The organism is Legionella maceachernii, assembly GCF_900167045.1.
In the GTDB taxonomy this organism is placed as follows: Bacteria; Pseudomonadota; Gammaproteobacteria; order Legionellales; family Legionellaceae; genus Tatlockia; species Tatlockia maceachernii.
Genome location: NZ_FUXJ01000005.1, coordinates 173014 through 288356, shown reverse-complemented (window position 1 = coordinate 288356; position 115343 = coordinate 173014). Strand labels below are relative to the sequence as shown.

Sequence of the window (115343 nt, the reverse complement as noted above, 5' to 3'; positions counted from 1 at the left end):
GTTACGTGGGTCGAATCAATGTACAGGAACTGCGTCAAGTGGATCCAACCAATTATCAAGCAACTAATTTTATTGGAAAATCAGGGATTGAGAAATATTATGAGGACATCTTACATGGCGAAATTGGATATCAATTGATCGAAACAGATGTGAGTGGTAGGACCATAAGAGTTCTCAATAAACAAAACCCAATATCTGGTGAAAAACTGTATTTAACGATTGATACAAGACTACAGCAAGTTGCTTACCAGGCCATGAAAGATAAACGTGGTGCCGTCGTGGCGTTGAGTACTCATGACGGAGATATTTTAGCGATGGTAAGTGCTCCAAGTTTTGATCCCAACCTTTTTGTCAATGGAATTAGTGCTGAAGATTATAAACGATTGGCTACTGCCCGAGATCGGCCTCTCTATAATCGAGCAGTTCGAGGTTTATACCCTCCCGCGTCAACGATTAAGCCATTTATGGGCTTAGCAGGTTTGGAAAAAGGTGTCGTCGATACGACTTACAGTATACATGATCCCGGTTGGTTTCGATTGCCCGGTGTGAGCCATCCCTATCGGGACTGGAAAAAAGCGGGACATGGTTTTATTAATTTAAAACGTGCCATTACTGTCTCTTGCGATACCTATTTTTATCATTTGGGTCACAAAATGGGTATTTCAGCCATTGAAGATATGCTAATTCAATTTGGATTTGGTCAATTAACGCATGTTGATTTGCACGAAGAAGCGCCTGGCCTTGTTCCCAACAAACATTGGAAAAGACAAGTGAAAGGCCAACCCTGGTACCCGGGTGATACGGTTATTACTTCAATTGGACAAGGATTTACTTTGGTTTCTCCTCTCCAGCTTGCAAATGCTACTGCTTCATTAAGCCAGAAAGGGAGGCGGTTTAGACCTCATTTCTTACATAAGTCCATTCAAAGCGACAAAGGGGAAGTGCATGAGTACAAGGTGCTTGAAGAATACCCTGTGAAGCTTAAAGATGAAAATTATTGGACTATCATCGCGGAAGCCATGCAATCAGTCATCACGAATAATGAAGGCACGGGTTACCGTTTCGGTAGAAATGCCCCCTATTCCGTTGCTGCCAAAACAGGCACAGCCCAGGTTTTCGGCGGTAAACAATATGAAAAAGTCCGCAAAATTAAATACGAGGATATTCCTGAATACTTAAGAGATCACTCACTCATCATTGCCTTTGCCCCTGTTGAAAATCCTGAAATTGCAGTAGCAGTGATGGTAGAAAATGATTTAGCAGCATCGAATGTGGCACGCAAAGTCATGGATGCTTATTTTGAACTTAAGAAAAGCGAACCAAAGCCATGAAAACAAGTCATACACGCCCCGTTTATAGACTAACGGCTAAGTCTATGCATATTGATTTACCTTTACTGGGTTTACTCATCGCCTTAATTGCGATGGGCATGCTTATTTTATACAGTGCTTCAAACCAAAATTTGAGTATGGTCTTTCGTCAATCAATGCGATTGGTGTTTGCTTTAAGCATCATGATGGTTTTTGCCGCTATTCCCCCTCATAAATATAAGGCGTGGACACCATGGCTCTACGGAATTGGCCTTGCTTTGCTTATTGCTGTGATGTTAATTGGTAAAATTGGTAAGGGTGCCCAACGCTGGTTAGATTTAGGGCTATTTCGTTTTCAACCCTCAGAAATCATGAAATTAGCCATTCCGATGATGGCAGCTTGGTATTTTGATCGCCAACCTTTTCCTATTAGTATAAAATCAATTCTCATCGCTGCATTAATGATCTTTATCCCAGGTGTATTGATTGCAAAGCAACCTGATTTAGGTACAGCAATCATGGTGATCGCTTCAGGCCTATGCGTTATTTTTCTCGCTGGAATAAGAATGCGAATTTTATTAATCATGAGCGTTATTATTGGAGCGAGTATCCCATTGCTTTGGCATGTCATGCACGATTACCAAAAACAACGAATTTATACCTTACTTAACCCAGAACAAGATCCTCTTGGATCTGGTTATCATATTATCCAATCCAAAATTGCTATTGGTTCAGGAGGGGTTTTTGGAAAAGGCTGGCTTGAAGGAAGCCAATCCCATCTTAATTTTTTACCCGAACATGCCACTGATTTCATTTTTGCAGTCAGTGGCGAAGAATTTGGCTTCGTAGGTTCTTGCATTCTCATTGCTTTAGTTGTGCTCATTTCACTGCGAGGCCTTCACATAGCAAGGCATGCTCAAACGAGTTTTACTCGTCTTTTGGCCGCCAGCTTGGCAATGACATTCTTTCTTTCAGCTTTTGTCAATACAGGCATGGTAATGGGTATTTTACCCGTTGTCGGAGTTCCTCTGCCTTTAGTCAGCTATGGTGGAACAGCCATGGTTACTTTCCTCACTGGTTTTGGTGTTTTGATGTCGATAAGTTCCCACCGCATTTTATTCAACAATTTATCATACGGTCGCTAATCTCAGCGCTTATTTTAAATTATTAAACCTTAAAGTAGGTGTTCCGTGAAAATTCTTGTTTTCCCGGATAACTGTTTCATGTCAATTTATACTAATTCGTCTATAGCAAGGCTGCAGCTACCGATGAAAAATTCTTACGGTGAATCGCACAGGGGCCTTTTTCTTTTAAGGCGGTACGATGCATGGGTGTAGCATAGCCTTTATGCAGCGCAAAACCATAACCCGGATAAAGTAAATCCATAGATACCATTTCTTCGTCGCGCAAAACCTTTGCTAAAATTGAAGCAGCACTGATTGCGTTTTCTAAATTATCACCATTCACAATCGCTCGGCATGGCATGGCTATTGCGGGAACGAATAAACCATCGACAATGACTTCATCCGGTTGAATCGTTAAAGCCTCAACAGCCCGTTTCATTGCTAGTAGCGTCGCATGATGAATGTTGAGGCGATCAATTTCCTCCACTTCCGCTCGGCCGTAAGCAAAGCAACGTGCTTCATTTTTTATCTTGTGAACGAGTTCTTTTCGCTTAGCTGCTGTTAATTTTTTCGAATCCATCACACCTTCGATAGGCTTATTTAAAATGACTGCAGCAGTGATAAGTGGTCCTGCTAAAGGGCCTCGTCCTACTTCATCAACTCCGGCAATACACCTTGCCATTGCTTCTCTCCTGAAAATCAACAATCGGCTAATCATAACCATTTAAAATTGATTTATCATTAAGAAAATGAGATCATGCGCGCAAATTATCATCATCGTTGTATTATGAGTATATTAAATTGCGCAGTCATTGGCGTCGGCTACCTCGGACGTTTTCATGCTCAAAAATATAAAATGCTACCCAATGCTAATTTAGTAGCCATTTGTGACATTAATCCAGAAGCTTGTGAAACCGTATCTCGAGAGCTCAATGTTCCTGCTTATTTTGATTATAAGGATCTGTTTGGTAAAGTGGATGCTGTCAGCATTGTCTCTACCACAAATAGACACTATGAAATTGCCAAGGCTTTTTTAGAGCAAGGCATTCATGTGCTCATTGAAAAACCGATCACTGAAACAGTCGATCAGGCAAATGAATTGATTGCTTTAGCAAAGCAGCATCAGGTGAAATTGCAGGTTGGTCATTTAGAGCGATTTAATGCAGCCCGCTTAGCGCTCGATGAATACCTCGAGCGACCATTATTCATTGAGTCACACCGGCTGGCCCCGTTTAATCCGCGAGGAACAGATGTCAATGTCGTTCTCGATCTAATGATTCACGACATCGATTTAATCCAGGCTATCGTTAGCTCTCCCATCGTTAATATTGATGCACAAGGAGCACCGGTTTTATCGAAGTCCATTGATATTGCCAATGCAAGAATTACCTTTGCCAACCATTGCATTGCCAATGTAACAGCCAGTCGTGTAAGTTTTAAAACCGAGCGTAAAACCCGCATATTTCAACCGAACTCCTACATATCCATTGATTATCAGAATAAGCAGTTTGCTGTATTTCAAAAGGGGGAAGGCGAAATGTTTCCAGGTATTCCCGAGATCACGCGGCATCAGTCTGTATTTGAAAAAGGTGACGCATTACTTGCCGAAATTAAAGCCTTCCTAGAATGCATTGAGAACGATACAATACCTTTAGTGACCGGAGAAGAAGGACGAGATGCATTGGCAACAGCAGCAAAAATTACAGCATTAATTGATAATCATTTAAACTATGCCCGAAACTAAACGGCTTGTAATTATAGCTGGCGAAGAATCAGGGGATATTCACGCTGCTTCGCTCGTGCGCCAACTAAGAACTGAACACAAATCGCTTGAAATCAGTGGTATTGGTGGTCGACATATGCAAGAAGCAGGTGTTCATCTTATCAGTGATTTAGCGCGCTTTGGCACTACGGGCCTCACTGAAGTATTGCGTAATCTATTGATTATCAAAAAAGCGTTTGACGCAATTAAAATTCATTTGACTCATAACAAGCCTGACTTGCTCATTTTGGTTGATTTTCCGGGCTTCAATTTGCGCTTGGTTAAGTTCGCTAAACAACTTGGCATTCGTATCTTATATTATATAAGTCCCCAAATTTGGGCTTGGAAAGCAAATCGTATTGAAATTATTCGCGCTTATGTGGACAGAATGGCTGTTATTCTCCCCTTTGAGAAAGCAATTTATCAGCGAGCAAATATTCCTGTCTCTTTTGTTGGACATCCACTTGTTGAAAAAATACCTGCTTGCGATGACATACTCTTTGCTAGAGAAAATTTCGGCCTACCCACAAATAAGCGCTTGATAGCCATGCTACCAGGAAGTAGGCGTAATGAAATTGAAAGGCATATGCCAGTGCTCTTAGCAACGGCTGAAATGCTGAACGAAAAAACGCCTAATCTTCATTTTGTTATTCCAATTGCGGGTACTCTCGACCCATCCCTTGTTAAAAATTATTTCTCTAAATCCAAAGTAAGCATTTCATTCATACTCGGTAGAGCAAGTGAGGTTGTTGCCTGTAGCGACTGTGCTGTTGTGGCTTCAGGAACTGCCTCTCTTGAATGCGCGCTACTTGAAAAACCCATGTGTATTATTTACAAAGGCTCATTGCTTAGTTTTATTGCTGCAATGAAAGTGATTAAAGTGAAATACTTAGGTTTATGCAATCTCTTGCAAAATGAAATGATTGTGCCGGAATTATTACAATACGATTGTAATGTGAAAGAATTAACACGTTCTTTGTTGGAGTTATTAACCGATCAAGGAACGATTGAGCGCATGCAAAAACGTCTTAGGCAGCTAAAATTATCACTTTCTGCTGGCCAGGCAGATTGTACCATTGCAGAATTGGTCATTTCTGAGTTGAAGTATGCTGAAGAAATGAACTCCTGTGCAGGAAACACCGCATCTGTTTAAGAATTCCTTAAGATTTCCTTAAGAATAGTAGATTATCAATTAACCTTCATGTACAATTAATTTTGCTTTCATCTAAAAATGGAAGTATTGGGATAGATTGATTTAACTAAAATAAGGAAGTTATGATGAATGTCATTGAAACACAATTAGCTACTCAGACCACAAAACAAGATCAAGGGCTTCAAGATTTGGTTTACGGTTTGGTAACACGATTTCTTGCTGACAATAAAGGCAAAGCCATCGATGATCTCTATGACATGATTCTTTCTGAAGTTGAGCCGCCCCTTTTACAAGCCGTTATGGAAAAGAAACGAGGTAATCAGCTACAAGCAGCCAGACTGCTTGGGATTAGCCGCGGTACAATCAGGAAAAAATTACAACGCTATTTCGGTACGAAATATTTTCGTTTAACCGACGATGAATAACCCTCTTTTATAAATCACTCCTAATCAGAGCTAACGCATTAGCAAAATGAGGTACAGAGTGAGTTTATAAAGCTTTAAAAGGCCCTTATAAGGGCCTTTATTATTTCTACTATTTAAATGTAGCTCCAACAAGTTGATCTTTAAGAAGGTTGGGCTTTAGCCCAACCTGCATCGTTAAAAGTAATTTCTTACTTTGAGATTAAGCGATAACGCTTATTTTTTAAGCTTCAAGGAGTAATTTGTTTACGCGGTTAACGAAATCGGCAGGGTTATCCAATTGCCCGCCTTCAGCGAGTACCGCTTGCTCGAAGAGCATTGTTACCCATTCGGCAAAAAGACTCTCATCGGTGATATCATGCAAACGTTTGATCAAAGCATGCTCGGGATTAAGCTCAAAAATAGGTTTACTTTGAGGCACTTTTTGACCAGCTGCTTGTAAGATACGCTGCATCTCCATTCCCATATCTCCTTCATCAGCGATAATACATGCTGGAGAGATTGTTAATCGATGAGTAAATTGCACTTCTTTTACTCTATCACCTAATACCTCTTTAATCTGTTTCAGCATAGGCGTTAATGTCTTTTCTTCTTCTTTTACCTTTTCATTTTCCTCAGGCTCTAGATCAAATTTTCCTTTGCTTATAGATTGTAATTTTTTCCCATCAAACTCACTCAAATACCCTACTAACCATTCGTCAACTCGGTCGCTAAGAAGTAATACTTCGATTCCCTTTTGTCTAAAAATTTCCAGATGTGGACTGTTTTTGGCTGCGTTATAGCTAGACGCTGTGATGTAGTAGATTTTGTCTTGATTTTCTTTCATACGCGCAACATAGTCTGTCAGTTTTACCGTTTGTTTTTCAGAATCACTCATTGTGGTGGCAAAACGTAACAATTTAGCGATTGCTTCTTTATTGGCGTAATCCTCAATCGGACCTTCTTTGAGTACTAAACCGAATTCATCCCAAAATCGTTGGTAAGCCTCCGGATCTTGGGTGCTTAATTTTTCAAGCATGGATAAAACACGCTTAGTACTAGCGGATTTAATCGAATCAACAAGTTTATTTTCTTGTAAAATTTCACGAGAGACATTTAAAGGTAAATCATTGGCATCAATAATTCCTTTTACGAAGCGTAAATAGCGAGGTAAAAATTGAGCCGCCTCATCCATGATAAACACACGCTTAACATAAAGTTTTAAGCCATGCTTCGTTTCTTGCTGCCACAAATCGAAAGGTGCATGAGTGGGAATATAAAGTAAACAAATATAATCTTGCTTACCTTCAACATGATTGTGTGACCAGATGAGTGGATCTTGATAATCGTGTGAAATGTGTTTATACAATTCTTTATATTCCTCATCGGAAATTTCTGCTTTCGGTAATGTCCATAATGCAGTGGCTTTGTTTACAGTTTCGTACTCGTCTGATTCTTTACCACTGTCATCCATTTTTTTCATTACAATGGGCCAGCAAATGTGATCAGAATATTTAGTAATAATTTGTCGTAATCGCCAATCGCTTAAAAACTCATCAAAATCGTCTTTGAGATGCAAAATAACTTCCGTACCCCTATCAACTTTCTTTTCTTGAGCAATGGTAAACTCACCTTCCCCTTTGGACTCCCAAACAATGCCTTCTTCAGGTTTTAACCCTGCACGGCGGCTTTTGAGAGTGACTTTGTCTGCTACAATAAATGAAGAATAAAAACCCACACCAAATTGACCAATTAAGTGAGAGTCTTTCGCCGTTTCTCCTGTTAAGTGACTTAAGAATTCTTTAGTACCTGATTTAGCAATAGTACCTAAATTCTCAACAGCTTCCTCCCAACTTAAACCAATCCCATTATCTTTCACCGTGATTGTTTTTAATTTTTCATTAAATTCCACAGTAATACGAAGGTCAGGATCATTCTCATATAAAGAAGCATCAGCAAGTGCTAAGAACCGAAGTTTATCCACAGCATCAGAAGCATTCGAAATTAGCTCTCTTAAGAATATTTCCTTGTTGGAATAAAGCGAATGAACAACAAGATGGAGCATTTGTTTAACTTCAGTTTGAAATCCCATAGTTTGCTGCTTTGCCGCCATTTATAAATCTCCCCTACTCAAATTAGCGTTTAATAAATTAGTTTATGTAGCCAGTTAGCCCCTTTAAGGCAACCGATTTCTACTTTGATAAAAAAGCTATATGCGGGCTGAATGGATAAATTTCAAGAGCTTTTTGAAGATGAACGATAATTTTAACATAGATAATCAGGTTGACATTTTGTCACTATCACGCTTTTATTTAAAAAATTCTCGCCCAGTCAGTGCGATTTGCTCGATATTTCGGCTGACGTTTTTAGCAATGATGCTCAAAGGCAAATCATTATCGTCTTTGCCAAAAGGTTCTTCTAATTCTTCAGATAATATTTCTAAGCCTAATAAGATATAAACAATCATGATCATCATCGGGATGATTAAAAAACCAAAAGTATCAACCCATCCGAACGGGAACATTAATGCATAAAAGAGTAAGGCCTGTTTAACGAAAAAAGCGAATGCTGGAGGTACGTGGGTGTTGGCAATTCGTTCACAACCACCTACCATATCGATAATATTGGCCAAATGATTATCTAAAGCTAAATATTGTTCGAAGCGAAGCTTTTCTTCGTTACGTAATTGATTCAGTATAAAATACATTCTCTGAACCACTAAAAGCACAGGATGCTGAGTACTATACTCTTCAATGCCAAGGGACCTTAATTCCGATTCAATTTCCCTAGTGTCTTTGCGTAAATTTGCCTTAATAATAATCGGCAGTTTTTTTAGTAATTCATAAAAATTCGGATTCGCATCAAGCCCAGCGAAGATCTCGAATTTTAAACCTAAATTCCGGCAATTATTAACAATAGCCCCCCAAAGAATTCGTCCTTCCCACCAACGCGAATAACTGGTGTTCACTCTAAAACTAATGATAATGGCTAAGATAAAGCTAAAAATGAGATGAAATTGACCAAGATTATAGCGTGTAGCGTGTTGAAAAAAATGGGCAATTAATATCGCATAGATCGTTAGAATAACGATAATTGGCAGCAGCTTACGAAAAACTTTTTCTCTGTAGAATAAAAATAAATGAGGTACCCATGTTAAAAGATTATGGGATCTTAACTTCATAGATTCTCCAAACACTGAGCAACGAGAGTAAATAGCCTATCCATAAGGGTATCGATTTATACAGTGTTCTGCAAATTAATCCTTAATGCCTAAGTCCGTTTTACTAAGCTTTTTAAAATTAAATAGGACTAAGCAACCTAATTGAGGACTTGGCTTAAGTTACAAATTATTTTTTACTGAGGAATGTTGTATCGCTTACGGGCGAAATTCGGATGAGACTTCATTTTCCTGATGTGGTTCTTCTGGTTTTTGACCTTTTGCTTTCACTTCCATTTCAGTATCAATAGGTCCTAAATTAGACTCAAGACTTCTTCTAATTTCGCTTGGCGTGTCATTAGGATCCACAACAAGTTCAGTGTTTCCCAAAATTTTTTCTTCTACGCTGACTGGATCAAGCACCTGCTGAGCCGATTCACTTTGCTTACGGAACGCATTAAGTTGATTACGAAAAAAGACAGTATGAGAGATAGTCATAATAAAATATAAATACAATTTGGTTAATTATAAGTCTATATTAAGCTAAAATGCAACTCCAGGAGCACTCTTTTCAAGTTCTTCCGCTAATGGGTGATCAATTAGATGATTAATTTGTTCAATATATCCAACCATCGCTTGTGCTGTCGTGCTATAAGCAGAACCTTTAAATCGGGTGGACGAACCTTGGACGACTGAAAACACATTACGGCTTAAGTAACCGTCTCTTACAGTCTCTAAAGCGGATTTAATTTCTGCTTCGGTCGGAGCTGTTCTTAGACAAGCAATAGCTACCTGAATTAAAGTCACATTTTCCGCAAGTTGAAAGGGTTTTGCTTTGGCTTCAACAAGCGTATGTATTGCATTCTTTCTAATGAGATCAAGCTGTAATCCATCAAAGAACTGAGCATGCTCTTTTTGAGCAGGGCTTTGCCGAAGTCTTTCAACGAGATCGTGCTTAAGCAATGGATTAGCATTCATGTGATTGGCAAGCTCTTCAAGTTCTGTGCTAAAGATATCTTTTACTTTTTGATAAAGACAGGCTTTATGCGCTTCATTCAATGTAACCATCTCACCACCATTAAGTTCGGTTTGATGCAGAATGAGTGTATCAAGGTTTTTCACTAATTTATCAATATGTTCTTGCTGCTCCTCAAATGGAAGTTTTTGCTCGATAGCAAAATTTATTCCTTTTATCTCTGTTAATATACTGCTTAACAGAGTATCTTCTTCTGCCCTGAAACGAACGACCCATTCTTTGAGTTGCTTAATTTTATCTTGCTCATTTTTGTCAACGAGAGCTTCCATAAACAGTGAAACATTTTTTTCAATGTCATCAAGAGGCGCTTCTAGCAAATACCTGAGAATGTCACAATTCATTGATTTTCTTTTTCTTCCTTCTAAAATTTCCTCAATCCTTTGTTTTGTTGTAGTTTTTGCTTGTTCTTGTAACAATGCTTTTTTATCGGGTGGCAGCTTAAAATCCAGCGTGGAAAAACCAGAGGGAAGCGGAAGATCGATACGATTTTTTGAAATATCTTCCATAAGTGCTTGTTTTAATTCTTCATTACTTGTAGCCACATCGATTTTGCCACAAGCTAAATATTTTATAAAATTCTGTATGGTTGTAAAAAATCCGGTTACTGTAGTCAAAAACCCCTGCGCTGTCTTTTGTGGATTAAGTTCGAACGCGATCGTTTCGTCGGTTTTTTCTTGTTGCCTTCTTAATAAAGGCACATCTTTCTTTTGTTTTGTCAGAGGCCTTACAGGCAAATTGTCTAATACACCACCATCAATGTATCTTTTACCATTATATTCAACGGCCTGAAATACGATTGGGTAAGAAGCAGAAATTCTCGCAGCAATATCAATTGGCATTTGTGGGGTCGTTTCATCTGAAAACAGCTCCAATTCGCCAGTATCAATATTTGTTCCTGTGATCATTAAGTGTTTGACTCGATTGCCCAACACGTTATTTAGATAGGAAAGATCAATGAATTTGACCGAGTTAATATTGATTTGTTGGATATGATCATACCGAGTAAGAAGCTCTTTTGTAAACTCAAAGTTTGAATGAGCATAACGATAAAAAAAATCGTGTTTCGACAGCAGATGAGATAAAACTGTTTTTAATTTAGCATCACGATCTTTACCTGTGTATGCCCTAAAACTCTTGAGTTCGCTTAAAACTGTTCTTATTTCATTTATTTCATCAAGCTTGTTCTCCTTTTTCTTCGCTAAATCCTCCTTATCATGAAGTAATAATTCCCAGGCAGAGATAGAGTGTTCGATGCTTTCTATTCGTGACTCAAGATCTTTCTCAATTTTAGTCAACGAATACATAATGCCTTCATCTAAAATGGATTTAGCCCATTCAATTTGTTCAGGTAAATAGGTTCTTATGATTCTTTTAATATCATTTAGGAGAGCTTCCCCCTTACAAATTCCTCGTTTTGTGAACAAACCCGTGAGGTGGTAATCTTTGTATTTGTTAAAATCAGTTTTATTAACTTCGATTTTAATTTGTTCTGGTGTCATACCAATGGCCACCATAAGCGCTGTTAAAGCCCCTGCTGACGAACCAGCAATAGTATCAATCTTATCCAAAATATTGGCTTCTTTTAACGCTTCGACTGCGCCAGGATAGACAACACCTTTGGCTCCTCCACCACGCAAAGCAATTTTACGAATTGGCTTGGATGACAAGGGAAACTCAAAAGAAATTTGTAGTAATTCCGCGATTGACCGAGTCATAATTATTTTATCAAATAGATCAAAACATATTCACCATGGTTAAATTATAGTGATATATGATGAAGGAATTATTAAGGGAATAAGATTTTTAAAGAGGTAGTACAAAATAGAATCCCCTTGTTTAAAGGACAAGCTAACTGAAGTCGACTACATCGCGAACTATCCTCTGCGCTGACTAGCGCAGAGGTAAGATACTGTCTAATCGAAATTGAATTTAGAGGCTATAATACAATTCAAACTCGAACGGGTGAGGAAGGGTTCTCAGCATTTGTATTTCTTCTTCTTTTAACTCAATGTAACTTTGCAGAAAATCTTTACTAAACACATCCCCTTGTAATAAAAACTCATGATTTTCTTTCAAATGCTGCATGGCTTGCTCTAAAGAGTTACAAACCGTTGGCACATCAACAAGTTCTTCGGGCGGTAAATCGTATAAATCTTTATCCATAGGCTGACCCGGATGGATTTTCTTTTGAATGCCATCAAGTCCAGCCATCATCATTGCAGAAAATGCAAGATAAGGATTAGCCATGGGATCAGGAAAACGCACTTCAATTCGACGTCCTTTGGGATTACTTGTATGAGGAATACGAATTGCTGCTGATCGGTTACGTGCTGAGTAAGCCAATAATACCGGCGCTTCAAAACCAGGCACTAATCGCTTATAGCTATTGGTTGCAGGATTAGTGAAGGCATTTAATGCACGGGCATGCTTGATAATGCCGCCTATATAATAAAGTGCTGTTTCAGATAATCCAGCATATTGATCACCGGTAAATAAATTGACACCATCTTTCATTAAAGATTGATGACAATGCATGCCGTTACCATTATCTCCGACTAAGGGCTTAGGCATAAACGTCGCTGTTTTACCGTAATTGTGGGCAACATTGTGAACAACGTATTTTAGAATTTGCAATTCATCTGCTTTTTTAGTGAGTTCATTAAAACGAGTAGCGACTTCGCACTGATTTGCTGTAGCCACTTCGTGGTGATGCGCTTCAACTGAGATTCCCATGGATTCCAAAGTGAGGCAGATTGCCGAACGAATATCTTGAGAGGAATCAACGGGAGGCACAGGAAAGTAACCGCCCTTCACACTTGGCCTGTGGCCGATATTTCCCCCTTCCATCATCTTCCCTAAATTCCAGTGTCCTTCAGCAGAATCTAATTCGTAAAAAGCACGGCGCATTCCAATTTCCGAACGCACATCGTCAAAAATGAAAAACTCTGGCTCCGGTCCAAATAATGCTTTATCGGCAATACCTGTCGATTTCATATAAGCTTCAGCACGCTGGGCAATTGAGCGAGGATCACGGTCATATCCCAGCATGGTCTGTGGATCAACAACATTACAACGTATAATCAAGGAATTATCTTGGTAGAAGGGATCAAGGATTACTGTATCCAAATCCGGAATGAGCGCTAAGTCCGATTTATGTATTTTTTGCCAGCCTTTAATTGATGAACCATCGAACATTTTTCCGTTTTCAATCATATCATCATCAAGCGCGGATACTGGAATAGTGATGTGTTGTTCTTTTCCTTTTGTATCAGTAAAACGAAGATCGATGAACTTAATGTCCTCTTTTTTTATGGTTTCATGTAATGCTGCTGCGTTGCTCATAATGCTCTCCAAGATTACCGACTAACTTCACTTATTTAGCCTTATAGATTAAACTAATTCCCATTAAAACTGAAAGTAATTCTTATGGGCGCCTATCATTATCAAGCGCTAAATAAATCTGGCTCTACCAAAAAAGGGGTTATTGAAGCTGACTCCGAACGTCAAGCCCGGCAACTCCTACGTGAACAAGGTCTTGTTCCCACACAGATTCGTGCTTTAGCGAAGCAACAGCAATCACGTAATAAAGGCAAAATACCCGCGCAAGATCTTGCATTATTAACCCGTCAATTAGCCACATTGCTTGCAGCAGGGATTCCTGTTGAAGAATCACTACGCGGAGTGAGTGAGCAAACCGAAAAAGATAAAGTCCGTGGACTTATTATCGGAGTTCGTGCAAAAGTTTTAGAGGGCTATGGTTTAGCGCAAGCAATGGGTGAGTTTCCTAATGCCTTCCCAGAACTGTATCGTGCCACAGTGGGTGCGGGTGAGCAGACGGGCCGCTTGGATATGGTATTGGAGAAACTGGCTGATTATACAGAAAATCAACAACAAACACGGCAAAAAGTTCAACAAGCCTTGATTTATCCTTTATTAATGATCACCGTTTCAACTGGAATTATTAGCTTTCTTTTAGCCTTTGTGGTACCTAAAATCATTGAAGTTTTTAGCAATAGCGGTCAAGAATTACCTAACATGACGAAAGTACTCATTCATCTTAGCAACCTCATTAAGTCATACGGTTTACTCGCTCTTTTAGCCTTTATCATCTCACTTGTGGCTTTTAAAAAGAGTCTCTCTAATCTAAAAATACGCACTGCTTGGCATGCACTCTTACTTAAACTACCTGTATCGTCTTATTTGGTAAGATCGGTTAATGTAGCCCGCTATATCCATACATTTGGTATTTTGTTTGCTGCTGGAGTAAGTGTCCTTGAAACGATGCGTGTTTCAGCGAGTTTAGTCACTAATCTAGTCATGAGAAATGCCTTTGATCAAGCGGCAGTTCGCGTACGCGAAGGGGGTTCAATTAGCCAATCTTTGAAAGACACAGGCTTCTTAAGCCCAATGGCAACTCACTTAATTGCCAGTGGAGAAAAAAGCGGCCAAATTGCATCCATGATGGAAAAAGCAGCATCGCATTTAGATAACGAAGTAAAACGACTAATTGATACTGCCCTCACCCTTTTGGAGCCTCTCATTATTCTATTTATGGGAGCTGTGGTTTTATTTATAGTGCTTGCAACCCTTTTACCTGTTTTTTCAATGGACCAATTAGTTGGTTGAGCAGTGTGCACGAAAAGGCGAAAACTCACATTTCTTCCTCTACGTCTCGTGAGCAAGCCGCGGGACGTAGGAATAAGAAGTATTACGCGCAGGCGACCAATTGATCGCCTAATAGGTTATAAGGTGGGTGATGAATTTAAAGTACTTTCATCTTCTTTCACTTCGCTCACTCCCAGCTTCTCAAACTCCTTCATGAAGCTATCCAGGCTCTTGCGTGTGGCTTCTTCGACATAAGTACTCAGCAATTCTCTAGCTCTCGCATGTTCTTCTTCCATAAGCTCAACAACAAGGCCATTTTTTTCTGTGAGTTGTTCGCAAAGTCGCTTTATATACACCTCATCATTAAACACCCCTTTCGCCATTAAACCTACATAAGTTTCGATTGTGCGCATATGACTCTCAACATCGGCCTGAGCAGCTTTTATTTTGTCTCTTATCTCTGCGTTGAACAACTCCCCGAGTAGGTTTTGTGTCTTTTCTTTCTGATGCTCGATCCTTTTTTTAAGTTCGTCAGGACAATCTTTAGGGAAATGAATAGCTTCGCAAATGAGCGACACCGTTTCTTTAGCATGCTCCATTGGATAAGGCTTTTTAGTATTACGAAAGTCTTTTAATGAGGCATAATTTGCTTTCATGGTAGCGAAAAAGCTTGCAGGATTTTTCATAACATCTCCATTAATGTAAATCGACTTTAATTTTATGTGATTAAAAAACCGCTTATTGTACTTATTTTAAACTAAAAAGCAATTATATTAACCGTAACTTTTAAGTGCACTCTAATGGGTACAAGAGAAAACGGGTATTCAAAACACCAGTAAAATCAGGTCTTATCAGGGATTGATAATACATGTCTTTAGAAAATTGGCCGCTACTTTCTTCATTATGCTAGAGCGGCTAAGATTGTATGCTTAATTTTAAAGCTTGGATTGGCATTCTAGTTTTGATTGATAAGTGGAGACAGCAATTTTGCCCACTCTTGGTAACCGGCATAATTTAAATGTACCCCATCGGGTGTGTATTTTTCGTTTAATCCATTCGCACCGGATAGTTTTTCATTGACATCGACAAAAGTGATTCCCTTAGTCTGGCAAAAATCTTTCAACTTTGTGTTTAAAATATCGACTTTTTGATTAATGACCTGAGGTTGCAGATAAATCTGATTCGCATTGCATTTAATAGTAGAAGAAACAATCACTTTGATGTTTGCGTTTTGTAATATCTCTATGATTTTTTTATAATTATTGAACACTTGCTCGGGATCAGCTCCCCTGCCGAAATCATTAATACCGAACATTAAAAACGCTTTTTTGGGATTTACCGCGAGAATACCATCCATCCTTTGCAAAATAAGAGAAGACGTGTCGCCACTCACTCCCCGATTGGCAATATCTGATTTCGCTAGCAAATTTTGCCAAGGCCAAGCTGCTGTAATGGAATCCCCCACTAAAACATTGGTGACGCTTTGGTTTTGAGTGGCATTTGCAGTTGGGACACTTGCGGCCGAAGCAAGATTAAAAAGGGAAACGAGAAAGAAAGTTAAAAGGATGCATTTAATTTGCTTCATGATTTATTTCTCCATTTATACCTTGTATCGGCAGTTTTAAGGTATAATTTAGCGACAAATTTTAATAAAAACCAGCAATTCTACTCGCTGAAGGAACAACCAACTGTTTTTCAATTCGTTATAGTAGAATAAGCTGGACTCTTTTTCCTGCTTGGAGTTTGAAATGAATAGACAAAGTGGTTTTTCTTTAATCGAGATCATGGTTGTTGTTGTGATACTTGGTATCCTTGCTTCAATCGTTGTTCCTAAAATTATCAACCGCCCTGATGAAGCGCGAGTGGTAAAAGCCAAACAAGATGTATTAGCGATTCAAAATGCCCTGGATTTGTATAAACTCGATAATGGCATGTACCCTACGACTGACCAGGGGTTAATCGCCTTAGTTGAAAAGCCTACTTCAAATCCTACACCTCGCGATTGGAAACAGTACCTTAAATCGTTACCGAAAGATCCATGGGGACATGATTATTTATACCTTAATCCTGGCGAACATGCGGATGTGGACGTATTTACTTATGGCGCCTCAGGTCAGCCCGGAGGCAGTGGAATCAATGCGCAAATAGGCAATTGGGATGCCCGCTGAACGTGGGTTTACACTGATCGAAATTTTAGTGGTGGTGGTTATCATTAGCATCACCCTTGGTTTTGCCATGCTCGCTTTTGGTGATTTCGGTGCCAGTCGACGCGCTATAGTTACCGCAGAACAATTTGCAGCTTATATTAAATTGGTGCAACAACAAGCAATCCTTGAAACAAACACGCTGGGTATTAACTTATCTAAGGAGGGTTATGACACGTATCGTTTTGAGGAGAGCACCTGGAAATTATTACCTGCAAAAGGCATTTTTCACCCGCGCAGTTTTCCAGAGAATGTTATTGTCACCATTAAACAAAATAATGCTACAACCAAGTTGAAAAATCCTGATATCGTTATTACTCCATCAGGAGATATGACTGAGTTCATTGCTGATTTTGGCACAGCAAAAAATCTCAATGTAGTAACCTTATTCGGCAAAAACGACGGCCAAATTGTCATTCAACAACCCAAGCTATCATGACAAACTCAATTAGAAAACGAAAACAACAGGGATTTACTTTAATCGAAGTTTTGCTTGCTTTGTCAGTCATCGCCATAGCCTTAACTGCTCTGTTTAAAGCAACAGCTCAAAATGTCTCACATACCCAGCGTATTAAAGAAAAGGCAATTAGTCATTGGGTGGCCATGCAAGGTGTATCCATGATTCAATTAGGGTTGTTGCAATTGGGAAATCAAGAAATCACCCAAGTTACCTCTATGTTAGGGCAACGTTGGTATTGGCGAGCAAGAACTGACTCAACCCCAATTAAATCCGTTCATCAAATTACTATCACTGTCAGCAGAAATCAGGCGGGACCATTTCAAGATCCTCTTGTTGCCTTTTGGTATAGACCATGAAAAATAGAGGCTTTACTCTCATTGAAATTTTAGTCGCGCTTGCGGTTTTTGCCATCCTTGCCACAATGACTTCTTCGGCTATGTACTATGCATTTAATACAAGAGCCCGTGTCAATGAGCAGGCAGAGCAATTAAATGCGCTACAACTTGCGCTAATGCTTATTGAACGCGATACTCAGCAAATTATTCAACGTGAGGTGCACAGAGGAAGTGAGATGCATCGCTATCCACCGTTCGTGGGCGAATCGCACTATGTTGAATTCACACGCAGTGGTATAGTGAATCCAAATAGCGAAGAGAAACGCAGCGTCCTTCAGCGCATCGCCTATTTTTGCCGAAACAACCAGTTTGTACGTCGAAGCTGGATAAGTCTTGATCCAGTTGACAGAAAAGCCTATCGAGATAAGGTATTAATTGAGAATCTCACCCGTTGTCAATTTGCCTATTTAAATGCAAATTTACACGTTTTACCAGAATGGCAAGCTAATGCTCTCCAAGAAAATCAGCGGGCTGAACCCTTTCCAAAAGCGATTCGTATGGATTTAACTTTAAAAAATTGGGGTACTTTAAGTCGACTTTTCATTATCCCCGAGGCGCTCTATGCAGAAAAATAATAAGCTTCTTACGCACACTTTATCGGTAAAGAAACACGCTGCAGCAGAGTTTCGAGGGAAATCGAATGGTAGCGCGTTAATTTCTGCACTTTTTATAATGACCTTAGTTGCCATCGCTGCCACAGCGATGAGCACCCGTCTACAGCTTGATATTTACCGTACGCGGCTTACTATTATGAGTGATAAACTTTATCTTGCCTCACAAGCAGTGTCTTTTTGGGCCATGAGCGAGTTAACTCACTCCAAAAATCAGTTCACCATAAGCGATGAGTTTGGTAAAGTACTTGATTTTCCAAAGCAATTTAAATCCATTTATCCTGATATTTTGCTCAAAGGAGAGCTATATGATTTACAATCCCGGTTTAATTTAAATAATATTTCTGAGCAAAAATACCAACTCCCTTTTCTTCACCTTCTCAAGCAAATCACCCCTTTAAATCAGCAACAACGCGAAGAGTTACGCTTAATACTGAACAATTGGCTCACTCCTTATCAGCCAGGCCAAGATAATGAAATTTCACTTTATTATATGAAGCAGAAACCACCTTATTATCCGGCTCAACAACTCATGCGAAGTGTTTCTGAGTTTCGGCTACTAAAAGGGATTAGTGCCAAACTCTACAGGCGTTTATTGAATCAAATGACAGTACTTCCTGAATCAACCCCTATAAACATCAATACTGCTTCCCGACCTGTTTTAACAACTTTAGGTTATGGGCTAACCACGACTCAGGTGAATGAATTAATTAAGGCTCGAGGCAAAAAAGGAATTACCAATTTAAAACAAATTACTCCTATACTCAAAAAACTCAATATCCGCGATGAGCAAATTACTCTAGCGAGTCAATATTTTATGAGCATTGCTCGGGTCTCATCTGCAGATTTAAATTTGACAGTCTATTCAGTTTTTAAACGCAATAAAGATAAGAAAGGACAGGTGAGCGTTAGTGTGATCAGTGAGAGTTTTAATACTTTTGGCTGATGGTTTTTGGCTCATACATTGTTGCATAATTCACTAAGTTTCTTACTAAACAAAAATGTGCTTCAGGATGTCAATAGAGTAATTTCATTTACTCATCATCCTCTTCATCGGGTTCAGTTGTGGGTAATTTAGCACTGAGCTCTTTAAATAATAAATCACCACGCGTTTTATCGTCAGGGGACAAAGTCGGCTCTAATTCAGCCAGTTCTTTTGCTGCTTGCTGATTTTTGTTTGTCGCTGCCAATTTTAGCCAAGCATAAGCTTTAGGAAGATCCTTAGACACACCCAGCCCGGCCATGTATAAATAACCTAGTTTTCCTTGAGCGATTGAGTTGCCTTTCTCAGCCGCTTTTCCGAACCAATAAGCAGCTTGTTCGTAATCTTTATCGACACCTGTGCCTGTGAGTAAGAGCTGCCCCAATTCTGCTTGTGCATGAGAGTTCCCTTGTTCTGCTGAAGCCTGAAACCAGTATGCGGCTTTTTTAGGATCAGCCTTTACTCCCAAACCATTTAGATATTGATAAGCCAAATAAGCTTGGGCATTTTTGTGTCCCTGGTTGGCAGCACTGGAAAACCAGTAAGTAGCCGCACTTTGATCGGGAGCAATCCCATATTTTCCAGTGTACAAAAGACCAAGGCTATATTGTCCTTTCGCATCTCCCTGCTCTGCTGCTTGTTGATACCAATAAAACGCTTTATCGACATCCTTTTGAGTACCCACACCCGTCATGTACAAGTAAGCAAGATTCACTTGCGCTCTGGCATAGCCTTGCTCAGCTGATTTTTTAAACCATTCAAATGCTTTTGCATCATTTGCTTCCACTCCATCGCCAACCGCGTACATCAAACCAATATTACGTTGCGCAATGGAATTTCCTTGTAAAGCTGCTTTCATATACCATGAAAAAGCTTGTTTTAAATCTCGGTTTACTCCCAATCCATTGTCATAAAGAAAGCCTAAGCTTAACTGAGCCAGTGCATTATTTTGCTCTGCAGATTTTTTATACCATTCACTTGCTTTGGTTTCGTCTTTATTAACACCGTAACCGTATTGGTACATTCGCCCCAATAGATACATTGCCTCGTTATTTCCTTCACCTGCAGCCTGAACCAAATGAGGATAAGCGGTGGTGTAATCACCGTTATCGTATGCAGTAAAACCAATGATGACGTCAGCAAATGCCGAATTAATATAAAGACAAGCAGCGAGAAAGAGTAGTCGCATGCCTACCCTCCAAATAATTCCCTTACTACAAAGAGTAGAATATTAGAAGAACAAAGCAAATTATTATTCCTGTTTAGTGATCGAGGACACCGATTCCCTCAAGTCATCACGGTGATTCTAATCCTAAACAGAGAAAAGGGGCTGATGACTTGAAGAAGTAAACGATTGAGTCTCCCTTGGCATCTGAAAAAGATGGTATCGAGAGGTGGAGGCTTGATCGAGTGTGCTATTTAGATCATTTATTGCTAGCTCAAGCAAGATGAGTTGCTCTTGGATTTTCTGAAACACCCTTAAATTTCGCCTAAAATAATTGATTACATCGACACAAGTTGTTTTAAAAATCTGATAGTTACTTTCTGTTTTATTTTCCAAATAAAGACCTGCAGAAATTTCCACTACGGCTACAATGATTTCAATCATTCTTGCGGAAAACGCATAGTAGCCATTTACTGAAGCTTTGCAATAAAGTATTTTGTTTAATTCATTGAGCTTATTTAATTGCATTTTAAAATTATCTTCATTTTTATTTGGCGTTGTTATCTTTTGCGTTTCAACACAATGAATTTCACGGAGAGCTGTTTTTTTAGTTTGGCTTGAAATCATCCTCTGCTCTATTTCTAATTCATTGGTTATCATTTCAAATTCAACCAATAATGCTTTCCACTTGCTTCCTAAAAGACCAATTCCAACGCTTTTTGCTTCGGTAATTATTGTTATAATATTATTGGTAAATTGTTTAAGTGAACCAGGCGTATTTTTATAAAGAAGATAAGCGCTATATTGATCATTTAATATTAAGACGAATCGCTCTAATTTTTCAAGATAAAAAGAGGCGTTTTCATTGGGGTAAAATATCATAGCATTTTTAAATTCCGCGACTCTTGTCTCTACCGTATTGAGTAAATTAAAAAATTTTCTTTCTTTATCTGTTTCACCTTTTTTCCTTCGGTTTTGATAAGTTAATCCAAGTCCAATTAGGGCAAATTCAAGTCTTTGTAAATGCAATTTTCCTTTCGGATCCTTTTCTATTTCTGCACGAGCTTTCTGAATTGCCTCCTTACATTGAATACACAATAATCGGAAGTCAATTGCATTTTTATTTTGCAAATAGTTGCCTATCAAATCGCTGAGCATTACTATCAATCGGTCTCGCGCTTTGCAACTCAGCTCATTATCAAATTCAGCATTCTCTAACGCTTCGAATTGCATTAAAAAATGGATTTCATCCTTTAATAGCGGCGCAGTTTCCTCCCTATAGCAGATGTGGAATAATCCCAATTTCATTAGAGAGAAATATAATCTATTAAGAACCCATTTTATTCGTGAATCATGCATAAAACACATTGCAATATTATTAATGTCGGCTAAGCAAACTCTTTTAAGATCATGATAACTCTGCGAGGTTCGATGAAGAAAATGCATCTGGCTCACTAGGGTAAGCTTAGTGATGAATTCTTTAGTTTGCTGAACAACCTTATTGTCTTCAGTTTCTATTTCATCAATTAAATCAGCTAACAGAATAAGAAGATGACTAAAATCTAATTCTGGTCTTGTTAACTTAGTTTGAGCGTCTAAACTCGCATGAGTTTTGTTGTAAAGTCTCAATAGGAATTGATCAAATTTAGAATTAATCCCTAAAACCATGGCTGCTTTTTCGAAAAATTCGCGAAGCGAAGAGGGAGTCATCTTTCTTAAAAGAGCCGAAACTCGTTTGAAATTAACCTTAAGATTAAATTTCAAGTCAGCTAAAACCCTTCGCTCCACGCGATTAATTTTAGTGACATAATTTCCATGGAAACCCAGGGCTTCAATTATTTTTTTATTGGCAAGCAACGGAATAAAATGGCGATTCCATACTTCTGTACTGTCTTTTTCCTTTTTTGCATAGATGACAGTTAGCCCCAGCAAATAGCGAGAAAAAGTCCGCAAAGAAATTGTATCCGGCCGCTTTTCACCAAATTTTTTAAAGAGTTTTGAAACAATGCCTAAAATAAGCTCTAGATGAGGCTCTCCTCTAAACCGAGTCGATTTAAACATCAGCCCATCAAAAGCTTCAAAAAAGAGCAGAAGGAATTCTTGCGCGCCTTGTTTCTCTTTTGTAGTAATCTTTGTTAATAACGGGCTAATGATTTCTGCATACCACATGACTTTTACTCAAAGTAACTAATTAGTGATTTTATATTGAAAAAGAGCGTTTATGCGAAGGAATGGATTCTTGATTAGTCGATTCAATCATGGAAAAAGAAGTATGCCTTCCTCCTTTACGATAATAATCCGTTAGTGATTTATCCAATTGATCGATAACAAGATTGAGTTGGCTTAACGCTTTCTGCAGTTCATCATAAGGAAGAGAGGAGTCTACGGCCCTCAATTGCGGTGTCATTTGACATAACATTAATCCGCAATGAGCGATAACCTCACCACATACAAATTTTAACACTTGGCAATTCGCCGCACTTCTATTTTGAAAATACACGAGTGCTGAGGTTCCAATAACTGCTTCAATAATTTCCACTATACGAGCAAAAAGAACAAATTGCTCATCACTAGAAGCTTTTTCAAAAAACAATTCCGATAAATCGGACCATTTTTCCAATTGAATAAAAAAATTATTTTCCCTTTCACTGTATTGCCGAGAAGAGTTGAATTTTTCTTTTTTATGAACAAAATTATTTATTAATCCTAAACAGAGCAACATAAACTCAATTCGTGCTAAAAAAAGCTCTCCTTGAAATTCATGCCCTATTACGGGGCGTACCTGCTCGATAATTTCCCTAAATTGTTTTCTAAAAAACTTAAAATCAACTGTACGCTTATTTAACATGTAACTTGCGACCAGATCATAAATAGCCGCGCGTACATTCTCTGCAGCTTGGCCGCTTACATCATCAGTAAATTTTAAATTATTTTTTAACCCCTCCAGCTGAAGCACAATCCCTATTTCTTCTACAAAAAAAGCATCATTATTTGTCTCAAGCTGGATATGGAACAATCCCAAAACTTTGAGGGAGTAGTACAATCGTTCTAAGGTTAATTTTAATTTAGGAAAGTTTTGGAATTCAGCAGCGCTCTTTTTAATATCACTAAGACAGGCCGCGGCGAAGTTTGCATAGGAAGAGGCGTTTCTATTATAAAGGTAGGCATAACTGGCAATCTTTAGGCGGAAAATAAGCGTGTGGAGTCTTTCATTTTCCAGCTCAAATTCGTGTACCAAATGAATGAGGCTCTGCAAGTGAATATAAAATTGCTGTTCATTCTCCGATAATTCAAATTTTCTCCAAAAATCGGAGTGAATTTCCTCATAAATAGAGGCTATAAAATCATCAAATTCAGTACTTCTTCCTAAAAGAAATACGGTTTCGGCTAAAAAGCCGTAAAGCAATGGCGGAGGCATTTTTTTAAACGCAGGTGTCATTTGGGATGGAATAATCTTAAGATTGTAATTTAATTCCTCTAATATCCATTTTTCCAGCGAGTTCATTGCGAGTACAAAGGCCTGTGCTCTAAAAGGTAAAGGTTGTTCTGATGAAGTAAATGTTCTTTTTCCTGTTTTTAGCACTTGTTCATAAGAATTGATGGTTTCATCTAACCCTAAATATTTGGATTTAATCAGTAATGGAATAAAATCAATATTTCGAAAATCATAATTTTCATTTCCATGTTTAGCATAAACCAAAACGAGTCCAACTAAGTATTTTGCAAAATAATTTAAATCGATGCTGCCTTCAGGAGCATCATTAAATCTTGCAAAAAGCTTAGAAATGACACCAAACATCATTTCAATTTGAAAATGAGTATTCGCTTCAGTTTTAAATACGGTGCGCTTCAATTTGACAAAGAAAAATTTTAGAAATTCTTTAGCATTATTTTGTTCTGTCGCTTTCACTTTGTTAATAAACGACTTAATTACTTCTTTATACCACATACTGTTTAACCACTAATTATTGACAACCCTAATAAAATCCATGAATCAAAATGTTCCTAAATCTTGCCTAAAGACGATAGAAATTGCTCTACTTCCTTACTCGATAATTCCTTCCAACTTCCTCTGACTAAGAAGCGCGGAAGAGCTAATTGCCCATAGCGGATGCGAATAAGACGACTCACCTCCACCCCCTGTGATTGCCATAAACGACGAACCTCACGATTTCGTCCTTCACTGAGTGTGACATGATACCAAGCATTAGCTCCCTCACCTCCCCTAAATTCTATACGCTTAAATTGCGCATGCCCATCGTCCAGTTCAACTCCCTTTAACATCGCATCAATTGCCTCAGTGCTTACTTGTCCATGGACACGTACCGCGTACTCTCTTTCTAAGCCAAATTTAGGATGCATCAGACGATTAGCCAGTTCGCCATCATTCGTAAAAATCAATAATCCGGAGGTATTAATATCTAAACGCCCGACTTGTACCCATCGCCCTTGTTTCAAGGGCGGTAGTTTATCAAAAACGGTTCTGTTGTGCTTCGGATCATGACGACTGGAGATTTCCCCAACTGGCTTATGGTAAATCAGAATACGTGTTTTGCTTTGTCTTGTTAAAGGATTCGCGATGAGACGACCACGTACACTAATTTTATCATTCGCACCTGCACTATCTCCTACCTTGGCTGTTTTGCCGTTCACCTGAACCATACCCTGTTCTATCCATCGCTCCATTTCTCTTCGCGAGCCTAATCCTGCTTGGCTTAATATTTTTTGTAATCGTTCGCTACTCATTATTCGACACACTCTTCAAAAGGTTGTTCAGCTACTGGGGTCAAAGCATCCGTGATAACCTCCAAAGCAGGTAAATCACTCAGGCTTGATAAATTAAAATAATCCAGAAAAAGCTTAGTTGTCACGTAGACTGCTGGTTTTCCTGGCACATCACGATGGCCTGCTACTCTAATCCATTCACGCTCAATCAGTGTTTTTAAAATAGAGCTACTGACTGCAACCCCGCGTATCTCTTCAATATCAGCTCGAGTAACGGGTTGGCGATATGCAATAATGGCTAATGTCTCCAAAAGTGCACGGGAATATTTGGCTGGTTTTTCAGCGTAAAGCCGGCCAATCCACACACTGTATACCGGTTTGGTCTGCAAGCAATAACCACTTGCTAAGCATTTCAGCTCAATGGCTCTAGTTTCATAATCCTTCGTCAGCTCATTTAATGCGGCGAGAAGTTGTTCTCGATTTGGCCTTTGCCACTCATCAAATAGGGCTTGCAATCGCTCAATCGATAAGGGCTGATTTGAATTCATCAGTAAAGCTTCCACTATAAGCTTAAGTTCACTTTCATTCATCATACACAACCTGTAAGTGAATAGTAGCGTAAGGATTCGCTTGAGTAATAATCAGTAGCGATTGCCTAGCGAGTTCCAATATTGCTAATAACGTGACAACGAGTCCCATTCTACCTTCCGTTCGCTTAATTAACTGGGAAAATACCATGCTCTTCCCCTGACTGAGCCGGTCCAATATGAGAGTCATACGCTCCCTGACTGACAAAGGTTCGCGAGCGATTTGATGGTGAGCTAAGTGACTTTGCCGCTTAATTAATTCATGCATTGCTTCAACTAATGCATTAAGCTCCACATCAGGATGCAAAACAGTCTGGGTTAAATTTTCACAAAGAATCGAAAATCGAAATACATCCCGATCACAACGCGGTAAATTGTCTATTTCTAAAGCGGCGTTTTTAAACTGCTCATAGGTTTGCAATTTTCTAACCAACTCCAATCGAGGATCTTCTTCCATTTCTTCTGTCTGGCTGGAATTAACGGGCAATAAAAAGCGCGACTTTATTTCTGCAAGCATTGCCGCCATCACCAAATAATCAGCCGCTAACTCCATACGATGCTCTTCCATCAGGTGAATGTATTGCATGTATTGCCGAGTAATATGGGAAATGGGGATATCCAAAATATCAATATTCTGGCGCCGAATAAGATATAACAATAAATCTAATGGACCTGAAAAAGACTCCAACAAGATTTCCAATGCATCCGGAGGAATAAAGAGATCAGAGGGTACTTCAGTAATGGGTTTGCCATCAACAACAGCTAATATCGAAATAGGCAGCGATGACACCTCAAGACTCATTAGTAATCCAAACCCATGACTTCACGAACAGTATTAAGATTTTTATTCGCTTCCTCTCGAGCTGCCTCTGAACCCTCAGCAATAATGCGTTTTACTGAACCAAGATCCGCTTCATATTCCTTTGCAGCAGCTTGAATTGGCTGTAATTCATGGTTAATGGCCTCAATTACTGGCCTTTTACAATCGATACACCCAATTCCAGCGGTACGACAACCCGCCTGCACCCATTCTTTTACCTCTGCGGGTGAATACACTTTATGCAATTGCCAAACCGGACATTTGTCAGGCTCACCTGGATCAGTACGTTTTACGCGAGCAGGATCCGTAGGCATTGTTAAAATTTTTCTCTCAACTTGTTCAGGCTCCTCCCGCAATTGAATTGTATTATTGTAGGATTTTGACATTTTTTGGCCGTCTATACCGGGCATTTTTGAAGTTTCAGTGAGCATGGGCTGGGGTTCAGGTAATATAATTTTTCCTGAGCCATCTAAAAAGCCAAGTAAGCGCTCCTTATCCCCAATTGACAAATTACTTTGGTTAGCAAGTAAGGCCTTCGCAGTACTTAATGACTCTAGGCACCCTTCTTGTTGAAAAGCTTTGCGTAATTGAGTGTAAAGAGAACCATTTTTTTTGCCCATTTTTTTAATAGCCTCTAAAGCGAGTGATTCAAAATTAGGCTCTCGACCATAGAGAAAATTAAAACGTCGGGCTATTTCACGCGTTAATTCAATGTGCGCTACTTGATCTTCGCCAACAGGCACGTAATCGGCTTTATACAAGAGTACATCCGCGCTTTGTAGCAGTGGATAACCTAAGAACCCATAAGTCGATAGATCTTTATCATTTAATTTCTCTTGTTGATCTTTAAAACTAGGAACACGCTCAAGCCAACCTAGCGGTGTAATCATGGACAATAAAAGATGCAATTCAGCGTGTTCAGGTACCCATGATTGAATAAAAATTTTCGACAAGCTCGGGTTTAATCCGCAGGCAAGCCAATCAATGACCATATCCCATAAAATAGACTCGATAAAACCTGGCTCATCATAACGAGTGGTTAAACCATGCCAATCGGCAACAAAAAAATAACAATCATATTGATGTTGCAGCTTAAGCCAATTTTTTAATACACCATGGTAATGACCTAAGTGTAAGCGGCCACTTGCACGCATACCCGACACAACTCGCTTATTAGCACTGAATAAGGCTGACATCTAATCTTTCACTCTCTTTATAACTTATCAATTATCTAGTCATTTTAACTGCTAGAACCTTTCAATTGTCGTCTTCGCATTACACTGGCATTTGGAGACAACAATATTTTGAATAACAAAATCCAGTAAAACACTCTACCTGAACGGCTCTGGATCCCCTTTTCCTTCACGTAAAATAACCGGATAATCCCCTGTCAAATCCACCACTGTCGTGGGTTGATGACCGCAATTTCCACCATCAATGATTAAATCGATTTGGTTCCCCAACAAATCTCTGATTGCTTCAGGCTCACTCAGTGGGGCTGATGCGCCAGGTAAAATGAGGGTTGTGCTCATTAATGGTGCCTCAAGGCATTCAAGCAAAGACAGCGTGATGTTATTCTCTGGTACTCGTAGCCCTAGGGTTCTGCGTTTAGGATGTAACATTAACCGGGGAACTTCATGCGTTGCATTTAAAATAAAAGTGTAAGATCCGGGCGTAAAGGCTTTTAACAAACGAAAAATGGCATTGGAAACTTTTGCGTAAGTACCCAATTGAGATAAATCACGACACACTAGGGTCATATTATGGTTTTTATCCAATTGACGCAGGCGTCTAATCCTTTCGAGCGCGGATTTATTTCCCAATTTGCAACCCAATGCGTACCCTGAATCAGTTGGATAAACGATCAATCCGCTTTCGTCGATGATTGCGGCTGCTTGCCTTAACAATCGAGCTTGCGGGTTATCAGGATGAATTGCAAAAAATTGGCTCATTAATATCCCCTGTTACATAATCCATTGGTGCCAAATGGGCACACAGTTTAACGGTAATTGCCGTTGTCTTCCAAGAGAAATACGTGACAAAGACCCACCATGGTAGTCTGAGCCAGTAGAAGCAAGCAACTGGTTGCGTACGCAAAGTTCAGCCATTTCTTGCACTTGAGCAGGCGCCATATCCCCTGAAACCACTTCCATTCCTATGCCACCTGCTTCTTTAAACTCACAAATTAATTCTTGTAGTTTTGTACGGGTAAGGGAATACTTTAGCGGATGCGCAATAACTGCACACCCTTTCGCTTGCAGAATCCCTTCCACCGCTTCGCGAATAGAAATCCAAGGCGTTGGGACAAAAGCAGCCTTTCCTCTCGCTAAGAATCGATCAAATGCTACCTGTAGATTTTTTGCCAAACCTTCATTAACAAAAACTTGAGCTAAATGAGGACGAGCGATACGTTGATGACCTGCAATAATACATGCTTTGTTATAAGCATCTTCAACACCACAAGACTCCATTTTTTCAGCAATCTGCTGTGCTCGCTCAATGCGACTTTCACTCTGTTGCTTGATTAATGTTTGTATATGCTGATTATTCACATCAAAATTTAAACCCAAAATATGGATATCGTATTTTTTCCAGCGCGTGCTAAATTCTATGCCGGTGATAATTTTAATGGAATATCCCGCTGCGGCCTCTCGAATGGCCTCAACACCCGCTATCGTATCGTGATCCGTTAACGCCAAAGTCTTAATATTGGCTTCCAATGCTTTCGAGACTAAGGCTTGAGGTGAGAGTATTCCATCAGAAAAATTACTGTGGCAATGTAAATCAATCATAAGTGAGCAGAGGTTTGAGTTAGCGATAAAATAAACGTATCTGTTAAGTATATCAAATCCAATCTAATAGAATAACCTTAAAAAGGCAAGAAGACCAGTTTTTCATAACGAACTCTAGGGAATACGCATCTAACTTTTGAACATAATACTCTCTTTTGCCTGGTTTGGTGCATTTTGCGAGTGGATTCCTGCAATCCAATCATGATCGAAGCCTTGATTCACGCATTAAAATTAACTTGTTGGTTTTATACAGTAACATTAGATGTGTTTACTCTATAATGAACTTAACAATGCCTACGCTATACTAATAATATAGGATGACTGATTTGAGCACTTCCATGTCTGCAAAGATTCACATTGTGTTGGTCGAGGATAATGTCATCAACCGAAATAAAATGAAACAAATTCTCGAGACGCTATTTCCTTGTCAGGTAACGACATTTACCCACGGCATTGAGGCGGCTAATTTTCTTCTTGCCCCATCAAGTCAGTATGATCTAATTATTCTGGATGGCCGGTTACGATCTTTACCCCATACCCTGCAAAGCGTTGCCATTGATGGTCCGGATATTGCTGAAAGCTTAAAAGAAAAGGGAATCAGAGCCTCGGTTATTTTATGGACTAACGATCCAGACATGTTACAACGTTTTGATGATGTTTATGGAAGAAGGCTTCCCGAAATTGAAAAGCCTTGTCGAGAATCCAACGTGAGAGCTGTGCTAGATCCTATTATTCAGTCCATTATCTCAAATGGAGCAGCGCTGCCCAATTATGGTCAGGACAATGAGCCCTCAAAAATCTCATCTTCTCTTAATTAAGTTCATTGGATTATCAACTTAAGTTGCAACACTTGCTAAAAAACCTGTTTATGAACTATCCTTCACTCAAGAGAACTTACTTTTTTTAATATCGCTTTGAGCAGTACACTGCATAACGAAAAACTTGCTTTTCCTAACCTGAGTTCGCACCAGCTGGCAAATCTGTGTGGTGCTTTTCACGAGAATATTCACTTTTTAGAACAAGTTTTTAACATAATCATCAAGATTGGTCATGAAGAAATTGCCTTATTTGGAAGTTCAATCACTCAACTCCATAAAGCAAAACAAATCATCAAACAACTCCATCAATTTGCGGATAACCCTATTCAGGTTGAATTCATTCATTCTTTATTAGTTGGACAAGACGAGGATTCTCAAATTACTATGTCACCTATCAAATTGTCTCGTAAAACCATTCTGCCTCGCAATACAAAACAAGCCGATTATTTAACAAGTATCAATAAGCATGATATTGTTTTCGCAGTGGGTCCCGCAGGTACTGGCAAAACCTATCTAGCGGTTTCTAAAGCAATTGAAAGTTTTGAAAAAGGCGAGGTTCAGCGGCTTGTTTTTGTGCGTCCAGCGGTTGAAGCAGGTGAAAAATTAGGTTTCTTACCCGGCGACCTCGTGGAAAAAGTTTTACCATATTTGCGCCCTATTTATGATGCGTTGTATGAAATGATAGGCTTTAAAGAAACCCAAAAACTAATCCAAACGGATGTTATTGAGGTTTTGCCTTTGGCGTTTATGCGCGGTAGAACATTAAATGAAGCCTTTATCATTCTCGATGAAGCACAGAATACCACGATCACACAAATGAAAATGTTTTTGACTCGTATGGGTTTTGGTTCCAAAACAGTCATTACGGGTGACATGACACAAATTGATTTACCTAAAGGAACTGATTCAGGTTTAGCGCATGCCATTCATTTACTTGCCAACATCAATGAAATCAGTATTCATACCTTTACAAGCCGTGAGGTAGTGCGGCATCCTCTGGTTTCTCAAATCATTGATTGTTACGATGAGGTCAAAAAGGGAAAAGAATAATGAATTACCATATTGATTTACAACATGCTTGTCATAATCCTATTCCTGTCTCTGATGAATTACTCATCAAATGGGCACAATTCGCTTTAGTCGATCACAAAGAATTTGCTGAACTGACTTTACGCTTAGTCGATGAAGAGGAAATGATTCACTTAAATCATGCCTATAGGCAACAGAATAAAGTAACCAATGTGCTTGCCTTTCCGAGTACTCTCCCTGAAGGTATAGAGCTTGATTTTCCCTTACTTGGGGATGTGATCATTTGTCCATCGGTTTTGCAAAAAGAAAGCGACGAACTGGGTAAGCCCCTTCAAGCGCATTGGGCACACATTGTAATTCACGGGGTTTTACATTTATTAGGCTATGATCATATTAAGGAAAGCGACGCTGAAATAATGCAAGCACTTGAGATCAAGTTACTTGCCAATCTTGGTTTTGCAAATCCTTACCAAATCGAGGGTGACAACATTGAGTAAAGAGGAAGAAAGCGGTTCATTGCTTACACGCTTGAGACAATTTTTACAAGTTGAACCACAGAATCAAGAGGAATTAATTGGTTTATTACGCGACGCACACAGTCGTTCACTGATAGACTCGGAAACATTGGGAATGATCGAGGGCGTCATTCAATTCACTCAAATGCGCGTAAGAGACATTATGTTGCCTAAAAAACAGATGATTTCCATTGCCCAAGATGCCGAGCTTAATGAAGTGATTGAAATTGTGACAAACACAGGACATTCTCGATTCCCAGTGATTGCTACGCATGGAGATGAAGTGATTGGTATTTTGCATGCAAAGGATCTGCTACGCTTTCAGGCAGAGCAAAATGCCGAGTTTGATTTGCAAGATATTATTCGGCAGGCTGCATTTGTACCCGAAAGCAAACGCTTGGATTTGCTATTAAGCGAATTTCGCAATAATCGTAATCACATGGCCATTGTTGTGGATGAATACGGCGCGGTGAGCGGATTTGTTACAATTGAGGACATCATTGAGCAAATTGTGGGCGACATCGAAGACGAATTTGATATTGACGAAGAAGCTTACATTAAGGCTCACAGTGACAATTATTATATCGTTAAAGCGTACACACCTATTGAAGAGTTTAATGAGCAATTACATGCCAATTTCAGTGACGAAAACTATGACACGATTGGCGGCATTGTAATGACAAATTTTGGTTATTTACCGAAACGAGGCGAAGCGATTACCATTGATCAATTCGAATTTAAAGTGATTAATGCGGATGCTCGCAGAATTAAGCTTCTGGCTTGCTATGATAAACGCCAAAAATAGCGAAAAACATTGAGGACAGCGAACCAATGAGCAACCACATCTTAATTGTAGATGACGACACCGAACTCACCGACCTTTTAGTTCAGTATCTAGAGCCGGAAGGCTTTGCAGTGGTTTGTGTTCATGATGGCGAAAATGCCGTCAAAAAAGCACTTAATCAATCTTTTGATGCAATTATTCTTGACGTAATGCTTCCTAAATTAAACGGTTTTGAAGTCTTAAAAGCAATCCGTGAGCATTTGGAAACACCTGTGCTTATGCTCACAGCCCGTGGCGATGACATTGATCGCATTGTGGGTCTTGAAATTGGTGCGGATGATTATTTACCCAAACCCTGTAACCCTCGTGAATTGGTAGCACGATTACGTGCCATTCTCCGCCGCACACAAAAAATACCCGCTCAACGTCCTATTATTGAGCATCAAGGCATTCTCGTGGATTGTTCTAAGCGAATCGCAACGCACCATGGAGAGGTTTTAGAATTAACCAACGCTGAATTTAATATTCTCGAAATGCTAATCAAATCACCAGGTCAAGCTTTTTCTAAAGAAGAGCTCACTGAATACGCCCTTGGCAGAAAGTACACTGCGTATGATCGCAGTATTGATGTGCATATTTCTAATCTCAGAAATAAACTGGGTGATAATCAGGAAGGCGAACCCATCGTAAAAACTGTTCGTGGATTTGGGTATATGTTTAATGCGTAGTTTGTATTGGAAGATTTTTCTGTCCTTTTGGTTAGCTACTATTTTAATTATTATTACCACCGCTTGGGTAACCAGTGAGATTGCACAAAAATCGTCAATCCCTGCTCGTGAGCGCGTTTTTATGGACAGCTACGCAAGCGCTGCAGTTGCAACCTTCGAATCAGGGCGTCATGGAGCCTTGGAAAAATGGCTTGACCAAATGGGTGAATCGCGTGAGATGAATTTATATTTGCTCACTAGCACCGGTGAAATTATTGGCGATCCTGTACCTCCCGACGTGGTCAAACAAATTGCAGCCAATCTGGAAGAATTAGACGATGGCTTATTAAAATTTGGCGATATTATAGTAAGCCATGAAATTCTTTCGACTTCCGGTCGTGCTTACCGTCTTGTTGCCGTGAGTGAAAAACCTCTCGCTCACTTTGTTGAAATTCCTTGGGCTGGATTAACGCTACGCCTACTGATTGCTATCATCATCAGTGGGCTTATCTGTTATTTTTTATCCATTTATCTAACAAAGCCTCTTCGCTCACTCCGACTGGCTGCCAAATCGATAGCTACAGGCAAATTAAACACGCGTGTTGGACGTTTTAAAGGTCATCGCCGCGACGAAATCGCCGAACTCAGTGGTGAATTTGATCGCATGGCAGAACAACTTGAAGGTATTATGAATTCCAAAGAGCGACTGCTGCAAGACATTTCGCATGAGCTACGCTCTCCATTGGCTCGTTTGCAAATTGCGATCGAGTTAGGACGAAACAAAGCGAATCACGCTGCAGAGGCGGAGTTTTGCCGAATGGAAATCGAATGTTTACGGTTAAACACATTAATAGGAGAAATACTTGAGTTCGCTAGACTCGATAAACTCTCAACTCATCTTAATAAAACACTGGTTAATTTACCTGACTTGCTTAAACGAATCATTGCAGATGCTAATTTTGAGGTCAGCAAAGGGAAACCAGTGGTCGTATTGCATCACTCACACAGCAGTGAATTATTTCTCGACGAGCGCTTAATTCATCGAGCTATAGAAAATATCATTCGTAACGCATTACGCTATTCGGCACCTGATCCACAAATCGATGTTAAGTTATACCCTGCAGAATCAAACACTGAAATCTACATCGACATTGAAGATAATGGACCTGGCGTTCCTGAAGAACAACTTGCTAAAATTTTTAATCCCTTTTACCGAGTTGATACCTCAAGAGAAAAGAAAACAGGCGGCTATGGCCTTGGTTTATCTATAGCCCAACAAGCCATTAAATTGCATCATGGGGAAATTCACGCCTTTAATCGCAAAAATGGCGGCTTATTAGTAAGAATTAGTTTACCCATTTTAGTCAATCTCCAATAGCGTCATGCAGGATTATTTAAAACCCACTTTCTGCTGAGCCATGGCCAAAACTATCCTAAACCCATAAACACCGGGTAATGCATCTAATAGTATTATACAAAACCAAAATCTACGTACAGAGCTAGGCGTGTAATTCAGACTATGATTCGGATAGAATTGCATTTATTATGTATACAAAGCGCGACAAGAAGGCAAAAAGACAAGTATCTGTGTTCAACTGTTAGCTACGTTTGCCGTGAATAACCACTTGAACTCATTATCAAAATCTAATTACTATTATTAACTCCGTAAATAATAGGTAATTAGACGTGCTGAGTTACGCCAAAAGTCTTGATAGAGCCAGCAGTACCTTTTTCTTTTTCGGTTTCGCAATCTCACAACTTCGTTTTGCCCCATTTATCATCGCTGCTTTTGCAAAAATTTCTTCTTTATTTCTCTATCTAGTTGCTTATGTGCTTTGGTTAGTCGCCTGTCAACTTTACCCGGATCATCCTCGCTTAAAGAAAGAATGGTATGGTTTTGCCCAGTTTAAGAATCAACATAGAATTGCTGCAGCGCTTGGCACTATCGCTGTGTTATGCAGCATCTTGACCTTCTTTTTTCCTATTATCGCAGTACCTGCAAGTTGGCTTTTTGCTATCAGTAATGGTTTTTGGCTAATCAGTGAGTACCACAAAAAACAAAATCCAATTTGCGAAGAAAATTATTCGAGTGAACGCCAACAGGTTTATCTAATATATGCCTTACTTGTCACTACAATGGCCATAGTCACAGCCATAGCAACCACGCTTATTACCTTTTATCCTATTGTCACAACGGCAACGATTTTGCTTGCATCCCTGTTTAGCCTCTGCATCGGTGCAGCAGCGTTTAAATATTGGGCAGAATACACTTTTCTGGATTATAAAGCAGATAACGATACGAAAGGCAGCTATACGTTCTTTTTGTCTAATAAGTTAGTGCAAAATGCGAAAACGTCTACTCTTGAGCATCAAGGAAAATTAGAGTCTTCTTACTACCCCTCTCCTATTATGTCATCCGTGCCACCTAAAAAAGATTCACAATTACCGCTTTCACCATCGGACGATAATTCAGTTTTCTTATTCAATTAAGATTCATTTGCCGTTTGCAAGTATTTGGTTAAAATAGGCCGCTGCTTCATGATGTAAGTTGCTAGCTAATTTATTTAAGATTTTAAAAGGATAGAAAATAATGGGTGTGCTGGCTGAGGGATTAAAACAGAAAATTTTTCAATTATCTAATCAAAAAATTAGGACCTTACTCCTAACTCATTATGTCGATACGGACAATCCTACCGAATTCTTTACAGCACAATTTACCAATGACCATACCGAAATTCCCACCAACGATGAGTTGGATAACCTATCTGTTCTCGACCTAGTGTATAAGTACGCGCCAACGGAGTTAGGCAATGAGTTAACAGGTTTATTATTAGCAGCCCCACACACTGAATTCGTAAGCTTACTTTCTCAGGACACACAAGGAGGTGATGCCTCCTTATTGAGCACTGTATTGAAGTATGGCTCCATGGAAGCACGACGAAAGATTGCAGAAAAAATGAAAATGCTTCGTGAGGATGACATTATTCATTTATTGTTTCACAATCCAAAAGCCACTAGTGAGTTTATCAGTGAATGTAGTCCAGAGTTACTCATGCAACCTGAAAATTATCAGGCTCTATCCGAAGTACTTGCTGTCGCTTCACCTGCAAACGCGCGTTCGATAATTCGGACCATACAAAAAAACCTTGCTCCTAAAATCGCTACTGCGTCTTTACATTCAGTCGGTGCATTTGAACCTGAAAATGACGCTTTAACTCTTTGGTTTCATCGCTTAGAAAGTAAAAACCAACGCCTTGGTTTAGTTCCTTTTATTATACAAATCGATCAACTGCACGCTAAAGCATCACAATTCTCCCGCTCATTAACAGAAAATAAATATACTCCTTTGCGTGGCGCCATAACCCATTTAGCCAATCATCTTAATGAAATTTCAGACTATCTATTTAGCATTCATCTCGACCAAACCGATTTAGCATGGGACTCAAAACTTCAGAATACTTTATGCGAATTAAACCTGTCATTGGAGGAAATACGAACCCAATTCAATGAAAAGGAATTAAGCCTCAAAGCGGATTTTCTAACTCTGCCAATTGAATTAAGTCGCTTTATTTCCTCGGATGAGTTGACACTTTTAGGGAGTAAAATTAGCCTTTTTTGTCAAGGTTTCGATGATTTTGAGCAGCGGATTGCGCACAACCATGCCGCCATCCGAATGCAACAACAACAGGAGCCTCAAACTAATTTAAATTTAAGAGCCCTCGAAGAAACAAATTTGCTTCTCAATCGCATCAATCGCCCTGTTCTTCTTGGTCTCTTACGCAATCCTCAGCGCACTCTGCTTTTACCTCAGCTTTTTGACTGGATATTCAGCTGTGGATATGGGATTTCAAGCAATCTGTTATATCGGTACATGCTTCAATTAATTGAAACGACGAAACCCCATGACTGGCTTGAAGTGGATAAACAGATCGATCACTTGCTTACATTAAGAAACGATATAATAACCGTCCTGCTTGATTTGCAGATCGCAATTATTTCACCTCCCACTTCATTGAGCAGTTTATTACTCAGCCTTTACAACAATGATGAAATCAAATTACAAAAAACAGCAGAGTTCTGCTCTTTAGCGCAATTGCATGAGTTCAAAGCCCTCATCAATTATGTCATTACTGCAAAACGAAACAATGTACCTGTAGAGCTATTAAAAATTGACTCTTCTTTGAAAACTACTGATCTTTCAAATTGGATTCAATACAATTTAATTGCCATTGATTCGTATGCGAGCAAAGCAATCTCTTTTAAAGTGCTCAAGGCAGGGGTTTACCAACAAGATAGGAACGAAGTGAAACTTCAAGCTAAAGAAGTTTACGCTGCTGCTGCCGCTTTTGGTGAAATGCTTAGCGAAAACATCGCAAAACCTACACCGCAGGCAATCATCGAACTGATTGCAACACACACCCCCATGTTTAGTAACCCAGCAAGCTCTTTAGGGCATCGTGTATTCTTTTTAAAACTTCATAGTTTATTTAAGCAGATGAACCCCACTGCAGTTGCTGAAACAATCAATCAACTTCCCCCTGAAATGCTGGAATTAATTCTTAATCAGTGCTTGTTGAGCTTAAACGATGAGGGTAAATTACACCAAGATAAGGAAGGTAGATTATATTATGAAGCATGTCGGTTCTTACTCAATAATTTATGCACTTATGCTGAATCTAATGCAAACTCATTAAATCGGATCAAAGAGCGCTTAGGTCAACAAGATTTAGACTTGCTCGGGAATGAAACGCTCATTGCACTAGCAAAAGATATACTTACTAGTAAAGAAGATGACTTATTCGATTATATGCCGAATGCTATTTGGATCCAAAAACTTCTTGTTAATCCTCGCTTTATGGCTGCTTTAAAATCGTCTTCAATCGACAATGCTACCAAGGTATTGCAACGACTAAGCGATCGTTATCGCTACTATTCAATGATCTTAAAACGAGATGAAAACGACACACTTAATCAATTTTTTGATGGGAAAATGGATTTTTCAGATGATCATAAAGCGGAGAGGGAGGGATTTCGAAAAGCAATTTTAGCTGATCCTGAAAAAGCAGATCAGTTGTTTAAGGAGTTAGACCAATTATTAGCATTTCATGGCGATGAATGCATTCGTATGCTATTTAATCAACTCGAAAATAATTGTCATGCTTTAGAAGGTTCCTGCCCAGAAATAGCAAGTACTGCACTAGAGGTTTTATATACTCACTATAATAACCGCATTGCAGGAATGCGTTCTGATTTGTTATTTAGAATTGCTGATTTTATTGTGAGCAATGCATCTCACATTAAAGATGATCTTGACCAAGCGCAAAGCACCTTGGTCACCTGGTTAAAAGTGTATCTACCCCATAAAAACTTTGAGCAAACTGAATTGACGCGCAAGTCACCAGTCTTTCTTTACAATGAAAAGCGCCAGAAAATCGGCTTTATTAATGAAGCCAATTATGCCATGACATTAGGGACTCCATCGCGTTCTTTACTTGGACAGAATGGCATTGTGGTAGGGACCTGCTTGTATGATAGCCAACGGAAAAGAATTGGCACTATTACAATAACAGGGCAAATTCAACAAGAGAACTTATTTCAAAAATTGACTGGAGCCTTGTTAATCGCTAACGTCCCGCAAGAACAATTAGAAAAATCGCCCGAAACGCTTAATCTATTAATGGATGATATCTTCGTCGAAAATTCGGTCGAAGACTTATATGAGAACGCAACGCTCAATAAGCATGCATGGATAACCGAGCAGATTCAACAACACCTGATTTGCACTTCCAGCGCTATTCCAAAAGAAAGCTTACGTGCATTAGCAGCAAACAGTGCTCCTGATTCGTTTTTCTCGCTCCTAGCCAACATTCAATTACAAGAAAATGCTGAGCAATTTTTTGAACTTATTCTAGCTGATCCCAGTAAGCGGCATGAACTATTAACTGGCAAAAAGCAACAAGCATTAGTCTTTGAATTTTTTGCTCGGCACGACACGAGTTTATTATTGGCTCATTTTCTAGCAAACCATAACGACAAATCCTGGTTCAACCAAGGTTTCCAAGTCTTTGGGCTTTATGCCGAGCACACAAATCAACCTGACTTATTAGTTAAAGCAATCGCTCATCTTGGCGAACAAGCATTTGTGCAAAAAACGCTAGCGCAACAGGAGTATGATGCTATTTTAACTCGATTAATTAGCAATCAAGCATGCGCTTCCATCATTTGGCAGTGTTTTCTTAAAACCACAGCTCTAACCAGCATTCAAGAAGTCGATGCGGAGCTCGCTGATCATTTCACCTCCTGCTTTTTTAAACACCATTGTCTCCCGGCAATAAACGAGTTAAATAAACAAGGTAATTTGACGCAAACAGCGCAGCATCGACTACTCATGCTTATTTTTGCAAAACAGCGCGAACAACTTTTTCATCGAAAAGAACTTTGCTTTTCCTCCAAAATTGCCTGGTCTCAAAGCGAACTTGAACAAGTAAGTAACTTTGTTAAGCGGCATTTTCATCAACATGCCAATGCGGATAAAAATTTTGCAGTAGGAAAAGACCTTCTCGCGGAATTGGTATTTCGCTGCGCTCATTTCGGCCTTACTAGTCTATTTTATCAAAATGGTCGCTTAGATCAGACAATTGCCACACAAACATTGAACCGATCTCTTCTCAATGCAATTGCAGCAAAAGATTATTTACCTAAAGCGCTTAAAGAAAAAGTTAACGATATTTATTCCATTATTATTGGATGGTTTGATAATCAACATATAGAAAATAAACGAGCGATTGATCAACTCAAGCAACATCACGCAATCATCGATTGGAAGGAACTCAGCAACCAAGCTTGGGACGTGAATGACTCCATGACACAACTGCCATTAATCAGCGCTTATTTAATCAATTACTCAGGAGAACAAGGCCCGCTACTTAAACTGATAAAAGATTATGTTAGTCATCCTATGATTAAAACAAAGCCTACTTGTTTAAAACATGTTTCTCAAGTCATGGCCAAGTTCCCTCAACGCGATCTCAGTAATTGTATCTTCACCGCTCTGGAAGAACTTGTCACTGAAAATCCTGATTATTTAAGCCTCGATTTACTTCAGCACATGGCAAAATTTTACGTCAGTAAATTTCCTGAAAAAACAAAAAAAAATTTTAGTCCAGAAATTAATTTAATCAATCATTTTGGTCAACAGCAGAAATATAGCTTAGTCATGCGCAGCTGTGAATTGATTGAAATGGATACGGACTCATCTGCCCAAGATCTGCTGCGGAAGATAAACAAAGAAGCCAAAATCGAGTCATTTTTAGTTCAACATGAAGACAGTAGGTATTACTCTCTCTTACAATTTTTCTTAAGGCTTTTTTTGTATGGCTTTAATGCAGAAAAAAGGGCTTCTAAGGTGGTGGCTTTTTGCGACCAAGAGAGCCCCTACTCTTCTCCAGTCGTAGTACCGCAGATCATAAATACCCCAGTGGAAGGAAGCGAGGAAATTGAACAAGCGAAAGTGTTTGCTGAAAGCACAGGAAAATTAAGAACGCGCTATGAAAAATCTTTACAAGCTGATCGGTTAAGAAAAGCCAAAGAAGAAAGAAGAACTCGATCTTCTAAGCCATCGCCCTATAGAAGGAATTCCAGTTTCGTCCATTTTACTCCGAAACAAGCATTCGGTTGCCGCGCTGAACTCGCATGCTCGATTGAGCTGATGCCTCCTCAAAGCTTACTAACGTTCTAATTGTATAAATATACCTATTGTACTACGCCCAAAGTATGTCCAATTGAACTAAACTAGTCTATACCCGTGATCCTTCAAAACGCTGTGTTTTGGGCAACTTGATTTTTTTGGCTGGGATTATTTTAAAAACGAGTAATAGCAAGCCCTATTGCGAGGTTTTAAAATAATCCGAGGCGGAAAAAGCAATAGACCAAAAATAGCGTTTTGAAGGATCACGGGTATATACAATAGTCAATCTATAACTTGTAACCTAGCTCAATAATTTAGTATAGTTTGCAACCAATTGGGAGTGATGAATGGCCGACTTAATTCAATTAATGATTAACAAAGCAAAAGAAGTATTACCCAACGCCTATGCCCCCTATTCTCACTATCAAGTAGCTGCTTGTGTATGCACCGATGATGATCAACTTTATTCGGGCGTCAATGTTGAAAATGCCTCTTATGGTTTAACACTTTGCGCCGAAACTTCTGCTATTTGCCAAATGATTGGCGCTAATAGACGAAAAATAAAAAGTTTAGTTGTATTGAATGGAGAAAACAATTTATGCTCACCCTGTGGAGCCTGTCGCCAACGGATTGCCGAATTCTCCACGAATGAAACGATGATTTATCTTTGTAACCATCAAAGTGTCATCCAATCAATGACAATGGAAGAGTTGTTACCTCTCGCGTTTAAATTTAAGCCTTAACCTGGAATAAAGATGACAAAACTGAGTAAAAGTGCTGCGCATTTAGCGGCAGATAAGATTAAACAATTATTGCCAAATTTTAAACCCACCCTAGGGATTGTTCTGGGCTCAGGATTAGGAAGTTTCGCTGAGCAGTTAGAGGATGCAGTAAGCATTTGCTATGAGGAATTACCCGGTTTTCCCAAACCTACCGTGTTTGGACATGGTGGAAAATTGGTCTTAGGCTATATCCATGGTGTAAGCGTCGTTTGTTTGCAGGGTCGCGCGCACAGTTATGAGGGCAATCACCATGACACAGTTAAAACTTACATCCGTTGTTTGCGTTTATTAGGCTGCGAATACTTCTTTGCAACCAATGCTTCGGGCTCGCTTCATGAGGAAGTAGGTCCTGGTGAATTAATGCTGATCACTGATCATATTAATCTCCAACCAGGGAATCCATTGGTCGGCCCGAATGATGATGAGTTTGGCCCTCGTTTTCTCCCTCTGGATAATGCCTATGACCGCCAACTCCGAGAACAATTGTTGCAAACCGCTCATAAAGAAAAAATTTCACTACATCAAGGGGTTTATATTGCTGTGATCGGCCCCAATTATGAAACAGCAGCTGAAATTCGCGCATTTCGCATTTTAGGCGCTGACGCCGTTGGCATGTCCACTGTTCCGGAAGTTTTAGTGGCCAATCATTGTGGAATGAAAGTCGCTGTGATTGCAATTATCACCAATCACGCTACTGGTCTTTCTGCGACCAGTCATAGTCATGAAGCAGTGGTAAAAATGGCCGCAAATGCCGCTGAAAAATTAGGTCGATTGCTGAAACAATTTATTGCGAGCTTAGCATGAGTCTAGAAGAAGACTATTTATTCGTTTATGACGCGCTAAAGGACGCATTACGATTTAGCGCGCCAACAAATAACGAGGTTATTCCACTCATTGATCTTACTTTGCTGGATGAAGCAGCGAGTGACAATGCGTTGTTACTCCTTAACCAGAAAGCACATCGTCATCAGGTCGCAGCGATTTGTGTTTACCCTCAACATTTAAAAAAAATATCCTCTTCCATAGTAGCACAACCCTTTTCCCTTCCGCAGGATGCAGAAGGGAAAAAAGTTAAGCTGGCTACTGTAGTCAATTTTCCTGAAGGAGATCAATCAACTCAGCACGTTTTAACCGCTGTCGATAACATTTTATCGACAAATTTAGCGGATGAAATCGATTATGTCTTCCCGCATCAATTTTATTTAGAAGGCGAGCAAAAAGAGGCTTTAAAACAATGCCAACAAACTCACCAACTTTGTAAGCAAGCAGGCATTACTTTTAAAGTCATTTTAGAAACAGGCGCATTACCTTCTTTAGCGTTTATTTACCAGCTAAGCATGGCAGTCATTGGAGAAGGTTGTGATTTTTTAAAAACATCGACAGGCAAAATTGCTCAAGGAGCAACTTTTTCAGCAGCTTTTGCCATTCTTAAAGCCATTAAAGACAGTAAAGCTACTTGCGGTCTTAAAGTCTCTGGTGGCATTAAAAAACCAGAACAAGCATTGACTTATATGGCTTTGGCCAAACAGATGTTCGATCGAGAGCCCGATAAATCTTGGTTTCGCATAGGAGCAAGCAGTTTATTAGATGAGCTAATTAATTAATATACCTAGCCACATCACAAGCCCATACCAGTTATTCGTAAGAAAAGCGCGAAAACACGCCTCTCTCTGTCGGTCAGCAATTAATTTTTGCTGATAAAGTAAAATACCGGCCGCAATACTCCAGCAAACATAAAAACCGAGAGAAAAATTAGCTTCAACTGCGAGCTTTAACCAAAGCAGATGAAGTACAAGCTGAAAAGAACCAATGATGGCTTTATCATAACTCGCAAAAAGTATTGCTGTGGATTTTACTCCTATGCGTACATCATCATCGCGATCGACCATAGCATATTGCGTATCATACGCAACAATCCACAAAAAATTAATGGCCAATAAATACCATACGGGGCTGTTAGATAATGCATTTGCAGTAACAAAAACCATGGGGATTCCCATGGAAAAAGCCACACCTAAAACGAACTGAGGCCCTTGGATAAATCGTTTACAAAACGGATATAAAATGGTTACAAAAACCGCAGCAAGGGCATAATAAAAACACACCTTCGGCAGTTGAATCAACACCAAGAAGGCACAAAATAAAAGAAAAAGAAGCAACAATAGCGATTCAATTAACCCTATCTCTCCTGATGCTAAAGGACGCGACTGTGTGCGTTTTACATGCGCATCAATATGACGATCGGCTATATCATTGATTACACATCCCGCCGAACGCATTACAATAGTTCCGAGAAAAAATAATAAAATAGAGAAGATTGGAGGTTTACCTTCATTGGCAATCCATAAAGCCCAAGCGGTAGGCCACCATAACAGAAGAATGCCGACAGGTTTATGAAGACGCATTAATTTAAGATAACTTACCCAATTCACTTCATGATCCCCAATAGTCCTGGAAGTAAAATTTCAATCAAATAAAAGTTTAAACCTTCCTTGGCAGTAAAAAGGGATAATCGTGTCCAAAGTTGCTCCTTTTGTAAGAGATTACACCTCTCCTTATCCTTACCTCCCGCTTGCCCGCGGGATTGTGTCAGAGTGGCAGATTCTTGCATCCCGCCAAGCCGCGGGACATTGAAGAACTGGGAATCGGATATCTCTTTTTCCTCCCTCTTTAAAAAATTGGGAAGCCAATAATATTCTATGCATTGCGGAGTAATGGGATAATTGACTAACTGCACACGTGCCACATTTGACTCACTAAAAACAATGGATCCCAATGATTCATGCGTTAATCGATTGAAAAAATGATCATTTGCCTTATAAGTTTGCTCTGGAATAATAGAGCGCGCATACCAACAAGGAATTTGATGAGAAAACATCAATATATCTCGATGAAACACGGATTTTTCTGCTATTCCTAGTACTTGCTTATCCCACCAGTTAGGGGACGTCCAATATTGCTTCAGCACTTCAAGTTCAGCATCCCCACTAAAGTCCCGCAATTTATCGGTTAACGACATCGGGTGATTCAACCAAGTTAATAAATAGTTTGGTGGGTTATTGTGAGCCTGCAATAAACGTGCGATATCAATAAACATAATTTGGCTATAAGGCTAATTTGCGAAGACAAGTATACCTCTGTATTTGTAAAAGCACTAGGCAAGTCGAGTAACTTACCCAGCACAAGCTCTAACAGTCCCTTCATCAACAGCGGTGACCGTTGCTGCGCGAGTCGCTTCAGTGCTTTCATCGCTTGTCTCGGCGAAAAAACCAGCCTCCCCTATTTTCCCTAGGGATGATTGTAGCTTTGTGTTATAGAGTGCGGTTAAGCCATCCAGTTTTAAAGCATGGAAATGTTCGGAAATATCTGTTGAATCAGGCTTAAGCGCTAGCATAGTCTCCACCAACTGGGTAAAATTGCGATCAGAAAGATAGGAATCGCCGTATTTTTTGATCAAATAGAGAATAAAATCCCTCTGCTTTTCTTCAGGAAGATTAAGTTCGGAAAGGCATTGTGCGCTGACCTCATCAACATTAAGCATCGTCAAGTAATAAGTAAACGCTCGATAAAAAGCTACTCGATTTTCTTCTTTAATTTGAGAATCAAAAAATGTACGCGCGAAATCTCTGATTTCTTGTAAAATGTTATCTTTTGTCAGGATATCGAGCAAAGGGTGGCCAATCACCGCTTGAAACAAGCGCCTCTTAACCCCTGAAAAACAGCTGGGCTTATCCCCTTTTAAATCATCGTATTCTTCCTCTTTGTTTCGGGAATTAATGCGTTTTTTATCCCAATTATGAGCTCGTCCCAGTAGAGCAAGCTCCTCAACAAAATGATTAAGTCTACCCTCCAAAGTATGCCCATTGATAGGCGGCATTGTTTCATCAATGGCTGCTAACCACAGCATAACGATCAAAGGCTGATATTCCTCAAAAGTAGACCAGCGCTCGGTTTTATCTTCATTGACACAGACATAACTTGCCTTTTTATCCATCCAATGATTGGGTTTTGAGAGGTAACGTAATGCAGTGTGGTCTTTATTTTGATAATAAGCTTTTAACGCCTCTTGATGAGCTTCAGGCTCTAAGTTTAATTGCTGAAAGTCAGCAAATTCCAAAGGCAAATTAATAAGTTGACCATTCACAGTAATCCGCGCAGGATTTGCTTGATAGCGCTCTGCAAGTTGATAGCGCAGTGCATCCATTAAATTAGCCACGCCTGCCTGTTTTAGCATGGGTTCGTATCGTTTAATTGCAGCATCAAGACGCTTTTGCTCTCCACTCGTCAACGCAGTCATTGAGGATTCACGATCGCGTGCTAACTGAGAGAGATCAATGCCTCTATTCACTTCGTTCTGATAAAAGTTATTTTCCTCCGCCAGCACCCTCACCGCTTCAATATTGAGCAGTATTTCAGCCGCTTCTCGATTTCCACTATGCAGTGCGAGTCGCAAAAGCTCATTCGTTTGCCCTTCGGCTCTCTGATGCGCTAGCGATTTAACTGAGGGAATGTTTAAAAGAAAACGTATTTCATCATCTAAATTTCTGTCATTGCGACGAATTAAATTCCTTAAAATATAAAAACAATACCATGCATCTTCTGGATCAGTGAGGTTATAAGGATCAGGGCCATGGTGGGACTCACTGGCTAAGTGGAGTTTGGATAACGTGCTTTCTATGAAGGGGAATACTATTGCTCCGTATTCAGAGACATGACTTTCTGCGTAAGCTAAGCAACTAGCGTTTCGCAATAACCAATGGCAGACAGAGTAGTGGTTGTTTCGTGCAGCCTCCCTAAAAGCGTAATAATTATATGACCTGATCATTTCTATAAGTTCTTGGGGAGCCTGTGTGGCTAGCCATTCTAGTGTTTGCAGATGGCCATTTGCTGCGGCCTCTCCAAAAGCGTAATAATTATATGACCTGATCATTTCTATAAGTTCTTGGGGAGCCTGTGTGGCCAGCCATTCTAGTGTTTGCAGATGGCCATTTGCTCCGGCCTCTCGAAACGCATAATAATTTTTAGCCACAATCATGTCAGTAAGCTTATGCCCAGCCTTTGCGACAAGCCATTCCAATGCTGCTATTTGGCCATTTGCTGCTGCATGGCCAAAAGCGAAATATTCTTTACTTTCAATCATCTGTATGACTTCATCAGGTGCTTGCTCAGCAAACCACTCAAGAATATCTACACCATTTACTACCGATTGAGAAAAGGCCTCATAATCCCTTTTTCTTATCATCTCCGTTTGCCTGGAAGGGGTTTGTGCGATAAACCATTTCAGCATTTCTAGATGACCATTGGCTGCAGCTTTACAAAATGCACTATACCATAACCACCCCTCTTTTAATTGATCACGTCGTTGTGCGACAAGCCATTCTAATGTTGTCAAATGGCCATTGGCAGCAATTGTGCAAATAAGGTCAGGTGAATGCTTTCTTTTTACAATTTTTCCCGGTACGTGGTCATTTAACCATTTAAGTGTATCCAGTTGGCCTAGAGCCGCACTGAGCTCAAAAATGTCTTTGTCATTTAATTGCAAGACGGCGCGAGCAAAGCGAATCAATTCATCCGCCCCTATATTCGGATAGAGTATCAATGTAAGGATAAATGCTTGTTTGTTATCAGTGGGTAAATCGCTACGGATTATGCTATCCACTGTTTTATTCTGAATGGATTGTTCGTCCCATAAAAGTTTAGAATTGAATACACTTATCCATAAATTCATCGGAATTTGTGCAGCAATAGAATGCTCTTTTTTTGATTTAATAGAATTAATTTGTATCACTTTGTAAACTCCTAATTACCTCGTGAAAATGCATCACGTAGTCCAATTAGGCTTTTTGGGGCTTAGAAACTCTATTTGAGTAGGATGATCGCCCTGACAAAGCCTCTGCTTTTATCATGACGACGCACCCGTTTCATTTTGAAAACTTGATTTGCATCAGTTCTTCCAAGCTGTCCATAGGGAAGAAGACACATCGCGGAAATTAATTATTTTAAAAATAAAACAAAATTATATCATGCCAACTGACTTAATTCCATACAAATAGTTTATTTAACGTCTACAATTAACAACAGGAAGCTTTTTGAAAAAGGATCCAACTGCAAATGAAACTTAGTATTCGCTTGTTCGTGTTGTTTTTTTGCTTTTTCCTAAATCTTTCTTCTTTGTATGCCAATATCCGAGTAGGCACGCTTCTTTTCTATCCACCCTTTGTCAGCTCGAGCGGTGATGGATTTAATATTGATTTCATGCAAACTATTTGTCGACGATTACAAGAAAAATGCGAGTTTATTCCCATGGATTCTAATCGATTATTCCTGGCATTGGATAAAAAGCAAATTGATATTGCCATAGGAGTCATTTCAATTTCCCAAAATAGTTCATCCAAGTATATCTTTAGCCTGCCTTACCTCGTGAGCAAAGGACAATTCTTAATTTCAAATAATGGCAGTATACAGACAATCCAAGATTTAAACGGAAAAAGCGTCGGTGTGATTAGAGGAGAACAAGACAGTGCCGATGAGTTTTATCGCTTTTTAATCACTAATTTTAATGGATTATTTGAAGTTAAACAGTTTGATGACATAGAAGATTTGATTACTGCTTTAAACCAGGGCGATATTGCAGCCGCTTATATCCATAAATCAGCAGCCATTTATTGGCAACGTAATAGTAACGGACAGCTAATTACTTTAGGACCCGCCAATGTCTTAAGCGAAGGCTTAACGATTATCGCTTTACCTGAAAATACCCTTTTAATTCAACGCATCAATCAGAAAATACAAGAAATGGAGAAAGACTCCACCTTCTTAAATTTATACAAAACCTATTTCGGCCTATTATGATTGCTCTTGTGATAAAGCTCAGTAATTCTCTACTTGCATGTTGAGGCTTTCAATTAGAAACGGCGGATCTTCATCAGGTTTTGCATTAATAACCAAAACAGAAAACCGAATGTTTGCTCGTAATTCCGGGATATTAAAAATTTGGTCAACTCTCCAACTTTGGAAACCCGCTAGCTGACCGGAAGCGACTATTACTGGATTAGTCAACGGTCTTGGATGCAAGGTAAGCTGTTGTGAACGAATCAAATCGAGTTTTTCATGAAAAAAATTAACCATCTGGTCCCAGGCTGCCGAATAGTATTTTTTCTGTATAGCTTCATTATCAGCAGGCTTATCATTATAGCTGGCTGATAATGTTTCCATTAGCGTTTGCTGTGCCCAACTGAGCACATCCCTGTCAGTATAGTCATAAGCAAGTGAAGAAATTACAAGGGATATTGCGCAAGCAAATCGAATATAATGCATTGTTTTCATAGCTGATTCCTAAATAGGCTCCATCCATAATAGGAAATACATAACTACAGTCTAGAATAAGAATTGCTATTCAGGTAGTTACTGGGGTTTTGTTTTTTGCTTTCTCAACAATTTCAGGCACATCAAGACGTGTATAACCTGCTTCAATTTTAAGCTCGCAAGGTAATGGGCTGGGATGCAAATGAATAAAATATTCATCGGTAGTCTCTATAGCCATCAGGTCATCGATGGGAAGATTGTCATCACAATGAGGTTCGTTTAAAGATAGGCCAAGGTCTTGCTTTGCCCTGATAAGCGCTGCCGTTTTGGTGGGTTCGACATAAAATTTAATTTCATGTAATTCACCGAAGTAACCGGGCTTGTAACCACCAAAATTCACAAAGAAGAGTTTTTTATGATTAATTGAAGCATCCGGTTTATGCTGGCTAACAATGATTTCGTGGCCATCGATGTATTTTAATTCAATCACTGCATCAATGTGCAGTCGTTTGGGAACACCAAACCATTTTTTCACAAGTTTAGGATAAGTCTCCTCCAAAGAATGTCCTACCACAAAAACCACATCGTGCAGCTCGGTATTGCACCCTTCTGCACGCCCACCCAGTAAAACTGCAAAAAGTTTCAACATATTAATTTCCCAATTTATTGAGTTTGCCTGCTCATTCGTCCTAAACGGTTGATAACTAATTTTACACTTTCCCCTTTACTGTCTTGCAGAGTAAAATGACCGCTACTGGCTAAACGATTTATGTCGGAGGCAAACAATAAATAATTTTTAGAATAAAAACCCTTCCAACTCACCCTAATGCCCTTTTTCAACCAATTCCATTGGTGAATCATTGTATCTCGTTCAGTATAATGATGATTCTTATTATCCACAAACAGTATCATTCCTTCCGACCAGTCCACTGAATTGGGCAGAGGCGTGAGAATAAGAGGCAAATGATGCAAAAGCGCTTTATTTCTCGTGTATCGAATAGCAGTACTTATTTCATGTTCAAGTACTTGTAATTGATTTTTCTCATTATTTGAAAAGCCTAATGGCAAACAAAAAGTAAATACAATACTCATGATCATTAAAGTGGTGAGTAACTCAACAAGAGTGAGGCCACTGTTCCTAACCATGTTCTACCATTAACAATTTTTTTACGGTGGTCAAATCATCATAAGCTTTCTTTTTATCAATTGGGTTACGCAATAAGTAAGCAGGATGGTAACTTACCATAAAAGGAATATCGTTATATCGATGAATTGTCTTACGAAGTTTATTTAATGGAAGTTGCTTCTTTAGCAGAAACTGACCCGCGAAACGCCCTAACGCCAAGATTAAATCAGGCGCAATGAAATCGATTTGTTGAGCCAAGTAGGGACTGCATTGCTCAATTTCCTCTAACGCAGGATCACGATTATTTGGCGGTCTACATTTCAACACATTAGCGATATAAACATCCGATTCACTCATGCCTATACTTTGTAACATCTGATTTAATAAACCACCCGCTTTACCGACAAAGGGCAAACCTTGTTGATCCTCATAAAACCCTGGTGCTTCACCAATAATCATCAGTTTCGCCTTTGGATTACCTCGAGAAAAAACAGTTTGCGTGCGCGTCTTATACAAAGGACAACGGTTACAAACAGCCACTTCTTGGGCGAGTGTTGCAAGATGATTTTCAGAGGAGTGTTTCGTTTGACGCCTCAGCCAACGCTCTATTCCCATAGTTTGTAGGTAATACTGAGTCAAATCCTCTGACAGGGTGGGTTGGCATTGTTGATCATTCCTTTTCATTATTTTGTCCACTGATGAATTAGTGCAAACTTAACAGCAAATCTTGTACAACTTTTTCAGGTTCTGGAGCTGCTGTGATAGAGCGCCCAACCACTAAAAAATCACTGCCTAGCTGTAGGGCTTGCAGAGGGGTCATCACACGGTTTTGATCATCCAGTTTATCCCCCGAAAATCGAATACCAGGTGTGACCGTAAGAAAAGTTTGATCACACAATTTTTTAATCATAGGTACCTCATGCGCAGAACATACTACCCCATCAAGCTCTGCATCATGAGCCAATTTTGCTAGTCGATTCACTTGCTCTTCTACAGAAAAAGGTAATCCGATTGCCGGTAGATCATCCATCCCTAAACTGGTTAAAACAGTTACAGCGATTAGTAATGGTCGATTACTCCCATACGATTCGAGTGCCTTTTTTGCTGCTTGCATCATTTTTAAACCGCCTGAGGCGTGAACATTAATCATCCAAACATCTAAATCAGCGCACGCCTTACAGGCCTGAGCTACCGTATTGGGAATATCATGAAACTTTAAATCAAGAAAAACCTTAAATCCCTTCTTGATTAAATTGCGCACAAAATTGGCACCGAACAAAGTAAACATTTCGCTACCGACTTTGAGTGCGCATTGGTCAGGATTTAATTTTTCAACTAAAGCAAGCGCTTGATTTTGATGATCAAAATCAAGCGCAACAATAAGCTTTAAGCTCACCTAAGCCCCCACTAACTCGTCAGAAAGTGATTTTTGCACGGCATTAGCAATCGCTTGTTGATCTTCCAAGGTCAAATATGGATGCATTGGTAAACTCACTACGTGCTTGCTTGCTTTTTCTGCACAAGGAAAGTCCCCGAGTTGGTAACCAATGTACTTGAGCGCCTGTTGTTGATGCATCGCGACAGGATAATGAGTCGCAGTGGGAATACCTAACGCCTGCATGTTCTTTTGAAAATGTTCACGATTGGGTACTTCAATGGTGTACTGCGCGTAGGCACTGACATTACCTGGCATAATTGTTGGGGTTTTTACAAGAGGAGAAAGGAGCTCCTCATAGCGCTGCGCGACCCGTTGGCGCATGATCATTTCATCAGGAAACAATTTTAGCTTCTCAAGTAAAATAGCCGCTTGAATCGTATCCATACGGCCATTAATTCCTATACGGCTATGACAATAGCGTGTATTTTGTCCGTGGTTACGAATTTCAAACAATTTTTCAGCCAAAACATCATCATCAGTGAAACAAGCGCCAGAATCCCCGTACCCGCCTAAAGGTTTAGAAGGGAAAAAACTAGTACAACCTATTGTGGACAAAGCTCCTGAATACCCTCCGTGGTAAGTGGCTCCAAAACTTTGAGCTGCATCTTCAATAACCGGCAGCCCATATTTTTTGGCAATTTGATTAATGGACTTCATGTCTGCACATTGCCCATAAAGACTAACAGGCATGATCGCCTTTGTTCTAGGAGATATTGCCGCTTCAATTTTTGTTGCATCGATATTATACGTTACAGGATCAATGTCGACAAAAACAGGCTTAGCCTGGCACAGCGCAATCACTTCAGCTGAAGCAAAAAAACTAAAAGGACTTGTGATAACTTCATCGCCTGGTTGAATATCCAGCGCTAACAGAGCCATTAGCAACGCGTCAGTTCCACTTGAATTAGCGATAACATGCTTTACACCCAAGAACTCAGCCAATTGGCGCTCAAGTTTACTTATTTCAGGCCCCATTATGTATTGACCATGATCCAATACGGTTTGGATGCTGCGTAAAATATCATTTTCAATTAATTTATATTGTTTTTTAAGATCAATAAATTGCATAATTTTCTCAATATTACGAATAAAGGCTTAGCCATAGTAAATAGCCACCCTAGGAAACCTAGTCCCCCTGCCATTAAGTTAAACAATAAAAGTAGGTTGAGCTAAAGGCGCAACCTACTTTTAATCCCATACATTGCTCAACTTAATACCAGTAATCTAGTCCCCTTCCAATCCATGAACGGGCTTCATTCTACCCCACTGTTTACAACTTGGGCAATGCCAATGCAAATGTTTACCCCCAAAACCACAATGTCCACAGCGATAGATGGGTTTATTATCCAAGAACTTGCTAGTGATGTCATACAACATTTGCAATTTTTCTTTCACTTTGCCGTGAGCGGTTTCAAGATGCCAAAAAATTAAACGATTTAAACCTCTGATTGAGGGATGGGTACTCAATTTTTCAGACACGAAATCAATGGCAATATCCATGTTTTTTTCGCGTCGTAAAAACTCAGCAATCACGAAAATGGTTGATGCCCTGGGATGCTCAGTTAAAGTTTGTTGCAAATATTCCACACACTCATCCATTGCATCGAGCTGGCGATAACAGTGCACTAAAGGCTCTATAATTTCACTAAGAAATTCAGGGTCTTGCTGAGGAACTCGTTTTAATGAGCGAATAGCTTGTTTATATCGCTCATGTTGAATGTCCAATGTTGCTTGCATAAGGCTAGCACGGACTGACATTTTATCAATTTGCAGTGCTTGTTTAGTCGCATGCTGTGCTTTATCGATTGCATTATTTTTTAAAGCATGGCTGGCAATTTCGCAGTAGTAATGGGCCGCTTGCGTATGCATACTTTGTCCTGCTGATAACTCTAGTTTTTTCAACACATCCAATGCTTTTTCCCAGGCCTTTTCTTGTTGATAAATCGCAAGCAAACCTTGTAGGCTGCAGATTTCGCGGCTTCCTCCAAGTTCAACCACTTCTAAAAAGATACGCTCTGCTCGATCAAATACCCCCGCACTCATGTAATCTTGCCCCAACGCCATTAAGGCTTCTTTTCGTTCACCTAAACTTAATTGGGGTCTTGCGATCAAATTTTGATGAACTCTTATTGCACGATCCACTTCGCCGCGACGACGAAATAATGAGCCAAGTGCGAGATGAGTCTCAACCGTATCGCTGTCAACTTCTAACAACTTTATAAATACGTCGACTGCCTTATCAGGTTGCTCATTGAGAAGATAATTTAGGCCAACGACATATTCACGAGATAAACGATTGTCAAACTTTTTCTGTTTATCTGAGTAGTTACGGCTAGCTACCCACCAACCAGACCAGGCGGCAGCAGGTAACAGTAATGGCCATAAATCAATCATTAAAGCTCTCCAATCTTTAATATTCCTGCGATTCTTCGGGATTAAAAAATAAGTTGGGCTAAGGCCCAATCTACTTTTTATGCCTTGTAGAATTTGCTCCCATCGATCCACAGATAATAAATTTTCAATCCTTATAGGTCAATTCTGTTAATGTTGATTTTTTAAGGGTATTGATCTCAGGTTTTTAATTTCTTTTTCAGTCATTCTCAACTGATTTCTGATTTTTAAATAATCTACCTTGAGCCGCCAGTAGCGATACAGGAAAAATAAAAAACCTAAAAGAAGCCCGACACCAAGCATGATGGTCATTAGCACAGAAACAGGCATGCTAACAGTCTTAAAATAAAAATTAACTTGCACCGAAGAAGCATTCAAGGCAGCAAAGCTTACACCCAGTACGATTAGTATTAAATAAATTAACATCATAAATAGGCGCATTATTCACCTCACAAAAAGTAAGTACCACCTACGGGTGTCTCTGCAGAAAAGTCAAATTTGAATGGAGATTGGTTGGGTCAAATAGGGCTTTTCAGTGAACGTGGTGGAATAGTTACCAAAAAAAAAGCGTAGTTTCCTACGCTTTCATTTTGGCTAAAGTGGTTATTCACCCTCTTTACTTGCCATTTTTTCTTTTAACAAATCACCCAAGGTTGTGGAAGCCACTTCCCCACTTCGTGAGTATTTTTTAATCGCCTCAGCCTGATCTTGAGCATCTTTCGCTTTAATGGAAAGTGATATTGTGCGATTTTTCTTATCAACATTGACAATTTTCGCTTCCACTTCATCACCTTCCTTAAAGAGAGTTGATGCGTCATCAACACGCTCTTCAGAAAGCTCAGCCGCGCGGATTGTACCAGTAACCTCAGCAGCCAGTTCAACAGTAACTGTTTTAGCATCCACTGCAGTCACTTTACCTTTCACTACAGAACCTTTTGCATGTTCTTCTACATAGCTTGTAAATGCATCCCCTTCAAGTTGCTTCAAGCCTAAAGAAATGCGTTCACGCTCTGGATCAATGGCGAGAATAACCGCTTCCAATTCTTGGCCTTTCTTAAACTGCTTAACTGCTTCTTCACCAGGAACATTCCAGGAGATGTCAGACAAGTGAACCAAACCGTCGATGTCACCATCTAGACCAATGAAAATTCCGAAATCAGTGATAGAACGAATTTTGCCGCGAACTTTTTGGCCTTTATTGTGAGACTGGGCAAATTGATGCCAAGGATTGCCCACGCATTGTTTCATACCAAGAGAGATACGGCGACGTTCTTCATCGATTTCAAGAACCATCACGTCTACCACATCACCCATGGATACTACCTTGCTTGGATGTACGTTTTTGTTGGTCCAATCCATTTCAGACATGTGAACCAATCCTTCTACACCTTCCTCAATTTCAACAAAGCAACCATAATCAGTAATATTGGTGACTTTACCTTGAAGTTTTTTGCCGACTGGGTAACGCTCGACTAAATCCACCCACGGGTCATTACCGAGTTGTTTCATACCTAATGAAACACGATTGCGTTCGCTATCAAAGCTTAATACTTTCACTTTTACATCTTGACCAACTGTTAATACTTCACTTGGGTGTTTAACACGTTTCCAAGAAATATCAGTGATATGGAGCAGCCCGTCTATACCGCCTAAATCAATGAATGCACCGTAGTCAGTAAGGTTTTTAACAATCCCGTGAAGTACTTGTCCATCATGTAGGGATTCAAGTAAAGCTTGTCGATCAGCACTACTTTCTTCTTCAACTACTGCACGTCGTGAAACAACAATGTTGTTTCGCTTCAAATCCATTTTAATGACTTTAAATTCAAGCTCTTTACCTTCTAGGTAAGAGGGATCACGTACTGGTCTGACGTCTACTAAAGAACCAGGTAAGAAGGCGCGTATAGAGCCAATTTCAACAGTGAAGCCGCCTTTGACTTTACCGGAAATCAAACCTGTGACTGTATCGTTATTCTCATGGCACTTAGATAATTTACGCCATGCTTCCTGACGCTTGGCTTTTTCTCTGGACAGCAATGTTTCACCATAACCGTCTTCTACTGAGTCGAGAGCAACCTCAACCATGTCACCCACATGGACTTCTAATTCGCCGTTTTTGTCCTGAAACTCTTCAACAGCGACGATGCCTTCAGACTTTAAGCCTGCATTTAAGGTAACATAATCTTCATCTATCCCGATTACTTTTGCGGTAATAATTGCACCAGGATAGAACTGTGCGCCAGCGATACTTTGCTCAAATAATTCTTTGAAACTTTCAGACATTTTAATAAACTCTTTAGTAAAATTATGGAAAAACAAGATCCAACTTATTTTTCCCCCCAATAAGCCCTACCTTAATCCGGTAAAGCAGTTAAAAGATTGTTGATCAGTTTTACTATAGCAAATAGCTTCACGCACTAGCTGCTTTGAGATACCGTTTAAAACAGTATCTTCAGCATTAATGCTATGAAGCTTGTTTTAGCGAATTGATTACCAATCCTTATTAACTACGAAACAAGTGTTCATCCACTAATTTTAATACATAATCGAACACCTGTACAACAGTTAATCCAGTTGTGTCAATCAGAACCGCATCCTCTGCAGGTTTTAATGGCGCATGTAGCCGTTTAGTGTCTCTTGCGTCACGTTTAGCCAGTTCATCAACAACTTCGGCGAGGCTAACATCAATTCCTTTTTCTTTCAACTGAAAATATCGACGGGATGCTCTTTCTTCCGGTGTAGCATATAAATAAACCTTAATAAGTGCCTCAGGAAAAACCACTGTGCCCATATCTCGACCATCCGTTACTAATCCAGGCGGTTTTGCAAAAGCGCGCTGACGTGTAAGTAGAGCCTCTCTTATTTCAGGAACAACTGCAATTTTGGATGCGTCTTGACCACATTGCTCTGTTCTCAACTCATCAAAAACATCTTTACCATCCAAAATAACTTGATTTTTATGATGCGGATTGGTATCAAAACGTAAATTTAGGCCATGAGCGAGCTCCACCATAGCCGGAATATTGTTAAAATCGATTTCTTTAACCCTTGCCGCAAACGCAAGAACACGGTACAAACTGCCACTATCTAGCACATGCCAGTCTAAATGATTAGCAAGCATATGACAGATTGTTCCTTTTCCAGTTCCGCTAGGACCATCAATTGTAATTACTGGCGCACTTCTATCAGACTTCATCGTGTATTTCCTTTATCGCCAATTTGATCGTATTGGCTGTATCGACAAATGTTGGAAATGAGGTTGCGACATTCACACAATCTTTGATGGTGACAGGACCTTTAGCCACTGCGCCTGCGATAGCGAAAGCCATAGCAATACGGTGATCGTGATAACTGTTTACTTCGCCACCTTGTAATTTTCCACCATTAATATATAAACCGTCTTCAAAGGCTTGAGACTCAATCCCTAATTGTTGTAAGCCTTCCACCATTGCCCCAATACGATCACTTTCCTTGCAGCGTAACTCTCTCGCACCGTGTAAAAGTGTCTGCCCTTTGGCACAAGCCGCCGCAATGAAAATAACTGGAAACTCATCTATCGCCAAAGGAACAAGTGCAGTTGGAATGTCAATACCTTCAAGCGATGCGGATTTAACAACAAGATCAGCAACCAATTCTTCTCCGCAAAGGCGTTTGTTATTAAGGCTAATGTTTGCTCCCATACGGGTTAAAATTTGAATGATGCCGGTTCGCGTGGGATTAATACCCACATTTCGAATCAAAAGCTCCGAGCCTGGTATAAGCGTCGCAGCCACAATAAAAAAAGCGGCAGATGAAAGATCCCCCGGGACAGTGATATCGGTACTCAGACATTCACTTTCGGAATTAATTATAATCGCGTCTTCTGATTTTTGAATGGGATAGGAAAACGTCGTTAACATTCTTTCAGTATGATCACGAGTAAGACCAGGCTCTATTACTCTCGTTTCGCCCTGAGCGTACATGCCCGCAAGTAATAAACAAGATTTGACTTGTGCGCTTGCTTCTGGCATTTCATAAGTAATACCGTGCAAAACGTGCCCCCCTCGAATATGCAGAGGTGGACGCCCTTCGGTGGTGGTGATTTCAGCACCCATTTGCATTAAAGGACGACTAACTCGCTCCATTGGACGTTTCTGCAAACTTTCATCCCCATTTAATTCACTGTCAAAGGGTTGAGCTGCAAGCAGTCCCGCAAGTAGGCGCATACTAGTACCTGAATTACCGCAATCGATGACGCCTTTCGGTTTTTTTAAACCATATTTACCCACACCATGGATGACAACTCGCTGATTGGTAGGTCCTTCAATTTTTACCCCCATGCCTTGAAAAGCGCGCAGCGTTGCGAGGCAATCTTCACCCTCTAAAAAGCCATTGACGGTGGTTGTGCCCTTAGCAATTGCAGCAAAAATAATCGATCGATGTGATATCGATTTATCTCCAGGTACCGAAATTTCTCCTCGAATGCCTTTGACAGGACTGCTTACAAAATCGAGCATTATTCATATTCCTTAGCAAAATCATCCATGTATTCGATTAGGCAATCAACACCCTCCATAGGCATTGAATTGTACATACTTGCTCTTAAGCCTCCCACCGCACGATGTCCTTTTAAAGCCAATAAACCACGCGTTTTAGCACCATCAAGGAATGCCTGTTCTAACTTTGGATTATTGAGTGCAAAGCAGACATTAACCAGGGAGCGTGCTTCTTTGGCTACCTTGCAACTATAAAAAGGAGATGCTTCAATATATCCATAGAGTTTTGCCGCTTTTTGACAATTGATTTTATAAAGCGCATTCACCCCTCCCTGTTTTTTAATCCATTGAAACATTTTATGAGCTAAATAACAGCTGAAAGTGGGAGGTGTTGCGTAAGTTGATTTTGTGGCGCTATAGGTCCGGTAGTCAAACATGGTTGGAATAGGCGCATTTTTGATTGTATTTAGAAAATCATCACTCACAATAACAAGAGTTAACCCCGCAATAGCGATGTTTTTTTGTGCTCCTGCAAAAATTAAACTGTAATCTTCGATATTGATAGGCTCACTTAACAAAGAAGACGTCATGTCTGAAATAAGCGGCACGCCGTTTATTTTGGGCGTTTCTGGAAATCGTACCCCATTGACTGTTTCATTTGAGGTGAAATACAAATACCGTATATTGTCTCGAAGCTGCCACTCTTTTACAGCAGGAATCGCTGTGAATCCACTTGCTTCACCCGTTGCCACACAATAAGCTTCCTTTAATCGACAAGCTTCTTGATAAGCCATTTGAGACCAAAGCCCAGTAATTAGATACCCAGCAAATTCACCTGAAGCTAGAAAATTCGATGGGATCATACCAAACTGTGTACGCGCCGCCCCACTTAAAAAAAGCACGTGATAACTTTGAGGTACCTTTAATAGCGCTCTCAATTCATTTTCAGTCTGCTCCATCAAGGCAGTAAACTCAGGCGTTCGATGGCCAATTTCCATCACTGACATGCCAAGACCACGCCAATCCAACAGCTCCTCTTGTACGTCTTTTAAAATTGACTCAGGCAACATAGCAGGGCCTGCGCCAAAATTATAACTTCTACTCATCGTTATCTTCTTCTATCTCATCATCGTTTTCGTCGTGAGAGTCACTGATTTCTTCTATGCGTTGCATACCAACAACGTACTCACCCTGAGTGACATTAATGAGACGAACACCTTGGGTATTACGACCAATAATGGATATTTCATCGACTTTAAAGCGGACTAAAGTTCCCCTGTCGGTAATAAGCATGGCTTCATCATTGTCGTCTACTTGGAGTGCACGAACCACTTTTCCATTACGCTCATTGACTTGAATAGAAATAACCCCTTGGCCACCGCGTCCTGATACCCGGTATTCTTCAATATCAGTACGTTTACCATAACCATTTTCGGTTGCAGTCAAAATAGCGCCCTCTGATTTAGCAACTACAAGAGAAATCACTGATTGCCCATCACTCAAGCGAATACCACGCACCCCTCTTGCTGTTCTTCCCATGGGGCGTACAAGACTTTCACTGAAACGAATGACTTTACCTGCATCAGTGAAAAGCATAATATCTTTTGAGCCATCCGTAATGTCTACGCCAACCAAACGATCATCTTCATTGAGATCAACGGCAATGATTCCACTAGAGCGCGGACGACTAAATGCTTCAAGCGGCACTTTTTTCACTGTACCATGTTTTGTAGCCATAAAGACAAAATAACCCTCTTGATATTCTCGAACAGGTAACATTGCATTGATAGCTTCATTTTCAGCAAGTGGAAGAATATTCACGATCGGTTTGCCTCGGGAAATTCGACTTGCTAAAGGAAGTTGATACGCTTTGAGCCAATATAACTTGCCAAAATTGGAGAAACACAGCAACGTGTCATGCGTATTAGCAATAATTAATCGTTCAACAAAATCCTCGTCTTTGACATTAGTAGCCGATTTACCCTTCCCACCACGGCGCTGAGCTTGATAAGAAGACAGGGGTTGATATTTTACGTAACCTTGATGCGATAAGGTAACTACAACATCTTCCTCGGTAATTAAATCTTCAATGGTTAAATCTTCTTGTGAAGCACTTATCTCCGTGCGGCGTGCATCACCAAATTGCGCTCTGACTTCAAGTAATTCATCTCGAATGACCTGCATCAATCGTTCGGGTGAAGCGAGAATATCAAGCAACTCTTTAATCACGCCCAACAATTCTTCGAATTCCGAAATGATTTTATCCTGCTCCAGAGCGGTTAAGCGATGGAGTCTCAACTCAAGAATCGCTTGTGCCTGCTCAGGTGATAGCCGGTACCCTGCTTCGGTTAATCCGTATTCACTGGATAAATCATCTGGGCGACAAGCATTGCTTCCTGCATTCTTCAGCATGTTTTTGACTAAACCAGGCTGCCATAAACGCGCTAAGAGGGCTTCTTTAGCCTCTTGTGGAGTAGGCGATTTTTTAATGAGATCGATCATCTCATCAATATTCGCTAGCGCAACACCAAGACCTTCTAACAAGTGAGCACGATTACGGGCTTTCTTTAACTCGTAAATAGTACGTCGAGTGACTACTTCACGTCGGTGCTTAATAAAATAGTCAAGCACCTCTTTCAAATTAAGCGTGCGTGGTTGACCATCTACTAGAGCGACCATATTGATGCCAAATACATTTTGCATCTGGGTATGAGTATAGAGATTATTGAGGATAACCTCGGCGACTTCACCTCGCTTAAGCTCGATGACAACTCTCATTCCTTGCTTATCTGACTCGTCCCGTAATCCAGAAATGCCTTCTATGCGTTTTTCGCGCACAAGATCAGCTATTTTTTCAACAAGGCGCGCTTTATTCACTTGGTAAGGGAGTTCCGTAATAATAATGGCTTGGCGTCCTGAGTGGCTATCTGTTTCAATTTCAGTTCTAGCACGAACTAAAATACGACCTCGCCCAGTACGATAAGCCTGCACAATTCCCGCTTTTCCGTTAATAATTGCCGCGGTTGGAAAATCAGGCCCTGGAATATAAGCCATTAACTCATCCACTGACAAATCAGGATTAGCGACTAAAGCAATACATGCATCAATCACTTCTGTCATATTATGCGGCGGGATATTCGTTGCCATTCCTACGGCAATACCTGAAGAACCATTAACTAACAAATTGGGAATACGGGAAGGTAATACAACTGGAGCAAATTCAGTCTCATCATAGTTAGGGCTAAAATCAACCGTTTCTTTATCTAAATCCGCAAGTAAAGCGTGTGCCACCTTGGACATTCTGATTTCGGTATACCGCATGGCTGCAGCGAGGTCGCCATCCACAGAACCAAAGTTACCCTGCCCATCCACCAGCATATAACGCATTGAAAAAGGCTGAGCCATCCGTACGATGGTGTCGTACACAGCGGTATCACCGTGTGGATGATATTTACCAATCACATCCCCCACCACACGGGCCGATTTTTTATAAGGTTTATTCCAATCATTACCCAATTCACTCATCGCAAAAAGGACGCGTCGATGCACCGGCTTTAAACCGTCCCGCACATCAGGTAATGCCCGGCCAACAATAACGCTCATCGCGTAATCTAAATAAGATTGTTTTAGTTCGTCTTCAATATTGACGGGTATGACTTCTTTGGCTAAATAAACCATAGTTAGGAGGGATCCTCATGCAATGTTTATAATTAAAATTAATCTTAAATTATACCACAATGGGGCTTTTAATAGAATCACGTTGATAGCCTCAGTATAGCTAATTTGTAAGTTCGACCTTAGCCCAACAGTAGGAAATTGCTCACAAGACATGATGTTCTAAAGCTGTTGGGCTAAAGCTCTACCCACTTATTTCAAAATTAAGCTTTAATGAAATCACCCTGAGTCAATTTTATTTTTCTTATTCCTATTAAAAGTCGCTAAACTGGATCATAATTACCTAAGTTGACATGAGTTTCTGAGGTAGAGATAAATTGACTGTAAGAAGGCATTTTAATATAGTTCTGCCCATTGAATGCAAGCGAAAAGGCTGTCAAGCCCATGATTAGAGGAGACGCGATGACAAAAAAAATTGCACGACTAACAATAGACGGCCATGACCCAATCGAATTACCCATTTATAGCCCGACGCTTGGTAATGATGTTATCGATATAAACAAATTGGGTGAAAATGGCATGTTCACCTACGATCCGGGTTTTGTCTCAACTGCGTCTTGCGAATCTAAAATCACTTTTATCGATGGTGATAAAGGTATATTGCTTTACAGAGGTTACCCCATTGAGCAATTGGCTGAAAAAAAGGATTTTTTGGATGTCAGCTATCTGCTCCTTAATGGTGAGTTACCTAGTGAAAAAGAAAAGAAAGAGTTTGTTAGTTTAATTAATAACCATACGATGGTACATCAGCAGATGTATAATTTTTTAAATGGCTTTCGTCGCGATGCCCATCCCATGGCAATTATGGTTGGTATTGTGGGCGCTCTATCCGCCTTCTATCACGAATCCATGGATTTAAGCAACCAGCAGGATCGCTACATTTCAGCTATTCGCTTGATTGCCAAAATGCCTACGCTTGCTGCAATGAGCTATAAGTACTCAATTGGCCAGCCCTACATGTATCCACAAAATAAAATGTCATACGCAGAAAATTTTCTGCATATGATGTTTGGTGTACCTTCTGAAGAAATCACACCAAATCCTGTGATTGTTAACGCCATGGACACTATTTTTACCTTGCATGCTGACCATGAACAAAATGCCTCAACTTCTACTGTTCGTTTAGCTGGTTCGACTGGCGCTAATCCTTTTGCATGCATTTCAGCAGGAATTGGCGCGCTGTGGGGCCCTGCTCATGGTGGTGCCAATGAAGCTTGCCTTAATATGCTTAAAGAAATTGGTGATGTGAAACACATCAATCACTACATTAAACGCGCTAAAGATAAAGATGACCCGTTTCGTTTAATGGGCTTTGGCCACCGAGTGTACAAGAGCTATGACCCTCGTGCAAAAGTGATGCGTAAAACGTGTCATGATGTCTTAAACGCAGTAGGTGCACATGATGCGCCTCTCTTTAAATTAGCAATGGAACTTGAACGAATTGCTTTAGAAGATGAGTATTTTGTAGAGAAAAAACTTTATCCTAACGTCGATTTTTATTCTGGCATTACTTTAAGTGCAATTGGTATTCCTACAAACATGTACACCGTTATCTTTGCCTTAGCTCGAACTGTAGGGTGGATGTCCCACTGGATGGAAATGGTCGCCGGTAAATCTAAAATTGGCCGTCCTCGACAGCTTTATACAGGAGAGAAGCAAAGAGACGTTAAGTGATTTTTCTCATTCCAGCACAGTAGCCTGAGTGCAGGCGTAGCCGTAATCCGGGGAATCAAAAATAAAATCCTGGGTTACGGCTACGCCTGCACCCAGGCTACTTATCATTAAAATTGATACAAACGTCCGACTGCAGAGGGCACTACGATACTGTCACCAAAGGCATTGCCTAAAGCATTCACAGCTCGCCAACCCGTGCAATGAGCAGGAATTATCATTTTAAGATCAAACTGCTTCATATCATGCACTGTTTCGTGAATAATCTTCTCCACAGAGCGGCCTGATAAATGAAAACCACCCATTACGGCATAGAGAGGTACACCAGGGAATAAATTCCTGGCTTCATTTAAGACATTAATAATGCCTGCATGAGAACAAGCAGAAAAGACGACTAAACCTTTATTGCGTACATGCACCGCAAGGAATCGTTCATCCATGATCAATGGATCAGAAACCCACTCTTGATTAGGTAATTGCTTCACGTGCTCGGGAAACCCTTTTTCATAAGGAGTGACTCGAGGAATTTCCCCGCTAAGATAGAACATCTTATCCAATAACGATCGCGCCTGACCAGAAACAACTAATTCAGCCCCCAGATTTTCCAACTCTTCTACCGAAGGAATGCGCTTAAAAGGATGAATATGCCCATCCAATTTTAAAGCGCGTTGGTGAAACATTTCTGAATTTAAATGAAACACAACTTTTTGCTGAGCATTTTTAGATTTTATTAGCTTTAATGCCTCTAAGAATCCACCAGCATGATCCCAGTGACCATGAGACAACACGATTTCTTCAATAATTGTCGGATCAATTTTTAATTTATTCATATTCCTGAGAAAAACCTCACCTTCAGGACCTGCATCGAATAAGATCGAATGCCTGATACGACCGCTTGATGCAGTCAGCAGTAAAGAAAGTCCATGAGCTCCGCAACAAAGGCATTCCCCTGATAATTCTTTCATTCCATATTGTTCAAGATAATCCATTTCGTGAGTCACATTGACTGGCACACTTGAAAGGCTATCGGTGACATTGTCGACTATTACTTGAACGTCTAATGTATCTACTTCAACTAAATTCATTTTTATTCCTTTTTCAGCTTATAAAGGATTCGCTGGATCACCACACGAAATCTCACAGTCACTCACCCTGCTTTCACCATACGTAGCGCTCTTTGCCATCCGAGAAAATCATATTCGACTTGTTCATTAATTTCTGGCAGAAATTCCTGCTCACAAATCCAGGTTTCTTGTAAAGTATCTAAAGAACGAATAAGACCGCAACCGATAGCTGCAAGTAAAGCTGCCCCTTGGGCTGTTGTCTCAATGTCTTGCGGCCTTTGGACGATTAATTTGCATTGAGAGGATAAAAACTGTAAAAACCAGCCATTAGCCGCCATCCCTCCATCCACACGTAATAGCAGCAAATCCATTGTACTGCTTTCTCGCATACAAGCTATGATTTCGCGCGTCTGGTAACAGACGCTCTCTAATGCCGCTCGAGCAAAATGAGAGCGATTACTGGTGCGTGTAAGGCCGACAATCATCGCACCAGGAGTTGTAATCCAATGCGGAGCACCCAAACCAGTAAAAGAGGGGACTAAATAAACGCCGTCATTTCCTGATAAGCTTTTAGCCAAAGCCTCTGTGTCTGAAGCAGCTTCAATCAATTTTAACTCATCACGTAACCATTTTACTGTCGTCCCAGCTTGGTATAGACTACCCTCTAAACCATAATGTGTTTGTTCTTTAATCCGATACGCGATGGTTGTTAATAGCTTATGTTTTGATAAGATTGGCTCGGTGCCAGTATTCATTAATAAAAAACCGCCTGTACCAAACGTCGCTTTGATCATACCGTCTTTAAAACACCGTTGCCCAATGAGGGCAGCTTGCTGATCCCCTGCTACTCCAGTAATGGGAATACTCACTCCAAAATAGTGACTCTCAATCGCTCCAAAATCCGCATCACTTGCGCAAACATTGGGTAAAATAGTATCGGGAACGTCAAAAAGAGATAATAATTCCTCATCCCAATCTTGCGTAAAAATATTAAACAGTAATGTTCGTGAAGCATTGGTAATATCTGTTAAATGGGCTTTATTGCCGGTTAATCGCCAAATTAAAAAAGAATCAACAGTACCGAATGCAAGTCGATTTTTTAGCGCAAGTGCTTTTGCCTCAGGGCTATTTTTCAATAGCCAATGTAATTTGCTGGCTGAAAAATAGGGATCGGGCAATAAACCTGTTTTTCTTTGAATATAGTCCGCTTCATCTGATAGCGATTCACAAAAAGCATGCGTGCGTCTATCTTGCCAGACAATTGCTGGTGATAAGCATTGACCCGTATGTTTATCCCAAATTAAAGTTGTTTCTCGCTGGTTAGTGATACCACACGCCACTATTTTTTTAGTGTCTACTTGCCCAACAACATCTTTCATTGCCTGTAAGGTTTTTTTCCAAATTTCCTCCGGATCATGCTCCACCCATCCAGATTTAGGATAATATTGCTTAAGCGAATATTGGCTGGATACCACTAATTTACCCGTTAATGTATATAGCATTGCCCGTGTACTGCTCGTTCCCTGATCAACAGCAAGAAGATATGTCATTGATTTCCATTTCCCTATTATAATTAGGTTAACAATGTCGTGAGATTACCCAGTTCATTACGTTGGCGGATTAGGTCCTACCTTAATATTGGGTATGGGTAGCCGATGTCCTATTTTATACGCTTTTTGCGGAGACAAGAACATGGATCAAGTTTTCGATGTAGCAATTATAGGAGGAGGTATCAATGGCTGTGGCGCCGCAGCAGACGCTGCGCTACGTGGGCTTTCTGTCGTTCTTATTGAAAAAGATGATCTTGCCTCGAAAACGTCCTCTTCGAGCAGTAAACTGATTCATGGGGGATTACGTTACTTAGAATATTATGATTTCGCTTTGGTAAAGAAAGCGCTCAACGAAAGGCAATTATTGCTAAGCTTAGCTCCTCATTTAGTGCAACCGCTCTCTTTTGTCCTACCCTATCAGCGCAATATGCGTCCCGCATGGTTATTACGAACAGGTTTATTTTTTTATGATAATTTGAGTCGCAAAAATGAACTCCCCCGATCCAAACTGATTCGCCGAAGACCTCAATCGACCTATTTCTCTCCCCTAACTGATGCCTACACTAAAGGTTTTTTATTTTATGATTGCGCAACCGATGATGCCCGCTTAACCCTTGCTAATGCTCTGCAGGCAAAAGAGCAAGGTGCGGTCATTCTAAGAGATTCTGAATTAATGGAAGCACGCGTATCTAATCATCTTTGGCATCTTGCCATTCAACCTAAAAGGGCACAGGCGCACGTGCTCAAAGCAAAATCAATCATTAACGCAGCAGGACCGTGGGTTGAGTCGATTAACAATACTCTTCGAATTTCAAGCCAATTCAAAATGTCATTGGTGAAAGGAAGTCATATCGTTGTGCATCGACTCTATGAAGGTAATCATGCCTATCTTTTACAAAATGACGACCATCGTATTATTTTTATTGTGCCTTATCATGGCTACTCGATGATTGGTACTACGGATGTCGCATTGAATGGTTCTTTAGATGAAGTGACTATTTCAAGTGAAGAAATTGATTATTTATGCAAAATCGTGAATCTGTATTTTAATCGTCATTTAGATAAAAATGACATCGTTAATACCTGGAGTGGCGTTCGCCCACTCATTGCGTCAGACAGCAACAAACTCAGCGCGTTAAGCCGTGATTACATTTGCGGGTACACTGAGTCCCCTGCACCAGCGGTCACCATTTACGGGGGCAAAATTACTACGTATAGACAGTCCGCTTTAGATGCGGTAAATCAACTCCACGCTACCTTTCCTCAGTTAAAAGACTCCCAATCAGCATTTAAACCACTGCCAGGCTCCACAATCCACAACTGGCCCTATAAAGAATATGTACATCATGCTCGTGAAAAATATTTTTGGCTTGATGAATTGCTGAAAGAACGCTATCTAGCAAGTTATGGAACCCGAACTGAATTGCTCCTGGACGGGTGCAATAACATGTCCGATTTAGGGCAAGACTTTGGTCACGGGCTTTATCAAATTGAAGTGGATTATTTGTGTCGTGAGGAATGGGCTAAGAGTTGTGATGATATTCTTTGGCGACGTACGAAGCTTGGTCTTGACTTTAATTTAAAAGACAAGCAGATTTTAGCGCACTATTTACACAGTAAATAGTGCGCCTTGTGCGTTGGATGATCAGATTACGCGCCGCTCATCGAGTAAGCTAGTAGATTAAGATTCTTTATCAATCTGGGCACGAATATCGCTTACATCCACCTCAATGGCCTGCTGCACTAAGTCTTTTAATATGGATTCTGGCATGGCCCCCGCCTCGGAATAAATAAGAATGCCATGCTTAAAAATCATTAAGTGAGGGATAGATCGAATCTGTAGTTGCTCAGCAAATTCGACTTCTTTCTCAATATTTACCTTAGCAAATTTTATTGTTGGATTTTGCTCAGCAACGCGCTCGTAGACCGCTCCAAATTGTTTGCAAGGTGCGCACCACTCTGCCCAAAAATCAATGAAAACGATTTCCTCTTTTTTAAGGACATCATCAAATTGACTAAACGCCAGGGTGTAAGTCGACATGGGGGCTCCTTGAGGTTGATAGACAGGATAAAATCCGGTCAAAAATGGCGTCAACGCTACCTATCCCATTGACACGATGAAACCGAGGTGCGTTTTTATTTTCTTGCTCCCAACGCTTATAGTAATTGACTAGGGGCTCAGTTTGCTGATGATAGACAGCTAAACGACGTTTGATTGTTTCTTCTTTGTCGTCATCACGCTGTATTAATTGTTCGCCAGTGAAATCATCAACGCCGTCGTCTTTAGGAGGGTGGAATTTAATGTGGTAAACACGCCCGGAAGCCACATGGACTCGGCGTCCACTAATACGGTTGATAATTTCTTCATCTGGCACTGCAATTTCAATCACATGGTCGAGTTTGATGTTGGCTTCTTTTAATGCATCTGCCTGAGGAATAGTGCGTGGAAAACCATCAAATAAAAACCCCCTTTGACAATCGGGCTGTTGTAACCGCTCTTTAACCAACGCAATAATGATCTCGTCGGAAACTAATTGTCCCGTGTCCATTATTTTTTTTGCACTTTTACCTAATTCAGTTCCTGCTGCAATTGCGGAACGAAGCATATCCCCTGTAGAAATTTGCGGTATATTAAAATAGTTAATTAATTTAAGTGCCTGAGTTCCTTTCCCTGCACCAGGACCACCTAATAACATTAATCGCATCAATAAACTCCTACTAAATTAACCTATTTTCTACAGTAAAAACTATTATACCGCAATTTCTTCAATACCGCCTTACGGAAGCACTGAAGCCCTACTTATATACCATAGTCTAATTAGCACTTATCTTCTACATTGGTTTAATTGCGCTTGGTAAATTTGTGAGCGAGCCTTCACCTTACGAGCAACTTGAATTAACCATGGTTTCTTAAGATAAGTTTTACGTTGATAGCCCCCTATTCCTTCATGGTAAGCCAAGTATAAAAGGTAGGCATCATCCCTTGGGATATGAGCAGTACGATAAGCTTGATTAGCATACCAACCGACAAAATCAACCGCATCAGAAAACACATCGCGTGAAGCAAACATTCCTCCACCGCTTTCTGCTTTTTTATATTGGCGCCAAGTGGTGCGAAGTGCCTGCGTATAACCATACGCACTAGAGGCTCTCTTGAAAGGAATAACCCAAAGAAGCTTCGTACGAGGTGGTTTCGCTCTACCATCAAATTTTGATTCCTGGTGAATGATGGCCATTTGCACAGCAACTGGAATGCGCCAGCGTCGCTCAACATCTTTGGCATCTCGATACCATTGGGGGTATTGGTTAAAAATTCTACAAATATTATTCACATCGGAGGGGGGCTTGCTCACACAAGAAACAAGTAAAAAGGAAAATGCAATAAGCGGTAACGTCTTAAAATTCATTTTTATTGTTGATCATTAGTTAATAAGTCCCGTATTAGTAACAAAAAAGCTAACAAAATTAAATATTTTTATCGATAATTATTTTTAATGCGATTATTTTATATAATTTGATCTTAAAGAGATCATATAAAATCTAATATTGCTCGCCTTTTCACGACATAGGCAATTCACAAATTAGGTTGGCTATGATAACTTGCATAAGAATTGAAGGCCGGTTTAACTTTAAGATGAGTATTTTAGTCTTTGACATTGAAACTATTCCTGACGTAGAAGCAGGGCGTCGTTTATATAATCTTCACAGTTTATCTGACGAAGACACTGCAAATGCCCTTTTTGCTTTACGCCGGGCCAAATCAGGTAATGATTTTTTACCGCATTATTTGCAAAAAATTGTCGCTATTTCTTTGGTGCTAAGCCAAGGTGCTCATCTTAAAGTATGGTCTTTAGGTGATGAACATTCCGATGAGAAAGATCTAATTCAGCGTTTTTTTTCTGGCATTGATAAATACGCACCTACCTTGGTCAGCTGGAATGGTTGTGGTTTTGATTTACCCGTTCTTCACTATCGCGCTCTTTTACATGGGGTATCTGCCTCTACTTATTGGGAAACCGGTGAAAATCACCAATCATTTCGCTGGAATAACTACCTAAATCGTTTCCACTATCGCCATCTTGATCTCATGGATATTTTAGCCGCGTACCAGAATAAAGCATTTGCACCTTTAGACGAAATCGCCTCCATGTTAGGGTTCCCGGGGAAAATGGGAATGAGTGGAGCAAAGGTTTGGGAGCAATTTCGTTCAGGCCAGCTCAAAAGTATCCGCAACTATTGTGAGACCGATGTATTGAATACTTATTGCGTTTATTTGCGTTTCGAATTAATGCGAGGCATATTAACTCAGGAAAACTATCAGCTCTCACTGCAAAATTTACATCATTATTTACAATCGGAAGTGGATAAGCCTCATCTTCAAGAGTTTTTAGCAAAGATGTTGACCAATCAGTTCCCCGAAATGAGCACAAGCAATTAAATTGCAGCACAGATTACGACGGGAAATAAAAATAATTCCAAGACAATTGACTGTACGAACAGTTTTTGCCCTGTTCTCTCATAAAAAATGAACTACTCTTAAATTAGGGCATCTAAGGTCACTGTTACGGAAGAACACTATGAAAAGAACCTTAGCTTTTAAGCGTTCAACCCAGGTATCATTGGGTGTCGAATTGGAATTGCAAATTATTAACTCTCACAGCTATGGTCTCGCCCCAAGAGCAAAAGATCTTATAAGAAGCATTAAGGAACACCCCTATCAAAAACAAATAAAGCCCGAAATAACACAATCCATGATTGAAATTAATTCTTCCATTCATCATTCAGTGAATGACTTACTGGAAGAGTTATATAGTCTACAAGCTGTTTTATTAAACCTTGCCAAGCAGGTGGATGTCTTTTTTTGCGGTGGTGGAACTCATCCCTTTCATCGATGGTCCCTTCAAAAGATATTTCCTACTAAACGGTATAAGAATTTATCTCGACATTATCGTTACTTATCCAAGCGCTCAACGGTATTTGGTGAGCACATTCATATCGGCTGTGCACATCGTGAGGATGCGATTTATTTAACTCATGCACTTGCCCGCTATGTCCCCCATTTTATTGCGATTTGTGCATCATCTCCTTTTTATCAAGGCATTGACACGGGTTTTTATTCTTCTCGCTCCACTGTTTTTAACGCTTTTCCCTTGAGCGGTGTCATTCCTTATTTAACAAACTGGCAAGATTTTTCGACTTATTTTTATAAATTAAAAGGCCTAGGTATTGTTGAATCAATGAAAGATTTTTATTGGGATATTCGCCCCAAACCCGAGTACGGAACAGTTGAATTACGAGTATGTGATACTCCGCTTACACTAAAAAAAGCAGTCGCTATCGCTGCTTATCTTCAAGCCTTATCACTTTATTTGCTAAAAGAAAAACCGGATAAGCTTGAGCGCGATTTGTATTATGTTTACAACTACAATCGTTTTCAAGCCAGTCGCTATGGCTTTGATGGGTATACCATTAATCCCTACACTTCAGAACGTTGTCTTATTAAAAACGATGTACTGGACACGATCAAAAAAATTGAAAAATACGCAAATCAATTAAACTCAATGGACTATATTTTACAAATTGCGCAAGATGTCTGTAATAAGCAGAACGATTCTGTCTTACTGAAGCAATTATTAAAGCAGTTTAATTCCTATCCTAAAGTGGTTGCAGAACAATGTAAACTTTGGACCTCCTGAGCACCCTGTCATCCCGAGCAAAGCGAGGGACCTCCACACTCTTGGTAGGAGCTTTACTAAGGAGATCCCTCACTACGTTCGGGACGACAACCGTACGCTCGAACAACAACCGTCATCCCGAGCAAACCGAGGGACCTCCACACTCTTGACAGGAGCTTTACCAAGGAGATCCCTCACTACGTTCGGGACGACAACCGTACGCTCGAACAACAACCGTCATCCCGAGCAAACCGAGGGACCTCCACACTCTTGACAGGAGCTTTACCAAGGAGATCCCTCACTACGTTCGGGACGACAACCGTACGCTCGAACAACAACCGTCATCCTGAGCGTTAGCGAAGGACCTCCCGATTTTTGGCAGGAGCCCTACCAAGAGGTGATCCCGTAAGCATTTTATCAATCAAGTTACGACAGAAGTTTTTTCAATAAAATAGCATCTTCTAGTCCGTGACTGTCATTATAATAGCCTTTTTTAATCGAATCTTGCAGGAAACCAAATTTTTTATATAAAGCCATAGCAGCCGCATTACTTGGTCGAACTTCTAGAATAACGGTGTTTATCGCGGCATTACTTTTAAGCGAATCAAGTACTGATTGCAGAATTAATTGTCCGTAACCTTTGCCTTGATACGGTGTGGAGACACACAAATTGAGAATATGACAAACATTGAAGCTATAGCGACATATAATGTAACCAATGATCTGTTCGGTGTTATTTACCGTCAATTCAATTACACGGCAATCATAGCCTACTAATACGCAGTCGCTTAAGATGTCTTCTCCCCAAGGAGCAAGGTGGGATGACTTTTCAATTTCATACACACTTTCTATATCGCTTTGCTGCATGGGGCGTATTTTAGGTAGCATTTGAATCTCATCTTTGCGCTAATCTTTCCTAAAGATTAGCGCAAATTTAAAAGGTTATTCCTTTTTCTTTTTAGGTAAATAAAGATCGGTAATTGTACCCTCAAATATTTCGGCAGCTAGCCCAATAGGTTCGGAAAGAGTTGGATGGGGGTGAATAGTTAACGCGATATCTTCTACGTCACATTCCATCTCAATGGCCAATGAAGCTTCAGTAATCAAGTCTCCGGCATTAACCCCTACAATTCCCGCGCCGAGAATACGTTTGGATTTCGGATCAAACAATAGCTTCGTCATCCCTTCTTCACGACCTACGCTTAGTGCACGGCCGCTTGCTATCCAGGGGAAAACTGCTTTCTCGAATTCAATTCCCTTCTCTTTTGCTTCTTTTTCAGTAAGCCCTGTCCAAGCAATTTCTGGATCAGTATAGGCTACACTAGGAATACATTTAGGTTCGAAATAGTGTTTTTTACCCGCGATGACTTCCGCTGCGAGTCGCCCCTCTGGTATGGCTTTGTGAGCAAGCATCGGTTGACTTGCCACGTCACCAATAGCATAAATGTGAGGTACATTCGTTCGCATTTGTTTATCTACTTTAATAAAACCGCGTTCATCGACTTTAATACCGGCTTTATCCGCATCAATTGCTCCACCGTTCGGTTTTCTACCCACGGCTACGAGTACTTGCTGGAAGGTTAGGGGCTTATCAGTGGCGTGCTGACCTTCCATACTAACATAGATAGCATCTTTTTTTGCTTCCATTGCAGTCACTTTTGTCTTCAACAAGAATTTAACTCCCTTTTTCGCCATTCTCTTTTGCAGCACATTGACTAAATCCGCATCGGCACCAGGAATTAATTGATCCATGAACTCAACGACAGTCACCTCAACACCCATAGCTGAGTAAACAGTCGCCATCTCCAAACCAATGATTCCACCACCCAAAACAAGCAAGTTGCCTTTGATATCGGCTAACTCTAAAGCACCAGTCGAACTAAAAATACGTGGATCTTCCGGAATAAAAGGAAGATTAATCGATTCACTACCGACCGCAATGATTGCGTTTTCAAATTCAATCGTCGTATTGCCTTCTTTTCCTTTAACAGTTACTTGATGAGTACCAGAAAATTTGGCAAGCCCCGTAACCACGTCTACTTTTCGCTGCTTAGCTAAAATTTTTAAACCCCCCGTCAGTTTACTGACAACAGAGTTTTTCCAAGCCACAATTTTTTTTCTGTCTAATTTCGGTTTTCCAAAGCTGACACCTTGATCGGCCATTTCATCCGCTTCATCGATCACTTTAGCAATGTGTAATAAAGCTTTTGATGGAATACAACCAACATTTAAGCAAACGCCCCCTAGCGTGTCATAGCGCTCCACTAAAACCACTTTTTTGCCTAAATCAGCAGCGCGAAATGCTGCGGAATATCCCCCAGGACCACTTCCCAATACAACCACTTCAGTTTTTATAGTTTCAGTCATTTCATCCTCTTTACAATAAGACTCGTCGTATATCGCTAAGCGCTTCACTAATAAATCGTGTAAACCGAGCAGCTTCTGCTCCATCAATCACTCGATGATCATAGGAAAGTGACAAAGGCAACATCAGGCGCGGCTTAAACTCCCCTTGTTCATAAACAGGCTTTATACTTGAACGAGAAAGCCCCAAAATAGCCACTTCTGGACTGTTCACAATAGGAGTAAATGCAGTGCCACCAATACCGCCCAAACTGGATATCGTAAAGCATCCGCCACTCATATCAGTCGGCATTAATCCTTTATCACGCGCTTTAGCACTCACTTGAGCCATTTCAACAGCAATCTCGCTCACTGATAATTGATCCACATTCTTGATAACAGGGACAACCAGGCCATTGGGTGTTTCAACTGCTATACCAATGTGATAATAACGCTTATAAATCAGATTTTCACCCGCGACATCCAAAGAAGCATTAAATTGTGGGTAGGCTGCTAAAGCTTTTGCCACCACTTTGGTTACAAAAGCAAGTAATGTTAATTTATAACCAGCTTGTTTGGCATTTTCAGCTTCTGATTTACGAAATGTTTCTAAATCAGTAATGTCTGCTTCATCAAATTGAGTCACATGAGGGATAGTAATCCAAGAACGATGAACATTTATCCCTGTTAGCCGCTTGATCTTATTTAATGGTTTAACTTCAATTTCACCAAATTTGCTAAAATCGATAACAGGTGCACTTGGCACTGAAAAACTACCTGCTTGCTTTTCGCTCAATTTGGTTTTTACATAGAGTTGAACATCTTCTTTAGTGATTCTTGACTTACGCCCAGTTCCTTTTACCTCAGATAGATTCACTCCAAATTCCCGGGCTAAACGACGGACCGAAGGTCCAGCAGAAACACTAACACCAGCGGTTTTTTCAAAGGATTCTGTTTTAAGCGAGGAAACACCTTTCTCTGGTTGCTCTATTTCCTCTTTTTCTGTGGATTGTACTGCCAGTGAAGAGGGCTTCACGGGTTCTTTGGCAACGGTCTCTTCTGAACTCAAAGTTAAAATCAGGCTATCTTGTGAAACCTTATCGCCTACTTTAACGGAAACTTCTTCAACCGTCCCCGCAGCGGGGGAAGGAATATCCATGGTGGCTTTATCACCTTCTAGCGTGATAATGGATTGCTCTTTTTCGACCCATTGCCCTGCCTTAATCATGACATCGATGACGTCAACTTCGGTTGCACTACCAATGTCAGGAACACGAACTTCAAGTCGCTGAGAAGTTGTGACAGTTTTTTCAACTTTAGGCGTTTCTTCCGTTTTTTCCTCGGTTTTCTTTTCAGCCTTTTTGTCAATGGAGACTGCGGGTTTAGAAGCCTCGCTTTGTGCACTCGTAGTCAAAGTGAGAATTACATCACCCTCCGAAACCTTGTCTCCTACTTTCACTTTCACGTTATTTATTTTGCCGGCTTGCGGCGATGGAATCTCCATACTTGCTTTGTCTGATTCAAGGGTAATCAGTGGAGCATCTTTTTTTATTTCATCCCCAGGTTTTACCATAATTTCAATGACATCAACATCTGTTGCGCCACCAATATCGGGAATTTTAATTTCAATCTCATCGGCCATATTTATCCTCAGTAAACAGGTAAGCTTGCAAGGGCTACTTGAAGCACAGTAGGTTGGGCCTTGGCCCAACCTACATTTTACTTCTGGTCTAGTTAGTGAGTCGCTGGGTCCTGCTTCTCACTGTCGATTTTGTATCGCTTCATCGCGTCAGTGAGGGTTGATTTAGGCATATCACCTTGTCGCACTAATGCTTCTAATGCGGCTAGAGCAATAAATTTAGCGTCAACCTCAAAGAAATGGCGCAATTGTTTACGTGTGTCACTGCGTCCATAACCATCTGTCCCTAATGCCGTAAAGGAAGCTGAAACAAAAGGCCTAATTTGATCCGCATACAACCGCATGTAATCTGTAGCAGCGATGATTGGACCTTGTTGATTAGCAAGAAGTTTGGACACATAAGCTTGGCGCGGTTTATCTTCAGGATGCATGCGATTATAACGCTCAACAGCTAAACCATCGCGTCTTAATTCAGTAAAACTGGTCACGCTCCACACATTAGCAGTAACCCCATAATCGTCTTGCAATAATTTAGCCGCTGCAATCACTTCCCGCAAAATAGTACCACTACCTAATAGCTGAACATGTTTTTTTGATTTCTTTTTATTTTCTTGGAGAAGGTACATTCCTTTGATAATGCCTTCCTCCACCCCTTTTGGCATGTCAGGATGAGTATAATTTTCATTCATTACTGTGATGTAATAAAACATGTTTTCTTGTTTTTCATACATCCGATGCAGACCATCTTGGATAATAACTGCAAGCTCATAAGCATAGGTCGGATCATAAGATTTACAATTTGGGATTGTTGAAGCCATGAGGTGACTATGTCCATCCTGATGCTGTAAACCCTCTCCTGCTAAAGTGGTCCGTCCTGCCGTTCCACCTAATAAAAATCCGCGTGCTTGCATATCGCCAGCAGCCCACGCTAAATCGCCAATGCGCTGAAACCCAAACATGGAGTAATAAATATAGAAAGGAATCATTGCCAGTTTATTTGAGCTATAAGACGTGGCAGCGGCCATCCAAGAGCAAAATGCGCCGGCTTCATTAATACCTTCCTCGAGAATTTGGCCATCTTTTGCCTCGCGGTAATACATCACTTGCCCATGATCGACTGGAGTATAGAGTTGTCCGACGGGCGAATAAATACCGATTTGGCGGAATAAGCCTTCCATACCAAAAGTTCGACATTCATCGGGAACAATAGGCACTATTCTCGAGCCAATTTCTTTGTCTTTAAGTAGCACGGAAAGAATACGCACAAAAGCCATAGTAGTGGAAATTTCACGATCACCTGTGCTTTGAGTAATGGCAGAAAATGCGGATAAATCGGGCACTTTCAAGGGTGTAAATTCAGTGTCACGTGCAGGTAAATAGCCGCCCAGCGCTTCACGCTGTTTATGAAGATAACGAATTTCTGGACTATCGTCATCTGGACGATAAAAAGGAATATCCGTAATTTGATCATCACTAATGGGAATGCTAAATCGATCACGAAAAGCACGCAGTTGCTCAATGGTCATTTTCTTTTGCTGATGAGTAATGTTTTGTCCTTCACCTGCGGCTCCCATACCATAACCTTTGACTGTTTTGGCGAGAATCACCGTTGGACTTCCCTTATTCTCAAGCGCTTGAGCATATGCAGCATAAATTTTTTGTGGATCATGACCACCACGGTTTAAACGCCAGATTTCTTCGTCTGACATGTTCTCTACCATTTTCTTCAGCTCAGGGTATTGACCAAAGAAATGTTCACGCACATAGGCGCCATCATTCGCTTTATAAGCTTGATAATCACCATCGACACATTCTTCCATGCGTTTTTGCATCAAACCATTATGATCACGTGCAAAGAGAGGATCCCAGCGACCACCCCAAATCACCTTAATCACATTCCAACCAGCACCTCGGAAGAGCCCTTCCAATTCTTGAATGATTTTGCTGTTCCCACGTACCGGACCATCAAGTCTTTGCAGATTACAATTCACCACAAAAATCAAATTATCTAATTTTTCACGTGCTGCGATGGATAAAGCACCCACTGATTCAGGTTCATCCATTTCACCATCACCAAGAAAAGCCCAAACTTTGCGCCCTTCTGATTGAATGAGTCCCCGATTTTCAAGGTATTTGAGGAATCGTGCTTGATAAATTGCTTGAAGCGGACCTAACCCCATTGATACGGTAGGAAATTGCCAAAAATCCCCCATCAACCAGGGGTGTGGGTAAGATGCAAGCCCATCCACTTCCACTTCTTGTCGAAATTTATCCAATTGCTGCTCAGATAAACGACCTTCAAGAAATGCACGAGCATAAATACCTGGTGCAGAATGCCCTTGAATGTAAAGTAAATCACCGCCATGGGGTCCATTCGGACCTTTGAAAAAATAGTTAAAACCCACTTCATAAAGCGTTAGTGATGACGCGTAGGTCGCGATGTGGCCACCAAGCTCAGGAGCGTATTTCCCAGCACGTAAAACCATTGCTACCGCATTCCAGCGAAGGAGCGCATTAATTCGCTTTCCTATGCCTTCATCAGGGGGTAGTTGTTTTTCTTCGTAGGTTTTGATGGTATTGCAATAAGGCGTATTTATAGCGCTTTTGAGTTTTACTCCCTCGGCATTTGCCTTATTGATAAGCTCTTGAATTAGAAAAGCTGCACGTTCATTACCATCACTGATTAAAACAGACTGCAGAGCATCCAACCACTCACGCGTTTCTACTGGATCAAGGTCGTTACTATTCTCATATGTCATGAATCTGTTCCTCTAACATTCTGGTGAGTATGCTTTAAAATTCATTTCGAAAGACAACTCTTAACTACAAAGTGGTGCATGCTGCAAATATTTCTTAATTGCGCCACCATCACCGCCACCGCATGACTGCATGCAAACTTGATAATCTTCTCGACAACTACAGGTTACCTTGCGGCATTGTAGTGGATCGCGGAAGGAATTCAACTGGAGCGCAATCATTCTGCCTTTTACATATTGTTCATGAATGTAATGATTATAATTTTTATCCCTTGCTTGCCCTGCGGCTGCTGTGCATTGCGGGCAATTATTTCGACATACTTTAGTACACGCTTGATACCTACTTTCGCAGGTCGTCGTACAAGGTGTATTTGGCACACGATGAAGGCATGCTGTAATAAAAAACAAGCAGCTAAAACAAATTACTAGGCGAGCTATGAAATTTATCATGTTGGGCTCATAAAAAATAAGGTCAGTTTGCGATCCATATTATAACCAAGCACCTAAAGTAAACAGGGCAAGGAAAACTAAGTAAACAATCATTGCATGTTCCACTAAATTTTCCGCGTACGGCAATTGTACAGGCTCAGCGTCAGCAGCACGGGCAGCAAGCAATCCCCCTTCACGCAACAGTAGGTCATTGCTTTTCGGCGCAGATAAGACGTTTTGACTCAAAAAATGAATACCCCGCTGAAAGTTCCCAACCAATAAATAAAGAAAAACGGTGATTCTGGCAGGAATCCAATCGAGTAAATCCGTTAAGCGCGTAGCTAATGGAGCAGTTACTTCTTGAGTGCGACATAATGAAATAAGTCGATAAACAAGGGCTCCTAGTGCACCTAATACAATGTACCAAAATACCACAGCAAACAATTGGCCATTTACTTTTACAAAATAATTACCTACAACCAGCTCACTACTTTCCGCATCAGTATCTTCTCTCACCGGATAAAAAGGATTTTCTGGACCAAGGCAATAATAGAAAATCACTAAATTGAGTAAAAATCCGATAAAGCCAAAGAGAATGTGATCAAAAACAAAAAGAAGTAAGGCACTTAAAATCAATAAAGGCAGTATCACCATCAGCAAGATAATTGTTTGGTTCAATGATTGTTTTGTTTGCGGAAGATACTGGCAAATGGTCTTAAAGTAGACTGGAAACCAATCAAATCGCCTGTGCGACACTGCATGAACTAGATACCTTTCACTCAACAGGCTAAGAATAATAACAAGTAGTTTCATTTCTAATCCTTACGCATTTTGTCAGATAACGCGATTGGTGTTGGATACTTTAACACAACTAAATAAGATGAAACGATAAAAGTTAAAATCGTCGTTGCTTGTATTAAATTTGAAGCAACTTCCGAAATTAATTGAGTACTTACCGCAATACTTGCCACTAAAAGAGAAAACTCACTCGCTTGACCTAAACGCACACCAACTTCTTTGGCAACCGGCTTTTTTTCTCCTGCTCTAATCAGTAAAAAACGAAAGAGCAGAGGTTTTACAAGTAGCATGAGAAATGCCAATATACAAGCGGGTATAACAACCTGAGCCGCAAAACCAAAGTTAAAAGTTGCCCCAATGGAAAAGAAAAACATCACAAGGAAAAAGTCACGGAGCGGCTTTAAGCTTTCGGCAAGGTAAAGAGAAATTGGGCTTGCAGCCAATGCAACTCCTGCAACAAAAGCGCCAATATCTTCGGATAAACCGACTTTCTGAGCTAAAAAAGACATGCCTAAGCACCAACCGATGGAAAGCAAGAAAACATATTCTTGTGTTCTGTCAAAACGGGCAAGTAATTTCACCAAAATGTAGCGTTCGACTGCAAAGGCAAAAAGCGTCAGTGCAGGAAGTGCGATACCTACTAGAATAAGATCATTCCAGGAGAAACCATGACTTTGTTGAGCGCCGTTAATTAAAATCAGAATAATAATTGCGATAACGTCTTGCATCAAAAGCACACTGATCATAACCTCACCCGTGTGTTGATGATGCAAAATAGTTGTTGGCAACAGTTTAAGCCCAATAATCGTACTGGAGAACATCATCGCAGCCCCTAAAATCCAGGACTCCGTTACATTTAATCCAAACCAACGCCCAATTAAGTAGGCAATAACAGCAAATAACACAGAACTCACTACTGCAATCCACGTGACTTTTCTTAACATGTGGAGCAAATTTTGCGGCTGCAGATGCAAGCCAAGTAAAAATAATAGAAATACAATACCGATATCCCCGACTTGCTGCACTACAGTAATATCAGAAACAAGCTGTAACCCCCAAGGGCCTAGAGCAGCACCTAGAAGGATATAAGCAACGAGCAGGGATTGTTTGGTGTAGAGTACCAGAGTGGAAAAAATTGCTGCTCCCGCAAAAATTAAGAAAATAGTATAAAAAACCGCTCCGGTCTGCATAAGCCTAATATCCTACTCTAAAAAATGGATCGAAATTTTTAAAAACGCTATATACCACAAAATGCATTCATTAAACTAGGGCTCTTAAGACCGCTGGCCTTAAGTTATTCCCCGTCAGTTCAAAAAACTGTCATTTCCCCCTTTATGAGGATGATAACTCATCTCGTTACATGAAACGCGCTCGATGCTTAGGCAGTTAAATTAATGATAACCCTCTCCTGTCTTGCCCCTAAACACATAATAAGCATACGAGGTATAAGCAAGTAAAACAGGTAACATGATTATTACCCCAATCAAAATAAAGTTTAAAGTGGATTTGGGGGCAGCGGCCTCCCATAAGGTCACCTGATGCGGTATGAGGTAAGGATAAACGCTGATTGCAATACCCACGTAAGAGCATAAAAAAATCACAATACTAAAAAGAAACGGTCTAAGCTCATCCCCGTTCGTTAAACTTTTCCAGGTTAACCAAATCATAATCGCGGTAATCAGAGGGAGAGGAGACAGTAATAAAACATTGGGAAAACTGTACCAACGATTAAAAATCACCGCACTGTGTAAAGGTGTCCAAATACTTACGAAAACCAAAAATAAGCTGACCAAAACAAGCAAACCCTTGGCATAATGCACCATTTTGCGTTGTAAGCGCCCTTCCGATTTGAAAATCATCCAAGTAGCACCCAATAAACCATAACCACAGACTAGAGCAATACCTGTGAGAAAGCTAAAAGGAGTTAACCAATTGGTTTCATTAATGGTTAAAGACATTTTATCAATTGCAAAACCCTTAACGAAACAACCCAAGACCACCCCTTGAAAAAAAGCGGCTGCAACCGAGCTTATCGAAAACAACCAATTCCACAATGTTTTTGAAGTTTCCGCTTTAAAGCGGAATTCGAAACTGACTCCCCGAAAAATAAGAGCTATCAGCATAAGCATTAAAGGCATATAGAGAATGGGCAACAATAAACCATAAACAAGGGGGAAAGCGCCATACAACATTGCCCCACCAAAAACTAACCACGTCTCATTACCATCCCACACGGGTGCAACGGAGTTCATCATCCGATCTCGCTCACGCTCGCTGCCCGTAAACGGAAATAATATGCCTATGCCTAAATCAAAACCATCTAAAATAACATACATGATCACGATAAAACCTATTAAACCGGCAAATAGGAAAGGAAGCATTAGTGTTCTCCTTGATCAGTCATGTATTGAAAAGAGTGATGCTCAATGTCGTGACTATCGAGCGCCAAAGGACCAAGACGAATCATCTTAAAAAGATAATAAAGATAAAAACTAAACACTACACCGTAAGCTAAAACAAGTAACACAAAAGAAATAATAACCTCTTCCATACCGACTGCCGAAATAGCCTCCTTAATTTTCAAAAGGTTATATACAACCCAGGGTTGGCGACCAATTTCAGCAGTTAACCATCCAGAAATGCTAGCTATAAAACCCAAAGGTGCAATAAATAAACACCATTGGTGAAAGAAGCGTGAGGTATAAAGAGTGCTTTTCATGCGTAGCAATAAAGCCACCAAAGCGGTGATTAACATTAATAAGCCGATTCCCACCATTACTCTAAAGGCAAAGAAAACAGGGGCTACATGCGGTTGTTCTGTCTTATCCACAGCGTTAAGGCCCAATAACTCTCCATCCCATTCATGGGTATTGAGTAAACTGGCTAATTTTGGAATAGCAATTACGAATTCATTTTTCTGTTGCTCTTGAGAAGGCCAAGCAAAAAGGATCAAGGAGGCGCCTTTTTGCGTGGTCCAATTGGCTTCCATCGCCGCTGTTTTAAGAGGTTGATACCGATGGACAGCAAGCCCCACCGTGTCTCCGATAAAAATCTGCAAAGGAACGACAACTAAAGCGGCCCACATAGCAAACGATAAGCTTTTTTTGGCGATATCTTGATGTCTATTTTTAAGTAAGAAATAACAAGCAACACCACCGACGACAAAACAAGTTGTTGTGTAAGATGCCAAAATCATGTGCAGGAAACGGGGAATAAAAGAGGGATTAAAAACCACACGCCACCAATCAGCAACGACGTATTTTCCATTAATCACTTCGTAACCATGCGGTGTTTGCATCCAAGAGTTGGCGGCCAGAATCCAAAAAGCAGAGACCGTCGTTCCAAGAGTTACGAGAAGGGTTGCTGTGAAATGAAGACCCGGTGGCACACGTTTCCAACCAAAGAGCATTACACCTAAAAATCCGGCTTCCAAAAAGAAGGCGGTTAATGTCTCATAGGCGAATAAAGCACCAAGGACATTGCCAAACTGGGCTATAAACGGACCAAAGTTTGTTCCAATTTGATAAGCCAGTACAATGCCTGAAACAACCCCCATTCCGAACGTTAGAGCAAAAATTTTGGTCCAAAATTTACAGGTTGCAAGGTAAACCGGGTTTCGTGTCTTTAGCCATACACCTTCCATAATGACTAAAAAAGCGGCTAGGCCAAGATTTAAGGTGGGAAAAAGGATATGAAACCCAATACTAAAAGCAAATTGTATTCTTGATAAAATCTCAACAATCATACTGGCTCCTCATTTTTAAGGAAATCAATTTTGCTTCCAGGCGCTAAAGTCCAAAATTACTCAGGGGTGCAATCGATGAAACTGAGAAATATCATACACCTAATTGCCGGGTATTAAACTGATTTTTTATGAATTTACTTATTTCCTCCTTGTTTTTAATAGCGTATATTCCTTAATAAAAATTTTGATGGGTGTAACTCCCATTTAGGCAAAGAAAATATCGTAATCTGGGCCAAGGCCCAACCTATTCATTTGCTGATATGAGGGATTGTATTCCTCTGATCAGAGAATAGACAAATAGTAATCATCCTGTTAAAATTTTACTTTTGCCTATTCATTTTATACAGTCTGTTCAATAAATAGGGAGCATTAAAGTCAATGACTTACAGCAGCGAGCAATCTTCAGTAGAATCTCAGTCCGCTACGCAAATAATTGTTCCATGGATCGTATGGGGATTGGGGTGTCTTTTCTATTTCTATGAGTGCTTGCTGCAAGTTTCTCCCTCAGTCATGAGTACGGAACTCATGCGGGATTTTGCTGTCACTAGTCGGACGCTCGGTATTCTATCGGGTATTTATTTTTATTCTTACGCCGCAATGCAATTGCCTGGTGGTGTATTAATGGACCGCTTTGGCCCACATCGCTTGCTTACTCTAGCAACAGCAATTTGTGCCATTAGCACGATTGCTTTTGGACTTACCAGTAATTTTTTCATGGCCTGTATCGCCCGGTTGATGATTGGCTTCGGCTCAGCTTTTGCTGCCGTGGGGTCGATGAAATTAGCTGCTAATTGGTTTCCTGCACAACGTTTTGCGCTGCTAACAGGAATGATGGTCACCATCGGCATGTTAGGCGCCATTGGAGGCGAAGGTCCTTTAGCATTGTTAGTGGATACTGTTGGCTGGCGACAGAGTATGATAGTTATGGGGGTAATTGGCCTTTTCCTTGCTTTCCTCATCTTACTCATCGCTAAAGACGCACCGAATAAAACCCATTCTACGACCCATTCTATCGAAGAAGAGCCTCTTTTAAGTAGCCTACTCACCTTAATTAAAAATAAGCAGCTCTGGCTGGTTGCCGTTTATGGTGGTTTAATGTACATGGCAACACCAGTTTTTTGTGGGCTATGGGGTGTACCTTTTCTAATGTTTAAAATGCACCTTGCCAAAGCAACCGCGGCAAATTACATTTCTTTGGTCTTTGTTGGATGGGCGATTGGTAGTCCGCTGTGGGGAATTTTTTCTAATCGCATTGGCCTTAGAAAGCCTCCTATGTATATCGCAGCTGTTGGTGCTTTATTTACATGTGTGCTTTTTATTTACGCACCAATTAAACAGGGTTGGATCATGCAGACCCTGCTATTCTTTTTTGGCATCTTTTCTTCCGCTTTTCTTCCTGCTTTCGCAGTGGCTAAAGAATTATGCAGCAAGCGCTATGTCGCAACGGGCTTAAGTTTTATGAACATGATGAACATGGTCGGTATTGCTCTTGCTCAGCCCATTATTGGCTTTATTTTAGATTCAATGTGGAAAGGTGAAATTGTCAACAAAGTAAGGGTGTATCCATTGGAAGCCTATTATATTGCACTGGCATTGCTGCCTGTTGGAATTTTTATTTCCTTATTGATTTTGCCCCGCATTAAAGAGACTTACTGTCAAAGTGTTCAAGATAAATAATAATTGATTTTATAAGTAGATAGAATTATGGCGAAAAAACTTTTTATTAAAACAAATGGCTGCCAAATGAATGAATACGATTCATCTAAAATGGCTGAAGTATTACTGCAATCACACGGTTTAGAAAAAACAGATAAAGTCGAAGAAGCTGACGTTATTCTTTTAAACACCTGTTCCATTCGTGAAAAAGCACAGGAAAAAGTGTTTTCACAGCTGGGCCAATGGCGCGAATTTAAAAAGGCCAACCCCAATGTGGTTATTGGGGTGGGTGGCTGTGTCGCCAGTCAAGAAGGAGCGGACATTATAAAACGTGCACCTTTTGTAGACCTTGTTTTCGGTCCACAAACATTGCATCGTTTACCTGCGTTGCTCAATGAGCGTTTAAGCACCCAAAAACCGGTGGTGGATATTAGCTTCCCAGAAATTGAAAAATTTGACCATCTACCCGCGCCCCGAGCCGAAGGACCAGTTGCTTTTGTGTCCATTATGGAAGGCTGTAGCAAATATTGCAGCTATTGTGTCGTTCCTTACACGCGTGGTGAAGAAATCAGTCGCCCTTTTGATGACGTCTTAGCAGAATGTTACCAACTAGCCGCCCAAGGTGTACGTGAAATCAATCTTCTAGGACAAAATGTTAACGACTACAGAGGCGCCATGGATAATGGTGAAATTGCTGATTTAGCATTGTTAATTCACTACCTTGCAGCGATAGACAATATCGGGCGTATTCGATTTACCACCTCACATCCGCTTGCCTTCTCTGATAATTTAATTAACGCTTACGCTGAAGTGCCCAAACTGGCAAATCATCTTCATTTACCCGTACAAAGCGGATCAGATAAGATTCTTTCAATGATGAAGCGCGGCTATACTGCAATGGAATTTAAGTCAAAAATCCGCAAATTGCGCAAGGTGCGTCCTGATATTCGTCTATCTACTGATATCATCGTTGGATTTCCAGGAGAAACCGATCAAGATTTCCAAGATACCATGGATTTAGTTCATGAAATGGGTTTCGATACCTCTTTTAGTTTTATCTATAGCCCACGTCCTGGTACGCCTGCGGCTAATTTGCCTGATGAAACATCCATGGAAGTTAAAAAGCAGCGATTGCAAATTTTGCAAAATCGATTGCTTTTACAAGCCTCTCATTATAGTCAAGCAATGGTGGGAAGTACTCAACGAATTCTTGTTACAGGCAACTCTAAGAAGGATCCGCAACAATTATCAGGTCGAACTGAATGTAATCGGGTCGTTAATTTTGATGGTCCTAACCACTTAATAGGCCAATTTGTCGAGGTTCACATCAATGAAGCGTTGCCCAATTCTTTACGTGGTAGATTAACGGAGGATAGGTTCATTCCCGCTTGATATGACTGAGACTATTACTAAACAACTGATTATCCCTCGCGAATACCATGGTCAAAGACTCGATGTAGTGCTTGCACAATTGTTTCCTGATTATTCGCGTTCGCAATTGAGTTCGTGGCTAAAAGAAGGTTTCATTACTTTAAATGACGCAAAAGCCAAACCCAAGGACAAAGTGATTGGTGGTGAACACATTGAAATAGCAGTTGCTTTAACTGGAATTGAATCTAAGGACTCTTATCTTCCTGAAAATATCCCCTTAAGTGTGGTTTATGATGATGAACATATTGTGATTATTGATAAACCTGCTGGAATAGTGGTTCATCCAGGGGCTGGTAATCGCGAACACACTTTGATGAATGCCCTACTACATCACTTTCCTGCTTTACACCATTTACCAAGGGCGGGGATCATCCATCGATTAGATAAAGAAACAACCGGTTTGTTAATTATCGCCAAAACGTTGGCTGCTCACACTCATCTTATTCGCCAAATGCAAGCACGCGAGATAAAACGCAATTATTTGACTCTCGTCCAGGGGCATCTCATTTCAGGGGGAGAAATCCATACTTTTTACGGCAGACATCCTCGAAACCGTTTAAAAATGGCGGTATGCAACGAGGGAAAAGAAGCGATAACGCTGTACTCCATTCGCAAGCACTATCATGATTTTACCCTGCTTGATGTTCAACTAATGACAGGTCGTACTCATCAGATACGCGTTCATATGGCTTATATTAATCATCCAGTAGTGGGCGATCCACTGTATGGAGGAAGAATGCGGTTTCCTTCGCAAGCAACTAATGAATTGAGAGAACGGTTTAATCATTTTCACAGGCAAGCCTTACACGCTTGTCAATTATCATTTACCCATCCGGAAACTGGAGAATTATTGACATTTACTGTTGATTTGCCGGATGATTTTCAACAACTTATATATGCTTTGGATGAACATCTTGCCTAATTTATACGCCAATTGGCCCGCGCCCGACAATGTGTGCGCCTTAACGACAGTGCGAACTCCGGGGTTTAGTCCACCACCCTATGATTCGAATAATCTAGGTCTTCATGTGGGCGATAATGAAGCCGCTGTTTATGCCAATCGCAAACAACTTACTGTTTCCCTAGAACGCCCAAAAGAACCTGAGTGGTTAGAGCAAATCCATTCTAACCTTTGTGTTGTTGTGGAAGAAGAGTCAAATCGCACAGCAGATGCTGCGGTTACTCGCTCCACAGATTACACGTTAGCAATCATGACTGCTGATTGCTTACCCATTATGCTATGCAATAAGCAAGGGACAGAAATCGCTGCCATTCACTCAGGATGGCGGGGATTAGTCAATGGTGTCATTGAGAATACGCTTAAGAAAATGCACAGCACTCCTGAGCAACTCATAGCCTGGGTTGGTCCAGCGATTTGTCAATCCTGCTATGAAGTTGGCGGCGAAGTATTAGAGGCTTATCAAAACCGCTATTCCTTTGCTTCCGACGCATTTCAGCGTAAAGGAGAAAAATGGCTTGCTAATTTGCCGCAGTTAGCAGAGTGGGTTCTCAACTCTTTAGGCGTTTTAGCTGTTTATCAATCAAAAATTTGCACTTTTGAACAAAAAAAAGACTTCTATTCCTACCGCCGAGAGGCACAAACGGGTAGAATGGCAACTCTCATTTGGCTTAAGTGAATCAATCGGGATAACTAATATGGCTTTTAAAATTCATAGACTCATCAAAACACTAGTACTGTGCGTATTGCCCTTCGCTGCTTCAGCAGTACCTATGGAAAATGCAGCAGTTACACCAACGCTTGCACCTGTTCTTAAAAATGCAATGCCAGCTATTGTGAATGTTGCTGTCCAAGGGGTAATACCCGCTACCACTGCAAGCGCGGATGATGAAGAAGCGGATGCTCAAGATCAAGCCCCGCAACAATCACCGCAATACGTTCCTGAAAAACCTCGAAAGTTCCAAAGTATAGGTTCAGGAGTGATTGTAGACCCACAAAACGGAGTAATCATTACCAATGATCATGTGATTCGCAATGCTACACTCATCACAGTGACTCTACACGATGGCCGCCGTTTAAAGGCTAAACTGATTGGTGGCGACAGCGAAACAGACATTGCCGTGTTAAAAATTGACGCAAAAAATCTCAAAAGCCTGCCCATTGGCGATTCTGACAAAGCGGAAGTAGGTGATTTTGTCGTCGCAATTGGCAACCCGTTCGGACTCAATAGCTTTGGTAATAGTCAAACAGCTACTTTTGGAATTATCAGTGCAACAAAACGCAGTGATTTGAATATTGAAGGAGTTGAAAATTTCATTCAGACAGATGCTGCAATTAATCCAGGAAATTCCGGAGGTGCTTTAGTGAATGCCGCTGGCGAATTAATTGGTATAAATACAGCCATTCTTTCCCCTTATGGAGGAAATGTCGGTATTGGTTTTGCAATTCCTATTAACATGGCAAAAGATGTTGCTCAGCAACTGATCAAATACGGCTCTATTCACCGAGGTCTAATGGGTATTTTTGTGCAGCACCTTACCCCAGAATTAGCGCAAGCAATGGGCTATTCAGAAGACCTTAAAGGAGCGCTCGTTTCACAGGTTAATCAAGATTCACCGGCAGAAAAAGCGGGATTAAGACCAGGTGATATCATTACGCAAATTAATGACACCAAAATAACTGAAGCTGCCCAGGTTAAAACCACCATTGGACTTTTACGTGTTGGTAGTGAAGCGAAAATTATTTTACAACGCGATAACAAAGAAATCGCGCTAAAAGCGTTTGTCACCGACGTTAAGAAGCATGAGCAAAAACTTCAAGCGAGCAACCCATTCCTCTATGGCCTTGCGCTTAAGAATTTTGAACAAGACTCACCTCTTCACGGTCATGTCACCGGAATTCAAGTGGTTGGTGCTTCTGAAAACAGTGCTGGATGGCGAGCTGGATTACGGCCAGGTGATATTATTATTGCAGCTAATAAACAACCTACAATTAACGTTAAAGACTTACAATCTGTCGCAATGCAACAAAAGCAACAATTGTTAGTCCAAGTATTACGTGGTCCAGGAGCACTCTTTTTATTGATTGTTTAAATGCGTTAATCCAAAAGGACAGATACCTTTTGGGTTCAGCCTTGAAGCAATGATAAAAACAATTAATCCCGCGGCTTCGCGGGATTTTTCTCTTTTCTACCCCCTGTAGATTGAACCTTGACCCAACAAAAAAGCAGAGCCCTCTGTTAGGGCCAGGGCTCAACTACTTTTGACTGCAGCTCTCTAATTGATTTGCTTTCTTCCTCTCTCAGTTTTTCCGCGAAAATAATCATCACGTTAGATAAAAAAATATTAACTTTTTAGTATTGACATGAATGTGATTAAACGCCAAAATCACCACCTCTTGTGGCTACGTAGCTCAGCCGGTTAGAGCGCGGCACTCATAATGCTGAGGTCGGTGGTTCGAGTCCACCCGTAGCCACCATTAACACTTGGGTCTATTCTGGAGACATAGGTAACACTTTTGACCCAACAGGCTCTAGAGCAGATTCTTTTTCAAATTAATAATAATTTGTCCGTAAAAATAGCTCGCCTTATCGATAGGTGTTGGCTGCAGGAGCTATCTCAATTTCTGGCCAAATATCACCACGGCATTTCTCAAGAATTCGATCAAATTCTCCTTTAACTAATCTTCGAGTATCTGAATAATATTTGTGAATTTGTCTTTCGCCAGAGGCGATTATTTTAGCTAATTTGGTTATGTCATTCCCTTTGCCCTTCTCGTCCAATTTATGCAGCTTATAACCAAGTTCAATGGCCAAATCATTTTTAAATGGAGTGAAAAAAGGAGGTATGTGAATTGGTATCACTGCAGACAGTACTTTTTTAACACCTTCCCAAAATCGATTACGCTCAGTGTAACCAGCAAATCGTCTTGCCATCTTTTGAGCAATACTTATTTCTCCAAATCCTGGGGCATTTAATTGATTTATCGCTGAGGTGAGTTGCTTAATGGTGAGTATTTTATCAGAATAAAAATATAACCTAGGCGCCATGTGATTATGGATAAAAATAGTCGTATCTTTTTCTTGCATTTGTTGCAAGGTTTTAGGTATTTTTTTTACAATCGCTTTTGCCTCTCTAAGTTTTTGTAGATAGCCTAACTGTGAATCCATTTTAATGGACTCAAGTTGTTGACGAATATCCTGCAAATAGTTTTTTTGGCTATAGTGAAGCTCTCTATTTCTATTGTTCCTGCAATGCAACTCAATAAGTTCACCAACCTGCTCGATGTATTCGTTAGGTCCAATAGCTAATTTTTTTAACTGCTTTGCCATATAGCTTGTCGGTTTGGACTCATTCAAATATGCAGCGGCTGCGCGAACTGCCCTTTGCATCATTTCCATCGCAAGTTCTGGCGAGTTACACGTTTTAGCTTTTTCTAAAGTGTCGTTCAATACCCTTCTTGCTGCTCTAATTTCCAAGCTGTCTTCTTTACTATGATGGAAGGTATAATTGATGATAGAAAGTATTGAATGTTGCAAGAAACTATAATCATCATTCACTAAGGGGTTATCAAGTGGGGGATGAAAATAAGGTGCTGCTTTACCTGGCGGAGGTAATTTATCCCCTTCAATCCCGCATACTTTGCACAATCTGCTATAGAAAAAAGGAAATTCTTTCGATAACTTCTCAAGCTGTTCTTTTACCTCAAGTGTTGTGAATTGCTTATTGTTCTCATCCAAAAACCAATCATATAAAGCGGGGTAACGACTCATAAACAGTTCGCCATGTTCTTGATTGACAAACAACTCTTTACTCTGGGTGTAATACCGATGATCGGTTAAGATGGCTCGTGTATTGATGAGGGACCATCCCCCTACAGCATAATTTCCCCAATGCGCTAACATGCCCTCATACTCTTTAAATCGCTGTTCCGAATTTAATACTTGCGCTTTTTTTTCTTCGTAATGAGTCCAAGTGTGCATGATTTTGTAATTGGGTATTTCAGCATCCTCAGGCAGGCTCCCTGTTTCTTTTGTGAAACGGAAAAAATCATCATGCAACAGTCTGGGGACATGATTTGTTTTTTCATCAGGAGTGAGGTACATGGCTTTTCCATGCCAGCCCGGATAGACTTTGATTGCTACTTTTGTCTTTTCAGGATTACTAATAACATACCGATTCCTATCTTGTGGATTAAACCCAGGTTTGTATTCATGTAACATTATCACTGATTCAAATTTCCTAACATTTCGTGGGACGGTATAAGAGCTTGGATCATCGGCGCGGCCTGGGCCTGGGACATGATCAACTAAAAACATATTGACTTTCACGTTTGGGTACATGCTGTCTAATAAGTTAGCCAACCGCATGCAAGCATCCGCACCACGACTATAACCATGCAAATTAATGGTTTCAGGCATAACTCCGTCGTTTTTCCTTATGAGGTTTTCTAAATAAAGAATGGATTCAAACAATAATTCATCCATTCCATCACCCCCCAAACAACCCTGTAAGCGTTGCATAAGATCCCTAATGCCTCGCGTTATGTTCTCGTTGGCTGGAATTTTTTTATCTTCTTCAGGATCATAAATATACCGTCCTGGCGTAGGATGAGTATCGGCTAAACTCTCAGGATGAGAGCCCACACCATCGAATAATCGAGATACGGTATGCTTAGATGTCGCATTATAAAAATTCGTTAAAGCATCTTCATAAGAGCTTCGGTGACATGCAGTACCTAAAAAGAAAAAACTGACTACTTTATCGGCCATGTTTCAGTGCTTAATTAACACCTATTTAATTAATAATAATACGACATGATTATTATGTGCACATTACGCACCTATTTAATGAGGTAATGAAGTCGACTACTATCGATTGGCGATTAGCCCAAATGGGGAGATACTTCCTTGCTTCTGGATACCCTCAGCGAAAACACCTAATTTCTTATCAAGGCATGAGATTCTAAAGCTTGTTTAGCCTAAGCCAAACCTATTCTGGAACTGATTTTTGGAGTCATTATTAGACTTTTTGTTTAGAAAATAATATTTTTTGTCAGTGATTTGCTTAAAACGCTAGGGTATCTTTCGAAATTTAGTTATGATGTTGTCATCCATGGAAGTTCCGATATAAGGACTATACCAAGTATCTTGATATAAAAAACCCGTTATAATCATTCAGTGGGTAAGCTTAATCGGTGAATAATTAATGGTTGTTTAATGCGAAAATTTGCGTTTTTTCTACTAACATTTTTATTTATAGCAAATACATATGCTACTGATGTCACTCTAAAAACAGTTACTGTGAGTGGCAAACCAGCTTATATGCTCTATGTCGGTACCTTTTCGCAGGAAAATAATGCCTTACAATTAAAGGTTAAGCTATCCTCATCCATTAAAGAGCCTATCACTATTGATCATCCAGCTAATCAAAACAATTATTTTGTCAGTATTGGCCCCTTTAATAACTATAAAGCCGCTATTGATCTACAGAAAAAATTAGTTACAGAGGCCTCAAATAAATCCGCTGCACAAAAACCAAAAGTCGAACCCGCAGCAAGCCCCTCAATCCAAATCCCAGCTCAAACTCAGCCGCAAATCCAAACGCAGCCGCAAACCCCAAAAGAGGAAGCGACAAACAACGTTGCCAAAGAAAAGACAATCGAGAAAGAAAATAAATTGTGGAACTTAAAAGCAGCAGACATACGAGCAGTCATTAGCGAAGTTTCCAGAGTCACTGGCAAAAATTTTGTCATTGACCCTCGCGTTCAAGGGAAAATTTCCATTACCTCAAGCACTCCTATGTCTGATAAAGAGCTCTACCAAGTCTTTTTATCCATGCTGCAAGTCTCTGGCTATGCTGCTGTACCAAGTGGTGATGTCATTAAAATTATTCCAAATATCGATGCGAAAACCATCTCTCCTGTTCCACTGCAAACGGGAAATCCACCGCAGGGCGATGAAATGATGGTGGCGGTTGTCCCTGTTCACTACGTCCCTTCCGAACAGCTTGTTCCCGTGCTACGTCCATTGATGCCTCAATGGAGTAGTGTTTCTGCTTATGGGCCATCCAATATGCTTATCTTGTCGGGTCGCGCAAGTAATATTAAGCAGATTGTAAGAATCGTCAAACAAGTGGATGCACCATCTGTGAATGGGCTGGACATGGTACATCTCAAGCATGCTTTAGCGATGGACGTGGCTAACACGCTAAAGGATTTAATGAAAGCTCAATCCGGAGTTGGAGCAAATCATATCCAAACCATGATTGCAGTAGATGACCGTAGTAATGCCATTATATTAAGTGGAAGTCGGACAGAACGACTTAAATTACGCTTGCTAATAAACCGTCTCGATCGTGCGAATTTAAATGGTTATGAAAGTAACACACAAGTCGTTTACTTGAATTACCTGCGAGCTGAGGATTTAGTGCCTATTTTAGCAGGAATCGCTCAAGCCAATTTTAGTGGCAATGTAGGCACTACTATTGGTACGATCACCCGACCTGAATTGGATAGCACCAATCCCGCGTCAAGCTTGGTTTCATCTGGCAGTGGAGGCAACTACAATAATACTTCTCCTTCAAGCTCTTCTCAAACTGCTGCGACCAGCGCAAATGCCTCAGCTGCAGCCCCTAACACGAGCGGGGCAAGCACACAAAATGAAGGCTCTACTAAACCGACAGTACAAATTATTGCTGAACCCAATACAAATTCAATCATCATTAATGCGCCAGCAAGTGTCATTCGGATTTTAAGATCGGTTATTAACCAACTGGATATACGCCCGGCACAGTTGCTCATCGAAGCATTGGTTGCAGAAGTTAATGAAAACGACGTCAAGAGCCTAGGGATAGAATGGGGATCAAACCAGCAAACAGGAAAAGCAAGCGATTTTAGACCTGGCTTTGCTATCGTCAATGGCAAAACATCAATTGATGATTTTCAAGCAGAAATTTTTGCATTGGCGCAGCAACGCAAAGCGAACATTTTATCGACGCCTTCAGTGGTGGTACTGGATAATAGACAAGCAAAAATTCTTATTGGTAAGCAAGTCTCTGTGGCTTCAACCACTTATCCAAACAATGCCGGAGGTACAACCACGGCAAGCCCTTATGTCACTTTTGATCGCGTCAACGTCGCTCTTCACCTCTACGTCAGACCCCAAATTACTCGTGGTCGAGGCATTCAACTGCAAATTGATCAAGGGAACGACACGCTTGACCCTGCGTCCTCTCCGAACAGTACAACACCTACTTTTGATATTAGTAGCATTGTCACTTCTGTTCATATAGAAAGTGGCGACATCGTGGTGCTCGGTGGTCTAATTCAAAACAGTTTGGGTAATGACAACAATAAAATTCCTATTCTAGGTGATATTCCCGGTATGGGTCGCGTTTTCCAGCACAATATAAATAATCATGAAAAACGGGTGTTAATGGTCTTTATACGTCCTATAATATTAAGAAATGAGCGAGATGCTGTAGAAATTACCAACGGTAAGTACAACGATATTCGCCAGTATGAGCTGAAATGGTTACGAGAACAAGCTTACAATGCTGAAAACAAAGAGATGATTTTACCCCCATTGAGTCAGGCAAAGTTACCAAAACCTTTCAGTCATCATGCTAAACCTAAACCACCGATACCTATGACAAAGTAATGCGTATGGAAAACCAAGATAAATTAAAGCGTCTTCCTTATACTTTTGCTAAAACTCAAGGGGTCATCGCTGTACCTGATACTGAGGGGTTAGCGGTTTATCATCTCCCTAATCCTTCTTTACCTGTTTTAGCCGAGGTCAAGCGGCTGTTACAGGATAAATTAACGTTTAAAGAAGTGAATGAAACTGAATTCCAACAACACTTGGCTCAACTTTATCAATCACAATCGTCTGTCCTTGATGCAGCAGAAGGCATGGAAGAAGACATGGATCTCTCCCTGCTTGCTGATCAACTGCCCATTAGCGAAGATTTGCTTGATAACCAAGATGATGCACCGATTATTCGCTTACTTAATGCTTTATTCACTCAGGCAATTAAGCAAAAGGCCTCTGATATTCATATTGAAACCTATGAAAATCGCGTCTTGGTCCGTAATCGTATTGATGGGGTCTTGCATGAAGTTTTAGAAATCCAGCGCGCTATTGCACCACTAGTGATATCCCGTGTAAAAGTCATGGCCAAATTGGATATCGCTGAAAAACGCGTTCCTCAAGATGGGCGTATTGCGCTACGGATTGGTGGCCATAATATTGATGTGCGTGTCTCAACCCTCCCATCGAATCATGGTGAACGCATTGTATTAAGGATTTTAGATAAGCAAGCAGCCCAATTGGATTTGAGTCTTTTAGGCATGCCTAAAACCACCCTGAAATCGATACGGAAGATGATTGCTCAACCCCATGGAATTATTTTAGTGACTGGACCAACAGGTTCAGGTAAAACGACTTCATTATATGCCATGCTGACCGAGCTGAACCAAGTCTCCCGCAATATCCTCACTATTGAAGATCCCATCGAATATGATTTGCCTGGCATCGGACAAACACAAGTGAACACGAAGGTGCAAATGACTTTTGCGAAAGGTCTTCGTGCCATTTTACGCCAAGATCCCGATGTGGTGATGATCGGTGAAATACGTGATTTAGAAACCGCTGAAATTGCGGTTCAGGCCAGTCTTACTGGCCACTTGGTTCTGTCGACTTTGCATACCAACAGTGCTTTGGGCGCCCTCACACGACTTCATGATATGGGGGTTGAATCTTTTCTATTGTCATCCAGTATCGTGGGATTAATTGCTCAACGTTTAGTAAGGAAGCTCTGTAATCATTGTAAAATTCCCCATGAATTACGTGAAGATGAGCGCGAGCTAATGGGAATCGGTCCTGAAACAAACATCTCCAATGTGCGCGAACCTAAGGGCTGTGATCAGTGTAATCACTTAGGTTACCGAGGCCGCACAGGCATCTATGAGCTAATCCCCATTGATGAAACCTTAAGAGGCATGATTCACCGTAATGAAAGCTTACAGACCATAGACAATTATCTTCGTCCAACTCATCCCACCATACGTCAAGATGGATTTAAACGTGTGCTCGCAGGCGATACTTCTCTAGCTGAAATTCTGCGCGTAACCAGCCAACACTGATGCATTTACTCTGCATTTGCAACTAACAAGGCTTTTATATCCTAACACCTTTCTAGCCTACCCAAAATTCGCTTTATTGAAAAGAAAATTTTAGGCATAATAGGCAAAAATAAGTCATTTTGAATTCAGAATTATAAAATACATTATTTTTCAATCAATTAATTAACCATCCCATATAGGCTTTTTATGACCACATTAGCAAAAATACAATCTAAGCTGCATAAAAATTATAAAGACTACTTAAAAGATAATGACTTAAGTTTTTTAGAAAGTAATATTGCTCTCTTTCAACAGGTGGATAAAACAGGATTAAGGAAAGAACTTCGTCGAGCGCCTAATGATGTTCTAGCCCATTATACTCAGACACTTTTTATCGTGGCTGAGGGCTTTGTTACTTGCGCCTACGAGAAGAGAACCGAGCTTAAAGAGGACGCTATTTTCAAGTATTTGCAGCAAGCGAAAGAATGCTATGACTTAATCAGCCATCATATTAGACAAATTCCACCATTCAGCTTGGATGAAACACTGGGTGCTCACTTAACTCAATCTGAATTTTTCAAACATAAAATAAAATTTCAAATCGCACAGGCAGAATTATTTCTTCTCAAACAACAGATTCCTGAGCGGGGAATACCGGCAAGATCCCTTCAATCCATAAAACAAAAATGCGAAGACTTTAAATATCAATTGCAGCACCAGTATAGAGATCATAAATACCAAGCGTTATTTCAAATCGATGCACTTATAGATGCAATTAATTTTGATTTAGAAGAAATCAAGGAACTAACGAATAAGTCAACACCTCTCACGGCAAGGAAACCTTCTGACCAAACACCTATTCGACAAACGACCACTCGACAAACGCCTAATGCGGAAAAAACTGGAGCTCCGAAAAAAAGAAAAAGACACCTAGAAGTACTCGAAGCTACCCCAATGGAAACGAATAGCGACTCTTTGCCTCGTTCTCAACACCATAACAAAAATAAAGCAACAGTTTCTCTTAGAGAAAAAGAAACCTTAACTGCGGTTCTGGATAAAGAAGAAGAGGATGAAGAAATTAAGCCAGTTCGACGACAATTATCGCAAAAAGAAAAAGAGGCGGTCACAGGGATGTCCACCCTATTCCAAGTTTTAGAGGAAAAATTTATTAAAGGGCAAAATACAGAAGACTTAGAAAAAGGAATTTTAAGCGAAATCACGATTCCAGAAATGCCGAAAGGAATAGTAAGAACTGATTTATGGCAACCTCAGATTGCCTCTTCTATTGGAATATCTCCTTTGGGACAAACGGTGAATAGCCCCTATTCTATTTTTTCTCAATCTCCTTCATTTAACCCAGGATCCTCTGATTTAGCAACACTACCCGTTCCTGCAACTCCAATTACAAATTCTACTTACCCATTTTGGACAGCTCCTCTTAATCCTGTCCAAGACAGTAGGGAATGTTTTCGAGTGTTATCTGCCTGGGAAAACGCCTATTTTAGTACCCTTACTTTTCACCATGATGAAAATATCGCTGCAAAAGATAAGAAATCGCTTACTCTGGAAAAATTAGGGCAAATCCTGCTAATTGCCGCAAATAAGCTGCAGAGAGACAGCGAGGTTTTCGCGTCAAAAGACGTAAACCCAGCACTTCGACTTGCAATTCTATTGTTAATCAAGTCTGCTGAAACTTATCATGATAGGTTAGTAAAACCAACCGAAATTTCTGTGAATGCTTTATGGCAAGATAAGTTTAATCTAGCCATGGGCAAATTATCGCAACGCTACAGGCCCCTGTTAGAGGGATTTCTTGATGCGAAAGGCGAAGATTACGCCTTATACTTCCTCATGCAAAAATTCCGTCCGCAAGGACCTCTGATTAATATTCATGGGGTTTCAATCGAAGGAACAGTGCAATTAGTTTTCGAAGCTTTGTCTAAAAACCTTCCCGCAAAAGACTATGAAGAAGTGAAAAAAGAGTTCGTTTCTGCTTTTAAGCAGGCAACTAGTCGGATTGCCCCTGTAACAGAAATAACCACAGAAATATCTGAGGAAAGAACTTACCAAGCAAGAAACTAATTACTTGTTGCATTCAGAACAATTAAACAGCAGGAGCTCCATAATCCTGCTGTTCTCTGTATTCTTCACTTTGATAAAGTTGTAATAATTCTGACAATTCGGATTTATCCAATACTGCCTTGGCTTTAGGATCTTCGAGTAATTTTTCAATTTGGTGCAGAGGATATAATTTATTATTGAGTGAATTGAACAATTGTACGGCTCGCTCGACAGGCTCTAAAGACTCATCAATCATTGTTCGAGCATGGTGATAAACTGCTTTAGCAATTTGGTATTTTTCCAAGTGGTGCCCTAAGCTGCTTCCCATTAATTTAAAAAAAGCTTGAGAGGATTTCATTGCTATCTCGACTAGAAAATCGGGGTTAGCATACAAATGTAATCTTAATTTTGTTCTAAATTCCATTTCTGCTTTTAAACTGATCAGCGCTTTGACCTGAGCTACACCATCGAGATTGTTAAAATCCTTACCAATTCGGGAAGTAAGCCAGGGAATGAGGTCGGTGTTGGTGTCTTTTGGCGTTGCAGGTGGGTGGAAGAAAGGGTAGCGGTTAGTCTGTTTCGACGAACTCCAATTTATTGCCTCCCCTTCTCTTTGTGCAATGACTTCGATATTTTGCCTTACTTTATAAGAGTCGACGGAGTATTTTTCAATGACTGGGAACGCATTTCTGAGAGCAGTAATTAAGGCTTTTAATGAATTAGAAGATGGTTTTTCTTGATAATGATCCAGAGCTCTTCTCAGTTTATTCACCAAAGGGTCAATATAGCCACCCGTATTTTTTGCTTGCAACTCAAACATATATGCCAGAGAGGCTTCTAATTCGCCGAGTGGGTCCATCATTGGCTCCTTTCTGGATCACTTGCCTTATTATTTTAACCTTAGTTCAATTTCTGATTTTTACAACTAAAAATATGCATAAATTGTGCTCAATTTGTAATATTGTTTTTTTATCAAACTGTTAATATTTAAAAAATTTGAACAAAAAGAATAAATTATTGTTTGTTTGTATTATTTATCTCGAATTGTGTATAATTCATTCTTTTGTGTGAATTGGCATGCACCTGAACTTAAAGAGGAAAGTTACATGCGCTATTGGTTTTTGATCCTTACCCTTTTAACCTCCCTTGTCTATGCCAATCATTTTACTGGAAAGGACGATATCCGATTTCTAAGACAATCCATTACATTAGGTGAGATCAATTTCCCGGTTACTAGTAAAAACGCTATAGCGAAGGAACATTTTTGGTTGGGCACCGCTTTTTTACATGCGTTTATGTATGATCATGCTTTAACTCAATTTAAACAGGCGCAACAACTCGATCCCGGCTTTGCAATGAGTTATTGGGGAGAGGCAATGGCTTATAAGCACCCTATTTGGAATTCAGAAAATCGACAGGCAGCCCAAGATGCCCTGAAGCGCTATGCTTTAAATAAAACTAACTATCCAATTACTGAAAAAGAACAAGCCTACCTAAGAGCGGCACAACAATTATTCAGCGATGCCAATTTATATGAAAGAGACAATGCTTATAGACTTGCTATGAAAAACTTACTTCAGCAATACCCAAACGATGTGGATGTTGCTGCATTTTATGCGTTATCTTTACTAGGTATTGCTTCCGATTTTCCACAACATCAGGAAAGTGAAACTTATATTGAGGAGGGAAGAAAACTTATCACCCAAGTATTTACAAAATACCCTACTCACCCAGGCATCGTTCACTATTTTTTGCATTATCACGATAATCCTAATCTTGATATAGCCAAAAAAGGACTTCCTGCTGCGAAAATTGCTTTGAACCGCATGAGTTCTTCCTCTCATGTCACTCATATGGCTGCGCATATTTATCGTCGTTTAAAGCAATGGAATAATTACATTTTAGCTAATCAAATTTCAATAAACGCCTCTGAAAAGTTATGTAAGCTCTTTGACAAATATCCGCTATACGCTTGCGATGCAGACAATAAATACCATGCTTTGGAATGGCTGCATGAAGGTTATCTTAAAAAAGGACGCTACAATGAAGCCCATCACTTAGTTAAGCAAATGGCTGAAATCACCGAAAAAGATTCTGGGCTAGACTACAAAGAGTGGTACTATCGCATGTGGGCACGCCAAATTCTTACCACCAAAGACTGGAAGAGCCCTGCCATTAAAATTTTACCTATTAGCAAGCCAGATGCGGATCTTTACTGGTCTGCCTATTCTGAATGTGGCGCCTTACAGGCAGCAAGTTTTCTCGCTATTCATCAAGGAAAACCAATCCAAGCACTATTAAATCGACTTGATACCTTAATTCGCTACACCAGCGGACTAGAAGATCCTTATATTATGCAGACTTGCCAAATCGCTAAGCTTGAAATCCAAACGGAGGCAGCAAAACAAAAAGGGAATCTTGAAACGGCGAAAAATTATCTTAAACAAGCACTTGTGGAACAAAAAAAGCAAATTTCCACAGAGCTGACCCCTTCTTTGTCTTTTTTACCCGCAGGGCTTTATTATCACTTTTATTGGATTTAATTTTTGCTCGATATTTTATTAAGCTAACTATTTGTAAGATTTAACCAAAAGCTTTTACACAAGGAGCAACTTCTAAATTAATTTTGCCTGATGGTTTGCAAGATCAGTATAATCCCTGGTTTTATTTATTACTGGCGTCCTCCCTATGTTCACTAACCAACTTTTAAGCCATGGATTTACCCGAGAGCAGATCATCGAATTGTCTATTCATTTTTCATTCGAAAAAGGGCAAGCCTTACAATACCTATTAGAACCGATAACGGACAAGAATCAGCAACCTGTATTAGATTCCACTGGCACACCCGTAAATTCTTTATCTGTACTTATCCGTGACGGCTTTACTCCAGAGCAATTACTGAAAATACTCAAATGTGAAAATGAAATTAACAATATTGACATTCTGCTCGAGTTAATAATGCCTGCTTTAGACCAAAATCAACAACGCTTGTTTGATTATGCGGGTAATCCTATCACTCCACTTTCTGAACTTCTGAGTGTTAGAGTTTCTCGTGACCAAATCGTCTCTGTGCTGAGTCATTATCGTGGTTCTGAAAGTCTCAGAGCCCTACAACAGTTACTACAACCGATACAGGATGCAAACGGCTCTTTCACAACTCCATTTTTTATATTAACTCAGATGGGGTTTACTCCTGCCGGAATTATTGCTGTTTTAAACCATGATCAGGGCTATAGAAATCTAAAAGCCTTATTAAAACTTTTCAATCCACTTCCAAGCGTGACGGGCTCTACGACACTATTTGATTGCCTAACTGGAGTAGGATTTACTCTTAATCAGATCATTTCTGTGTTAAGTCATGATGGGGGTTATAAAAAATTACGTGCTCTACAACGATTGGCAAGCCCCCCATTAGAAACTGATGAGCAGCCCTCTTTTCCTGCTATTCCTTCCCCTTTTACAAACTCCCTTTCTCGTCTTATTCAAGCTGGGTTTACATTAAGCCAGCTCATTTTCGTATTCAATCGTAATTCAGAATTGGTTAACTTAATGAATATATCGGCTATTTTTGATTTTGTTAATCGTCGATCGCGTATTGTTGCTCTTTTTGAGGTAGCTAAAGCTCCCGATAGAACTATTCATACAGAGCTGTTAAAAACCATTTTAAAAATTCCAGAATATCGCGAGCATTTAGCGCAACAACCAGATACTGCATTTCAAAATTTATGCATCACTATTAAATCATTGCGTATCGAGCAGCTCAGCGAAGTAAAAATTTTTTCTGTCGCTGATTTAGATCAGTTATGTCAGCCATTAAGCAGTCACCAATATGGAGGGGGCGCAAGCAATAGCAGGTATCGGCTTTTTCCCGCAGTCAATTTAACCCCTACTGCGTCATCTGAACTGCTCATGACCGCTAGCATGCCATTCTAAGCATGCTAGTTTTTTAATTTCGTCTGCGCCAGGTTGTTCCTGTGGGACCGTCTTCCAGTTCGATGCCTTGCTGTATTAGGCTATTTCTAATTTCATCCGCTTTTGCCCAATCACGATTGGCTCTAGCTAAGAGCCGTTCCTCAATTAACTGTTCTATTTGAGTCTTTGCTTCGTCCTCAAGCCCTGCTTGGAGAAATTCCTCAGGAGGTGTCATTAGCAAGCCCAAAACGGAGGCCGCCTTTTTAAGAGTTGAAGCCAGTAATACTGAATTGGTTTTGTTAATTTCGTGACTTAATTGAAATAAAATAGATAACGCAACCGGGGTATTAAAGTCGTCATTCATAGCGTCGTTGAATTGTTCAAACCAATCCGCCGCTAACTCAGCATTTTCTTCCATGTTACCAAAATCTTTAATGGATTGATAAAGACGAGTTAATGCCTTGTTCGCATTTTGCAAATTTTCTTCTGAATAATTCAGAGGACTACGATAATGGCTACTCAACAGAAAATAGCGTACCACTTCTGGATGATGTTGCTTGAGCACGTCTTCAATTGTGTAAAAATTGCCAAGCGATTTTGCCATTTTTTCATTGTTAACCTGCAACATACCCACGTGCAACCAATAATTTGCAAAAGTTCGCCCACTGGCTGCTTCGCTTTGAGCGATTTCATTTTCATGGTGAGGAAACTGCAAATCCAATCCACCACCGTGAATATCAAATTGCTCCCCAAGTTCATGCATCGCCATTGCCGAACATTCGATATGCCAACCCGGTCGTCCATCCCCCCATGGTGACGGCCAGCTGGGTTCATCCGGTTTTGCTTTTTTCCACAAAACGAAATCAAGCGGAGAACGTTTTTCTTTGACCACCTCAATACGCGCTCCCGCCATTAAACCATCCAAGTCTTTATGAGAGAGCTTGCCGTAATCAGCGAACTGTTCAACCTGGTAGCACACATCCCCATTATCGCTAATGTAGGCATAGCCGTTGTCAATTAATCGCTTAATTAATTGGATAATTGAATCAATATGATTGGTTGCTCGCGGTTCTATATCTGGAGGTAAAATATTTAATGCCTGAGCATCCTCATGCATGGCTTTAATATACTGGGCAGTTAATTCATCAATGCGCATACTACGTTCATTCGCACGAACGATGATTTTGTCATCAATATCCGTGATATTACGGACATAGTTCACTTCATACCCTTGAGCACGCAGAAAGCGCACAATAACATCAAAACACACCATGGAGCGCGCATGCCCTAGATGGCAGCGGTCGTAAACAGTTACACCGCAAACGTACATACCCACTTTACCTGGCTTAAGTGGTTTAAATGGCTCTTTTGTTCGTGTTAATGAATTGTATAGGTTTAACATGCCTGCCCCTTAACTGATTTTGCCCCAGGTGTCTTTAAGATCAACCACCCGATGAAATGCCTTCACTTCGCCTTTCTCGACTTGATTAACGGCATAATAGCCAAGTCGCTCAAACTGAAAAACGTCATGTAGAGGTTGGTTTAAAAGCGAGGGTTCGCAAAATCCATGGCGGACGGCTAATGAGTTTGGATTTAAAAACTTGAGAAAATCTTTCTCACGTCCTGGATTGGCATCATTAAACAAACGATCATATTGATAGATAGTTACGGGAAAAGCATGTTCACAAGATACCCAGTGAATTACTCCCTTTACCTTCCGATCGGTGGGATTTCTTCCTAGTGTATCTTCATCATAGCTGCAGCGAAGCTCTATCACCTTCCCTTGTGTATCTCGAATAACCTCGTTACAACGGATCACATAGCCGTATCTTAAACGCACCTCCGTACCGGGTGAGAGGCGAAAATAATTTTTAGGAGGATTTTCCATAAAATCGCTTTGATCAATATAAATTTCCCGGCTAAACGGAATAGTACGATTGCCCACAGTAGGATCCTGTGGATGGAATGAGGCTGTTAAGTGTTCTACTTTATCTTGGGGGTAATTTTCAATAACCACTTTTAAGGGATCAAGAACACACATTGCTCGTCTTGCTGTTTTATTCAGCTCAGCGCGAACACACTCCTCAAGCACGGACATGTCAATAACGGAATCACTACGTGAGACGCCAATGATTTCACAGAATTGCCTAATGGCAGCCGGTGGATATCCTCTTTTGCGCATACCTCGCAAGGTAGGCAATCGTGGATCATCCCAACCCTCAACAATCTCTTCCTCAACAAGCTGTCTTAATTTCCGCTTAGAAGTGACAGTATGAGACAAATTGAGACGAGCAAATTCAGTTTGAATGGGTTTGGCGGGAACGTCTAAATTGTCAATAAACCAATCATATAATGGTCGATGGTCTTGGAATTCTAAAGTACAAAGGGAGTGCGTTATTTTTTCGAGCGCATCAGAGAGCGGATGCGCGTAGTCATACATCGGATAAATACACCACGCATCTCCAGTACGCTGATGATGCACATGACGAATACGATAAAGCACAGGATCACGCATGTTCACATTGCCTGACTGCATATCGATACGTGCACGCAACACATGTGCGCCATCAGCAAATTCGCCCGCTTTCATTCGCGCAAATAAATCGAGATTTTCCTCTATAGAGCGATTCCGATAGGGGCTTTCGCGGCCAGGCTCTTGCAAGGTCCCTCGATAAGCTCGGATTTCTTCCATGCTTAAACTATCGACATAGGCCTTACCTTGCTTGATCAAATCCACAGCATAATCATACAGTTCTTGGTAGTAGTCTGAAGAATGGGTCATCGCACACCACTCAAAACCCAGCCAACGTACATCCTCGATGATGGCATTGACGTATTCTTCTTCCTCTTTGATTGGGTTAGTATCGTCAAATCGCAAATAGCAACGGCCATCAAATTCTTCAGCCACACCAAAATTCAAACAAATTGACTTAGCATGACCCACGTGTAAATAACCATTGGGTTCAGGTGGAAATCGGGTGATGATCTCTTGATGCTTGCCAGTTGCTAATTCGTCAGCAATCAATTGTCGTATAAAATTTGCTCTTTTCTCGTTCGTCTTTTCACTGCTTTCTGTCATAATTTTTTCCGTTACTTATCCATCGCCAATCGCATATCGTGTATTAGAGAGGCTCCTGCAGCGAGTGCGTTCGCCGATGTCGTGTACGCTTCAAAAATGCGACTAATTAGTGCTGCGCCGACAATAACTCCATCCGCAAACTGGGCCACTTCAGCGGCCATTTCCGGTGTTTTAATACCAAAACCAACCATGAGTGGCAATTGGGTTTGCGATTTTCGATGGTGGTACAATTCTTTTACATGCTCCAAATTAAAATCACTTGACCCCGTCACGCCTTTTAATGACACAAAATAGAGGTAACCGCCTCCATATTGGTTAATCATAGCCATTCGCTCATCAGACGTTGTCGGGGAGCATAAATAGATGCTGTGCAAATCATAGGCATGCCAAATAGGCGCAATGGCGTCACTTTCTTCCGGAGGTAAATCCACCAATATTGTTCCATCCACGCCTACTTGCTTAGCACGCTTGGCGAAAGCCTCATAGCCATACTGCTCTATGGGGTTTAAATACCCCATTAAGATGATGGGTGTTTCTTGATCGCGTTCACGAAATTTCTTAACCATCATAAACACATTTTCACAAGACATGTTATAAGCTAAAGCACGCTCCATCGCTGCTTGGATAACCACACCTTCAGCCATTGGATCAGAAAATGGAATCCCTATCTCAAGAATGTCTGCTCCTGCTTTCACGAGCTCATGCATCAGTGAAACAGTCATTTCTGGATGTGGATCACCCGCTGTAAGATAGGGGCTTAGCATCTTTTTACCTCTAGCTTGCAATTGCGCTAAAGTTTTATCAATTCGATTCATAGAATACCCTTCCAAATTACACGGATAAGTTGTCGATGCTCGCGACAGTATGCATATCTTTATCACCACGACCGGATAAATTGACAATGACTCGTTGCGAGGATTTCAGGGTTTTGGCGAGTTTCATCGCGTAGGCAACGGCGTGGCTCGATTCCAATGCTGGAATAATACCCTCGACTCGCGTTAATGTACGAAATGCATCAAGCGCCTCTTCATCATTAATAGGCACATATTTTACTCTACCAGTGTCTTTAAGATAAGCGTGCTCAGGGCCTACTCCGGGGTAATCAAGTCCTGCTGAGATGGAGTGGGTGTCTTTTATTTGCCCGTACTGATCACAAAGCAAATAGGTGCGATTACCGTGTAGAACCCCGGGTTTACCAGCGATTAAAGAGGCCGCGTGCAGTCCTGATTCAATTCCTTTCCCAGCGGCCTCAACACCATAAATGGCCACTGATTTGTCGTGTAAAAAAGGATAAAATAGTCCCATTGCATTCGACCCTCCTCCCACACAGGCCACTAGAGCCTCAGGAAGATGACCTGTTTTTTCCAAAACCTGTGCTCTTGCTTCTCGACCGATAATCGATTGAAAATCCCTAACCATTTGTGGATAAGGATGAGGACCTGCCACTGTTCCAATGATATAAAACGTATTATCAATATGGGCTACCCAATCCCGCATTGCTTCATTTAAAGCGTCTTTCAATGTCTTAGAACCCGCTGTAACGGGTACAACTTCAGCACCCAATAGCTTCATTCGATAAACATTGGAAGCTTGACGCTTAATGTCCTCTATACCCATGTAAACGACGCATTCTAAACCATATTTTGCCGCAACCGTTGCTGTAGCAACACCGTGTTGCCCTGCTCCTGTCTCCGCAATAACCCGTGTTTTTCCCATTCGCTTAGCAAGCAAAGCTTGCCCGACGGTATTATTAATTTTATGAGCACCGGTATGGTTAAGGTCTTCACGTTTTAAAAAAATCTGCGCGCCTCCGATTTTGGCAGATAAATGTTCTGCGTGGTAGAGGGGTGTTGGACGTCCCACGTAATCGGCAAATTCTTTATTCAATTCAGCTAAAAATTCTGGATCACAACGGTAATGCTGATAAGCTTTCTGTAGCTCGTCTAAAGCATGCATTAGGGTATCGGCTACAAACATACCTCCGTAAGGCCCAAAATGCCCACGCTCATCAGGAAGTTCTTTCTCACTCATTTTTCCCCCGTAATGCATTTACAAATTGATTCATTTTCTCGTGATCTTTAATCCCATAGGATGCTTCTATACCACTGCACACATCCACAGCATAAGGAAACCCTTTATTGACAGCTCGATTAACGTTGGCCGCATCCAAGCCACCGGATAAAATAAAAGGTTTATCCAAATTTCCCGGAATAAGCCCCCAATCAAAGGTTTGGCCTGTACCCCCATAACTGCTCTCTGATGGCGTGTCTAAAAGAATCGCCGAAGCTTGTGGATAGTCTGAACAGCATTTATGGATTGAGGCAGCTGTGCTTACTTGCATTGCTTTGATGTAGGGTTTTTTAAATTGATTACAAAATTCAGGCGATTCTTCACCATGAAACTGCAACCAACCAATGGGCAACTCATTAAGGATTTCATCCACTAATAGTGAAGAAGGATTCACCAAGACCGCCACTACATCAACAAAAAGGGGAACATTGCGGAGTAATTTTTTTGCTTGGGTAAGCGAAACACAACGAGGGCTTTGGGGATAAAAAATTAAGCCGATGGCATCAACTCCCAACTTGGCAGCATGAATAATGTCTTCTTCACGTGTCATCCCGCACATTTTTATTCGCACTCGTGTGTTAGTCAATTAGCGCTCCCAAAGAAATAGAGGCCCCGGGTTGGCTTGAATTACACCAAATTCGCTCGGGTACGTAACACCTACTAAGTATAAACCATAGGGCGGTGCTGTTTCCGCACCCAATCGTCTATCCTTTGCATGCAACACTTCCTTAACCCAACCGACCGATTGCTTTCCAGAACCAACCGCCATGAGGACTCCTGCAATGTTTCTTACCATATGATGTAAAAAAGCATTGGCAGTGATATCAATCATAACCAAGTCACCAGAACGCGTCACCTTCAGCTGGTGTATATTGCGCATCGGTGTATTCGACTGACACTCTACCGAACGAAACGACGTATAATCGTTTTCTCCAATTAAAAACTGGCTGGCTTCTTGCATGGCACGATGGTCAAGCTGTCGATATTGCCAGGTAACACTGCTTCGCAAAAGAGCAGGCCGGATAGGCGAATTATAAATAATGTACCGATAGCGCCGAGATAAAGCGGAGTAGCGCGCGTGAAACTCATTGGGCATTTCGCGCCCCCATTTCACACACACGTCCTTAGGCAAAAACGAGTTTGCACCATGAATCCAGGAACGGATGGTACGCTCTTTATCACAATCAAAATGAATAATCTGGTTTGTTGCATGAACGCCTGTATCAGTTCGGCCAGCGCAAACGATGCTGATTTCACAATCCGCTACTTTCATCAAAGCCTGCTCTAATACCTGCTGCACGGTATGCAGTCCAGTCTGCGCTTGCCAGCCATGATACTGGCTACCATCGTATTCAACCCCTAAGGCAATACGCATTTTCGCATTTCCTGCTGGAAAATGGCCAATGTATAACACTGGAATCCTTTTGTCTAGGCTGTGGCAACATTTCCAAGGCAAGATTACCTAAATTCAAACCCCTCGTAATACTTAAGAATGTGCACCCGTAAATTTCATTGCATAACGAACTACACTGCTCCATAATTTGCACTTAGAATTTCTCTTTGTGTATAAAATGACAGCATTACTCTTAGATGGCAGAAAAGCAGCAGCCTACCTTAAAGAAGAGGTCAAACACGCTGTTGCTGAAAGAATTGCACAAGGCCACTTAGCGCCCGGCTTGGCAGTGATTTTAGTCGGTGAAGATCCTGCCTCCAATATCTATGTCGCTAATAAGCGCAAAGCTTGTCTTGAAGTGGGGTTTAACTCTCATGCTTATGACTTGCCTGCAACCACTTCCGAGAAAGAACTTCTTGAATTAATCACTCAATTAAACCATGCAGAAGAGATTGATGGCATTTTGGTGCAATTACCTCTCCCTGATGTGATTGATCCTAATAAAGTGATTGAATGCATCGATCCTGCCAAAGACGTGGACGGATTTCATCCCTATAATATAGGTCGCCTAGCACAACGCAATCCATTACTCAGACCCTGCACGCCTTATGGAATTATTCACTTACTGTCTTATTACCAAATTCCGCTTGTAGGAGTTAATACTTTAGTTATTGGAGCCTCAAATATTGTTGGCCGACCTATGGCCATGGAGTTTCTATTAGCTGCATCAACCGTCAGTGTGTGTCACCGGTTTACTAAGGACCTTGAAAAATATGTCCGAATTGCCGACATTATCGTCATTGCGACTGGAGTACGGGATGTTATTGATGTTGATTGGTTAAATGAGAAACAAATTATTATCGATGTAGGCATGCATCGTTTAGCAGATGGAACACTTCGAGGTGATATTGACTTTAAACGAGCAAAAGAAATTGTTTCCTGGATAACGCCGGTACCCGGCGGCGTTGGCCCAATGACCATTGCTACCTTACTGCAAAATACAGTGCTTGCAGCCAATTATCGATTACAAAATGAATAGTTAACATAAGCTTCATTAAGCGAGGGGACTTGATTTCAACTTTTTCTACCTAGGCATCTCGAGGCTGGATTTAGCGATCAAGCTCGTCCCAATCAAACTCTCCATCTAACTCATCATCAAATTCTTTTTTTAATCGTTTGCGTTCAAGCTTTTCCTCGAGCAATTTCCGCACTTGTCTTTTATGGCTTAACTCCTCAGGATTTTCTTCATCTTCTTCATAATGTTCAGAAAAAGAATGAGGATCTTCTTCGTATTCTCTTCTCAAGCCCATAATTGCCTCCCGTTATGCGCCTATGGCTTAATTAAAAAGATATTGGTAGCACAACCTAAGTATAGTGCAATATTTTAAGTGCGAGAGCGGTTATCAAAACGACCAATTCTTCAAAAATACTTATATCTTAATAAAAACTTTTTTACGATAAAGAATAGCGAGAATAAGCAGCCAGAATAAGGTGTAGCTTAATGCATATAAGAAAGAAGCCTTTTCTGGGGATACCCACCCAAAAAGCGTGTTAGTGATGAATAATTTTAAATTTTCCGGAGTACCAACGCCTTGATGTATTTTTATTACTATCTGCAATTTTAAGAATAAGACATGTAAAAAATACACAGCCAAAGCATTCGCGCCGAAAATTTCAAAGGGTTTAGACCAAGTTTTCCACCCTTGAATTTCGATGAGCCAATAACAAAATGCTAACACAATAAGTGCCCAACCTCCTGTCCACAAGACATAAGAGCTTGACCATAATGTTTTGTTAATTGGAAACTCCATGTTCCAGAGTCCTCCTGCGATTAAAGCAAGAAAACCCACAGCCATCAAACCCTTCCATTTTTGCCAATAACTATAACCCGATAGAAGCCAAACCCCTGTTAAATTGCCCAGTATCGCTGTGGCAATAGCTGGAATGGTACTTAACAGTCCTTCTGGATCGTAAAATTTTCCATACAGGTGCATTGAAGAGAAAATCAAACGATCCACATAAGCTGCTAAATTACCTTCGATCGTCAAATTGCCGGTGCCGTATCCGGGCACATTGATCTGAGTCATCATTAACCAGTACGCGATTAATAAAGTACACATAACAACAACTTGCACTGCAATTTTTGTTGTTAAAAATAGAATAGAGGCAACAAAATAACAGATTGCGATGCGTTGCAAGACACCATGAAATCGTAGGGTAGAAAAATCAAAATGATTAGGAAAAGCGTTAAGAAGAAGCCCAATAAAAAAAATGATGAGGGTTCGTTTGATGATCTTGGCAAACAACTGTTGTGACGGTGTATGATAAACCTCTCTCGCCTTTGATAGGCTGAACACTGAAGATACGCCCACAATAAAAATAAAAAAAGGAAAAACCAAATCAGCTAAAGTACATCCATTCCAAGCAGAGTGCTCAAGCCATGAGTAAGCCGTTTGATTGCCAGGGCTGTTGACTAAAATCATTAGCGCAATGGTGAGACCGCGAAAAACGTCAAGCGATAATAATCGAGAAAATTTGTTCTCTTTGTTTTTTACAGAGGGAATCATGCAGAGCCTACATACCATTTATGGGTTTCGGTTCTTGGGAGTGCCTTAACTCCATGAGCTTCAATGAAAGCAACAATTGCCCATCTCGCAAACGGCTTGCCAATGAGTGTTTCATTGAGCTGAATAACATCATGCCAGCCAGGAGAAAATTCATCGCTGCTTATCACTTGCTTATAATTTGATGAGAGCATAAAAATGGCATGGCCTTTTTGATGTTCTACGATTTTTAAGTCCCCAGGACACGACCCAATTCTTAATCCAGGACAGCTTTCCGCAATGGCTAAAGTAAACGATCCCGCGTCAAAATGTGGTTTGGCTAGATATTTCCCTGATTCTTGCCAATCATATTTTAAAAATCGCAATAGGATATGCACGTGCTCTGTAGCAAAAACCTTATTGACTACCCCAGCAAATTTTTCTTCAATAGCCCGCAAAATAGCGTAAACGGTTTTGTAGGCCACATCCCAAATGGGTTTCGCTTTTGACACAAAATCAAAAACCACTGGATTTTCTTTTAAAAACGGCTCATATTTTTCAAATAATGCAGGATGGAAATGGAAAAAATCTTTTGAATCGTTATAAACGTGATCCGCAGCAACTCGGTGTTTAAACCCTACATCCCCTCTACGATGCTCAGGCGCTATAGAAAAATCAATCTGATTTTTGACCTCATCGGGCTCCTCTAAAAATTTAAAAAAGGAAACGATCGCTTTTCGAAGAACTTCCTGATCGATAGAGAAGGGAACTTGCACAAAATTTTGCTTCTTTAGGTCCTGGAAGATTGTCTCCCCCGTTAAAATCATAACTACCTCTTATGCCCAAGTTGGCTGCTCAAGTCTCAATGATACGACTTCATTTTCGACAAGCGTTTTAGGAAAGACTAGCTGCTTTGCCCGGTCTGAGATTATTAGTATGATACTCCTCGTTAAGTTTCAGTCAATCATCAACAAAACACTTGGCAATGATTAGAATTTTTCATTTCCCTCCTGACCTTTGATACTTTTTAATCCTCGAACAGGAATATCAATGTGATAAATGTAATGCTGAATAATTTGTTTTGCTTGTTCAGTAGTCAACGGCTTAGTTAGAGCCCCTTCCATGCTGTAATCATCGCAATCGTATTTGACAATATCTGCTTGATAACCCGTAAGTGCAATGATTGGTACATGGTGTTCAGTACCTTGTTCAAGCTGTCGAATTCTTTTCGAAACAACGTAACCTGAAGTATCTTCTAAACCAATATCCATAAACACAAGATCGTATTTACCTGGCGCAAATAATGTCGTTGCCTTATCTCCTGATTCCGCGACATCGACATGGCAATCGAGTTGCATTAATAAGGCTTGAGTTGCCCTTTGAGCAACAGAGTTGTCTTCCACCATTAAGACTCTAGGGGGCTTTTTCTCAATAAGATTTTCCAAGCTATCATTACGCGCTGCAGTGAGCTCTTCAGGCTCTTGTTTTTGGTTATAAGCTTGCAGCTCTTTTTTAATTTTGGCCAATTGTTCTTTTAATTTTCTCGTTTCAGTGATGTCAGTTAGGATACACACCAAGCCAATGACTTGTTTATCCTTATTATAGAGAGGTATCCTCGTAGAAAGGTAATAGACAATATCGCCATTTTTATTAACAACAGGGGCCTCGGTCGCATCATACACAGGCTCTCCAGAGACCAGCACATGGATATCATCCTTTTTGAGTATTTCACTTCGCTCTTCTGACCAATCAGCCAGAGCAACTAGCTTCTTATAGGGATGAACCCCTATCATTTCTTCCAATTGATTAACACCAAGCAAGCTACGAAAGTTTCTATTACATCCCATAAGACAGCAATTTTTATCTAATAAATAAACAATATTTGGCATGCAATCGATCACATCAAGATAATATTGATGCATATCAATATCATCTCCATTTTTTAGGCTCATTGGAACAGTGGAGCGGGCCATGCTCTTTTCTCCTCAAAAAATACTTGCAAATGAAGTATAGTACATCCAATAGCAAAACGATTTTTAGCTAACAATTTGATAGTTAGGATAAATTGCTTCCCTCAGTCATACAAAGCCATGAGAACACCATAATTTAGCAGTTAATTTTTCCTTAAGCTAATTATGAAATAATTAACTATCTAATCTGTCTTCTTTTGCCATGTTTATATCGGTTGATAATCCAAGAGATGGGAATTGCGCCTTTTATGCTTATCCATTGAGAATAATTCCACAAAGAATTATCATCGTTTTTGCACCGATAGCCTATTAGCAAAACAAGAAATTCAAAAAAAATACAAAATATACACGACGGGTTTTATTGCTTTCTTTGGCAGAAATCACGTGGCCAAAGGAAAAAAAATTGTTCGGATGTGCGATAACCGGCAAGTGACAGTTGATCAAATTATTGCGGTGATTACGCAGTACATTAATAACTCAGAGATTAGATTTAATTCGGATAGCAGCTTTATGAAGCGCGCTAATTACATCTTGGAAAGGTATAGGTATTACAATGGCTCTGATGAAACTTTAGCGGAGTCTTCGGCCTTGTCAACCGAGTTACAAAGCATTTTGTAGTCTATTAATCGGACAAAATGACTACTTGATTTGTTAAATGACATTGGATAAGATGAGTTTTACGATTTTGCTTAAAAAAAGGTCATAGTATGGAAATTATGACTTCAGGCAGGTCAAACCAATTTTTATAGCTTAGATGGAGATGTGTTTATGTCTCAAGAAGGAATTTCGATATTAGGCTCAGAAGTGATAGAACCTTCTGCAAAAATCTGGCGCAAACAGGATACAGTTTGGATGCTGAGTCTCTATGGAACTGCGATTGGCGCAGGTACTCTGTTTCTTCCTATTAATGCTGGTTTACACGGTATTTGGCCTCTTATCATCATGGCCATTCTTGCCTTCCCGATGACTTATTTTTCTCATCAAGCCTTATGTCGATTTGTACTCTCAGGCTCCTCTGAAAATAATGATATTACCGAAGTTGTTGAACAACATTTTGGTAGCATCGCAGGTAAGATATTAACCATACTTTATTTCTTCGCTATCTACCCGATTTTACTTATGTACAGTGTCGCTATAACCAACACTACCGAAAGCTTCATTGTTCACCAATTAGGTATGGAAGCACCGCCTCGCGCGTTATTAGCCATTATTTTAATCATGGCGCTTATGGCTATTGTGCGTTTTGGCCAAGAAATAATTGTAAAATCAATGAGTTTGTTAGTGTATCCTTTCGTCAGTATTCTGTTGATATTATCTTTGTATCTTGTTCCGCATTGGAATGATGCGATTTTTCAACAAAGCAATTTTAATCAAGCTGCTGGAGGAAATGGCTTTCTAATGACCTTATGGTTAATTATTCCCGTTATGGTGTTTTCATTTAATCACTCACCAA

99 protein-coding genes and 1 tRNA gene (2 of these 100 only partly in view) are annotated in these 115343 nt (G+C 40.4%); 41 read left to right on the top strand and 59 right to left on the bottom strand.

Features of this window, described 5'->3' with window-relative positions:
• Positions 1–1331 carry the 3' portion of a penicillin-binding protein 2 gene (gene mrdA, locus B5D33_RS05805; RefSeq protein ID WP_058451273.1) on the top strand. The gene continues 532 nt to the left of window position 1, outside the view, so the window shows 1331 of its 1863 coding nt (coding positions 533–1863); its start codon lies off the left edge, out of view; it ends in the stop codon at positions 1329–1331.
• Positions 1328–2455, top strand: a complete 1128-nt coding sequence (gene rodA / locus B5D33_RS05800) for a rod shape-determining protein RodA (protein ID WP_058451274.1) — start codon at positions 1328–1330, stop codon at positions 2453–2455. Before mrdA ends, rodA begins: the two co-directional genes overlap by 4 nt.
• Positions 2456–2555: 100 nt before the next feature.
• Here the strand turns inward: rodA and rnhB are convergent, their stop codons facing one another.
• The gene (gene rnhB, locus B5D33_RS05795) at positions 2556–3116 is read right to left on the bottom strand and encodes a ribonuclease HII (RefSeq protein WP_058451275.1); all 561 of its coding nucleotides are present in this window, start codon (positions 3114–3116) and stop codon (positions 2556–2558) included.
• Between the two features lie 105 nt (positions 3117–3221).
• Here rnhB and B5D33_RS05790 point away from each other — a divergent pair, with 105 nt between their 5' ends.
• The 3 genes from B5D33_RS05790 (at position 3222) to B5D33_RS05780 (ending at position 5774) form a co-directional block, all read left to right on the top strand.
• Positions 3222–4178 (top strand): Gfo/Idh/MocA family protein, encoded by a 957-nt coding sequence (locus B5D33_RS05790; RefSeq protein ID WP_058451333.1) that lies wholly within the window; start codon positions 3222–3224, stop codon positions 4176–4178.
• Positions 4165–5349 carry a lipid-A-disaccharide synthase gene (lpxB, locus tag B5D33_RS05785; RefSeq protein ID WP_058451276.1) on the top strand — a complete coding sequence of 395 codons (1185 nt, stop codon included), beginning with the start codon at positions 4165–4167 and terminating at the stop codon, positions 5347–5349. Before B5D33_RS05790 ends, lpxB begins: the two co-directional genes overlap by 14 nt.
• Before the next feature lie 125 nt (positions 5350–5474).
• Positions 5475–5774 carry a helix-turn-helix domain-containing protein gene (locus B5D33_RS05780; protein WP_058451277.1) on the top strand — a complete coding sequence of 100 codons (300 nt, stop codon included), beginning with the start codon at positions 5475–5477 and terminating at the stop codon, positions 5772–5774.
• A 220-nt stretch (positions 5775–5994) separates the two neighbouring features.
• On the opposite strand, the gene htpG is transcribed toward B5D33_RS05780, so the two are convergent.
• From htpG to glnA, 5 genes are all read right to left on the bottom strand, one after another.
• On the bottom strand, positions 5995–7863 hold the full coding sequence (htpG, locus tag B5D33_RS05775; RefSeq protein ID WP_058451278.1) for a molecular chaperone HtpG: 1869 nt from the start codon (positions 7861–7863) through the stop codon (positions 5995–5997).
• Positions 7864–8058: 195 nt separating this feature from the next.
• A complete protein-coding gene (locus tag B5D33_RS05770) occupies positions 8059–8931 on the bottom strand; it encodes a bestrophin family protein (protein WP_058451279.1) in 873 nt (290 codons plus the stop codon).
• 195 nt (positions 8932–9126) lie between these two features.
• Positions 9127–9405 carry a hypothetical protein gene (locus B5D33_RS05765; RefSeq protein ID WP_058451280.1) on the bottom strand — a complete coding sequence of 93 codons (279 nt, stop codon included), beginning with the start codon at positions 9403–9405 and terminating at the stop codon, positions 9127–9129.
• A gap of 45 nt (positions 9406–9450) precedes the next feature.
• Positions 9451–11658 (bottom strand): patatin-like phospholipase family protein, encoded by a 2208-nt coding sequence (locus B5D33_RS05760; protein WP_058451281.1) that lies wholly within the window; start codon positions 11656–11658, stop codon positions 9451–9453.
• Between the two features lie 214 nt (positions 11659–11872).
• Positions 11873–13285 carry a type I glutamate--ammonia ligase gene (gene glnA / locus B5D33_RS05755; RefSeq protein ID WP_058451282.1) on the bottom strand — a complete coding sequence of 471 codons (1413 nt, stop codon included), beginning with the start codon at positions 13283–13285 and terminating at the stop codon, positions 11873–11875.
• An 84-nt stretch (positions 13286–13369) separates the two neighbouring features.
• On the opposite strand from glnA, the gene lspF reads away from it, so the two are divergent.
• Positions 13370–14569, top strand: coding sequence for a GspF family T2SS innner membrane protein variant LspF (lspF, locus tag B5D33_RS05750; RefSeq protein ID WP_058451283.1), 1200 nt, complete (start codon positions 13370–13372; stop codon positions 14567–14569).
• A gap of 116 nt (positions 14570–14685) precedes the next feature.
• Here the strand turns inward: lspF and B5D33_RS05745 are convergent, their stop codons facing one another.
• Positions 14686–15234 carry a hypothetical protein gene (locus B5D33_RS05745; RefSeq protein ID WP_058451284.1) on the bottom strand — a complete coding sequence of 183 codons (549 nt, stop codon included), beginning with the start codon at positions 15232–15234 and terminating at the stop codon, positions 14686–14688.
• A 269-nt stretch (positions 15235–15503) separates the two neighbouring features.
• Positions 15504–16133 (bottom strand): GDSL-type esterase/lipase family protein, encoded by a 630-nt coding sequence (locus tag B5D33_RS05740; RefSeq protein ID WP_058451285.1) that lies wholly within the window; start codon positions 16131–16133, stop codon positions 15504–15506.
• 163 nt (positions 16134–16296) lie between these two features.
• Between B5D33_RS05740 and lspG the strand changes: the two genes are divergently transcribed.
• The 5 genes from lspG to gspK are packed head-to-tail and all read left to right on the top strand — an operon-like array spanning position 16297 to position 19164.
• A complete protein-coding gene (gene lspG, locus B5D33_RS05735) occupies positions 16297–16716 on the top strand; it encodes a GspG family T2SS major pseudopilin variant LspG (RefSeq protein WP_058451286.1) in 420 nt (139 codons plus the stop codon).
• Positions 16706–17191: a type II secretion system minor pseudopilin GspH gene (gene gspH, locus B5D33_RS05730; protein ID WP_058451287.1), complete on the top strand. Its 486-nt coding sequence runs from the start codon at positions 16706–16708 to the stop codon at positions 17189–17191. Before lspG ends, gspH begins: the two co-directional genes overlap by 11 nt.
• Positions 17188–17568, top strand: coding sequence for a GspI family T2SS minor pseudopilin variant LspI (gene lspI / locus B5D33_RS05725; protein ID WP_058451288.1), 381 nt, complete (start codon positions 17188–17190; stop codon positions 17566–17568). The genes gspH and lspI overlap by 4 nt, the downstream gene beginning before the upstream one ends.
• Complete coding sequence (gene lspJ / locus B5D33_RS05720) at positions 17565–18182, top strand: GspJ family T2SS minor pseudopilin variant LspJ (RefSeq protein WP_058451289.1); 618 nt, start codon at positions 17565–17567, stop codon at positions 18180–18182. Before lspI ends, lspJ begins: the two co-directional genes overlap by 4 nt.
• Positions 18169–19164 carry a type II secretion system minor pseudopilin GspK gene (gene gspK, locus B5D33_RS05715; RefSeq protein WP_078767353.1) on the top strand — a complete coding sequence of 332 codons (996 nt, stop codon included), beginning with the start codon at positions 18169–18171 and terminating at the stop codon, positions 19162–19164. Before lspJ ends, gspK begins: the two co-directional genes overlap by 14 nt.
• Positions 19165–19252: 88 nt before the next feature.
• Here gspK and B5D33_RS05710 read toward each other — a convergent pair whose 3' ends face one another.
• The 9 genes from B5D33_RS05710 to B5D33_RS05670 form a co-directional block, all read right to left on the bottom strand.
• Positions 19253–20389, bottom strand: coding sequence for a tetratricopeptide repeat protein (locus tag B5D33_RS05710; protein ID WP_058451290.1), 1137 nt, complete (start codon positions 20387–20389; stop codon positions 19253–19255).
• Between the two features lie 123 nt (positions 20390–20512).
• Positions 20513–22534 (bottom strand): hypothetical protein, encoded by a 2022-nt coding sequence (locus B5D33_RS05705; protein WP_058451291.1) that lies wholly within the window; start codon positions 22532–22534, stop codon positions 20513–20515.
• Between the two features lie 31 nt (positions 22535–22565).
• Positions 22566–24314: a hypothetical protein gene (locus B5D33_RS05700; protein WP_058451292.1), complete on the bottom strand. Its 1749-nt coding sequence runs from the start codon at positions 24312–24314 to the stop codon at positions 22566–22568.
• Positions 24315–24370: 56 nt separating this feature from the next.
• Positions 24371–25111, bottom strand: a complete 741-nt coding sequence (gene rluB / locus B5D33_RS05695; protein WP_058451293.1) for a 23S rRNA pseudouridine(2605) synthase RluB — start codon at positions 25109–25111, stop codon at positions 24371–24373.
• Entirely contained in the window at positions 25111–25680 is a 570-nt protein-coding gene (gene scpB / locus B5D33_RS05690) for an SMC-Scp complex subunit ScpB (RefSeq protein WP_058451294.1), read from the bottom strand. The genes rluB and scpB overlap by 1 nt, the downstream gene beginning before the upstream one ends.
• On the bottom strand, positions 25673–26479 hold the full coding sequence (locus tag B5D33_RS05685) for a segregation and condensation protein A (RefSeq protein ID WP_058451295.1): 807 nt from the start codon (positions 26477–26479) through the stop codon (positions 25673–25675). The genes scpB and B5D33_RS05685 overlap by 8 nt, the downstream gene beginning before the upstream one ends.
• Positions 26479–27693 (bottom strand): tryptophan--tRNA ligase, encoded by a 1215-nt coding sequence (locus B5D33_RS05680; protein ID WP_058451296.1) that lies wholly within the window; start codon positions 27691–27693, stop codon positions 26479–26481. The genes B5D33_RS05685 and B5D33_RS05680 overlap by 1 nt, the downstream gene beginning before the upstream one ends.
• A gap of 135 nt (positions 27694–27828) precedes the next feature.
• The gene (locus B5D33_RS05675) at positions 27829–28449 is read right to left on the bottom strand and encodes an L-threonylcarbamoyladenylate synthase (protein ID WP_058451297.1); all 621 of its coding nucleotides are present in this window, start codon (positions 28447–28449) and stop codon (positions 27829–27831) included.
• Positions 28450–28461: 12 nt separating this feature from the next.
• Positions 28462–29289 (bottom strand): PHP domain-containing protein, encoded by an 828-nt coding sequence (locus tag B5D33_RS05670; protein WP_058451298.1) that lies wholly within the window; start codon positions 29287–29289, stop codon positions 28462–28464.
• 338 nt (positions 29290–29627) lie between these two features.
• On the opposite strand from B5D33_RS05670, the gene B5D33_RS05665 reads away from it, so the two are divergent.
• From B5D33_RS05665 to deoC, 11 genes are all read left to right on the top strand, one after another.
• Positions 29628–30107, top strand: coding sequence for a response regulator (locus B5D33_RS05665; protein WP_058451299.1), 480 nt, complete (start codon positions 29628–29630; stop codon positions 30105–30107).
• Positions 30108–30269: 162 nt separating this feature from the next.
• Positions 30270–31157, top strand: coding sequence for a PhoH family protein (locus tag B5D33_RS05660; RefSeq protein WP_411550298.1), 888 nt, complete (start codon positions 30270–30272; stop codon positions 31155–31157).
• Positions 31157–31633, top strand: coding sequence for an rRNA maturation RNase YbeY (gene ybeY / locus B5D33_RS05655; protein WP_058451301.1), 477 nt, complete (start codon positions 31157–31159; stop codon positions 31631–31633). The genes B5D33_RS05660 and ybeY overlap by 1 nt, the downstream gene beginning before the upstream one ends.
• Positions 31626–32456, top strand: a complete 831-nt coding sequence (locus B5D33_RS05650; RefSeq protein ID WP_058451302.1) for a CorC family transporter — start codon at positions 31626–31628, stop codon at positions 32454–32456. The genes ybeY and B5D33_RS05650 overlap by 8 nt, the downstream gene beginning before the upstream one ends.
• Positions 32457–32482: 26 nt before the next feature.
• A complete protein-coding gene (cpxR, locus tag B5D33_RS05645) occupies positions 32483–33163 on the top strand; it encodes a two-component system response regulator CpxR (protein ID WP_058451303.1) in 681 nt (226 codons plus the stop codon).
• Positions 33156–34520 (top strand): two-component system sensor histidine kinase CpxA, encoded by a 1365-nt coding sequence (gene cpxA, locus B5D33_RS05640; RefSeq protein WP_058451304.1) that lies wholly within the window; start codon positions 33156–33158, stop codon positions 34518–34520. The genes cpxR and cpxA overlap by 8 nt, the downstream gene beginning before the upstream one ends.
• A 308-nt stretch (positions 34521–34828) precedes the next feature.
• On the top strand, positions 34829–35632 hold the full coding sequence (locus tag B5D33_RS05635; RefSeq protein ID WP_058451305.1) for a hypothetical protein: 804 nt from the start codon (positions 34829–34831) through the stop codon (positions 35630–35632).
• Positions 35633–35732: 100 nt separating this feature from the next.
• Positions 35733–40880, top strand: coding sequence for a hypothetical protein (locus B5D33_RS05630; protein WP_058451306.1), 5148 nt, complete (start codon positions 35733–35735; stop codon positions 40878–40880).
• A gap of 296 nt (positions 40881–41176) precedes the next feature.
• Positions 41177–41572 (top strand): cytidine deaminase, encoded by a 396-nt coding sequence (gene cdd, locus B5D33_RS05625; RefSeq protein ID WP_058451307.1) that lies wholly within the window; start codon positions 41177–41179, stop codon positions 41570–41572.
• 12 nt (positions 41573–41584) lie between these two features.
• Positions 41585–42415: a purine-nucleoside phosphorylase gene (locus B5D33_RS05620; protein WP_058451308.1), complete on the top strand. Its 831-nt coding sequence runs from the start codon at positions 41585–41587 to the stop codon at positions 42413–42415.
• On the top strand, positions 42412–43215 hold the full coding sequence (gene deoC / locus B5D33_RS05615; RefSeq protein ID WP_065239974.1) for a 2-deoxyribose-5-phosphate aldolase: 804 nt from the start codon (positions 42412–42414) through the stop codon (positions 43213–43215). The genes B5D33_RS05620 and deoC overlap by 4 nt, the downstream gene beginning before the upstream one ends.
• Here the strand turns inward: deoC and ubiA are convergent.
• The 3 genes from ubiA to B5D33_RS05600 all read right to left on the bottom strand — a co-directional run bounded on the left by ubiA (position 43204) and on the right by B5D33_RS05600 (position 47399).
• Positions 43204–44016, bottom strand: a complete 813-nt coding sequence (gene ubiA / locus B5D33_RS05610; protein WP_058451336.1) for a 4-hydroxybenzoate octaprenyltransferase — start codon at positions 44014–44016, stop codon at positions 43204–43206. The genes deoC and ubiA overlap by 12 nt on opposite strands.
• 23 nt (positions 44017–44039) lie before the next feature.
• A complete protein-coding gene (locus B5D33_RS05605; protein ID WP_058451309.1) occupies positions 44040–44708 on the bottom strand; it encodes a chorismate--pyruvate lyase family protein in 669 nt (222 codons plus the stop codon).
• Positions 44709–44783: 75 nt separating this feature from the next.
• Complete coding sequence (locus B5D33_RS05600; RefSeq protein WP_058451310.1) at positions 44784–47399, bottom strand: ankyrin repeat domain-containing protein; 2616 nt, start codon at positions 47397–47399, stop codon at positions 44784–44786.
• Positions 47400–47722: 323 nt separating this feature from the next.
• Between B5D33_RS05600 and B5D33_RS05595 the strand changes: the two genes are divergently transcribed.
• Positions 47723–48463, top strand: a complete 741-nt coding sequence (locus B5D33_RS05595; protein WP_058451311.1) for a transporter substrate-binding domain-containing protein — start codon at positions 47723–47725, stop codon at positions 48461–48463.
• 18 nt (positions 48464–48481) lie between these two features.
• Here B5D33_RS05595 and B5D33_RS05590 read toward each other — a convergent pair whose 3' ends face one another.
• The 13 genes from B5D33_RS05590 to gyrA form a co-directional block, all read right to left on the bottom strand.
• Positions 48482–48937 (bottom strand): hypothetical protein, encoded by a 456-nt coding sequence (locus B5D33_RS05590; RefSeq protein ID WP_058451312.1) that lies wholly within the window; start codon positions 48935–48937, stop codon positions 48482–48484.
• Positions 48938–49007: 70 nt separating this feature from the next.
• Complete coding sequence (locus B5D33_RS05585) at positions 49008–49565, bottom strand: DUF1543 domain-containing protein (protein ID WP_058451313.1); 558 nt, start codon at positions 49563–49565, stop codon at positions 49008–49010.
• A gap of 14 nt (positions 49566–49579) precedes the next feature.
• Positions 49580–50062: a GspH/FimT family protein gene (locus B5D33_RS05580; RefSeq protein ID WP_058451314.1), complete on the bottom strand. Its 483-nt coding sequence runs from the start codon at positions 50060–50062 to the stop codon at positions 49580–49582.
• The gene (locus B5D33_RS05575; protein WP_058451337.1) at positions 50055–50693 is read right to left on the bottom strand and encodes a uracil-DNA glycosylase; all 639 of its coding nucleotides are present in this window, start codon (positions 50691–50693) and stop codon (positions 50055–50057) included. The genes B5D33_RS05580 and B5D33_RS05575 overlap by 8 nt, the downstream gene beginning before the upstream one ends.
• 52 nt (positions 50694–50745) lie before the next feature.
• Positions 50746–51438, bottom strand: coding sequence for an orotidine-5'-phosphate decarboxylase (gene pyrF, locus B5D33_RS05570; RefSeq protein WP_058451315.1), 693 nt, complete (start codon positions 51436–51438; stop codon positions 50746–50748).
• On the bottom strand, positions 51439–52548 hold the full coding sequence (locus tag B5D33_RS05565; protein ID WP_058451316.1) for a DegT/DnrJ/EryC1/StrS family aminotransferase: 1110 nt from the start codon (positions 52546–52548) through the stop codon (positions 51439–51441).
• 156 nt (positions 52549–52704) lie between these two features.
• Positions 52705–53874, bottom strand: coding sequence for a lipopolysaccharide assembly protein LapB (lapB, locus tag B5D33_RS05560; RefSeq protein ID WP_058451338.1), 1170 nt, complete (start codon positions 53872–53874; stop codon positions 52705–52707).
• 147 nt (positions 53875–54021) lie between these two features.
• Positions 54022–54300 (bottom strand): lipopolysaccharide assembly protein LapA domain-containing protein, encoded by a 279-nt coding sequence (locus B5D33_RS05555; protein ID WP_234802466.1) that lies wholly within the window; start codon positions 54298–54300, stop codon positions 54022–54024.
• A gap of 174 nt (positions 54301–54474) precedes the next feature.
• Positions 54475–56154 carry a 30S ribosomal protein S1 gene (gene rpsA, locus B5D33_RS05550; RefSeq protein ID WP_058451318.1) on the bottom strand — a complete coding sequence of 560 codons (1680 nt, stop codon included), beginning with the start codon at positions 56152–56154 and terminating at the stop codon, positions 54475–54477.
• Positions 56155–56374: 220 nt separating this feature from the next.
• Positions 56375–57067 carry a (d)CMP kinase gene (gene cmk / locus B5D33_RS05545; RefSeq protein ID WP_058451319.1) on the bottom strand — a complete coding sequence of 231 codons (693 nt, stop codon included), beginning with the start codon at positions 57065–57067 and terminating at the stop codon, positions 56375–56377.
• Positions 57057–58367, bottom strand: a complete 1311-nt coding sequence (gene aroA, locus B5D33_RS05540) for a 3-phosphoshikimate 1-carboxyvinyltransferase (protein WP_058451320.1) — start codon at positions 58365–58367, stop codon at positions 57057–57059. Before aroA ends, cmk begins: the two co-directional genes overlap by 11 nt.
• A complete protein-coding gene (gene serC / locus B5D33_RS05535; RefSeq protein WP_058451321.1) occupies positions 58367–59452 on the bottom strand; it encodes a 3-phosphoserine/phosphohydroxythreonine transaminase in 1086 nt (361 codons plus the stop codon). Before serC ends, aroA begins: the two co-directional genes overlap by 1 nt.
• Entirely contained in the window at positions 59445–62024 is a 2580-nt protein-coding gene (gyrA, locus tag B5D33_RS05530; RefSeq protein ID WP_058451322.1) for a DNA gyrase subunit A, read from the bottom strand. Before gyrA ends, serC begins: the two co-directional genes overlap by 8 nt.
• A gap of 399 nt (positions 62025–62423) precedes the next feature.
• Between gyrA and gltA the strand changes: the two genes are divergently transcribed.
• The gene (gltA, locus tag B5D33_RS05525) at positions 62424–63695 is read left to right on the top strand and encodes a citrate synthase (protein WP_058451323.1); all 1272 of its coding nucleotides are present in this window, start codon (positions 62424–62426) and stop codon (positions 63693–63695) included.
• Between the two features lie 107 nt (positions 63696–63802).
• Here the strand turns inward: gltA and B5D33_RS05520 are convergent, their stop codons facing one another.
• Complete coding sequence (locus tag B5D33_RS05520) at positions 63803–64777, bottom strand: MBL fold metallo-hydrolase (RefSeq protein ID WP_058451324.1); 975 nt, start codon at positions 64775–64777, stop codon at positions 63803–63805.
• 62 nt (positions 64778–64839) lie between these two features.
• Positions 64840–66306: a glycerol kinase GlpK gene (glpK, locus tag B5D33_RS05515; RefSeq protein WP_058451325.1), complete on the bottom strand. Its 1467-nt coding sequence runs from the start codon at positions 66304–66306 to the stop codon at positions 64840–64842.
• A gap of 142 nt (positions 66307–66448) precedes the next feature.
• On the opposite strand from glpK, the gene glpD reads away from it, so the two are divergent.
• Positions 66449–67930, top strand: a complete 1482-nt coding sequence (gene glpD / locus B5D33_RS05510) for a glycerol-3-phosphate dehydrogenase (RefSeq protein WP_058451326.1) — start codon at positions 66449–66451, stop codon at positions 67928–67930.
• A gap of 57 nt (positions 67931–67987) precedes the next feature.
• Here glpD and B5D33_RS05505 read toward each other — a convergent pair whose 3' ends face one another.
• From B5D33_RS05505 to B5D33_RS05495, 3 genes are all read right to left on the bottom strand, one after another.
• Positions 67988–68347 (bottom strand): thioredoxin family protein, encoded by a 360-nt coding sequence (locus tag B5D33_RS05505; protein WP_058451327.1) that lies wholly within the window; start codon positions 68345–68347, stop codon positions 67988–67990.
• Positions 68322–69011, bottom strand: coding sequence for an adenylate kinase (gene adk, locus B5D33_RS05500; RefSeq protein ID WP_058451328.1), 690 nt, complete (start codon positions 69009–69011; stop codon positions 68322–68324). The genes B5D33_RS05505 and adk overlap by 26 nt, the downstream gene beginning before the upstream one ends.
• Positions 69012–69131: 120 nt before the next feature.
• Positions 69132–69713 carry a transglycosylase SLT domain-containing protein gene (locus B5D33_RS05495; RefSeq protein WP_078767350.1) on the bottom strand — a complete coding sequence of 194 codons (582 nt, stop codon included), beginning with the start codon at positions 69711–69713 and terminating at the stop codon, positions 69132–69134.
• A gap of 227 nt (positions 69714–69940) precedes the next feature.
• Between B5D33_RS05495 and B5D33_RS05490 the strand changes: the two genes are divergently transcribed.
• A complete protein-coding gene (locus B5D33_RS05490; protein ID WP_058451330.1) occupies positions 69941–70744 on the top strand; it encodes a 3'-5' exonuclease in 804 nt (267 codons plus the stop codon).
• A 139-nt stretch (positions 70745–70883) separates the two neighbouring features.
• The gene (locus B5D33_RS05485) at positions 70884–72002 is read left to right on the top strand and encodes a YbdK family carboxylate-amine ligase (protein ID WP_058451331.1); all 1119 of its coding nucleotides are present in this window, start codon (positions 70884–70886) and stop codon (positions 72000–72002) included.
• Between the two features lie 405 nt (positions 72003–72407).
• Here the strand turns inward: B5D33_RS05485 and rimI are convergent, their stop codons facing one another.
• The 9 genes from rimI to B5D33_RS05445 form a co-directional block, all read right to left on the bottom strand.
• Positions 72408–72869: a ribosomal protein S18-alanine N-acetyltransferase gene (gene rimI, locus B5D33_RS05480; protein WP_058451541.1), complete on the bottom strand. Its 462-nt coding sequence runs from the start codon at positions 72867–72869 to the stop codon at positions 72408–72410.
• 54 nt (positions 72870–72923) lie between these two features.
• Positions 72924–74348: a dihydrolipoyl dehydrogenase gene (gene lpdA, locus B5D33_RS05475; protein ID WP_058451542.1), complete on the bottom strand. Its 1425-nt coding sequence runs from the start codon at positions 74346–74348 to the stop codon at positions 72924–72926.
• Between the two features lie 10 nt (positions 74349–74358).
• Positions 74359–75966: a dihydrolipoyllysine-residue acetyltransferase gene (gene aceF / locus B5D33_RS05470; protein ID WP_058451543.1), complete on the bottom strand. Its 1608-nt coding sequence runs from the start codon at positions 75964–75966 to the stop codon at positions 74359–74361.
• A gap of 92 nt (positions 75967–76058) precedes the next feature.
• A complete protein-coding gene (gene aceE, locus B5D33_RS05465; protein ID WP_058451544.1) occupies positions 76059–78722 on the bottom strand; it encodes a pyruvate dehydrogenase (acetyl-transferring), homodimeric type in 2664 nt (887 codons plus the stop codon).
• Between the two features lie 60 nt (positions 78723–78782).
• Positions 78783–79169, bottom strand: a complete 387-nt coding sequence (locus B5D33_RS16295) for an acyltransferase (RefSeq protein ID WP_133140966.1) — start codon at positions 79167–79169, stop codon at positions 78783–78785.
• A 39-nt stretch (positions 79170–79208) separates the two neighbouring features.
• On the bottom strand, positions 79209–79961 hold the full coding sequence (locus B5D33_RS05460) for a CobD/CbiB family protein (protein ID WP_058451545.1): 753 nt from the start codon (positions 79959–79961) through the stop codon (positions 79209–79211).
• Between the two features lie 2 nt (positions 79962–79963).
• A complete protein-coding gene (locus B5D33_RS05455; RefSeq protein WP_058451546.1) occupies positions 79964–81136 on the bottom strand; it encodes a cation:proton antiporter in 1173 nt (390 codons plus the stop codon).
• Positions 81137–81337: 201 nt separating this feature from the next.
• Positions 81338–82327 (bottom strand): cytochrome d ubiquinol oxidase subunit II, encoded by a 990-nt coding sequence (cydB, locus tag B5D33_RS05450; RefSeq protein ID WP_058451547.1) that lies wholly within the window; start codon positions 82325–82327, stop codon positions 81338–81340.
• A complete protein-coding gene (locus B5D33_RS05445; protein ID WP_058451548.1) occupies positions 82327–83691 on the bottom strand; it encodes a cytochrome ubiquinol oxidase subunit I in 1365 nt (454 codons plus the stop codon). Before B5D33_RS05445 ends, cydB begins: the two co-directional genes overlap by 1 nt.
• Before the next feature lie 378 nt (positions 83692–84069).
• On the opposite strand from B5D33_RS05445, the gene B5D33_RS05440 reads away from it, so the two are divergent.
• The 6 genes from B5D33_RS05440 (at position 84070) to B5D33_RS05415 (ending at position 90214) form a co-directional block, all read left to right on the top strand.
• On the top strand, positions 84070–85368 hold the full coding sequence (locus B5D33_RS05440; protein ID WP_058451549.1) for an MFS transporter: 1299 nt from the start codon (positions 84070–84072) through the stop codon (positions 85366–85368).
• 27 nt (positions 85369–85395) lie between these two features.
• A complete protein-coding gene (miaB, locus tag B5D33_RS05435; protein ID WP_058451550.1) occupies positions 85396–86739 on the top strand; it encodes a tRNA (N6-isopentenyl adenosine(37)-C2)-methylthiotransferase MiaB in 1344 nt (447 codons plus the stop codon).
• A gap of 1 nt (position 86740) precedes the next feature.
• A complete protein-coding gene (rluD, locus tag B5D33_RS05430) occupies positions 86741–87700 on the top strand; it encodes a 23S rRNA pseudouridine(1911/1915/1917) synthase RluD (RefSeq protein WP_058451551.1) in 960 nt (319 codons plus the stop codon).
• Complete coding sequence (gene pgeF / locus B5D33_RS05425) at positions 87693–88415, top strand: peptidoglycan editing factor PgeF (protein ID WP_058451592.1); 723 nt, start codon at positions 87693–87695, stop codon at positions 88413–88415. Before rluD ends, pgeF begins: the two co-directional genes overlap by 8 nt.
• 94 nt (positions 88416–88509) lie before the next feature.
• Positions 88510–89829 (top strand): Do family serine endopeptidase, encoded by a 1320-nt coding sequence (locus B5D33_RS05420; RefSeq protein ID WP_411550297.1) that lies wholly within the window; start codon positions 88510–88512, stop codon positions 89827–89829.
• A 308-nt stretch (positions 89830–90137) separates the two neighbouring features.
• A tRNA-Met gene (locus B5D33_RS05415) sits at positions 90138–90214 on the top strand.
• A gap of 109 nt (positions 90215–90323) precedes the next feature.
• Here the strand turns inward: B5D33_RS05415 and B5D33_RS05410 are convergent.
• Entirely contained in the window at positions 90324–92507 is a 2184-nt protein-coding gene (locus B5D33_RS05410; protein WP_058451553.1) for a DUF5621 domain-containing protein, read from the bottom strand.
• A 447-nt stretch (positions 92508–92954) separates the two neighbouring features.
• Between B5D33_RS05410 and lspD the strand changes: the two genes are divergently transcribed.
• The 3 genes from lspD (at position 92955) to B5D33_RS05395 (ending at position 98944) form a co-directional block, all read left to right on the top strand.
• On the top strand, positions 92955–95396 hold the full coding sequence (gene lspD, locus B5D33_RS05405) for a GspD family T2SS secretin variant LspD (RefSeq protein WP_058451554.1): 2442 nt from the start codon (positions 92955–92957) through the stop codon (positions 95394–95396).
• Positions 95397–95401: 5 nt separating this feature from the next.
• On the top strand, positions 95402–96883 hold the full coding sequence (lspE, locus tag B5D33_RS05400) for a GspE family T2SS ATPase variant LspE (protein ID WP_058451593.1): 1482 nt from the start codon (positions 95402–95404) through the stop codon (positions 96881–96883).
• Between the two features lie 186 nt (positions 96884–97069).
• A complete protein-coding gene (locus B5D33_RS05395; RefSeq protein ID WP_058451555.1) occupies positions 97070–98944 on the top strand; it encodes a hypothetical protein in 1875 nt (624 codons plus the stop codon).
• Between the two features lie 22 nt (positions 98945–98966).
• Here the strand turns inward: B5D33_RS05395 and B5D33_RS05390 are convergent, their stop codons facing one another.
• Positions 98967–99785 (bottom strand): hypothetical protein, encoded by an 819-nt coding sequence (locus B5D33_RS05390; RefSeq protein WP_133140967.1) that lies wholly within the window; start codon positions 99783–99785, stop codon positions 98967–98969.
• Positions 99786–100029: 244 nt separating this feature from the next.
• On the opposite strand from B5D33_RS05390, the gene B5D33_RS05385 reads away from it, so the two are divergent.
• On the top strand, positions 100030–101466 hold the full coding sequence (locus B5D33_RS05385; RefSeq protein WP_058451557.1) for an SNF7 family protein: 1437 nt from the start codon (positions 100030–100032) through the stop codon (positions 101464–101466).
• Between the two features lie 145 nt (positions 101467–101611).
• A complete protein-coding gene (locus B5D33_RS05380; protein WP_058451558.1) occupies positions 101612–102856 on the top strand; it encodes a hypothetical protein in 1245 nt (414 codons plus the stop codon).
• 13 nt (positions 102857–102869) lie between these two features.
• Here B5D33_RS05380 and cysS read toward each other — a convergent pair whose 3' ends face one another.
• Genes cysS through truA form a run of 6 tightly spaced genes read right to left on the bottom strand, consistent with a single transcriptional unit; the run spans position 102870 to position 109359 of the window.
• Positions 102870–104237 carry a cysteine--tRNA ligase gene (gene cysS, locus B5D33_RS05375; protein ID WP_058451559.1) on the bottom strand — a complete coding sequence of 456 codons (1368 nt, stop codon included), beginning with the start codon at positions 104235–104237 and terminating at the stop codon, positions 102870–102872.
• Positions 104238–104246: 9 nt separating this feature from the next.
• Positions 104247–105914, bottom strand: coding sequence for a glutamine--tRNA ligase/YqeY domain fusion protein (locus B5D33_RS05370; protein ID WP_058451560.1), 1668 nt, complete (start codon positions 105912–105914; stop codon positions 104247–104249).
• A gap of 11 nt (positions 105915–105925) precedes the next feature.
• Positions 105926–106729, bottom strand: coding sequence for a tryptophan synthase subunit alpha (gene trpA / locus B5D33_RS05365; RefSeq protein WP_058451561.1), 804 nt, complete (start codon positions 106727–106729; stop codon positions 105926–105928).
• A gap of 16 nt (positions 106730–106745) precedes the next feature.
• On the bottom strand, positions 106746–107945 hold the full coding sequence (trpB, locus tag B5D33_RS05360) for a tryptophan synthase subunit beta (protein WP_058451562.1): 1200 nt from the start codon (positions 107943–107945) through the stop codon (positions 106746–106748).
• Positions 107938–108570 (bottom strand): phosphoribosylanthranilate isomerase, encoded by a 633-nt coding sequence (locus tag B5D33_RS05355; protein ID WP_058451563.1) that lies wholly within the window; start codon positions 108568–108570, stop codon positions 107938–107940. Before B5D33_RS05355 ends, trpB begins: the two co-directional genes overlap by 8 nt.
• Positions 108571–109359 (bottom strand): tRNA pseudouridine(38-40) synthase TruA, encoded by a 789-nt coding sequence (truA, locus tag B5D33_RS05350; protein WP_058451594.1) that lies wholly within the window; start codon positions 109357–109359, stop codon positions 108571–108573.
• 196 nt (positions 109360–109555) lie between these two features.
• On the opposite strand from truA, the gene folD reads away from it, so the two are divergent.
• Positions 109556–110416 (top strand): bifunctional methylenetetrahydrofolate dehydrogenase/methenyltetrahydrofolate cyclohydrolase FolD, encoded by an 861-nt coding sequence (gene folD / locus B5D33_RS05345; protein WP_058451564.1) that lies wholly within the window; start codon positions 109556–109558, stop codon positions 110414–110416.
• Between the two features lie 70 nt (positions 110417–110486).
• On the opposite strand, the gene B5D33_RS05340 is transcribed toward folD, so the two are convergent.
• The 4 genes from B5D33_RS05340 to B5D33_RS05325 form a co-directional block, all read right to left on the bottom strand.
• Complete coding sequence (locus B5D33_RS05340) at positions 110487–110687, bottom strand: hypothetical protein (RefSeq protein WP_058451565.1); 201 nt, start codon at positions 110685–110687, stop codon at positions 110487–110489.
• 120 nt (positions 110688–110807) lie between these two features.
• Positions 110808–111944, bottom strand: a complete 1137-nt coding sequence (locus tag B5D33_RS05335; RefSeq protein WP_058451566.1) for an acyltransferase family protein — start codon at positions 111942–111944, stop codon at positions 110808–110810.
• Positions 111941–112747 (bottom strand): hypothetical protein, encoded by an 807-nt coding sequence (locus B5D33_RS05330; RefSeq protein WP_058451567.1) that lies wholly within the window; start codon positions 112745–112747, stop codon positions 111941–111943. The genes B5D33_RS05335 and B5D33_RS05330 overlap by 4 nt, the downstream gene beginning before the upstream one ends.
• 162 nt (positions 112748–112909) lie before the next feature.
• Entirely contained in the window at positions 112910–113893 is a 984-nt protein-coding gene (locus B5D33_RS05325; protein ID WP_234802465.1) for a response regulator, read from the bottom strand.
• A gap of 234 nt (positions 113894–114127) precedes the next feature.
• Here B5D33_RS05325 and B5D33_RS05320 point away from each other — a divergent pair, with 234 nt between their 5' ends.
• Together B5D33_RS05320 and B5D33_RS05315 are read left to right on the top strand one after the other, a co-directional pair.
• Positions 114128–114508, top strand: coding sequence for a hypothetical protein (locus B5D33_RS05320; protein WP_058451568.1), 381 nt, complete (start codon positions 114128–114130; stop codon positions 114506–114508).
• Between the two features lie 150 nt (positions 114509–114658).
• Positions 114659–115343: the 5' portion of a serine/threonine transporter gene (locus B5D33_RS05315; RefSeq protein ID WP_058451569.1), read on the top strand. Its footprint extends 611 nt past the window's final position; 685 of the gene's 1296 nt are visible here — the first part of the coding sequence; its start codon is at positions 114659–114661; the stop codon falls past the right edge of the window.

Excerpts from the sequence above, each read along its gene's own strand:
- rodA (WP_058451274.1), top strand. The coding sequence starts at position 1,328 with ATGAAAACAAGTCATACACGCCCCGTTTATAGACTAACGGCTAAGTCT.
- rnhB (WP_058451275.1), bottom strand. The coding sequence starts at position 3,116 with ATGGCAAGGTGTATTGCCGGAGTTGATGAAGTAGGACGAGGCCCTTTA.
- B5D33_RS05790 (WP_058451333.1), top strand. The coding sequence starts at position 3,222 with ATGAGTATATTAAATTGCGCAGTCATTGGCGTCGGCTACCTCGGACGT.
- lpxB (WP_058451276.1), top strand. The coding sequence starts at position 4,165 with ATGCCCGAAACTAAACGGCTTGTAATTATAGCTGGCGAAGAATCAGGG.
- B5D33_RS05780 (WP_058451277.1), top strand. The coding sequence starts at position 5,475 with ATGAATGTCATTGAAACACAATTAGCTACTCAGACCACAAAACAAGAT.
- htpG (WP_058451278.1), bottom strand. The coding sequence starts at position 7,863 with ATGGCGGCAAAGCAGCAAACTATGGGATTTCAAACTGAAGTTAAACAA.
- B5D33_RS05770 (WP_058451279.1), bottom strand. The coding sequence starts at position 8,931 with ATGAAGTTAAGATCCCATAATCTTTTAACATGGGTACCTCATTTATTT.
- B5D33_RS05765 (WP_058451280.1), bottom strand. The coding sequence starts at position 9,405 with ATGACTATCTCTCATACTGTCTTTTTTCGTAATCAACTTAATGCGTTC.
- B5D33_RS05760 (WP_058451281.1), bottom strand. The coding sequence starts at position 11,658 with ATGACTCGGTCAATCGCGGAATTACTACAAATTTCTTTTGAGTTTCCC.
- glnA (WP_058451282.1), bottom strand. The coding sequence starts at position 13,285 with ATGAGCAACGCAGCAGCATTACATGAAACCATAAAAAAAGAGGACATT.
- lspF (WP_058451283.1), top strand. The coding sequence starts at position 13,370 with ATGGGCGCCTATCATTATCAAGCGCTAAATAAATCTGGCTCTACCAAA.
- B5D33_RS05745 (WP_058451284.1), bottom strand. The coding sequence starts at position 15,234 with ATGAAAAATCCTGCAAGCTTTTTCGCTACCATGAAAGCAAATTATGCC.
- B5D33_RS05740 (WP_058451285.1), bottom strand. The coding sequence starts at position 16,133 with ATGAAGCAAATTAAATGCATCCTTTTAACTTTCTTTCTCGTTTCCCTT.
- lspG (WP_058451286.1), top strand. The coding sequence starts at position 16,297 with ATGAATAGACAAAGTGGTTTTTCTTTAATCGAGATCATGGTTGTTGTT.
- gspH (WP_058451287.1), top strand. The coding sequence starts at position 16,706 with ATGCCCGCTGAACGTGGGTTTACACTGATCGAAATTTTAGTGGTGGTG.
- lspI (WP_058451288.1), top strand. The coding sequence starts at position 17,188 with ATGACAAACTCAATTAGAAAACGAAAACAACAGGGATTTACTTTAATC.
- lspJ (WP_058451289.1), top strand. The coding sequence starts at position 17,565 with ATGAAAAATAGAGGCTTTACTCTCATTGAAATTTTAGTCGCGCTTGCG.
- gspK (WP_078767353.1), top strand. The coding sequence starts at position 18,169 with ATGCAGAAAAATAATAAGCTTCTTACGCACACTTTATCGGTAAAGAAA.
- B5D33_RS05710 (WP_058451290.1), bottom strand. The coding sequence starts at position 20,389 with ATGCGACTACTCTTTCTCGCTGCTTGTCTTTATATTAATTCGGCATTT.
- B5D33_RS05705 (WP_058451291.1), bottom strand. The coding sequence starts at position 22,534 with ATGTGGTATGCAGAAATCATTAGCCCGTTATTAACAAAGATTACTACA.
- B5D33_RS05700 (WP_058451292.1), bottom strand. The coding sequence starts at position 24,314 with ATGTGGTATAAAGAAGTAATTAAGTCGTTTATTAACAAAGTGAAAGCG.
- rluB (WP_058451293.1), bottom strand. The coding sequence starts at position 25,111 with ATGAGTAGCGAACGATTACAAAAAATATTAAGCCAAGCAGGATTAGGC.
- scpB (WP_058451294.1), bottom strand. The coding sequence starts at position 25,680 with ATGAATGAAAGTGAACTTAAGCTTATAGTGGAAGCTTTACTGATGAAT.
- B5D33_RS05685 (WP_058451295.1), bottom strand. The coding sequence starts at position 26,479 with ATGAGTCTTGAGGTGTCATCGCTGCCTATTTCGATATTAGCTGTTGTT.
- B5D33_RS05680 (WP_058451296.1), bottom strand. The coding sequence starts at position 27,693 with ATGTCAGCCTTATTCAGTGCTAATAAGCGAGTTGTGTCGGGTATGCGT.
- B5D33_RS05675 (WP_058451297.1), bottom strand. The coding sequence starts at position 28,449 with ATGAGCCAATTTTTTGCAATTCATCCTGATAACCCGCAAGCTCGATTG.
- B5D33_RS05670 (WP_058451298.1), bottom strand. The coding sequence starts at position 29,289 with ATGATTGATTTACATTGCCACAGTAATTTTTCTGATGGAATACTCTCA.
- B5D33_RS05665 (WP_058451299.1), top strand. The coding sequence starts at position 29,628 with ATGTCTGCAAAGATTCACATTGTGTTGGTCGAGGATAATGTCATCAAC.
- ybeY (WP_058451301.1), top strand. The coding sequence starts at position 31,157 with ATGAATTACCATATTGATTTACAACATGCTTGTCATAATCCTATTCCT.
- cpxR (WP_058451303.1), top strand. The coding sequence starts at position 32,483 with ATGAGCAACCACATCTTAATTGTAGATGACGACACCGAACTCACCGAC.
- cpxA (WP_058451304.1), top strand. The coding sequence starts at position 33,156 with ATGCGTAGTTTGTATTGGAAGATTTTTCTGTCCTTTTGGTTAGCTACT.
- B5D33_RS05630 (WP_058451306.1), top strand. The coding sequence starts at position 35,733 with ATGGGTGTGCTGGCTGAGGGATTAAAACAGAAAATTTTTCAATTATCT.
- cdd (WP_058451307.1), top strand. The coding sequence starts at position 41,177 with ATGGCCGACTTAATTCAATTAATGATTAACAAAGCAAAAGAAGTATTA.
- B5D33_RS05620 (WP_058451308.1), top strand. The coding sequence starts at position 41,585 with ATGACAAAACTGAGTAAAAGTGCTGCGCATTTAGCGGCAGATAAGATT.
- deoC (WP_065239974.1), top strand. The coding sequence starts at position 42,412 with ATGAGTCTAGAAGAAGACTATTTATTCGTTTATGACGCGCTAAAGGAC.
- ubiA (WP_058451336.1), bottom strand. The coding sequence starts at position 44,016 with ATGCGTCTTCATAAACCTGTCGGCATTCTTCTGTTATGGTGGCCTACC.
- B5D33_RS05605 (WP_058451309.1), bottom strand. The coding sequence starts at position 44,708 with ATGTTTATTGATATCGCACGTTTATTGCAGGCTCACAATAACCCACCA.
- B5D33_RS05595 (WP_058451311.1), top strand. The coding sequence starts at position 47,723 with ATGAAACTTAGTATTCGCTTGTTCGTGTTGTTTTTTTGCTTTTTCCTA.
- B5D33_RS05590 (WP_058451312.1), bottom strand. The coding sequence starts at position 48,937 with ATGAAAACAATGCATTATATTCGATTTGCTTGCGCAATATCCCTTGTA.
- B5D33_RS05585 (WP_058451313.1), bottom strand. The coding sequence starts at position 49,565 with ATGTTGAAACTTTTTGCAGTTTTACTGGGTGGGCGTGCAGAAGGGTGC.
- B5D33_RS05580 (WP_058451314.1), bottom strand. The coding sequence starts at position 50,062 with ATGGTTAGGAACAGTGGCCTCACTCTTGTTGAGTTACTCACCACTTTA.
- B5D33_RS05565 (WP_058451316.1), bottom strand. The coding sequence starts at position 52,548 with ATGCAATTTATTGATCTTAAAAAACAATATAAATTAATTGAAAATGAT.
- lapB (WP_058451338.1), bottom strand. The coding sequence starts at position 53,874 with ATGATTGATTTATGGCCATTACTGTTACCTGCTGCCGCCTGGTCTGGT.
- B5D33_RS05555 (WP_234802466.1), bottom strand. The coding sequence starts at position 54,300 with ATGATGTTAATTTATTTAATACTAATCGTACTGGGTGTAAGCTTTGCT.
- rpsA (WP_058451318.1), bottom strand. The coding sequence starts at position 56,154 with ATGTCTGAAAGTTTCAAAGAATTATTTGAGCAAAGTATCGCTGGCGCA.
- cmk (WP_058451319.1), bottom strand. The coding sequence starts at position 57,067 with ATGAAGTCTGATAGAAGTGCGCCAGTAATTACAATTGATGGTCCTAGC.
- aroA (WP_058451320.1), bottom strand. The coding sequence starts at position 58,367 with ATGCTCGATTTTGTAAGCAGTCCTGTCAAAGGCATTCGAGGAGAAATT.
- serC (WP_058451321.1), bottom strand. The coding sequence starts at position 59,452 with ATGAGTAGAAGTTATAATTTTGGCGCAGGCCCTGCTATGTTGCCTGAG.
- gyrA (WP_058451322.1), bottom strand. The coding sequence starts at position 62,024 with ATGGTTTATTTAGCCAAAGAAGTCATACCCGTCAATATTGAAGACGAA.
- gltA (WP_058451323.1), top strand. The coding sequence starts at position 62,424 with ATGACAAAAAAAATTGCACGACTAACAATAGACGGCCATGACCCAATC.
- B5D33_RS05520 (WP_058451324.1), bottom strand. The coding sequence starts at position 64,777 with ATGAATTTAGTTGAAGTAGATACATTAGACGTTCAAGTAATAGTCGAC.
- glpK (WP_058451325.1), bottom strand. The coding sequence starts at position 66,306 with ATGACATATCTTCTTGCTGTTGATCAGGGAACGAGCAGTACACGGGCA.
- glpD (WP_058451326.1), top strand. The coding sequence starts at position 66,449 with ATGGATCAAGTTTTCGATGTAGCAATTATAGGAGGAGGTATCAATGGC.
- B5D33_RS05505 (WP_058451327.1), bottom strand. The coding sequence starts at position 68,347 with ATGTCGACTTACACCCTGGCGTTTAGTCAATTTGATGATGTCCTTAAA.
- adk (WP_058451328.1), bottom strand. The coding sequence starts at position 69,011 with ATGCGATTAATGTTATTAGGTGGTCCTGGTGCAGGGAAAGGAACTCAG.
- B5D33_RS05495 (WP_078767350.1), bottom strand. The coding sequence starts at position 69,713 with ATGAATTTTAAGACGTTACCGCTTATTGCATTTTCCTTTTTACTTGTT.
- B5D33_RS05490 (WP_058451330.1), top strand. The coding sequence starts at position 69,941 with ATGAGTATTTTAGTCTTTGACATTGAAACTATTCCTGACGTAGAAGCA.
- B5D33_RS05485 (WP_058451331.1), top strand. The coding sequence starts at position 70,884 with ATGAAAAGAACCTTAGCTTTTAAGCGTTCAACCCAGGTATCATTGGGT.
- rimI (WP_058451541.1), bottom strand. The coding sequence starts at position 72,869 with ATGCTACCTAAAATACGCCCCATGCAGCAAAGCGATATAGAAAGTGTG.
- lpdA (WP_058451542.1), bottom strand. The coding sequence starts at position 74,348 with ATGACTGAAACTATAAAAACTGAAGTGGTTGTATTGGGAAGTGGTCCT.
- aceF (WP_058451543.1), bottom strand. The coding sequence starts at position 75,966 with ATGGCCGATGAGATTGAAATTAAAATTCCCGATATTGGTGGCGCAACA.
- aceE (WP_058451544.1), bottom strand. The coding sequence starts at position 78,722 with ATGACATATGAGAATAGTAACGACCTTGATCCAGTAGAAACGCGTGAG.
- B5D33_RS16295 (WP_133140966.1), bottom strand. The coding sequence starts at position 79,169 with ATGATAAATTTCATAGCTCGCCTAGTAATTTGTTTTAGCTGCTTGTTT.
- B5D33_RS05460 (WP_058451545.1), bottom strand. The coding sequence starts at position 79,961 with ATGAAACTACTTGTTATTATTCTTAGCCTGTTGAGTGAAAGGTATCTA.
- B5D33_RS05455 (WP_058451546.1), bottom strand. The coding sequence starts at position 81,136 with ATGCAGACCGGAGCGGTTTTTTATACTATTTTCTTAATTTTTGCGGGA.
- cydB (WP_058451547.1), bottom strand. The coding sequence starts at position 82,327 with ATGCTTCCTTTCCTATTTGCCGGTTTAATAGGTTTTATCGTGATCATG.
- B5D33_RS05445 (WP_058451548.1), bottom strand. The coding sequence starts at position 83,691 with ATGATTGTTGAGATTTTATCAAGAATACAATTTGCTTTTAGTATTGGG.
- B5D33_RS05440 (WP_058451549.1), top strand. The coding sequence starts at position 84,070 with ATGACTTACAGCAGCGAGCAATCTTCAGTAGAATCTCAGTCCGCTACG.
- miaB (WP_058451550.1), top strand. The coding sequence starts at position 85,396 with ATGGCGAAAAAACTTTTTATTAAAACAAATGGCTGCCAAATGAATGAA.
- rluD (WP_058451551.1), top strand. The coding sequence starts at position 86,741 with ATGACTGAGACTATTACTAAACAACTGATTATCCCTCGCGAATACCAT.
- B5D33_RS05420 (WP_411550297.1), top strand. The coding sequence starts at position 88,510 with ATGGAAAATGCAGCAGTTACACCAACGCTTGCACCTGTTCTTAAAAAT.
- B5D33_RS05410 (WP_058451553.1), bottom strand. The coding sequence starts at position 92,507 with ATGGCCGATAAAGTAGTCAGTTTTTTCTTTTTAGGTACTGCATGTCAC.
- lspD (WP_058451554.1), top strand. The coding sequence starts at position 92,955 with ATGCGAAAATTTGCGTTTTTTCTACTAACATTTTTATTTATAGCAAAT.
- lspE (WP_058451593.1), top strand. The coding sequence starts at position 95,402 with ATGGAAAACCAAGATAAATTAAAGCGTCTTCCTTATACTTTTGCTAAA.
- B5D33_RS05395 (WP_058451555.1), top strand. The coding sequence starts at position 97,070 with ATGACCACATTAGCAAAAATACAATCTAAGCTGCATAAAAATTATAAA.
- B5D33_RS05390 (WP_133140967.1), bottom strand. The coding sequence starts at position 99,785 with ATGATGGACCCACTCGGCGAATTAGAAGCCTCTCTGGCATATATGTTT.
- B5D33_RS05385 (WP_058451557.1), top strand. The coding sequence starts at position 100,030 with ATGCGCTATTGGTTTTTGATCCTTACCCTTTTAACCTCCCTTGTCTAT.
- B5D33_RS05380 (WP_058451558.1), top strand. The coding sequence starts at position 101,612 with ATGTTCACTAACCAACTTTTAAGCCATGGATTTACCCGAGAGCAGATC.
- cysS (WP_058451559.1), bottom strand. The coding sequence starts at position 104,237 with ATGTTAAACCTATACAATTCATTAACACGAACAAAAGAGCCATTTAAA.
- B5D33_RS05370 (WP_058451560.1), bottom strand. The coding sequence starts at position 105,914 with ATGACAGAAAGCAGTGAAAAGACGAACGAGAAAAGAGCAAATTTTATA.
- trpA (WP_058451561.1), bottom strand. The coding sequence starts at position 106,729 with ATGAATCGAATTGATAAAACTTTAGCGCAATTGCAAGCTAGAGGTAAA.
- trpB (WP_058451562.1), bottom strand. The coding sequence starts at position 107,945 with ATGAGTGAGAAAGAACTTCCTGATGAGCGTGGGCATTTTGGGCCTTAC.
- truA (WP_058451594.1), bottom strand. The coding sequence starts at position 109,359 with ATGCGTATTGCCTTAGGGGTTGAATACGATGGTAGCCAGTATCATGGC.
- folD (WP_058451564.1), top strand. The coding sequence starts at position 109,556 with ATGACAGCATTACTCTTAGATGGCAGAAAAGCAGCAGCCTACCTTAAA.
- B5D33_RS05340 (WP_058451565.1), bottom strand. The coding sequence starts at position 110,687 with ATGGGCTTGAGAAGAGAATACGAAGAAGATCCTCATTCTTTTTCTGAA.
- B5D33_RS05335 (WP_058451566.1), bottom strand. The coding sequence starts at position 111,944 with ATGATTCCCTCTGTAAAAAACAAAGAGAACAAATTTTCTCGATTATTA.
- B5D33_RS05330 (WP_058451567.1), bottom strand. The coding sequence starts at position 112,747 with ATGATTTTAACGGGGGAGACAATCTTCCAGGACCTAAAGAAGCAAAAT.
- B5D33_RS05325 (WP_234802465.1), bottom strand. The coding sequence starts at position 113,893 with ATGGCCCGCTCCACTGTTCCAATGAGCCTAAAAAATGGAGATGATATT.